Raw genomic sequence first — 112,015 nt, 5'->3', positions numbered from 1 at the left:
GAGTTCGCGTGCGATCCATGCGCGAACCCGCTCGTTCTTGACGCCGAAGGGCGCGCGTTCGCGGTAGCGCCAGAAGCGGCCGATCGGGGTGTAGAGCGCCAGCGGCAGCAATGCTTGCAGCTTCGGTATGGCCCAGCCATCGAAGCGCAGCGCGGTCGACATCAGCACCAGCCCATCGACGCGGGCGCCGCAGCGGATGGCCGTGCCCAGCGCCAGCGCCGCCCCGGCGGAGATGCCGACGAGCATCACGCGATCGTGCGTGGCGCGGAGTGCGTCGACGCGGCGTTCGATGTCGTCGAGCCAACGCGACCAGGGTGCGGCCGTCTGCACCGAGGCGGCGGGGTCGAAGGCATAGCCTTCGATGCGCAGCGCCTCCACGGTATAGCCGAGATGGCACAGCCGCGTGTCCACGGCGCGTAGTTCTTCGGGCGTGCTGCACAGGCCGTGCAGCAGCACGACCGCGGTGCGCGAGGCGGCCGAGTGGTCGGTATCCAGCGCATCGTGCCAGGCATCGCGTGCGCTCATGCCAAGGGTTCCAAAGTCATCGACGGTTTATCGTCCCGAGGCCCTGACCCGGTCCTGACAGGCCAGTTGTGGTGTTAATCCTTCACCTGATAGCCTTGGTACATGCGAATTCTCGTGGTCGAAGACGATGCTGTTCTCAGCGATGTGATGGTGCGCAGCCTCACCGATGCGGGTCATCGCATTGACGTGGCCCGATCGCTGGCCGAAGCCAATGGCCTGTGGCAGGTACAGATCTTCGATGCGGTGCTGCTCGACCTGAACCTGCCGCAGACCGCCGGCGCGCATGCGATGGGCAACGACAGCAGCGGCCTGACCGCCTTGCGCAAGGCACGGGCGCGCGGCGATCGCACACCGGTGCTGGTGCTGACCGCACGCAACCGGACCGAGGAGCGCATCGCCGGCCTCGAGGCGGGGGCCGACGACTACCTGGGCAAGCCCTTCGACCTGGCGGAAGTGGAGGCGCGCCTGCGCGCACTGGTGCGGCGCGCCAAGGACACCGAAGACTACGTGTCGGTGGCGGACCTGAATCTCGATCGCAAGCTGCGCCGCTTCACCATCGGCAGCGCGCCACTCGATCTGCCAGCGCGCGAGTTCGAGGTGTTGCTCGAACTGATGACGCCGCCGGGCTGGGTGGTGAGCAAGCGGACGCTATCGGACAAGCTGTCGTGCTTCGATGACGCATTGGGCGACAACGCGCTGGAAGCGTTCGTCTCGCGCCTGCGCAAGAAGCTCGTGGGCAGCGGCGCCGGCATCCGCACGCTGCGCGGCATCGGCTACCTGGTCGAGGTCGAGACCTGACCGCCTGGGGCGCCGTCACGGCGCATGGCAATATGGCTGCTTCCAACTCTGCAAGGAAGCTTTCGTGCGATCCATCCTCAAGGCGGCCTTCGTGTCGCTGTGCGCCATTTCCGCGGTCTCCGCGATGTCCGTCGCCTCGGCCCAAAGCGCCCCCGTCACCACGCCCAGCGGCCTGATCTACCAGTCGTTGAAGGAAGGCAGCGGCGCCTCGCCGACGGCCAGCGACACCGTGAAGGTGCACTACCGCGGTACCTTCCCCGACAGCGGCAAGGAATTCGACAGCTCCTACAAGCGCGGCGAGCCGATCGAGTTCCCGCTCTCCGGCGTGATCCCCTGCTGGACCGAGGGCGTGCAGAAGATGAAGCCGGGCGGCAAGGCCAAGCTGGTGTGCCCGCCCGGCATCGCCTACGGTGCGCGCGGCGCGGGCGGCGTGATTCCGCCCAACGCGACGCTCAACTTCGAAGTCGAGCTGATCGCCGTCAAGGGGCGCTGACGGCCCGCCGGCGCGGCGCGTGGCCCAGCGTGCCGGCCACCAGCGCGGCACCCACCACCAGCACGCTGCCCAGCAGCATCGCGCTCGCGATGCCGCTGCCGTCGACCACCAGGCCGCCCAGCAGCGCGCCCGAGGCGATCGCCACCTGGAAGGCGGTGACCAGCATCGCCTGGCCGGCCTCCGGGGCTTGCGGCAGTGCCTTCAGCATCCAGCCGGTGGCGGACACCGGCACCATGCCAAAGGCGACGCCCCAGGCCAGCACCACCGCGGCGCCTGCCAGCAGGCCGTCGCCCACCACCGTCGACATCGCCAGCGAGGCGGCCAGCAGCAGCGCCGTGCCCAACAGGGCGAGGCGCGGGCTGCGCGCCACCAGATGCCCGCCGATGAAGTTGCCGATGAAGCCGGCGGCGCCGTAGGTCAGCAGCAGCGCGGTCACGAGCGTGGGCGAGAGGCCGAACACCGCCTGCAACAGCGGCTTGAGGTAGGTGTAGGCCGCGAAATGGCCGGCCACCAGCAGCAGGATGGCGCCCAGGCCGATGCGCGACAGGCGGTGCGTGAGCGGTGCGAGCAGGTCGCGCGGCCGAATGGCGCGTGCGGCGGGCAGCGCCGGCAGCAGCCACAGCTGCATCGCCAGCACCACCACCGTCAGCGCTGCCGACACGGCGAAGGCCGAGCGCCAGCCGGCGAAGCTGCCCAGCAGCGCACCGGCCGGCACACCGAGCACGGTGCCCACCGAGATGCCGGCGAGGATGACCGACATCGCCCGGGCCTGCGCCATCGGCGGCACCAGCTGCGTGCCCACGCCCGGCGCGAAGGCCCAGAAGCCGCCGACGCACAGGCCGAGCAGCAACCGCGCCGCCAGCATCGTTCCGAAGTTCGGCGCGAAGGTGGCGAGCAGGTTCGACACCAGCAGCAAGCTGCTGAGCGCGATCATCACCGTGCGCCGATCGAGCCGGCCGGCCGCCACCGTGAGGGCCGGTGCCGCGATGGCGGCGAGCACGCCGGGCATGGTCATCATCAGGCCGGCCGTGCCGTCGGACACGTTCAGCCCGCGCGCGATGTCGGTGAGCAGGCCGACCGGCAGGAATTCGGTGGTCACCATCACGAAGGTGCCGACGGCGATCGAGCCGACCGCGAGCCAGGCGGCGCGCGAGGCAGTGGCGGGTGTGGCGGCGGTCGGCGCCAGGGGCGCATCGAGCAGGTCGTCGCAGGTAGTGCAGGAGGAAGAGGAGGAGGAAGACGTCATCGGCAGAGGCGAGCCACGGGGCGGCGAAAGGGCTTTTGAGTGTGGTCGCCCCGGGTGCCGAGACCAAGAGGCTGCGGGCCAGCAGTGTGTTTCTCTGCGGCCAACAATGCGGGCTGCGTCAGCCGTTCTCGGTCGGGTGACCCGCGGCGAGCCAGGCGTCCAGGCCGCCGGCCAGAGGCCGTGCCTGCTTCACCCCCTGCGCCGCGAGCAGCCGCGCGCCGAGGGCGGCGGTGACTTCATTGGGGCAGTTGCAATAGAGGATGACGTGGCGGTCGTGGGGCAGCTCGGGAATGCCGCGGTTCTTCTTCATGTCCTGCAGGTGCAGCACCAGGGCGCCGGGAATGCGCCGTGGCTCCAGTTCGGCGCCGGCCGGCGAGCGAACGTCGATCACCACCGGCGGCTTGTCGGAGGCCATCAGTTCGTGCAGTTCGTCGACCGTGACGCGCGGGACATCGATGGCCAGCAGCATCGTGCGGCGGCGCCAGTAGCGCAGGCCGACGCCTGCGGTCACCGCCACCAGCAGCACCAGCAGGGCCGCGGCACCGGCATCGGCCATGGCGTCGAGCACCGCCTGGATCTGTGTGCTGAAGATCCAGCCGGGGATCAGGAAGGCCGCCGACCAGACGGTCGCGGCGATGGTGTCGAAGCCGACGAAGCGGGCCGTCGACATGTGCAGCGCGCCGGCCATCGGCGGCGCGACCACCGACACGCCCGGCACGAACTTGGCTGCGATCAGCGAGGCGCCACCCCAGCGGGTGATGAGCGATTCGCTCTGCCGCACGCAGGTGTCCGGTGACAGCGACACCTTGCACAAGAGCCGCATCATGCGATGCCCGAAGCGGCGTCCGGCGTAGAACCAGGCTGCGTCGCCCAGCAGGTTGCCGAGGATTGCACCGGCCACCGTCGCCCAGAGGGAGATCTGCCCCATGGCGGCCAAGCCGCCCGCCACCACCAGCACGGCCGACGCCGGAATCGGCGCACCCAGTCGCGCCGCGAGCGTGGCGAAGAAGACCACCGCGACGCCGCGTTCGGTGGCCAGGGACAACAGATCTTGCATGCGGGCAATCTAACCGTTTCGCCCTCATGCCGTCGGCCCCGGGGCAGGCCGGCTTTGTGCTGCGGCTCAGGCGGCTTGCGCCACCGGGTGGTGCAGCGTGGGGCGCGCCCGTGGCACGGCGTTGTCCATGGCGGGGCGCAGCGGGATCTCCCGCTCGATCGCGACCAGGCCGCGTCGCGCGGCGACTGCGGCCGCCTCGGTGCGGCTGCGCGCATCGAGCTTGCCCAGGATGGACTTCACATGGGTCTTGACCGTGCCCACCGCGATGTCGAGCCCGCTGGCGATCGCCTTGTTGCCGCGGCCTTCGGCGATGAGCTGCAGCACGTCGAGTTCGCGTGGCGTGAGCGCCTCGTGGATCAGGCTGTCGGCCAGGCGGTGGCTCACCGCGGCGCACAACGCGCGTGCGCCGCGCGCCACGGAGCGGATGCCGTCGGCCAGTTCCTGCAGTTGGCAACCCAGCAGCAGGTAGCCGTGCACGCCGGCTTCGAGCGCGGCGCGCACCTCGCGTTCGCGGTCGATGGTGGTCACGACCAGCACCCGGCACAGCGGATGCGCGTGCTTGCGCGCCTGCAGTGCCCAGGCGACACCGCCCCGGTAATCGGCGATGACGACATCGGCCGTGGCGGGATCGGCATCCACCCCATGGACCGAGACCTGGAAGTCCGGCTGCTGGCGCAGCGCGGTGGAAAGTCCGATGGCCACCAGCGGCTCGTCGTGCATCACAAGCACCTGGATGGGGTCGGCGAGATGTGGCATGGGCGTTCTCCGGAGCGTTAGGGGGAACCCCAGTGTCCCGGCGGCATGCTGGTGCGCCGTGTCGGCGAGGCCCCACCCATGTGTCATAAGACACATGCCTGTGTGGGATGACGCGTGTGCCAGAGGCGCGGTGTCGCGCCGCGGCGGCGGCGTTCGGTGGTGGCTTCAGTGGTAGGGTCCGTCTCCATGCCTGCCAGCGACGCGCCCGACCTGCCGTTCCCGTGCTGGGTCGTCCATTGCGACGGCAGCGCCCAGCCCAATCCGGGGCGCATGGGCCTTGGCGCGGTCCTGATCGCCCCCGACGGCGGCCGGCACACGCTGTCGGAACGGGCCCCGCACCACGGCTGCAACAACGAGGCCGAACTGCGGGCGCTGATGGCGGCGTTGCAGCGTCTGCGGGCGCAGGGCGCGAGGGCTGCGCGCATCTACAGCGACAACAGCATCCTGGTCGAGCAGCTCGATGCCACCGCCGACCGCCCGCCGGTCGCGCGCCTGGCACCCTTGTTCGACGAGGCGCGGCAGCTGCTGGCAAGCTTGGTGGTCGGCAGCGTTCACTGGTTGCCGCGCCACCGCAATGCCGAGGCCGACGCACTGGCCCGCGCGGCCCTCGGGCTGGCGCCCAAGCCGGCGCGCCCGCGGGGCGGGCGCCGACGCTAGCGTGGCAGGTGGTCGGGCGGGGCGCTCCAGGCGCAGCCGGGAAGGGCGCGGGCCGGGCCGCGCGACTCAGGCGAATTCGGCCGGTGCCTTGCGGACGGTGCGCACCGACATGCGGCGCAGCAGGTCGAGCTGCCGGACTTCCTCGGCGTCGCGCAGGCTCTTGGCGGCACGGGCCGCCACATAGTCGACGAAGAGGGCATCGACCCGCCGGGACCAATCACGCGTCACCTCCGGACAGGCGGGAATCTCGACACCGCTCTTGCGGAGGATGTCGGCTTTCTGAACGGTGGTGAGCATGGAGGGCGGCCTTGCGAGTCGGAACAATTGAAATCTATCGGCAAGCGCGGTCCACTTCCATTGGTTGTTTGGCGTATGCCCCTGTCGGACGATGCCAACTAGTGCCGCATTCGGCCAATTGTTTGGTCGATGCGCCGTGCCGGCGGCGGCATCCCGTCATCACGTCACCCCGCCATCAGCTTCTGGACGAGTTCGGCCGTGGTCGCCGCCGCGTACTTGCGCATCAGCCGGGCGCGGTGCAATTCGACGGTGCGGTGGCTGATGCCCAGCACCCGCCCGATCTCCTTGGAGGTCAGGCCCTGCATGACCTGTGCCGCCACCTCGCGTTCGCGCGGGGTGAGCGCGGCCTTGGCCGCACGGCGCGAGCCAAGGTCCTCGAAGGTCCAGATGCCGGCCTCGTGTGGCGCTGCGCGGTTCAGCGCATGGCCGGTCACGTGGCACCAGAAGGTTTCGCCGGCGAAGGCGCCATGCAGGTCGCCCAGGCGTCGCATCATCCGGTTGTCGGCATAGCGGCCGCTGGCGTTGAGGATCGGCACCATGCGCTTGCCGATGCGCTCGAATTCGGCGACGCTCGGGTACAGCACCCGGAAGGACTGGCCCACCAGCATCTCGCGGCGGGCGCCGAACATCTCGCACAGCCGCTCGTTGCAGTCGACCATCGTGCGGTTGCGCGACAGCACCATGCCGACCGGCGCATGCTCGAAGGCCAGGCGGTAGTCGATGTCCGTGGTGACGCTCTCGGGTGCTTCCATTACGAAATACTACGTATGCGGGTACGTAGTATCGTCTCAGGCAGTTCCCGCTTCATTCACACCCAACCACCGAGGATCACGCCCCATGGTGAACAAGATCTATGCCTCCGCCAAGGACGCACTGGCCGGCGTCGTCGCCGACAACCAGATGCTCGCCGTCGGCGGCTTCGGCCTCTGCGGCATTCCCGAAGCGCTGATCGAGGCGCTCAAGGAAAGCAACGTACAGAACCTGACCGTCGTCTCGAACAACGCCGGCGTCGATGGCTTCGGCCTCGGCAAGCTGCTCGAGACGCGGCAGATCAAGAAGATGATTGCCAGCTACGTCGGCGAGAACAAGGAGTTCGAGCGCCAGTACCTGGCGGGCGAACTCGAACTCGAATTCACGCCGCAGGGCACGCTGGCCGAAAAGCTGCGCGCCGGCGGTGCCGGCATCCCGGCCTTCTTCACCAAGACCGGTGTGGGCACGCAGGTCGCAGAGGGCAAGGAACTGCGCGAGTTCGATGGCGAAACCTATGTGATGGAACGCTCGCTGGTGCCCGACGTGGCGCTGGTGAAGGCCGACGTGGCCGACACGTCGGGCAACCTGCGCTTTCGCCTGACGGCGCGCAACTTCAACCCGGCCGCCGCGATGGCCGGCAAGGTCTGCATCGTCGAGGTCGAGAGGATCGTCGAGGTGGGTGAGATCGCGCCGGACGACGTGCACCTGCCGGGCATCTACGTGCACCGCATCGTGCTCAACGCCAAGCCCGAGAAGCGCATCGAGAAGCGCACCGTGAGCGCCGCGGCGCCGGTGGATGTCGCCGCTGCCAAGGTCGAGGCGCAGGCCGTGATCGCACAGGCTGCGGTGATCGACGAGATCCCTGTCCCCCAAGTCCCCGCCAACAAGAAAGAGGGAGCCTGACATGCCCTGGACCCAAGACCAGATGGCCGCGCGTGCGGCCCGCGAACTCGAAGACGGCTTCTATGTGAACCTGGGCATCGGCATCCCGACGCTGGTGGCCAACCACACCGGCGATAAGGAAGTCTGGCTGCAGAGCGAGAACGGCATGCTGGGCATCGGCCCGTTTCCGACTGAAGACGCGGTCGACGCCGATTTGATCAACGCCGGCAAGCAGACGGTGACGACCCTTCCTGGATCGGCGATCTTCGGCAGCCACGACAGCTTCGCGATGATCCGCGGCGGCAAGATCAACCTGTCGATCCTCGGCGCCATGCAGGTGAGCGCCAAGGGCGACCTCGCCAACTGGATGATCCCCGGCAAGATGGTCAAGGGCATGGGCGGCGCCATGGACCTGGTGGCCGGCGTGAAGCGCGTGATCGTGCTGATGGAGCACGTCGCCAAGAAGAAGGACGGCACCGAGGACCTGAAGATCCTCGAGCAGTGCACCCTGCCGCTGACGGGCGTGGGCGTGGTCGACCGCATCATCACCGACCTGGCGGTGATGGACGTGACGCCCGAGGGCCTGAAGGTGGTGGAACTGGCCGAAGGCGTCAGCTTCGACGCGCTGCAGGCCAAGACCGGCGTGACGCTGCGTCGCTGACGCTGAGCCGGCGCCCCGGCATCACGCGAATACCGGCCACAAAAAGCTGCGCTCTTCTCACCCTGCGCGGGTGCTGGCCACGACCTGGCGCGTGGCGCGCAGGCCTTCAGGCGTCCAGTGGCGGCCGGGGGCGAGGGCGCTGACCAGGTCGGGCGAGGGCATGTCGATCGCCGACCCGTCGTCCAGCGCCGGCAGCGTCGGTCGATGCGCGCCTGCCCCTTCTGCCGCGGTGCGTCCTTGCAGGCGTTGCTGTGCGCGAAAGCTGGGCACGCGCGTCGACCCGCCGTCGGCATCGGTCGGCGCATCGAAGCGCATGCCATCGACACTCGCCGGGCCACGCATCCAGTCGTGGATCACCTGCAGTTCGTAGTCGCTGAAGACGCCGAACATTTCGGCACGGTCGCCCGCCAGCAACTGCCAGAAGCGCGAGCTCTTCGGGTCGCCGGGCCGACTCAGCCAGCCCTTGCGTTCCAGCGCTGCCAGAAAGCCGCGCGTCTGGCCGGGCGTGCCCAGCCATTCGTTGACCGTCCTGCCTTCGATCCGGCAATAGTCGGAGTGCGCGCCGGCGCCGGCGTGGGCCTTGGCGGCGAGGATGCGCACCACTTCCGCTTCGATGTCGAAGCCCTGAATGACCGCCGTGGTACCGAGGCCGAGGTCGTTCAGCCGGTAGCCCCGGCGCACACGGCGCCAGTAGGCGTCGGCATCGGGGTAGCGCGATGCGTTGAGGGCCACCGCGTCGACCGCCTTCCTGGCATGGCCGCTGTCGGCGTTGTCGACCGTCAGATGCAGCGTGAAGTAGTAGGGGTCGATGCCCAGCTCGTTCAACTCGTAGGCGGTGATCGGCAGGTGCAGCGGCAGTTGCTCATAGCCGAGGTTGAAGCCGATCACCTCCGGCAGCAGCTGCTCGGTGGTCTGGCCGAGGCCGAGCTGGATGGCGCCTTGTTCGAAAGACGTGTCCGGCAGATGGGCGCCATCGCCGAGCCCGTGCGACTGCAGCAGCTGGCGGTAGAGCAGCACATGGTTCTTCGTCAGGTCCCCGTTGCCCAGTTCTTCCAGATAGGTCTGGGCCAAACCAGCCATGCGCGGATCTGCGGCATGGCGCAGCGTGCCGTACAGCCATGAGCCGTCGACCAGCTTGGTGGGCGCCACCGCCTGCAGGAAGTACAGGGCGTGCGAGCGGTTCGAGAAGAACTTGCGCGGCTCGCCGCTGCGCCGCGCTGCCAGGTAGGCCTGGTAGGCGTCGGTGGTCTTGCGGGCCGAAGCGCTCATCCATTCGGTCAGTGCCTCGGGCGATTCCGGCAGATCGTCCGCGGCCCCGTCCACCTTCTGCAACGCCTCGTTGAGCAGGGTGAGGGCGCTCTGGCGGCGCTGGTAGACCGTACCCGCCGGTGCGAGGAGAGCGGCGTAGCTGTCCTTGAACGGCGTCGTCCGCGTGGCCGCGAGGGCGGGCGCGATGCTGGCAACGAAGCGGTCGTCAGCGCAGGGATAGGGCTGCCGCGGCATCGACCGCCGGGCCGGGAGGGGGTCGGTGGGAACGAGGGAGATCGACGAACGTTGAATGAGGGCGGCGTGCATGGACAGACCATCCGGCTGGCATCGGCCCTTGCATCGAGGTCGCCGCCTCAACCGCGTGTGGGACACGGCGCAACGAGCCGCGTGGGCCCGTCCGACCCGGTGGCCCGTCAGGGGCACAGGGGCGTCCGGGCCCGTCAGCGTTGCGTGTGCACGCGGTTGCGCCCGTCGCGCTTGGCCAGGTACAGTAGGGCATCGGCGGCTCTCACCAGCCCGTAGGGTTCGGTGTCGACCCCCGGGACACCGGCGGCGACCCCGAGGCTGATGGATACCCGCCCGAGGTCCGTACCTTCGTGCGGAATCTGCAACCCAAGCACGGCGGCGCGGGCCGCCTCGGCCAGCTGCGCGGCGCCATCGGCATCGGTGCCGGGCAGCAGCATGGCGAATTCCTCGCCGCCGTATCGGGCGATGAAGTCTCCCGGGCGCCGGGCGACGGAGCGAAGCGCCTGGGCGACACGGCGCAGGCACTCGTCGCCTTCGACATGCCCGTAGCAGTCGTTGTAGCTCTTGAACTGGTCGACGTCGACCAGCACGACGGCGAGCGGGCGCGCCGCGCGCTGGGCCCGTCCGAACAAGCGCAGCAGGCGCGCATCGAAGTAGCGGCGATTCGGCAGGCCGGTCAGCCCGTCGTACTGGGCCAGGTGCGACAGGCGCTCGTTCGCCTGCGCGAGGGCGTCGCGCGCGTCGCGCAGACCGGTCTCCGCATCGATGCGCCGCCGCATGGCCAGAATCACGGAAGAGCCGCTCCAGGCCACGATGACGTACAGCAGCAGGGCCCAGGCGCTCTGCAGGTACGACGCGGTGCGCCAGTCCTGAAGCACGTCGTCCTTGGACACGGCCACCGTGATGCGCAGCGGATAGTTCTGCATGTGCTCGAAGCTGATGATGCGTTCGACGCCGTCGATGCTCGAGGTGCCCACCACGGTGCCCGAGCGCTGGCTCGCGAAAACCGTCACCAGGGCCGACGCCCGGGTGGCGCGGCCGATGTCCCCTTCGCTGAAGGGCTTGCGAACCACCAGCCGATCAGGCAGCGCGACCGCAATGGCGCCGCGGCGGCCGACGTCGTATTTGTCCAGCAGGCTGCGCAGGTGCCGCACGCTCACCGTGGCGAGGGCCACCCCGTCGAACTTGCCGTCCGGATCGTTGAGACGGCGCGACACGGGCAGCACCCATTCGCCCGACGAACGGCTCACGATGGGCGCGCCGACGCGTGTGCGTGCGCTGGCGTTGTCCTTGTGGAAGCGGAAGTAGTCGCGGTCGGCGTTGTTGCGCGTCGGGTCCACGGTGGGCTCCGAATGGACGATCCATCGACCGCTGGCGTCGTAGACGAACAGCCCCTTCAGCGCGCCGACTGCGGCCACCTGGTTGACCAGCACCGGTTGGAGCTGTTCCAGCGCTGCCTGCGCCAGGCCGTGGCGTTCGAGCTCGAAGACGATGCCCTCGAGGATGTGATCCACCTCGGCGATCGTGCCTTCGACCTGGTCCGTCACGGCGCGGGCCAGGTTGGTGTTCGCCCGCTCGGTCTGGGCGATCTCCTGCGCACGGGCGCGCAGGATGATCCAGGTGTTGGTGGCCAGCAGCGCCAGGCAGACGAAGACCACCAGCAGCGACGCCCATCGCAGCAGATTGCCGCTGCCCCGGTAGGGGTCGGGCTGCTCGAGGGGCGCGAGATCGCTGGGCGCCTCGAGCGACGCAGGGTCGCTCGAGGGGCCAGGGAGGGGCGCGGGGTGCCCTGTGTCTGCGTTGCCGTTCATTGCGCGCCCATTCTGACGGCCACGGCGGTGCCGGGGTCTTTCGCCCGGGAGGCGCCGGTCAGGGCGCGGGCTTGGCCGGTGTCGAAGCGGATGGCGGCGGGGCGGCCGGTGCCGGCGGCGGGTTCGGCGGCAACTGGTAGCTCCAGGTCTCGCTGAGCGCCTTGTCGCCCTGCACGAGGGTCGCGCGCATCTCCACCGGCAGGGCAGGGTTCTTGACTTTCACGCGCAACTGCACGCGCACGCCCTTGATGGCGGGGTTGCGTTGTGCCGAGTTCTCCAGCAGCTCGGCGTTGTCGCCCACGCTGACCAGCGCGCTCACCGGTGCACCGGGCGGCAGCTTGGCCAGCACCGGGCCTTCGAAGTCGATCAGGAAGGCGCTGCTGCCGTCGAGTGCGCGGATCAGGTTGGCCTGCAGCTGCTCGCCGTCGGTGTGGAAGGTCTGGCGCACCCAGGCGTTGTCCTGGCCGTGCAGCGCCGGTTCGTCGGTGGTCCAGTGCATGCGGTAGGCGAACTGCAGCAACTGGCCGCGCTGCGTCGGCGCATCGGGCGTCCAGTAGGCGACGATGTTGTCGTTGGTCTCGTCGGGCGTCGGGATTTCCATCAGGGTGACCTTGCCCTTGCCCCAGTTGCCCTGCGGCTCGATCCAGGCGCTCGGCCGCAGGTCGTAGCGGTCGCGCAGGTCTTCGAAGCGCGAGAACTCGCGGCCGCGCTGCAGCAGGCCGAAGCCCTTCGGGTTGTCGACGCTGAAGCTGCTGATCGCCAGGCTCTTGGGGTTGTTCAGCGGGCGCCACAGCCATTCGTTGGCGCCGGTGTGGATGGCCAGGCCGTTCGAGTCGTGGATGGCGGGGCGGAAGCTGCGCTTGAGGTCCGACTGCTGGTTCGGCCCGTAGAGGAACATGCTGGTCAGGGGCGCGACGCCGAGCGTCTTGATGTCGCCGCGCACGAACACGTTGGCCTGCACATCGACCACCGCATCCTTGCCGCCGGGCGTCAGGATGAACTGGTAGGCGCCGGTGGCACGCGGCGAATCGAGCAGGGCGTAGATGACCAACTGCTTCTCGCCGGCGGCCGGGCGTTGCACCCAGAACTCGCGGAAGTTGGGGAACTCCTCGCCACCGGGCGGCGCGGTGTCGATCGCCAGCCCGCGGCTCGACAGGCCGTACACCTGGCCCTTGCCGATCACGCGGAAATAGCTCGCGCCCAGGAAGCTCATGATCTCGTCGTCCTTGCCCGCCTGGTTGATCGGGTACATCACCCGAAAGCCGGCGTAGCCGAGCGTCCTCGTCGCGCTCTTGTCGAAGCTGAGGTTGCCGAAGTCGAAGCGCTCGGGGTCGTACTTGATCTCCTGGACCGAATCGCCATTGATCTCGTTCATGCGCACCGGGGCGTTGAACTGCATGCCCTGGTGATAGAAGTTCAGCCGGAAGGGCGTGGGCTGGTCGCGCCACTCGAAGCGGTCGGTGCGCGGCTGCATCTTCTGGTAGTCGGCGAACTGCATGCCGCTGAAGACGGGCGGCAGGTTGCTCACCGGCGCGACGTAGGGCTTTTCCATCAGGGCCCGCGCCCGGGCCGTCACGTCGTCGAGCGAGAAGGCATGCGCCTGCGCGGCACACAGCAGCGACGCGAGCGCGCCGGTGCACAGCAGGGCGATCGATGGTTTCTTCTTGTGGCGTGCGGTGAAGGTCATGGGGTGGATTCCAGAAGCAGAAGGCACATGGGAGAAAGGGAAAGGATCACGCGCTGGATCGCGGTGGCCTCGTGCATGTCTGAACGACTGCGCGGCCATGCGACGAATCCCGACAGGGCCGGGCGCTCGGGGCCGCGACACTCGCAGCAAGCGCATGCGCACGTCAGAAGCAATATTCCTGCCGCGCTCTGTCTGGCAGGGCGCATGGAACGCCGGCTTGCCAACATCGTCTTAGCTTAGCATCGCCGAATGTGGGGGCCTGTCGGCCAAGACCGGCTTCGCACCATCCTCCGAGAAAGAGACTGAATGAAGATGTCGTATCTGCTGGCCCTCGCGGCCGGCCTGGCCAGCCCGCTGGCCTTCGCCCAGCACGATCCTGCAGCGCTGGCCAACAAGGGGGCTTTCATCGCCGACATCGTGGGCAAGATGACCCTCGACGAGAAGATCGGCCAGCTCCGCCTGATCAGCATCGGCCCCGAAATGCCGATCGCGCAACTGGCCGACGAGATCACCGCCGGCCGCGTCGGCGGTACCTTCAATTCGGTGAACCGACCGCACAACCGCCTGCTGCAGGACGCGGCCATGAAGGGCCGGCTGAAGATCCCGATGTTCTTCGCCTACGACGTCATCCACGGGCACCGCACCACCTTTCCGATCGGTCTCGGCCTGGCATCGAGCTGGGACATGGACGCGATCAAGCTGATGGCCAGCACCGTCGCGAAAGAGGCCGCGGGCGACTCGGTCGACATGACCTTCGCGCCGATGGTCGACATCGCGCGCGACCCGCGCTGGGGCCGCACCTCGGAAGGCTTCGGCGAAGACCCGCACCTGGTGTCCGAGATCGCCAAGGCCACGGTCACGGGCTTTCAGGGCACGCTGCCGGTGCCGGCCGACCGCATCATGGCCAGCGTCAAGCACTTCGCGCTGTACGGTGCGGTGGAAGGCGGGCGCGACTACAACACCGTCGACATGAGCCCGATGCGCATGTACAACGAGTACCTGCCGCCGTACCGTGCCGCCATCGACGCCGGTGCCGGCGGCGTGATGGTCGCGCTGAACTCCATCAACGGCGTGCCGGCCACGTCGAACACCTGGCTCATGCAGGACCTGCTGCGCAAGGACTGGGGTTTCAAGGGCGTGAGCGTGAGCGACCATGGCGCCATCGTCGAGCTGATGCGCCACGGCGTGGCCAAGGACGAGCGCGAAGCCGCCAAGCTCGCGATCAACAACGGCATCGACCTCAGCATGGCCGACTCCGTCTACCTGCAGGAACTGCCCGGACTGGTGAAGTCGGGCGAGGTGCAGATGCGGGCCATCGACAGCGCGGTGCGCGAAGTGCTCGGCGCCAAGTACGACATGGGCCTGTTCCACAACCCCTACCTGCGGATCGGCGTGGCGAAGGACGACCCGACCGACCTCGATGCCGAGAGCCGGCTGCATCGCCCGGCTGCACGCGAGGTCGCGCGCAAGTCGATGGTGCTGCTGGAGAACCGCAACCGCACGCTGCCGCTCGCGAAGTCCAAGACCATCGCGCTGGTCGGCCCCTTGGCCGACGCGCCGATCGACATGCTGGGCAGCTGGTCGGCGGCCGGCAACTCGAAGAATGCGGTCACGCTGCGCGCCGGGCTGAATGCCGCCGTCGGCACGCAGGGCAAGGTGCTGTATGCGCGCGGGGCCAACATCACGAACGACGAGGCGATCGTCAAATACCTCAACTTCCTGAACTGGGACACGCCTGAGGTGACGCAGGACAAGCGCACGCCGGCCGCGATGATCGACGAAGCGGTGGCCGCGGCGCGGCAGTCGGACGTGATCGTCGCGGCGGTCGGCGAGGCGCGCGGCATGTCGCACGAGTCGTCCAGCCGCACCAGCCTGGAGCTGCCGCAGAGCCAGCGCGACCTGATCACCGCGCTCAAGGCGACCGGCAAGCCGCTGGTGCTGGTGCTGATGAACGGCCGGCCGCTGGCGCTGCAGCGTGAACAGCAGGAGGCCGACGCCATCCTCGAGACCTGGTACACCGGCATGGAAGGCGGCCACGCCATCGCCGAGCTGCTGTTCGGCGACGCCAACCCCTCGGGCAAGCTGCCGATCTCGTTCCCGCGTTCGGTCGGCCAGATTCCGACCTACTACAACCATGCGCGCCTGGGCCGGCCCTTCACCGAAGGCAAGCCGGGCAACTACACCTCGCAGTACTTCGAAGAGGTGACCGGCCCGCTGTACCCCTTCGGCTACGGCCTGAGCTATACCGACTTCGCGCTGTCCGACGTCGTGCTCTCGGGCACCACGATGGCACGCAATGGCAAGATCGAAGCCGCGGTCACGGTCAAGAATATGGGCCAGCGCGCTGGCGCGACCGTGGTGCAGCTCTACATCCAGGATGTCGCTGCGTCGGTGGTGCGGCCGGTGAAGGAACTCAAGGATTTCCGACGGGTCGAGCTCCAGCCGGGCGAAGAGAAGGTGGTGCGCTTCACCATCGACGAATCGAAGTTGCGCTTCTTCAATGCGCAGTTGCAGAACGTCGCCGAACCGGGCAGCTTCAACGTGCAGGTCGGGCTCGACTCGCAGGCGGTGACGCAGAAGCGCTTCGACCTGCAATAGCCAGCGCACGCCACGTTTCACAGCCATCGGCCAGGAGTTCGCGCCATGCAGGAAACCGACGCACTGTCCGTTCTCGGGCCGCTGTGGCAGCAGGCCGGCCTGCCCGAGGAGGCACTGGGCTTCGTCCACCTCTCCGGTGCCGACCCGGTGATGCCCTCGTCGTTCGCCGTCGGCACGGCCGCGCAGGTGAGCATCGCCGCCGCCGCGCTGGCCGCCTGCGAACTGGGCCATGTGCGCGGCGTGCCGCGGCAGGTGGTCGCGGTCGACATGCGCCACGCGGCCTTCGAATGCACCGGCTGGTTCAGCATCGACGGCCGCGTGCCCGAGCTGTGGGATGCGTTCTCCGGCCTCTACCGGTGCGCCGACGGCCATGTGCGCATCCATGCCAACTTTCGCCACCACCGCGATGGCGCGGTCCGGCTGCTGGGGCTGGACCCGGAACTCGCCCAGCGCAGCGATGCCGAGCAGGCGTTGCTGGGCTGGCGTGCGCTGGACTTCGAAGATGCGGCGGCGGCGCAGGGCCTGGTGGTGACCGCACTGCGCCGCTTCGACGAATGGGACGCGACGCCGCAGGGCCGTGCCCTGGCGGCGCAGCCGCTCTTCACCATCGAGCGCATCGGTGATGCCGCACCGCGCGCGCTGGCCCCGCTGGCCGACGACCAGCGCCCCCTCGCAGGCATTCGGGTGCTCGACCTCACGCGCATCCTGGCCGGGCCGGTGGGCGGTGGCGCACTGGCAGCCTACGGGGCCGACGTGCTGCTGATCAACTCGCCGGTGCTGCCCAACATCGAGGCGATCGCCGTCACCAGTCGCGGCAAGCTGTCGGCCCATGTCGATCTGCGCAGCGACGAGGGGCAGCAGACGCTGCGGCAGCTCGTGGCCGATGCCCATGTGTTCGTGCAGGGCTACCGACCCGGCGGGCTCGCGGATCTGGGCTTCGGGCCCGAGGCACTGGCGCGCCTGTGCCCCGGCATCGTCTGCGTGTCGCTGAGTGCCTACGGCACCCAGGGCCCGTGGTCGTCGCGGCGCGGTTTCGATTCGCTGGTGCAGACGGCCATGGGCTTCAACCATGCCGAGGGCGAAGCCGCCGGCGACGGTCGGCCGCGCCCGCTGCCGATGCAGATCCTCGACGAAGCCACCGGCTACCTGATCGCCTTCGGCGCCGCCGCCGCGCTGCGGCGCCAGCAGCGCGAAGGCGGCAGCTGGCATGTGCAGCTGTCGCTGGCGCAGACCGGCCACTGGCTGCGTGGCCTGGGCCGTGTGGCCGGCGGGCTCGACGTTCCGAAGCCCGGCATTCCCGAGTTGGCGCCATACATCGAGAGTTCGCCCTCGGGCTTCGGCGAACTGCAGGCGCTGCGCCACAGCGCACGCCTGTCTCGCACGCCGGCAGGCTGGCACCGTCCGTCGATGCCGCCCGGCAGCCATCCGGCGCAGTGGCCCTGAGCCGGGTCGTGGTTCGCTCACTAGAATGCGCGCGCATTTCGCAAGCAAAGGAACAGGCGTGAAAAGGTGGATGGGAGTCGCGGCCCTGGTCGGCGTGACCTGGGCCCAGGCGCAGAGCAACTGGTTCACGGTGGCCGGCAACCCGAGCGATCCGACGGTCGACACGGTGCAGGTCGACCCGGTGTCGGTCCGCGGCGGCCGCGAGCACCCGACCATGAACGTGCGCGTGAGCCGCGCCGTCGATCGCCGCAACTGGGAAGGCGTCGCCTACCGCTCCTACGAGTCGGAGGTGATGTTCGACTGCCGCGCCCGGCAGGCGCACTACCGCCAGGCCAGCTTCTATGCCGCGCCGCTGTGGCAGGGCACGGTGCACACCCGGACCGACTACACGCGCGACCCGAAGCCGATGCTGTTCAAGGACATGGCGCCCAACCCGACCCAGCGCATCGTGCGCGCCGCCTGCCGCGCCTGAGCCGCCGCTAGCGACCGGGCGCGGCCCGCATCAGCGCGTCCTGCAGGGCCGCGCCGGCGTTCATGCCCTTGGCCATGCTCATGCCGTTGGTGGTGGTGTCGATCACGGTCCGGGTCTGGATCGACTGGTTGTTCAAGGTGTTCTGCACGATGGCCGCGGCCGGCAGGCTGCCGCTGGCCGGTGCGCTGTTGCCGGCGCCGACCTGCACCAGGCTGGCTTCGCCGAGATGCCGCTCGAACGCGGCCGCCTGCGCCGGTGTGATGCGGCCCAGGTCCGGCACCTGGAAGGCGGTGCTGGCCATCAGCACGCCGTTGACCGCGATCACGCGGCTGATGCCGAAGGACACCATCAGCCCGCCGCCCAGATCGAAGCCGCCGCGCATGAGGTCCAGCGTGGCGTCGCCGACGGTGGTCCAGACCTTCGACTCGCCCGGCTGCCGGTCGACGCTGTCGGCCGCCGCGGCCGCAGCGAGCCCGAGCGACAGACCGAGCGCGGTGACGAGGTGGCGGACCATCAGAACTGCCCCGGGCCGTTGCGCGGCAAGGTGTGGGAGAGCGTGTGGCGCAGGATGCCGGTAGCCAGCGGTGCTGCCGGTGCTGCGCGCCAGTCGGACGCCAGGTTGAAGCGGGCCAGGTCGATCCGGTTGTGAACGACGAACAGCAGCTTCTGCTTCCATTGCGCCTCGAAGGCTTCGCGCGGCAGGGCGCGGGTGCCGTTGGCCGGGTCGCCGATCAGCACCCGGTCGCGGTCCAGCCCCTTCACTACGACAAAGTGGTGGTAGCCGTTTTCGGTGATGAGGGCGATGGCCGGCAGGCCTTCCTGGCGCAGCGTGTCGAGCGGCTGGCGGAAGCCGTCGGCCTCCAGGCCGCGCGACTGCAGGTAGCGCTTCATGTCCAGCAGCGAGAAGCCCTCGCGCCGGATCTTGGCCTGATCGCCCTCGGCGTACATCTGCTCGAAGACCTCCCGCTCGGTGGTCGGCAGGCCATAGTGATGGGTCAGCAGCGTGGCCACCGCGGCCGAGCCGCAGCTGAAGTCGTACTGCTGAATCAACGTGCCGGCCTGCTTGATCTGCTGCAGGCTGCGGATCGGCACCGTGTAGCTGCCGCCGCCGATCTCCGTCAGCTGCGGCGCACGCGCCTGCGCTTGCGCCTGCATCTGGCCCAGGCCCACGCCCACGCAGAGCAGGGCGGCGGGCCAACAGGAAAGCATGTGCATGGCGCGCTCCGGCTATTGCATCTTCACGTTCACGATGACGGCGTTCTGGATCAGCACGTTCGCACCGGAGTTCTGCACCACCAGCGGCAGGCCGCTCATGCCGGAGAACGCGCCGCCGGTGATCGTGTTGTTGCCGGTGGCGACATGGTTCGCCACGTTGCCGGCGGTGATGCCGTCCAGCCGCATGTCGTTGTGCGTGATGTCGGTACCGCCGCGCAGGGCCGAGAGCGTGTCCGCGTCCACCGGCGCCGCGGCGAACGCCGGGGCTGCCGGCCGCGCAGTCAGCGGCGGCAGGTCCTGGGCCCACAGGTGCCAGGGCAGAGGCAGCAGCACCAGCGCCGTCAGCGCCAGTCGGCGTCGCAGAGGCAGGTTTCGCATGAGAGGCTCCTCGAAAGGGAAAGACGCTGCCACACCGCGGCGCAGTCTCGTGCGAGACCACGCCGCAGGCGGCAGGACAGTCAGCGCCTCAGCGGACGCTGAGGTTGGCCTGCACGTTCACGCTCTGCTGCACCAGGCTGCTGATGCCGCTCTGCTGGTTGGCCAGCATGATGCCGGCGGCCGACTGGCCGACCGAGGTCATCGCGTTCGACATGTTGAAGGTGCCGGCGCTCACGGTGTTGGTTCCGCCCGCGCCGCCGCTGCCGCCTTCACCCACGCCGCCGGTGCCACCGGCCGCGGTGTTGGTGCCACCGCTGCCCGCACCCCCGGCACCGCCGGTGCCGCTGCCGCCCGCGCCGCCGGTGCCGGCCGCGTTGTTGCCGTTGCTGGCGCTGCCGTTGGTCGCACTGCCGTTGGTGGCCGGGGCGCCGGCGCCACCGTCTCCGCTGCCGGCCGTGCGTGCGCCGGTGTTGGAGCTGGTCGCCGTCCCGCCGGCACCGCCCGCGCCGCCTGCGGCACCGCTGCCGGTGCCGGTGGCCGCGCCGCCGGCGCCCGCCGTGCCGGTGCTGCCGCTGGTGCCGCCGTCGGATGCGCCCAGGCCGCCGCCGCCATTGGCGCTGCCGCTGCCGCCGCTCACGCCGCCGTTGCCGCCGCTACCGCTGCCGCTGCCGTAGCCGCCAGCACCACCGTTGTCGCCGTTGGCACGGGCCTGTCCGCTGGAGTTGGCGCCAGAGGCCGAGCCGCCGGAGCCATAGGCGCCGTTGCCTGCAGTGGCGCTGCCGTTGGTGGCGCTGCCATGGCTGATCGCACCGTTCGATGCGCTGCCGCCGGTGGCGCCCACGGCCCCCGTGCCCACCGCGCCGTTGCCGCCTTGACCACTGCCGGACGAAGAGCCGCCCGCGCCGCGGCCACCCGTGCCACCGTTGCCCGTGCCGCCGGCCGAGGAGCCGGTGTTGTAGGCGTAGTTGCCGATGCCGCTCACGTTGTTGCCGGTGACCACGCCGCTCAGGTGGCTGCTGGCCGTGGCCGTGGTTTGATTGAAGGCGTTGGAGAAGGTGCCGGTCGAGCCGTTGTTGAGCGCCACCGAACGGGCGGCGTCGGCGCGGGCCGCACCCGAGTTGCGGTACATGCTCTGGTCGCGGCTGTCGCTGGTGGTCGTGCTCGAGTCGGTGTTGGTCGTCGTTGTCGTCCGGGTTCGGCTGCTGCTGTCGCTGTAGTTCAACTGGACGGCGAGCGCGTCGTCGGCGGCATTGGCTCCGCCGCCCGACTGGGTGGCGGTCTGCGCGGCGGCCGAACCGGCTGCCAGGCCCAACGCAAGCGTGATCGAAGAGGCGAGAAGTGTCTTGTTCATAAGGTCTCCAATGGTTGAATCGAATTTCGCTGTCGAAGGTTGTGCAGAACGCGCAACGAGCGGCGAACCGCAAATTCAATGCCAGCTCGCAATTCGGATGTTTTTCTCAGGGTAGACGCAGTCAAGCGCATTTTTTGCAGCGCTCCGAACGCTGGCCGCAGCGTCGAAAACGTCACAGGGTTGTGACATCACAAGTGCTCATTCGATAAAAAACATCTTCCGAATCAACGGTTTGAAAAATGTCATTTCCCGAATGGATGTGTCTCGGCCGCGATACGGCCATTGGAAATAGACTGCATGGGTAAGGAAAAGAGCGGCTTTGGCAATCGACGAATTCGAGCTTCTCAGGAAATAGAAAGTACAACTGTTTACGAATATTTCCAGTTGCAAACGAATATGGCAATTTTGAAAAGCTACGATCCCGGCCGGAGACAGAAGTCACGAAGAAGAAGGCCCGGACATGACCCATTCGAAGGCTCTATTCAAGGTTGCGTTGTGTGTCAGTGCGGCCGCCGGCGGCGCCGGGGCCGACGCGCAGACGGCAGAGACCCCGCGCAAGCCAGTGCGACGTGCCCCCTCACCGGTGACCGAGCTGCAGCGCCAGGTGGCGGAGCAGGGGCGGGAGATCGAGGTGCTGCGTCGCTCCCTGGCGGAGCAGGCGGCGCGTCAGGACGAACTGCAGCGGTCGCTGACCGAAAGCCGCGTGGCGGCCGAGCAGGCCGCGCCCGCGGCCCGGCCGCCCGAGGCGCGCGCCGTGGTCGCGGCCGCGCCGCGTGAAGTGCAGGTCGGCCAGCCGCCCAGCCAGGACACCCGCACCTTCAACGTGGCGCCGCTCTTCGAGCAGCCGGGCATCCTCACGCCCAAGGGCACGGTGGTGCTGGAGCCATCGCTCCAGTACGCGTACTCGTCGAGCAACCAGGTCGCGCTGGTCGGCTACACCATCATTCCCTCGCTGCTCATCGGACTGGTCGACGTGCGGCAGGTCAAGCAGCACACCTTCACCTCGGCCCTGACCGGCCGATTCGGCATCACGAATCGGTTCGAGATCGAAGCCAAGCTGCCTTATGTCTACCGCTCGAACTCGACCGTCAGCCGCGAGATCTTCACCGGCTCGGCGAGCGACAACGTGTTCGAGACCAGCGGCCGGCACATCGGCGACGCCGAGGTCACCGCTCGCTACCAGTTCAACGAGGGCAGCGCCACCACGCCCTACATGATCGGCACGCTGCGCTTCAAGTCGCGCACCGGCAAGGACCCGTTCGAGGTGGTGACCGACTGCGTGACGCGCTGCATCGGCAACACCACCGGCACCGGCCTGCCGCTGGACCTGCCCACCGGCTCGGGCTTCTACACGCTCCAACCGGGGCTGACCTGGCTGTTCCCGTCCGACCCGGTGGTCTTCTTCGGCAGCTTCAGCTATGCCTACAACTTCAAGCGCACCGACGTGAGCCGCACGGTGCGCAACGGGGGCACCGAGTTCCTCGGGGACTTCCGTGCCGGCGACGTGATCGGCATGAACTTCGGCATGGGCCTGGCGCTCAACGACAAGTCGGCCTTCAGCATCGGGGTCGACCTGAACTCGGTCGGCCGGGTCAAGCAGAACGGCGTCACCGTGCCCGGCTCGGTGCGCACCCAGCTCGCCACGCTCATGCTCGGCTACTCGTACCGCTACGACCCGAAGAAGAGCGTGAACATCTCGGTCGGCGCGGGCCTGACGCGCGACACGCCCGACCTGACGCTGACGGCGCGCATTCCCTTCACCTTTTGACCGCGAGCATGCTGGCGCGACGAATCCTCTGCGTGGCGCCGGGCGCCCGGCCCGCCGGGCTCGAGCACCACCTGCGCGCCGAAGGCTGGGACATCGTCTGGGCGACGGAACTGTCGGCGGTGCGCCGGCTGCGGCAGCGGCTGGACATCGGCTTCGGCCTGATGCTGCTCGACCGGGTCGATGCGGTGTTGACCGCTGCGCTCGAGACCGCCGTGCAGCCGGCCGACGGCGGCGACTGGGTGGTGGTCTGCCCGGCACGCGCGCTGGAGGCGCCGGCCTTTCGCGAGCTGGTGGCCGACGCCTTCTTCGACTACCACACCGAGCCGGTCGACCCGAGCTGCCTGTTGCAGATCCTGGCGCATGCCCATCGCCGCGCCAGCCTGCGGGCCACCTGCCACGAGCCGGCGCCCGCCGGCGGGCCGGACAGCCTGGGCATGGTCGGCCAGAGCCCGGCGATGGCACAGCTGCGCCGTCAGATCCGCAAAGTGGCCGTCACCGAGGCGCCGGTGCTCATCGGCGGCGAAAGCGGCAGCGGCAAGGAGCTCGCGGCGCAGGCGATCCACCGCGGCTCGGCGCGGGCCGACGGCCCCTTCGTGGCGGTGAACTGCGGCGCCATCGTGCCGGCCCTGGCGCAGTCGGAACTCTTCGGCCACGAGCGCGGCTCCTTCACCGGCGCGCTGAGCGAGCGCCGCGGCTTGATCGCCTCGGCCCAGGGCGGCACGCTGTTCCTGGATGAGATCGGTGACCTGCCGCTCGACTTGCAGACCAACCTGCTGCGCTTCCTGCAGGAGAAGACGATCCAGCGCGTGGGCGGTGCGCGCAGCCTGCCGGTGGACGTGCGCGTCGTGGCGGCCTCGCACATCGACCTGGCGGAAGCGGTGGCCTGCGGCAAGTTCCGCGAAGACCTCTACTACCGGCTGCATGTGCTGTCGATCACCGTGCCGCCGCTGCGCGAGCGCAAGGAAGACGTGCCGATGCTCGCGCAGCACTTCTACCAGCGCTGCGCGCAGGAGCTCAAGAGAACGCGGGCCGCGGGCTTCAGCCGGCAGGCTCTCGCGGCGATGGTGGCGCATGGCTGGCCCGGCAACGTGCGCGAGCTGTTCAACCGGGTGCAGCGCGCGGTCGTCATGACCGACAGCCGCTTCATTCAGCCCAGCGACCTCGACCTGGCGGGCGACGCGCCCGACGCCGGCATCTGCCTCAATGCGGCGCGCACCCTGGCCGAACGGGATGCCATCCGCTTCACGCTCGACCGGGTCGGCCGCAACGTCACGCATGCGGCACGCGAGCTCGGTGTCTCACGCATGACGCTGTACCGGCTGATGGAGAAGCACCGCATCCCGTCGCCGGGTTGACGGCCCGGCCGTTCAGCCGGCGATCAGCAAGCGCTCGCGCTGTGTCTCGACCGTCTCGCGCACGAAGCTCCACACCGCCTGCATGCGGCCCAGGTGCTTGGTTTCGGCCGGCATCGACATCCAGAAGGTGCGGGTGAAGCGGGCCTGGGCCGGCAGCACTGCGGTGAGCGACGCGTCGCGCTCGGCGATGAAGGCCGGCAGCACCGCGATGCCGGCACCGGCTGCCACCGCGGCGTGCTGGGCCAGGATGCTGGTGCTGCGCAGCGCGAAGGTGTCGGGCTTGTGCAGCTCGTCCAGGTACTGCAGCTCCTTGCTGAAGAGCAGGTCGTCGACATAGCTGATGAAGGTGTGGCCGCGCAGGTCGTCGCGCGTCTGGATGGCGCCGTGCTTCGCGAGGTAGGCCGTCGAAGCGTACAGCCGCAGCGTGTAGTCGGTGAGCTTGGTCACCACCACCGGGCCGCGCGCGGGCCGCTCCAGCGAGATCACGATGTCGGCCTCGCGGCGCGACAGGTGCACCAGCCGCGGCATGGCGAGCAGGTCGATCACCAGCCTCGGGTGCCGGCCGGCGAACAGCGCGAGCTGCGGCGCCAGCACCACGGTGCCGAAGCCCTCGGTCGCGCCGATGCGCACCACGCCCGACAAGCCTTCGTGCGAGGCGGGTGCCGCGCTCTCGACGCTGCGAAAGGCGTTCTCCATCGCCTCGACCTGCGGCTGCAGGCGCCGGCCGGCCTCGGTGAGCCGGTGGCCGCCGGCCTCGCGCGAGAACAGGGGCGCGCCGACCTGCTTCTCGAGTGCCTGGATGCGCCGCGCCACCGTGGTGTGGTCGACCGCCAGTCGGCGGGCCGCACTCTGCAGCGTGCCGGCGCGTGCGAGCTCGAGGAAGAAGCGCAGGTTGTCCCAGTCCATGCGTTGCGATTATGCAGATCGTGGGTGCGTATTTGTCTATTGCTATGGCAAAACTGCAAAGCTAGCATCGTCCGTTCGCCGCCATCCGGCCAGAGATCTACAAGGAGACAAATCCATGGATGCCAAAGTCAAGCCGACCACCCAGGTCGCCACCGTCAAGCTGCTCATCGGCGGCCAATTCGTCGAGTCGAAGACCACCGACTGGCGCGATGTCGTCAACCCGGCCACGCAGGAGGTGCTGGCCCGCGTGCCGTTCGCGACGCCGGCCGAGGTCGATGCCGCAGTCGCGTCGGCCAAGAACGCCTTCAAGACCTGGAAGAAGACGCCCATCGGCGCGCGCGCCCGCATCTTCCTGAAGTACCAGCAGCTCATCCGCGAGAACATGGGCGAGCTCGCGGCCATCCTCACGGCCGAGCAGGGCAAGACGCTGCCCGATGCCGAGGGGGACGTGTTCCGCGGCCTCGAAGTGGTCGAGCACGCGTCGGCCATCGGCAACCTGCAACTGGGCGAGATGGCCAACAACGTGGCCAACGGCGTCGACACGTACACGCTGCTGCAGCCGCTGGGCGTGTGCGCCGGCATCACGCCCTTCAACTTCCCCGCGATGATCCCGCTGTGGATGTTCCCGATGGCGATCGTCACCGGCAACACCTTCGTGCTGAAGCCGTCGGAGCAGGACCCGATGGTCACGATGCGGCTGTGCGAACTGGCATTGGAAGCGGGCATTCCGGCCGGCGTGTTGAACGTCATCCATGGTGGGGAATCGGTGGTCAACGCCATCTGCGACCACCAGGACATCAAGGCGATTTCCTTCGTCGGTTCGACCAAGGTCGGCACGCACGTCTACAACCGCGCGATCCCGACCGGCAAGCGGGTGCAATGCATGATGGGCGCGAAGAACCATGCCATCGTCATGCCCGACGCGAACAAGGAACAGACGCTCAACGCGCTGGCCGGCGCGGGCTTCGGCGCGGCGGGCCAGCGCTGCATGGCGGTGTCGGTCGCAGTGCTGGTGGGCGATGCGCAGAAGTGGGTGCCCGACCTGGTCGCCAAGGCGCAGACGCTGAAGATCGGCGCGGGCACGGAGAAGGGCGTCGACGTGGGGCCGCTGGTGTCGTGCGCCGCTTACGAGCGGGTCAACGGGCTGATCGAACGCGGCGTCGCCGATGGCGCGACGCTGGCGCTCGATGGCCGGAAGCCGACCGTGCCAGGCTACGAGAAGGGCAACTTCGTCGGACCGACGGTCTTCGCCGATGTGAAGCCCGGCATGGTGATCTACGAGCAGGAAATCTTCGGCCCGGTGCTGTGCCTGGCCAATGCCGCCACCATCGACGAAGCCATCGAGCTGATCAACGCCAACCCGAACGGCAACGGCACCGCCATCTTCACGCAGTCGGGGGCGGCGGCGCGCAAGTTCCAGGAAGAGATCGACGTGGGCCAGGTTGGCATCAACGTGCCGATCCCGGTGCCGGTGCCGATGTTCTCCTTCACCGGCTCGCGCGCGTCGAAGCTCGGCGACCTCGGGCCCTACGGCAAGCAGGTCATCATGTTCTACACGCAGACCAAGACGGTGACGTCGCGCTGGTTCGACGACAGCACGGTGAGCCAGGGCGTCAACACCACCATCAGCCTGAAGTAACCTCGTTCGAATGGACTTCGAACTCACTGAAGAGCAACGCGCCTTCGCCGAGACCGCCCGCGAATTCGCCGCCAGCGAATTCGCGCCGCACGCCGCGCGCTGGGACGCCGAGGCGTTCTTCCCCAAGGACGCCATCGCCAAGGCCGGCGAGCTCGGCTTCTGCGGCCTCTATGCGCCCGAGCGCATCGGCGGCCTCGCGCTGCCGCGGCTCGACGCCACGTTGGTGTTCGAGGAGATGGCCGCGGTCGACCCGTCGACCACGGCCTTCATCACCATCCACAACATGGCGACCTGGATGCTCGGCACCTGGGGCACCGAGGCGGTGTGCAAGACCTGGGGCGAGGACCTGACGAGCGGTCGCAAGCTGGCGTCGTACTGCCTGACCGAACCCGGCGCCGGCTCCGATGCCGGCTCGCTCAAGACGCGGGCGGAGCTGCAAGGCGGCGAATACGTCATCAACGGTGGCAAGGCCTTCATCTCAGGCGCCGGCGCTACGGATGTACTGGTGCTGATGGCCCGCACCGGTGGTGGCGGCGCGGGCGGCATCTCGGCCTTCGCGCTGCCCTCTGATGCGCCCGGCATCAGCTACGGCAAGAAGGAGCACAAGATGGGCTGGAACAGCCAGCCCACGCGCACCATCGCCTTCGACAACGTGCGTGTTCCGGCCGACCACCTGCTCGGTAGCGAAGGCGAGGGTTTCCGCATCGCGATGAAGGGGCTCGACGGCGGGCGCATCAACATCGCGACCTGCTCGGTCGGTGCGGCGCAGGGTGCGCTGAACGCGGCGCGCAGCTACCTGCACGACCGCCACCAGTTCGGCAAGCCGCTCGCCAGCTTCCAGGCGCTGCAGTTCAAGCTGGCCGACATGGCGACCGAACTGGTCGCGGCGCGCCAGATGGTGCGCATGGCCGCGAGCAAGCTCGACGCGGCGCACCCCGATGCTTCGACGTATTGCGCGATGGCCAAGCGCTTCGCGACCGATGCCGGCTTCACCATCTGCAACGACGCGCTGCAGCTGCACGGCGGCTACGGCTACCTGGCCGAGTTCCCGCTGGAGCGGCTGGTGCGCGACACGCGGGTGCACCAGATCCTCGAAGGCACCAACGAAATCATGCGGGTCATCGTCGCGCGAAAATTGCTCGAAGGCGACAGCGACATCCGCTGACCTCAACCATTCCCATCCCCCGTTGCCCCATGACCGAACCCGTCGTCCTCTTCCAGGAAATCCCCACCGCCAACGGCCAGCGCTTCGGCGTGGCCACGCTCAACGCGCCGGCTTCGCTCAATGCGCTGTCGGTCGACATGGTGCGCCTGCTCACGCCGAAGCTGCGCGAATGGGCCGCCGATGCCGGCATCGTCGGCGTGCTGATGGATGCGGCTGGCGAGAAGGCCTTCTGCGCCGGCGGCGACCTGCGCCAGCTCTACCAGACGTTGCTGGATTGCAAGGCCGAGCGCAACGAGTACGCCGAGCGCTTCTTTGGCGAAGAATACGAACTCGACCACCTGATCCACACCTTCCCCAAGCCCTTCGTCTGCTGGGGTCACGGCATCGTGATGGGCGGCGGCGTCGGCCTGATGGCCGGCTGCTCGCACCGCGTGGTGACCGAAGGCAGCCGCGTCGCGATGCCCGAGGTCAACATCGGCCTGTACCCCGACGTCGGCGGCAGCTGGTTCCTGCGCCGCACGCCGGGTCGCACCGGTCTGTTCCTGGCCTTCACTGCCGCGCAGATCAATGCGGCCGACGCGATCTTCGCGGGCCTGGCCGACGTGCTGGTGCCGCATGCTGCCAAGGCGCAGGTGCTGGAGGCAATCACGACGGCCGGATGGAAGGGCACGCCGGACGCCGACCGCGCGCTGATGTCCAGGCTGCTGGCGCAGGCGGGTGAGGGCGCTCATGGTTTGGCTTTGCCGGCATCGAAGCTGCGCGAGCACTTCGACCGCATCAACGCCACGCTGGCCGGCGACGACCTGCTGGCCATCGACCAGCGCCTGCGCGCGCTGCAGAGCGACGACCCCTGGCTGCAGACGGCGGTGAAGACCTACGCCAAGGGCGCGCCGAGCTCGGTCGCGCTGTCGTGGGCACTGTGGCAGCGCGTACCGCGCATGTCGCTGGCCGAGGTGTTCCGGCTGGAGTACTGGGCGTCGCTCGGCTTCTGCGCGCATGCCGACTTCACCGAGGGCATCCGCGCGGTGCTGGTCGACAAGGACCGCAACCCGAAGTGGAACCCGGCGACGCTGGCCGAGATCACGCCGGCCTTCGTCGACGACCACCTGCGTGCCCGCGGCGAGATGGCGCCGGAGCTCGTGACACTGGTTTGAGCCGCTTCCCCCTCAAAATCAACGGAGACAAAAAATGAAGATCGCATTCATCGGCCTCGGCAACATGGGCGGCCCGATGGCCATGAACCTGCAGAAGGCCGGCCACACTGTCAGTGCCTTCGATCTGTCGAAGGAGGCATGCGCCAAGTTCGGGGCCGACGGCCTGCCGATCGCCGCGTCGGCGGCGGCCACGCTGGAGGGCGCCGAGATCGTCGTCAGCATGCTGCCGGCCAGCGCGCACGTCGAAGGGCTCTACCTCGGCAGCGACGGTCAACCCGGCATCCTCGAACAGATCGCGCCCGGCGCGCTGGTGATCGACAGCAGCACCATCGCCGCCGCCACCTCGCGCAAGGTCGCCGAAGCGGCCGCCAAGCGCGGCGTGGCCGTCATCGACGCGCCGGTCTCGGGCGGCACCGGCGGCGCCATTGCCGGCACGCTGACTTTCATGGTCGGCGGCAGTGAGGCCGACCTCGAACGCGCGCGGCCGGTGCTGGAGAAGATGGGCGCCAACATCTTCCACGCCGGTGCGGCCGGTGCCGGCCAGACCGCCAAGATCTGCAACAACATGCTGCTCGGCATCCTGATGATCGGGACGTCCGAGGCCATCGCGCTGGGCGTGGCCAACGGGCTGGACCCGAAGGTGCTGTCGGAGATCATGCGGCGCAGCTCGGGCGGCAACTGGGCGCTGGAAAAATACAACCCGCTGCCGGGCGTGATGGAGACATCGCCCGCGTCGAAGAACTACGCCGGTGGCTTCGGCACCGACCTGATGCTGAAGGACCTGGGCCTGGCGCAGGAGAACGCGGCCGCGGTGCGCGCCGCCACGCCGCTGGGCGGCATGGCACGCAACCTGTATGCCGCACACAGCCTGGCGGGCTACGGCGCGCTGGACTTCTCCAGCGTCATCAAGCTCGTCCAGAAGAGGAGCTGAGCGCCCCGGTCACTCGGTGTCTTTCGACTCGTACCCCGGCAGGCGCAAGCCTGGCACCGAGGGCATCGGCTCGGCCTCGATGCACACGTCGTTGGGGTTCTCCCACGCGAAGTGCACGGTGGAGTCGCCGAGGGTGAGCACGTCGCCGTCGGTCAGGGGTTCTTGCGTCAGCTTGCGGCCGTTGAGCCACACACCATTGGTGCTGCTCAGGTCTTCGATGGTCACGAAGGCGTGGTCGACGGTGAGGGCCGCATGCACGCGACTCACGCGGCGGTCGTGCACGATCACCTGGTTCGCTGGCGCACGGCCGATCGTGGTGCGCCCGGCAGGCAGCACATGGACTTCGAACAGGCCCGACGGCAGGAGGATCGCGAGGGTGGGTAGCTTGGCGCCGCTCATGGCCCGATGATCGCAGCAAACCATGTCGGTCGATGTCAGTCGGAGCCGAGGCCTGCGTCATTTCGACGCGTCGAAAAAAAAACTTGCCGCGCCTGCATCCAGAAGTCGTTCTCGCGGGTAGTTCATTCAGCAGCAACACGCTGCGCACCCGCCACTGCAACCACTTCGAAGGAGCCTCACATGCAAGGACTGATCTCACCCCGTACCCTGGCCGTGTCCGCCATCGCCGCTTCGGCCGCCGTCCTGGCCGCCTGCGGCTCGACCGGCGCGCGCCCGCCGATGTCCACGTTCTCGCAAGCCAGCCTGCCGCCGAGCATCCAGGTGCCGATGGGCAACAAGGTCGCTTGGGAAACCGTGGGCGTGGGCGACATCACCTACGAATGCCGCGACAAGGCCAACATGCCCGGCGAGACCGAATGGGTCTTCGTCGGCCCGAACGCGGTGCTGAACGACCGCATGGGGCGGCAGGTCGGCAAGTACTACGGCCCGCCCGCCACCTGGGAGGCGATGGACGGCTCGAAGCTCACCGCCACCCAGCTCGCGGTGGCACCGTCGAGCCCGACCGCGCTGCCGTACCAACTGGTGAAGGCCAACCCCGCGACGGGCAGCGGCGCCATGACCGGCGTGACCTACATCCAGCGCGTGGCACTCACCGGCGGCATCGCACCGGCGTCGATGCCCTGCACGCCGATGACCAAGGGCCAGAAGACGACGGTGAAGTACCAGGCCGACTACATCTTCTGGAAGGCCGCGTAAAGCGCACCAGCGCGGGGCAGGGGGCTTGGCGGAAACCGGAGGGCGCTGGACTACCATCCAGTCACTTCCACCGTTCCACCCGGGCCACCTGTTGTCAGCTGCCGACGAATTCGACTACGACGCCGCACTCGCCGCCTGTGCACAGGGGCAGCGGCAGGCGTTGGCGCAGATCTACCGCCGCGAAAGCCGCTACCTGCTGGGCGTGGCGCTGCGCATCGTGCGGCAGCGCGAGCACGCCGAAGACGTGCTGCACGATGCCTTCGTCGCCATCTGGCAGCGTGCGACGACCTTCGATTCCGCACGCGGCGCCGGTCGGGGCTGGATCTACAGCGTGGTGCGCAACACGGCGCTGAATTGGGTTCGTAACCATGCGCGCGACGTGCCGGTCGACGAAGAGGCCGGCGCGGCGCTCGAAGACGAGATGGCGCTGCAACACCATGCGAGCACACGCGATGAGGCCGAAACCCGCGTCGACCTCGGTCGGCTCGACGACTGTCTTGCGCAACTCGAACCGGGCCGGCGGGAATGCATCGTGCTGGCCTACGTCGACGGCTGTTCGCACGGCGAGATCGCCGAGCGCACGAAGACCCCACTGGGCACGGTCAAGGCCTGGATCAACCGCGGCATGCGCGCCCTGCGCGAGTGCATGACATGAACCCGAACACACCCACCTCAGCGCCGAACGACGACGACCTGCAGTCGCTGGCGGGTGAGTACGTGCTCGGCACCCTGTCGGCCGCAAAACGGCGCGAGGTCGAGGCCCGCATGGCCGTCGAGCCGGTGCTGCGCGACGCGGTGACCGCCTGGGAGCAGCGCCTGCACCCGCTGACCGCGCTGGCCGACCCGGTCGAGCCATCGCCCGCACTCTGGGTCCGCATCGAGCGCAGCGTGGCGTCGCAGGCGACCGCCGCCGCCGATGGCGCGAAGCGCGCCGCCACCGGCGTGCAGACTTGGTGGGACAACCTGAAGCTCTGGCGCGGCCTGGCCGGGACCGGCTTCGCGGCTGCGGCCGTTCTCGCCGCCGTGCTGGTGCTGCGCATCCAGGCGCCCGCCACGCCGCAGTACCTGGTCGTGCTGGTCGCCCCGCAGGACAAGGCGCCCGGCTGGGTGGTGCAGACCAGTGGCGGCCCGCGGGAACAGCTGAGCCTCATCCCGCTGGGCACCGTCGCCGTGCCGGCCGACAAGTCGCTGCAGTTCTGGACCAAGGCCGACAGCTGGCGCGGGCCGGTGTCGCTGGGCCTGGTACAGCCGGGCCGCGCGCTGCGCGTGCCCATCGAGAAACTGCCGCCGCTGGAGTCCAACCAGCTTTTCGAGCTGACGCTGGAGCCGGCGAACGGCTCGCCGCTGGACCGGCCGACCGGTCCGATCCAGTTCATCGGGCGCGCCGTCAAGGTGATGTAGCCCGTTCCCTCTGCACTCCATGACACGCTCCCACCCCTCCACACGCGTCGGCCTCATCGGCTTCGGCGCCATCGGCCGCTCGGTGGTCGACGCCTGGTCGGCGACCCCCGTGCGCGGCCACACGCTCGCCGCGTTGCTCGTGCGCGAACATCAGCAGGGCGAGGCGCTGCGCGTGGCGCCGCCCGGCGTGGCCGTGTGCACCGACATCGCGTCGTTCCTGGCGGCCGACCTGCAGCTCGCGGTTGAAGTGGCAGGGCACGGTGCCGTCATTTCGCATGGCGAACGCATTCTCGAAGCCGGCGTCGACCTGGCGATGATCTCGGTCGGCAGCCTGGCCGACGACGGTTTTCGCGAACGGCTCGAACGCGCGGCGGCGCAGGGCGCCAGCCGCCTGCTGCTGCCCATCGGCGCCATCGCGGGGCTCGACGGCCTGCTGGCGCTGCGGCGCGCGGGGCTGTCTTCCGTGAAGTACACCTCGACCAAGCCGCCCGCCTCGTGGAAGGACACGCCGGCCGATGGCCCCTTCGACCTCGACGCGCTGACCGAGCGCACCGTGATCTTCTCCGGCACGGCCGCCGACGCGGCGCGGCTTTATCCCAAGAACGCCAACCTGGCGGCCGTCGTTGCGCTGGCCGGGCTGGGCCTGCAAGCGACGAAGGTGGAGCTCGTCGCCGATCCGTCGGCGGCCGGGAACAGCGGCCTCATCGAGGCCGTCGGGCCGTCGTCGACGCTCACGGTGAAGGTCGCCGGCGCCAGCGCGGCGTCCAACCCCAAAACTTCGCAGATCACGGGCATGAGCGTGCTGGCGGCGCTGGACAACCGCGGCAGCTCGATCGCTTTCATCTAGCGGCTCCGCACTGGACCGCAGCCGAACGCGCGCGCGGCCTACAGACCCCGGAGACCCGCCTGAACGGATACTCGGACGCATCACCACCCACTTTCACGGAAGCCCGATGCGCTTGCCATTCCCCTGCATTGCGACGCTGGCGAAGATCGGCTGTGCGCTGGTGCTGGGCGCTTCGCTGATCGGGTGCAGCGCCGTCAAGCTGGCCTACAACAACCTCCCGGAGTTCGGCTACTGGTGGCTCGACAGCTATGTCGACTTCAACGGCGCCCAGACGCCGCAGGTGAAGGAGCAGCTCGCCCAGTGGCTCGAGAGGCACCGCAGGAACGAACTGCCCAAGTTGCTGACGCTGGTCGAGAAAGCGGAGCGGCTTGCGCCGGCCAATGTCACGCCGGCCGAGGTCTGCGCCGCCAGCGACGAACTGCGCGACAGCCTGCTTGCGACGGCCATCGACGCGGCGGGCCCCGGCGCGGAGCTCGCGCTCGGCCTGGGCGATGCACAGCTCCAGCACCTCGAGGGCAAGTACGCGAAGAACAACGCCGAGTACGCCGGCGACTGGCTGGAGCGCAGCGTCGAACGCCAGCACCGCAAGCGCTACGAGACCTTCCTCGAACGCAGCGAAGACTTCTACGGCACGTTGGACGACGGCCAGCGCAAGCTGCTGCGCCAGATGGCCGACCGTTCCATCTTCGACCCACGGCGGGTCGACGCCGAGCGGCGCCAGCGGCAGCGCGAGTCGCTGGCGCTGCTGCGCGGCTTCAGCAACAGCGGCGCGCGTCCGGCCGAGGTGCAGGCCGCCCTGGTGGCCTACGCCCGCCGCATCGCCGACCCGCCGACGGGCCCATGGCGCGACTACCAGCAGGCCCTGCTGCAGGAAAGCTGCAACAACATCGCGCAGCTGCACAACGCGACGCGTCCCGCGCAGCGCGCGCAGGCGGCGCGCCGCCTGCAGGCTTATGCGCAGGACATCCGCGACCTGATCGGCGTGCACTAGCGGCCGGATCGGCGGCGGGTGGCCGGTGGCTCGCCGTGCGGATGTGCTCAAAGGCCGGTGAAGACTCGCCCGACCAGCAGGGCAGCCAGCACCACCATGGTCAGGCCGACCAGCCCGTCCAGCATCTGCCAGGCTCGCGGACGCGCAAACCAGGGGGCCAGCCACCGCGCGCCATAGCCGAGAAGCCCGAACCACAGCAGGCTGGCCGCGCTGGCGCCGGCGACGAACCAGCCTCGCAGCGCGCCGGGCTGCTGGGCGCCCAAGCTTCCCACCAGCAGCACGGTGTCCAGATAGACATGCGGATTGAGCAACGTGAAGGCGGCAGCCTGCGCCACCACCGCGCCCCGGCTGAGGGCCGCATCGCCTGGCGCGGCCTGCAATGAATGCGGACGCCGCGCACGTCGCAAGGCCTGGACCCCGTAGACCAGCAAGAAGACGGCGCCGGCCAGTGCCAGCGCCCGTGCCAGCCCGGGACGACCGCCCAGCGCCTGCGCCATCCCCATGACGCCCGCCGCCATCAATGCGCCGTCGGCCAGCGCGCAGAACAGCACGACGGTGCCCACATGCGCGCGGCGCAGCCCTTGGCGCAGCACGAAGGCATTCTGGGCGCCGATGGCGACGATGAGCCCGAGGCTCAAGGCCAGGCCCTGGGTGAAGGCGGGAAACGCGAGCGAAGCGGCGTCTTGAAAATTCAGCATCGGTCAAGCTTGCCTGTGCGAGCCGATGAAGACAAACTATCTCTGTTAATGCCACTTTAGAGATACTTACGAATGCTGGACTACTCGTCGCTGTCGGCACTGGCCTCGGTCGTGCGAGAAGGAAGTTTCGAGCGCGCAGCGCGCGCCCTGCACGTGACGCCCTCGGCCATCTCGCAGCGCATTCGGCTGTTGGAAGAGCGCATCGGTTGTGCGCTGGTGGTGCGGGCGCAGCCGTGCCGTCCCACCGAAACGGGCCGGCGCCTGTGTCAGCACGTGGACCGCGTGCGCCTGCTGGAGCACGAACTCGAAGGCGCCGTCCCGACACTGGCGCCGGAAGGGCTTGCACGGGTGCCGTTGCCCGTCGCGGTCAATGCCGACAGCTTGGCCACCTGGTTCGCGCCGGCCGTGGCCGCGTTCGCGGCAGAGGCGCCGGTGCTGATGGAAATCGCAGTGGATGACCAGGACCACACGGCGGAATGGCTGCGCAGCGGCGCGGTGCTGGCGGCGGTGACCGGCAGCGGCCGTGCAGCCGCTGGATGCGACAGCCGGGCACTGGGCGCGATGCGCTACGTGGCTGCCGCCAGTCCGGACTTCATGGCGCGTCATTTTTCGGCGGGCGTCGGAGCCGGCAGCCTGGCCCGCGCACCGAGCCTCGTCTTCAATGCAAAGGACGAACTGCAGGCCCAGTGGGCACGCCGCCTGTGCCATCGGCAGGTGGAATTGCCCCGCCACATCCTCCCGTCATCGCAAGCCTTCGTGACCGCGACCTTGGCCGGAATGGGGTGGGGCCTGCATCCGCAGGCGTTGATCGCTCACCACCTGAAGGACGGCTCGCTGGTCGAGCTGGTGCCGAGAACCCCGCTGGACGTTCCGCTGCATTGGCAGCAGGCGCGTGCCGCCTCGGCGCTTCTGGGCGGGTTGACCCGGCAACTCGTGGCAGCGGCCCGGCGCGCGCTGTTACCACTCTGACGCGCCTGGGCGCTCGGCGCTCGGCGCCTGTCGTGCGACAACCGAAGGGACGACGCTCAGCAATCCAGCGGGCTCAGACCGCGGCATTGCGCTGAAGCCTTGACGCTCAGCGGCATCAGCGTGGAGACGGCCATCGCAACGCTGGCTTCGCGATAGGGGATGAACTTGGCGCCGACGAACGCTTGCGCTGCCGCGCCATCCAGGACGGCGTTTCCACTGCTGCGAGCCAGCACCGTCTGGCGTACGTTGCCGTGCTCGTCCACGTGCAGACGCAATACGGCGGTTCCGTTGGGCATCGGGTCGTTCAAGTTCCGTCTTGGCATCTTGAGCCGCAGGGGTTCGGCCAGCCGAAGCTGGTCCGATGCCACGACCTTGGCCGGCCACGCATCGGCCTCGCTGCCGGTGGCGCAACCCTGCATCGCCGACACGCTGCCAAGAAGCGCGACGCCCAGAAAAATCAGGGAGGCCCGACGGGGATTTGTCGGTGGCTTGGCGCGAAGCCGGGCGGCTGCCCGAAGCGCCCGGGCGGGGCAAAGCGGCTCGAGATCGTGGGTCACGGTGGGGGTCCTGTGGCGAGGAAGGCTCGTTTGTAGCCGAACCGGCGCCCGGCCCTCAGCGCTTCTTCGTGGCACGCTGCGCGCCCTGGGCACGCTGTACCGCACCGCCGACCTCGCGCTGCACCGCCGCGCAGTGGGTCGAGGTCCCGGGGCCGGTCTCCACCAGCGGCAACAGCGCTGCGAAGGGGGCCATGGCGGCCAGCGCGATCGCGCCACCGGCGCGCGCGAGCAGCGGGCCCTTGTCGATGCCGAATTCGGGGTTGCGGAAGCTGCCCTGGGCGTGCACCGGCGTGCGCAGCGACAGGATGCCCATCTGCTTGGGCTTGGGCTCGAGCGTGATCGCGAAGCGCTCCCGACCCAGGTCGAAGGTGCCGGTGCCCAGAATCTGCGTCTGCTCGGTGTCGATCACCATCAAGGTGGACCTCCCCTGGCCGTTGGCGATGTCGAAGGCGATGCCGCCGCAGTTCACCGCGATGGTCTTGTCGCCGGCCATCAGCAGCTGGATCACCTTGCCGCCGTTGAGCCCGCTCAACGCATCGGCGAGGTTCGAGATGCGGCCGTTGGCCACGGCCAGCTGGATGCTGCCGTTGGCCTTCGCGGCCGCATCGGCAATCGAGTTGCCGGTGCCACGCAGCTTCACGAGGCCGCCCACCCGCCCGGCGCCCTGGGCCAGCATGTCCTGCTTGGGCAGTAGCCGGTCGATGCGGATGCGGCTGAAGTTGACCTGTACGTCGGAAGCGATCGTCGGCTGCCGCGCGTCCAGCACGATCTTCGCGCCGATGGTGCCGCCGGCAAAGCCGAAGTCCAGCGGCTGCAGCTTCAGCACCGCGTCGTGCAGCCGCAGCGATGCCTTGAGGCTTTCGAGCGGCAGGGCGTCGGGCACCTCGAGGCGCTGGGCCACGAGGTCGACTTCGGCGTCGATCTTCTGCAACCGGCTGCCTTCGAAGGTGCCCGCGGGAAGCACATGCTCGGGGTCGGCGGCGCGGCCCGCGGCCTTGGCGGCCGCGCGGTTGGCCGTGCCGGCCTGCGAGGCCGCCGGCTTGCCGCCCGATGCCTTGGTCTGCACGCCGATCAGCGGGCCGAGATCGGCCAGCTTGAGCCGCTTGCTGTGCAGGTCGGCCGTCAGCAGGGGCCGCGGCTCGCGGTCGACGTAAGCGCCCTTGCCCTGGATGTCGGTCGAGCCGATCTTGCCGGCCAGATCATCAATGCTGTAGCGATTGCCCTTGAGCACCAGTCGGCCCTCGAACTGGTAGGGCGGCGACGCGGGCAGCGGCAGCAGCAGGAAGGGGTAGAGGTTGGCCAGCGTCTGGCCCTCGATGCGCAGCCGCGTGTCGATGCCCGAGATGTCGGCGGCGTCGGCGATGGTGCCTTCGACGCGGACCCGGGTGGTGCCCGCCCGCAGGTCGCCCTGGATCGGAAAGGGCACGCCGGATTCCTGGAAGCTGAGCACCTCGCCGGTCATCGCCGTGCCGGAGAAAGCCGAGCCGTGGTACTTGCCGCCGAAGGTGTAGCGCGTGGCGTAGCGGTCGTTGCTCGGCGCGGCGTCGGCATCCTTCACCTTCTCGGCCTTGCTGGGGTCGAAGGTGCTGGCCTGCACGTCCAGGTCGAAGGGTTCGCCGTGGTCGATGTAGCGCAGCCGGCCGTTGTCCACCGACAGCGTGCTGATGCGCAGCTTGCTGGGCGACCTGGCGTCGGTCGGCTCGGCCAGCACCCAGTTGCGGCGCTCGTCGGCCAGCTTCTCGAAGACCAGGTCGGGCTTGGTCAACGCCACCCGGGGAATGAGGATCTTGTCGGGCAGGTCGCGCAGCGACACCGAGAATTCGACCATCTCGGCCTTCGCCATCGCCGGTTCCTTCGACCAGTCGGCATTGCCGAAGTAGAGGTTGCGCATCCGGATGGTCGGCGTGAAGCCCAGGCGAACGTGCAGGTCGTCGATGCGGAAGGTCCGCTGCGTCTTCTGCGAGATGTAGCGCTCCAGCGGGGGGCGCACCCAATTCCAGTCGAACAGCGCGATCAGCAGCAGGAGGAGAAGCACCACGACCGCGACCCCGGCCAGGACGGGATGGCGGCGCGTGGTGCTGGCGAACGAAGTCATGGGCAAGGGGGCGACGCGCACGAACGGAGCGCACGCGCCACGTTGTTTTCGCCATGGTCGCCGGGCGGCGCCGGCCGCGCGTCGGCGCTTGCGGGCTTCGCATGTCAGACAGCGCTTTCGGGCGTGGCCGCCCTGCCACGCCGCGGTGCGCTGCGGGGCCGACTACAGCGCGGTGATGCGCGTCGTCGCCGGCGGTGCGAGCGGGTCGTTGGCCTTGATGTAGGCCTCCAGCGCATCGATGTCCTGGTCGCCGCCCAGGGTGTTCGTGCCCTGGTTGAACACGGTGAAGTTGTCGCCGCCGGTCGCGAGGAAGCTGTTCATCGTCACGCGATAGGACGTGGCGTCGACCAGCGGCACGCCGTTGAGCGCCAGGGCCGTGATGCGCGAACCCGCGGCCGCCGCGAGGTTGTAGCTGTAGCTGAAGCCGGCCGAGGGCAGCAGCACGCGCGGCGCGGCCACGGTGTTGCTGCCGCTGTTGAACTGCTGCTCCAGCAGCGCGCGGATCTGCGCGCCGGTCATGGTCTTCACCACCAGGCTGTTGCCGAAGGGCTGCACGCTGAAGAGCTGGCCGTAGGTCACGCTGCCGTCGGCGGCGGGCACCAGGTCGGCGCGCACGCCGCCGGGGTTCATGAAGGCGATCTGCGCGCCGCCCTTGGCCGCGGGCGCGGTAGCGGCCAGTTGTGCATCGGCGATCAGGTTGCCCATGGTGTTCTCGCGCGAGGGCACGTTGGTGCGCGTGGCCGGGCCGCTCAGCTTGCCCACCACGCGCTGCACCAGCGGTGCGGCCACCGTCAGGTATTGCGTGATGAGCCCGGCGATCTCGGTGTTCTTCTCGAACCGCGGGTACTGGTCGGTCAGCGCCACCGTGGTCGCACCGCTGGTGTAGGCCTCGCCCTGCACGATGACGTTGTCGGCCGCCTTGGCCGTGACCTTGCGCGTGGCCGTGTCGACGCTGAGGTTGATGTCCGTCACCAGCGTGCCGTACTGGCCGGCGCTCGTCAGCAGGAAGGGCTTGGCCGCGTTGGTCTTGGCGTAGTCGCAGACGTAGGCACGGTGGGTGTGGCCGGAGATGACCACGTCGACGCTCGCATCGAGCCGGTTCAGGATGGGCAGCAGGTCGCCGCTGAGCCCGGCGCAGCTCTTGTCGTTGTAGCCCGTGGTGACGGTGGCGCCTTCGTGCACCACGACCACGATCACATCGGCACCCTGCGCGCGCAGGCCCGGGATCAACGCATTGGCCGTGTCGGCTTCGTCCTTGAACGTCAGCCCCGCCACACCGGCGGGCGTGACGATGCTCGGCGTGCCCTTGAGCGTCATGCCGATGAAGCCGACCCTCACCGTCGCGCCGCCCTGTGTGAAGCTCTTGACGCCGGTGGCGGGGAACAGGGTCGAGCCGTCCGCCTTCACCGTGTTGGCCGCGAGGAATCCGAAGTTGGCGCCGGGGAAGGCCTTGTTCACCTGGCACGGTTCCAGTGCCGTGTTCTTGGCGCAGCCGCCGTTCTTCATCCGCAGCAACTCGGTCTGTCCCTTGTCGAACTCGTGGTTGCCGACCGCGTTGAAGTCGATCTTCATCACGTTGACCGCCTCGATGGTCGGCTCGTCGAGGAACAGCGCGGACACCATCGGCGACGCGCCGATCATGTCGCCGGCCGACACCACCGCATGGTGCGGGTTCTTCGCCCGGAGCGACGCGATGGCCGACGCCATGTAGGCCGCGCCACCGGCCGGCACCGCCACCGTGCCCCCAGCGGAAGAGGGCGCGGTGATCGAGGTCTTCGGTGGCTCGAGGTTGCCGTGCAGGTCGTTGAAGGCGATCAGCTTGATGGCCATCGTGGCCGGCACCGTCGGGGCTGGCGTGGTGGGTGGGGGTGTGGTGGGCGGCGGCGTGGCGGCGACATCGTCGTCGCCCCCGCCGCAGGCTGTCACTGACAGGGCCAGAAGAATGCTGGCCAGCCGCAGTCGATTTCGGTGCATGTTCATCGCAGCCTCCTCAAGTGTTGAATGGGGCGGATGCTAGGGACGGGGCATGACGCAACCGTGACGCATTTCACGGCCGCGTCATGCGCGCTGGCTTCAATCGGAGTTCCCCACCGGAGCATTCGAATGACAACCCGCCACATCCCGCCCGCACCGCAGCCCGACACCGACCCTCGCGAGCTTGCCAACCGCCGGCGGCGCGACTTCCTCGACTTCCTGGTCAAGTCTTCGTCCAGCGCGGTCGCGCTCGCGGCGGTCGGTTCGCTCGCTGCCTGCGGCGGCGGCGGGAACGACACGGCCCCGGCACCCGCGCCGGCCCCGCCGGCCCCCACGCCCGCGGCCTTCGCCTTCGGCGTGGCCAGCGGCGATCCGTTGACCGACCGCGTGATCCTCTGGACCCACGCCAAGGTGCCCGCCAGCACCGCCGACGTGGTGCTGACCTGGGACGTGGCGAACGACGCCGCCTTCGCCAGCATCGTGCGAAGCGGCACGGTCGCCGCGACCGAGGCGGCCTCCTTCACGGCCAAGGTCGACGTGACCGGGCTCGCGGCCGGCGCCAGCTACTTCTATCGCTTCCGCGATGCCACCGGCGCCACGTCGACGGTCGGCACCACACGCACGCTGCCCGCGGCCGACGTTGCATCGGTGAAGTTCGCCGTGTTCTCCTGTGCGCTGTATTCGGAGGGCTACTTCCACGCCTACGACGCCGCAGCGAAGTCCGACGCGCAGTACGCGCTGCACCTGGGCGACTACATCTACGAGTACGGCTCCGACCCGAAGAAGTACGGCAACGCCAGCATTCCGGGCAACCGCATCGCCAGCCCCGCCAACGACATCGTGACCATGAACGACTACCGCACGCGCCATGCGCTGTACAAGTCGGACCTGGCCCTGCAGGCGGCGCACGCCCGCATGCCGTGGATCACCGTGTGGGACGACCACGAGATCGCCAACAACGGCTACGTGAACGGTGCCGAGAACCACAACCCGGCCACGCAGGGCGACTGGGTGACGCGCAAGAACATTGCGGCCCGGGTCTATCACGAGTGGATGCCGATCCGCACGCCCGATCCGGCCAACCTGCTGAAGATCTACCGCCGCTTCGACTTCGGCCGCATCTTCACCCTGCACATGCTCGACACCCGCCTCGAAGGCCGGGACCGCCAGTACGACAACTACGGCGACGCCGACGGCGGCATCGCGCGCTACCTGGCCGGCATCACGCCCAACGCCGGTGGCATCCGCGCCGACGCATCGCGCCAGATGATGAGCGCCGAGCAGCAGAACTGGCTCACCAGCGGCATGCAGGCGTCGAGTGCGACCTGGCAACTGCTGGGCAACCAGACCATCATGGCGCGCATGTGGCTGCCGGGCTCGGTGCTCTCGACCGTGCTGGCCAGCCCGGCCGCCGCGCCTGCGGCCATCTCTGCCTACCTCACGGCGAAGGCCACCCGCGCCGCCGCCGGACCGGGCGCGCTCACGCCCACGCAGACTGCGTTGCTCGACCCCGTGACCAACCCGCGCCTGCCCTACAGCCTGGATTCGTGGGACGGCTATCCGGCCCAGCGCGAGGCCATCCTGCAGACCGTCAAGACGCAGGGCAAGCGGCTGGTGACGCTCTCGGGCGATTCGCACAACGGCTGGTTCAACCAGCTCAGCACGCTGGCCGGCGACAAGGTCGGCGTCGAATTCGCAGGCACCTCGGTGAGTTCGTCCGGCTTCGAAGGCGCCGGCCTCGGTGCGCTGGCCAGCTCCATCGACGGCAGCGCGCTGGTGCCGCAACTGGGCAACGCCGCCATCGGTGCCGGGCTGGGGCTGATCGACGACGTGAGCTACTGCGACACCACGCGCCGCGGCTACCTGGTGATGACCGTCACGCCGGCCCAGGTGAAGGGCGAGTACGTGTACGTGAGCAGCGTGAAGGAGCCGACGTACACCGCCACGCTGGGCCGCACGATCACGGTCGCGGCGACCGCCGGCGGCACGGCGGTGCCGGTGATCGGCTGAGCCGGAGCCTGAACGCCGTCAGCGCTGCGGCATGTCCTTCGCCGAATAGCCCAGGCTGATCGTCGCGTCGGCCGGGATCGGCGGCATGCCGGCGCTCCAGGCCTCCCACGCGGCGCGCATCCGGGCCAGGCGCTCGGGCTCCTTCTTGCCGAGGTTGGCGCGCTCGCGCTCGTCGGCGGAAAGGTCGAAGAGGTAGTCGTTGCCGTCCACGCGCAGGTACTTCCACTCGCCGTCGCGCATCGCCTGCTGGCCACGGTGGTTCATGCGCCAGTGCAGCGGTCGCTCGAAACTGTGGCCCGCATCGCGCAGCACCGGCATGAGCGACACGCCGTCGAGCGGGTAGGCCGCATCGGCCGACACACCGGCCGCATCGAGCATGGTGGCCGACCAATCCATCGTCATGCACAGCTGCCGGCTCTCGCTGCCCGGTGCGATCACGGCGGGCCAGTGCGCGATCCACGGCACGCGGATGCCGCCTTCGGTCAGGTCCATCTTGCCGCCCACCAGCGGCCAGTTGTCCGAGAAGCGCTCGCCGCCGTTGTCGCTGGTGAAGACGACCAGCGTGTTGTCGGCCATGCCATGCGCCTCGAGCGCCGCCATCAGCCGGCCGATGCCTTCGTCCATGTGATGGATCATGCGGCGGTACACATGGATGTTGCCGCCGGCCAGGTCGAACAGGTTGTCCTTCACCGCGGGCGCCTTGGCCGCGTCGTCGCGCGTCTCCCACGGCCAGTGCGGCGCGGTGTAGTGCAGGCTCAGGAAGAAGGGCCGGGCGTCGCCCTCGGGCTGCTGCGCCATGCGGCCGACGTAGTCGACGGCGCGCTGCGAGAGCAGGTCGGTGAGGTAGCCCTCGGCCTGCGCCTCCTCTTCGCCGATCCACAGGTCGTGCGTGCCGCGCGAATCGCAATGGGTGAAGTAGTCGACGCCGCCCGACAGCGGCCCGAAGAACTCGTCGTAGCCCGAGCGCAGCGGCCCGAAGTGCGGCGGGTAGCCCAGGTGCCACTTGCCGATCAGCGCCGTGCGGTAGCCGCTGTCGCGCAGCAGCGAAGGCAGCGTGGGGTGCGATGGCGGCAGGCCCAGCGCGGTGCTGCCGCGACTGTCGCTGCGGATCGGTTCCTCGGCCGCGCCGCGCAGGCGGTACTGGTAGCGGCCGGTGATCATCGCGAAGCGGGTGGGCGAGCACACCGGCGAGTTCGCGTAGCCCTGCGTCAGCTTCAGCCCCTTGGCTGCGAGGCCATCGAGCACCGGCGACACCGGCCCGAAGACCGCGTCGCGCCCGCCATAGCAGCCGAGGTCGGCATGGCCGAGGTCGTCGGCCACGATGAAGACGATGTTCGGCCGTTTCAATTGCGTTGCCATCCTGCCTCCGCCCTCAAGGCTGGTAGCCGGACTTCTGCACCACCGGCGCCCACTGCGCGCGGTAGGCCTTCAGCATCGCGGCGGTCTGCGCCTGTGTGCTCACCACCGGCGTCATCAGCGAATCCTTGAAGCGGCGCGTCGTGTCCGGGTCCTGCATCACCGCGTGGATGGCACTGGCCAGTCGCTCGACCTTGTCCTTGGGCATGCTGGCCGGTGCGAAGAAGGTGTTCCAACCGGTGGCCGACAGGTCGAGGCCGGCTTCCTTGAAGGTCGGGATCTTGGGCGCGAAGGCCGAGCGCTGCGCGCCCGACAGCGCGAGGATGCGCAGCTTGCCGGCCTCGTGCTGCGGCAGCACCACGTCGGCCGTGTCGACCGCCACCGGCACCTGGCCGCCGAGCAGGTCGTTCAGCAGCGGCGCCGAGCCGCGGTAGCCGATCACCTGCGTCTGCACTGCGGCCTTTTCGCCGACCATCAGCGCGAAGAAATGCGGCAGGCTGCCGGTGGCCGGCACGCCGACGTTGGCCTGCGTCGGGTTGGCGCGCATCCAGGCCAGCAGGTGGCTCAGTTCGCGCACCGGCAGCGAGGGCGACACGGCGAGTGCGAAGTCGTAGTTGTTGACATGCGAGACGGGCACGAAGTCGCGCTCCGGGTCGTAGCTGTTGTCCTTGAAGACCAGCGGCGCGACGATCATCACCGCCGGGTTGGCCAGCATCAGCACGTTCTGGTTGGCCGGGGTGGCCTTCACTTGCTGGGCCGCGAGCCGGCCACCGGCGCCGGCCTTGTTGTCGACCACCACCGGCACGCCCAGGCGCGTGGCGAGCTTGTCGCCGACGATGCGCGCCACCCGGTCGGTGGCGCCACCGGGCGCGTAGCCGACCACGATGTGCAGCGGGCCGTCGAGCTGCGGCTTTGCTTGTGCATGTGCGCCCGGCAGGGCGGTGGCGACGATGCCGGCCACGGCGGCAAGGGTGGCGATGCGGCGGGTGAGCAGCCGGCGCGGGCGCGAAGAGAAAGGCGTCATGGGGTGTTCCGGTGGTGGACGGGCATGGGAAGCCATGCACCCCTTGATTTTGCCGCCTCGCCGCGAGCCCCTGGGGGCGGACGCGCCCCGAGGCCGCGCCATCACTCCGCCGCGATGCCCGCGTCCTTGACGACCTTGCCCCACTTGGCGATGTCCGACTTGATCAGCGCGGCATAGGCCTGTGGCGTGCCGCCCTGGATCTCGATGCCGGCCGCCTCCAGCTTGGTGCGCACATCGGGCAGCTTCAGCGCCGCGTTGATCTCGGCGTTGAGCTTGTCGATGATGGCCTTGGGCGTGCCGGCCGGCGCCAGGAAACCGCCGTTGGTGTTGGCGTCGTAGCCCTTCAGGCCCTGTTCGTCGGCGGTCGGCACGTCGGGCAAAGACGAGGCCCGCTTGCGCGTCGACACCGCGATGGCGCGCACGTTGCCGGCCTTGGCCTGCGACTGGATGGCGCTGATGGTGTCGATGTAGAGCGCGGTGCGCCCGGCCAGCAGGTCCGGGTGCGCGGCGGAAGATCCCTTGTAGGGCACCAGCAGCATCGGTGCGCCGCTGGCCATTCGGAACATCTCGGCGGCCATCTCCTGCGCGCTGCCGCGGCCGGACGTGGCGACCTTGGACTGGTCGGGGTTGGCCTTCATCCAGGCGATGAACTCGGGCAGCGTCTTGGCCGGAATCTGCGGGTAGATCGCGAACACCAGCGGCACCTCGTGGGTGTAGACGATCGGCTCGAAGCTCTTTTCCGGGTCCCAGCCCAGGTTCTTGAACAGGAACTTGTTGGTGTTGTGGCTGCCGCCGACGATGCCGATGGTGTAGCCGTCGGGCACCGACTTGGCGAGCACGTCGGTGCCGAGGTTGTTGGACGCGCCGGGCCGGTTGTCGACCACCACCGGCTGCCCCATCGAGATGGCGAGCTTGTCGCCGACCACGCGGGCGATGGTGTCGATGGCACCGCCCGGCGGGGCCGGCACGATGATCTTGATGGCACGGGTCGGGTAGGCCTGTGCCGATGCGGCGTGCGGCAGCACGGCCAGGGTGGCCGAGATGGCGAAGGCCTTGAGCAGTGGGTTGAGTTTCATCTTTGTCTCCTTTGGTTGTTGATCGATCGTCATGAAGCGCCTGCAGGCGCGGGTCGGGTGCTCAGCCGCGCCCGACGTAGGGCATGGCGCTGGCCATCACCGTCATGTTCAGCACGTTGGCGCCGAGCGGCATCGCGGCGATGTGGCGCACCGCGTCGGCCACGTGGCGCGCGTCCATCATGGGTTCGGGTTCGGTCGTGCCGTTGGCCTGCAGCACGCCGCGCGTCATGCGCTCCGACAGTTCGGTCAGCGCATTGCCGATGTCGATCTGGCTGGCCACGATGTTGAAGGCGCGGCCGTCCAGCGCCAGGGCCTTGGTCAGGCCCAGCACCGCATGCTTGCTGGCGGTGTAGGGCGCGGTGAAGGGGCGCGGCGTGTGCGCCGAGACCGAGCCGTTGTTGATGATGCGCCCGCCCTGCGGCGACTGGCGGCGCATCAGCCCGAAGGCCGCGCGGGCGCAGAGGAACACGCCGGTCACGTTGGTGTTGATCACGCTGAACCATTTGTCCAGCGGCAGTTCGTCCATCGGCACCGCGGGCGCGTTCACGCCGGCGTTGTTGAACAGCAGGTCGAGCCGGCCGAAGCGGCCTTCGATGGCGGTGAACAGCGCCTGCACGCTGTCGGGGTCGGTCACGTCGGTGGGCACCGCCATGGCCGTCTGGCCGCGTGTTTCGGCCTCGGCCGCCAGGGTCTGCAGGGGCTCGACACGGCGGCCCGCCAGCACGACGGCCCAGCCATCGTCCAGCAGGCCGAGCGCCACGGTGCGGCCGATGCCGCTGCCGGCGCCGGTGACCAGCGCGATCTTCTTGGGGGTGCTTGCGTTCAAAGGGTGTCTCCTTGTCGTGATGCATGCACGGGGGCACTGCTGACGGTCATTTCGAACGCGCCGATGCCCGCGACCCCGCCACGGACGACATCACCCGGCTGCAGCGCGCCCACGCCAGCGGGCGTGCCGGTGTAGATCAGGTCGCCGGGCGCGAGCGCCACCGATCGCGACAGCATCGCCACCAGTGCGGGCACCGGCCACAGCAGGTCGGCCAGGTCGGCACGCTGCCGATCGATGCCGTTGACCGCCAGCCACAGCGCGCCTTCCCCGGGGTGGCCACATGCCGTGGCCGGTACCAGCGGTGTGCACGGCGCCGAGTGGTCGAAGGCCTTGGCTGGCTCCCAGGGGCCGCCGGCGCGCTTGGCCTGCTGCTGCAGGTCGCGCCGCGTGAGGTCCAGGCCGGCGGCATAGCCCCAGATGTGATCCGGTTCCGCTTGCGCCGGGTCGATGTCGCGGCCGCCGCGGCCGATTGCCACCACGAGTTCGATCTCGTGGCAGAAGTCGTCGGTGCCGGGCGGGTAGGGCAGGCTTCCTTGCGCCGGCACCACTGCGTTGGCCGGCTTCATGAACCAGGCCGGCATCTCCAGCGGCGGCGCCTCGTCGGGGCTCCATCGGTAGTTGCGGCCGATGCAGAACACGCGGCCGATGGGAAAGCGTGCGTCGCTGCCGACCACCGGCAGGGTGCTCGGCGCGCGGGGTGGGAAGACGAAGTCCGTCATGGCGTGGGGGTGGGTGTGGGGCAGCCGTGGGCTCAGGTCGTCAGGCTCATCGCCGGGCGTTCGCCGGCCAGCGCCTGGGCGATGCTGTCGAGCACCATCTGACCCATCGCGGTGCGGGTCTCCCAGGTGGCGCTGGCGCGGTGGGCCTGGAGCGTGACGTGGTCCGATTCGCGCAGCGCAGCGGGGACATGGGGCTCGTCGACGAACACGTCCAGCCCGGCACCGGCGATGCGTCCGGCGACCAGCGCCTCGGTCAGGTCGGCCTCGTTGACCAGCCGACCGCGCGCAACGTTGACCAGGAAGCCGCGCGGGCCGAGCGCATCGAGCACGCGGGCGTCGACGATGCCTTCGGCCTTGTCTGCCGCGGCGCACAGCACGAGCGCATCGACGTCACGCGCCAGCTCGGCGAGGTCCGGCACGAAGGTGTGCGGCAGGTCGTCCATGCGGCGCAGGTCGGTGTAGCGGATCGTGCAGCCGAAGGCCGCTGCCCGCACCGCGACCGCGCGCCCGACGCGCCCCATGCCGACGATGCCGACCCGCATGCCGCTGAAGCGGCGCGCCAGCGGCAGGGCGCTGGGTTGCGGGTGGATCGGCCATTGCCCGTCGCGCACGAAGCGGTCGCCGGCGCACAGGTTGCGGCAGGCCGCGATCAGCAGGCCGATCGCGAGGTCGGCCACGTCTTCGGTCAGTGCACCCAGCGTGGCGGTCACCGGCAGGCGGCGTTCGCGGCAGTACGCCAGGTCGACCGCGTCGGTGCCGACGCCGTTGACGGCCACGACCTTGAGCGCCGGCAACTGCGCCAGCATCGCCTGCGAGATGCCGGTGTGGCCACCGGTGATCACCGCATCGATGGCGCCGCCGTGCTCGCGCAGCCAGGCCTCGCGGTCGGGCGTCTCGAAGTACCTGTGCACCGTGTAGAGCGCGGCGAGCTGGTCGTTGATCGCGGGGATCAGGATCGGATTGAGTTGCAGGACGCGGGGCTTCATGTCGGTGGGCTTCGAGGGTCTGTCGTCAGGGTGGACGCATGTTAGAAATGGATTGATGTAATGGTCAATATTGACGTGTAAAATCAACATATAACTCTTTGCATCCGACCATGGCTTCCTGGATTTCGATGGACGAGGCATGCCGCCTTCTCGGGGTGCAGCCCCAGACCGTCTACGCCTACGTGAGCCGCCGCAAGCTCGAAGTCATGCCCGACCCGGCCGACACGCGCCGCAGCCTGTACCGCGCCGAAGACGTCGCTGCCCTGGCCCGGCGCAAGCAGGCCGGCCGCAAACACGAAACGCTGGCAGCCAACACGCTGTTCGGCGCGGAGCCGAGCATTCCCACCGCCCTGTGCGCCTTCTTTCGCGGGCGGCCGTACTACCGCGGGCAGGATGCGGTGGCACTGGCCCGCACCGCCACGCTGGAAGATGCGGCACGGCTGCTGTGGGGGGCCGAGCAGGCGATCGACTTTTCATCCGCCGCCTCGTCCGCGCCGGGGCGGGCGGGCAAATCCGGCACCGGCCCCGGGCCGGGGCCGGGGCGGCTGGCGGCCTTCACGGTGCTGGCCGGCATGGCGGCCGAAGGGCATTCCACCCGGGGCCGCCTGACCCGCGTGCTGCATGCCGAGGCTCAGGGCCTGGTGGGGCCACTGGCCAGTGCCTTCGGCGCGCGGCCGGGCAAGCAGCCGCTGCATCTGCGCTTTGCGCAAGGGTGGAAGCAAGCGCCCGAGGTGGCCGAGCTGCTGCGCATGGCGATGGTGCTGCTGGCCGACCATGAACTCACCAGTTCGGCCTTCGTCGCCCGCATCAGCGCATCGACCGGCGCATCGCTGCCGGCCTGTCTGCTGGCCGGGCTGACCACGCTGTCGGGGCCCCTGCACGGCGATGCCTCGGGCCGCGTGCAGGCGCTGTTCAGCGAGGTCGAGCGGCTGGGCGACGACAAGGTGGTGGCGCACTACCTGTCGACCGGCTCGCCCTTCGCGGGCTTCGGCCATCACCTCTATCCCGATGGCGATCCGCGCGCGGCGGCGCTGCTGGCCTTGTTCGAGCCGCCCAAGGCCATTGCGCGCTTCATCCAGAAAGTGACGGCGCTGACCGGCCTGCAGCCCAACATCGACGTGGCCCTGGCCGCGCTGGTGGCGCACTACCGCTTGCCCGCCGATGCGGCCTTCGGCCTGTTCGCCACCGCACGCAGCGTCGGGCTGCTGGCGCACAGCCTGGAGCAGCTTGGCGTGGCGCAGGTCATTCGTCCGCGCGGGCGCTACGTCGGCCCGATGCCGGACGCTGCCGCCCACCTCCCAGGCGCCCGAGCCTCGACGACCTCTACCCTTTGAGCCTTGCGGGCGCGAGGCCCCTCGCCCTATCGTCGGCATGCAAAGTGCCTATTCGCCTCGGCGGCGCCTCTGCAACAGAATTGGCCTTCCAACTCATCCGCAAAGAACAGGATCTCCCCCATGGACAGTCAACAGACCGCAGCGAAGTGCCCGTTCAGCCAGGCCACCGGCGCCGGCACCAAGAACACCGACTGGTGGCCCCAGCAACTGCGTGTGGATCTGCTGCATCAGCACTCGTCCAAGTCCGACCCCATGGGCGACGCCTTCGACTACGCCGCCGAGTTCAAGCGCCTCGACCTCGCCGCCGTGAAGGCGGACCTCGCCGCGTTGATGACCGACTCGCAAGACTGGTGGCCGGCCGACTTCGGCCACTACGGCCCGCTCTTCGTCCGCATGGCCTGGCACAGCGCCGGCACCTACCGCATCGGTGACGGCCGGGGCGGGGCAGGGCGCGGGCAGCAACGCTTCGCGCCGCTCAACAGCTGGCCCGACAACGTGAGCCTCGACAAGGCGCGCCGCCTGCTGTGGCCGATCAAGCAGAAGTACGGCCGCAAGATCTCGTGGGCCGACCTGATGATCCTCACCGGCAACGTCGCCCTCGAAACCATGGGCTTCAAGACCTTCGGCTTCGCTGGTGGCCGCGCCGACGTGTGGGAACCCGACCAGGACGTGTACTGGGGCCGCGAGACCAAGTGGCTCGGCGGCGACGTGCGCTATTCGCAAGGCTCGCCCGGCGTCGACAAGGACCACGGCGTGCTCGTGAAGGACGACGACAGCAAGGTGCCTCACTCGCGCGACCTGGAGAACCCGCTGGCCGCCGTGCAGATGGGCCTGATCTACGTCAACCCCGAAGGCCCGGACGGCAAGCCCGACCCCATCGCCTCGGCCCGCGACATCCGCGACACCTTCGCCCGCATGGCGATGGACGACGAAGAAACCGTGGCCCTCATCGCCGGCGGCCACACCTTCGGCAAGACGCACGGCGCCGGCCCGGCCGACAATGTGAAGCACGAGCCCGAAGGCGCCGGCATCGAGGACCAGGGCCTGGGCTGGAAGAACAGCTTCGGCAGCGGCAAGGGCGCCGACACCATCACCAGCGGCCTCGAAGTCACCTGGACGAGCACGCCCACCCAATGGAGCACCAACTTCTTCTGGAACCTGTTCGGCTACGAGTGGGAACTGACCAAGAGCCCGGCCGGCGCACACCAGTGGGTGGCCAAGGGCGCCGGCGCCACCATTCCACATGCCTTCGACGCATCGAAGAAGCTGCTGCCCACCATGCTCACCACCGACCTGGCGCTGCGCTTCGACCCGGCCTACGAGAAGATCTCGCGCCGCTTCATGGAACACCCCGACCAGTTCGCCGACGCCTTCGCCCGCGCCTGGTTCAAGCTGACCCACCGCGACATGGGCCCGCGCGTGCGCTACCTCGGCCCCGAAGTGCCGGCCGAAGAACTGATCTGGCAAGACCCGATCCCCGCGGTCGACCATGCGCTGGTCGACGCGCAGGACGTCGCCGCGCTGACGAAGAAGGTGATGGCCTCGGGCCTGACGCCGGCGCAGCTGGTGTCGACCGCCTGGGCGTCGGCATCGACCTTCCGCGGCTCCGACAAGCGCGGCGGCGCCAACGGCGCGCGCATCCGCCTCGCGCCGCAGAAGGACTGGGCCGTCAACGAGCCCGAACAACTGGCGAAGGTGCTGTCGGTGCTCGAAGGCATCGCCGGTGAATTCAACGCGGCGCAGACCGGCGGCAAGAAGATCTCGCTCGCCGACCTCATCGTGCTGGCCGGTGGCGCCGGTGTGGAGCAGGCGGCGCGCGACGCCGGCCGCGACATTCAGGTGCCCTTTACCCCGGGCCGCGCCGACGCGTCGCAGGAACAGACCGACGTGCATTCCTTCGTGCCGCTGGAGCCGGCCGCGGACGGCTTCCGCAACTACACCAAGGCGCGCTTCGCCGTGCCGGCCGAGGCATTGCTCATCGACAGGGCGCAACTGCTCACGCTGACTGCCCCGGAGATGACCGTGCTGGTCGGCGGCCTGCGCGTGCTGGGCGCGAACACCGCGCAAAGCCAACACGGCGTGTTCACGCAACAGCCGGGCGCGCTGAGCAACGACTTCTTCGTCAACCTGCTCGACATGGGCACGGAATGGAAGTCGGTCGACGGCGCCGGCGAGCAGTTTGAAGGGCGTGATCGCGAGACCGGCGAACTGAAGTGGACCGGCACGCGCGCCGACTTGGTGTTCGGATCGAACGCGCAACTGCGGGCGATCGCCGAGGTCTACGGCAGCGTGGACAGCCAAGCGAAGTTCGTGGATGACTTCGTGGCGGCTTGGGTCAAGGTGATGGAGTTGGATCGGTTCGACGTCGCCTGATTCTCTGGCACTTTCAAACGAGCCCGGTGCGCAATGCACCGAGCTTTTCTGCGCGTTGGTTCTGCATGGGAGCCGGTGGCGATGTTGCACCTGAGTCCGCTCGTCTCCGAGGGTCATCCCGGATTCCGGGCCATCGACCCACCAGACGGGTGATGATCGGCCTGGCTAGAGTCCCCGTTCAGCTTGCGACGCTGCGCGGTCGACCAACAGTCGTCGAAGGCAGGATTCGAGTTGTTCGGGGCTAGGTGTTTCTAGCGGCACGAAGGGAATGCGAAGCGTCGTCGCCACTTTCGAGCCGTGATCGAACTCCGCCTTGCTGAATCGAATCAGTTCATCCTGGTTCCAGCTGGAGTCTCCTCGCTCAAGCAAGCGCGCAGAAAGAATGCCAATAGGGCAATGGACCAAGATGATGGCGAAGAAACGCAGTGCGCCGAAGACCTCAATCGGAATTGGCTCGTGCCGATCGGGCGCGATGCGAAGAACGAAGTGACCATCCAGTAACAGCGACTTGCCGCTTACATGAAGCCGCTGCGTCGCCGCAATCAGGGCCTTTTGGTTCGACTCGACTTCGGAAACGACTTTCTCGATTCCCCACGATGCTCGCCCGCGTTCCTCGCGAATCAGCTGGCTGGCGCTTGCGTAGTGCAATCCCAAGCGCTCGCCTGCCGGCTTACCAACGTAAGTCTTGCCGGCTCCATGAACGCCGCCGATAAAGACCGTCATGCGGAGGCCCCCATAAGTCCAAACCTCTTACCCAGGCTGCGCAGCTCAGCGTGGCTGAGATATCGGAATGACTGCGGCGGTCGAAAGTCTCTGAAAACCGACTTCGGAGTGATCGCCTGCGCCGGGGCGTTGATCTGACCAAGCAGCACACCATAGGCTCTTTGCTTTCCCACAAAGTACTCCATTAGAGCCTTCCGAGTAAGGCCGGGCCCTTGAGGCTTGCACACTGTCCAAATCTTGGCCGGGGAGTCGACGACAACTTTTTTGACCTCGATCATGCCGACAACTTTCTGGACTGGCGAAGATGAGTAGATGACCAGCAACCCGACGGGCTCTTTAGCCCATGACCTGCGGAACTCAACGCGTTTTGTACCTGCCATGATTTGATCGGCGAATCGAGGCCTTACCGACAGCAGAACTGCCTTAGCGCCCTGCAGCTCTAAGCACTCTTGAAAACGAAGCATCTGAAATTTTAGTTATGGACTGGATGGGACCTGTGACGACGCGCTCAGCTTGCAGGCGTTGATAGGACACCGGCTGGGGTAGATGCTCGATGAGCCGGAATAGGATCACCTTGGTGGGTTGTGCGGCCATCGATTCGATATCTTCGATGCTGTAGACCGTACGCCGACGAACAAGACTCGCGATTTTCGCCGCGTCGTCCATCACCTCGAACTGCTCGACGACGCCGAGCGAGGTCACACTCCGTTCGTCTCCGGTCCGGTAGAAGACCAAGACGTCTCCGGCGCGGATTTCCTTAGTCGCCGCGTGGCACAGGTAGGCCAGCTTGATGGCGTTGCCGATATTGCCACCTGGGAGAAACAGCAATGTCTGGGCGCCCTGGTAATCAGGGAAAAGAATCTGATGGAAGCCACTCTGGATCGGGACCAGGAACTTCCGAACCTGAGCACCGGTAATGTAGTGGGGATAGAAGCGCTGTACATAGTCGAACGGAGCGATGTCAGTCGCGGGCGGCGCATCCTGAGGGTGGGTCTTTACAAAGACCCGGTCCTTGCCATACTTACCGCGATCATCGAACCCGAAGTCGACCAAGAGGTTGACGAGGTACCCGTGCTTGTCGACATCCGCATGGATGAAAACATGCTCGCAGGCGTTCTCGGTTGCGTAGCGGAAAGCGGCTTTGAGAAATAACTCACCAATTTTTCGACCTCGCACGCTCTCACCAACCTTGAAGGTGCACAGCTTCAACGCTCTGCCTGCTAACTGCTGACCGTCGTCGGTGATCCGTTCGTCGGACTGCATGGCATATACGCAGATGGCGCTGAGCACGCCTTGCTCGTCTCGGTAAGTCCATGCCTTCCTACCCTCTCGCGCCTTTGTGCGGAACCATTCATCGAACGGGCTGTAGGCCTCGCGCAAGCTTCCGAAGAAGGTATCGGCCAACTCTGGCGTCAAACTGTGCAACGGAGCGTCGAGGATATTTGGTAGCGAAACATCATGCGGTTGGTGCAGACGACGCAGCCAATCCTCAGCCGTTTGAATCGTGTACGTACGGGCCGCAAGACCCCTTGCCCGCGCCTTGGCCAGAAGTCCTCGGTCTTCCGTAACCAAGCCGTGCGCGGCATCGCAGTGAAGCGCGTACAGGATCTCGTTGTCGCATACGTCGTTTTGTCCCGTCAAAGCCGTGTTCCACGGGCTTTTGGCGGGGTTCTCAAGCGCCGGATAGCGCCTTACATGCTGCAAGTTTCGGGCGCGACGTTTAAGGTCCAAGTCCCGCTCAAAGTCGGCCAAGCTGGCGGGGTGGTAAACCAACTGATGGCCGCCCATTAGCGCAAGCCGGTGAAAACTCGCCAGACTGTCGCTCAGGGCCAAATACGAGTCCTGAAGCGGGATCAAGACATTGGTATCCAATAGCAGTGTCAGTTGCTTCGCCACAGCTTTATTCCACAAGAAGGTTGAGAGTTGGCCTCTGTCTACGGGCCTTCGCGGCCTAACATGCTAGGGTTGTTGGCGAGCCGCTGGATGGGGTGATGGTTTTGAAGGGCATCCATGAGCACAGAATCGATAAAAATGTACGACTGTGACGTATATCGTGCGTACCTGCAGTTTCACTTTTTCATGATCCGTTCTTTCCTGAGTAGAGCGGACTTTTCCCCTCATTTTCTTCAAGCCAAGCCATATACCCATCTATCTCCGGGCCGCCAAGGTTGATAGTTAGTTCAAGGCCGAATAAGGCGAAAACGAAGTACCACTCCTGGTTCTTCGTCACTAGAAAGTCGAATTCGTGCACGGTCTGCTCGACGCGCCCGTCGGAATCTAATATGGGCCTGTCGGGATCGTAGATGCGGCGAGCATGGTACGGCCATTCCTGTGGCACGCCTCGACGCACAAAGTTTCGAAGCGGATCAAGCTGGGGCTCATCCACAAGATACGACATTCCTTCCCGGTGCTCACGCAGTTTATAGGCCATGGCCTCCACTGCCATCTTTGCTAGGAAACGTGCGACGACTCGATCGTTGGGAGGTAAGGCATCGACTGGAAGCAGCAGTGCGTTCGTTCGGTTGCTAAGGATGTGATTGAAGGCTTCCGCGGGAACATCCATAGAGATAAGGTGAGGGGCGGGGGCGTGGCGATGCAGGACAACGGGGACTCCGGGTAGCAAAATGGCGTTGCTCGACGGCACGCGTCCGCGCTTGTTCGGTATCGCTTGGAGAAATCTTAGTCGGGAGATTGCTGGTGAATCGAGGAATGGCTTTTCAATCTCGCGAGCGAAATAGTTGTTGCAGGCGTCGCAGACCACACCCCTCGGAAGGATGTGCCGGGTGTTCCACAGGCTTTCCGGAATGATGTGTTCAACGCTCCGCGAAGCGGTCGAATCCATTCGACAAAAAAGACAGCGCATTGGTCGTGTCATATGGCCAGAAGGGTACACCGTGATCGTTGCCATCGGTAAACTGAGTTGGGTCGAAGCAATGGGAATGCATATGCAGAAGGGGTTTCACTCGACTCGGCAAGCTGCCGCTAGACATCAGGGCGCGGCCTGCTTCATAGCTATTGCGCTAAAGTCTCAAGATGGCGAATAGAACATTGAGTCAGAAGACGGGCTCCCGTGGGCACAAGTGGCTGCTAGCGCATGTGGAAGAGCACCCCCCCTGGCTGTCCCGGGAGTTAAGCGAAGACTTTGGTATCGACGCCGAATTTGAGGTCACTGAACTTGGCTTGTCTGGAGACATCTTAAAAGTCCAGATCAAATCGTCGGACCGGGTCGAACGACGTAATGATGCGATCAAATTCACCATTGAGCGGAAGTACCTTGAATACGCTGAAGCTTGCCGTTACCCGCTCATCTTGATTCTGGTCGATATCACCTCGAAGGAGGCGTGGTACCTTTGGCTGCAGGACTGGCTGCTTGCGCAAAGAGCTAACAGCAACCCCTTGTTGACCGATCAGACGACGTGGACCGAATGGGTGTCCGAGGCGCAAACCGTCAGGGCTGGACTCGATGGAGAGTTGAAGAAGATCGCCCGCTGGGAGGGCAGCTCGCAGCTTGCGCTTAGTTTGCGCGATGCGCTGCACGCAGCTACGTCCATCGGAGATAGGGAGATGATGCTTGTCTTGGCGGGTGCTCTTGCATCATGTGCGGACGGCCTAGGTCAGGCCGGCTTGAACGAGGTCATCGACGAAGCAGTAAAGCTTGGCAACCGTCTTCGTGGCTCGCATGAGGGGAACGTTATTGCTGACCAGTTGTTCGCCATGGTTCGCCGTCGCGGTTCTCGCCTCGATGCTGAAACGATCGATCGACTGGTTTTGCGAAGTGGCTCGTACTCGCGGACGGGGCTGTCTTCGTTAGCCATCCTTTACGATGATCACTTTGGGCACATGTCTGCATTAGGTTTACCTGTCCGGTATGTGAATGTGGAGCCGCGTGTCGCCTACTACTGCGCGTTTCGCGAGGCTCACCCTCAACACAATTCCATGGATGTAGCAGTAGATCCGTCTGCGTTTATCTTTGCGGGGCTTAGATACCGGCAGCCGGACATGTTCTGGGATAAGTACGTAAATCGCGGACCGTCGGCTTTGCTAGATTACCTTGAGCCTGTTGAGGCCGAGCTGCACCAGCCTCCGTCGTAAGTATTGCGAACTTGACATTCCAACACCCTGCCCTGATGTGATGAGCTCGTGCTCCCCGACTCCTTTCACCCCGCTGTAACTGCTTGGTTCTCCCGAGCCTTCCCCGCCCCCACACCCGCCCAATCCGCCGCGTGGCCGACCATCCGCGCCCGCCGCGACACCCTCGTCGCCGCGCCCACCGGCTCGGGCAAGACGCTCACCGCCTTCCTCGCCGCGCTTGACGATCTGGTCGTGCGGGGCCTCGCGCCGGGTGGCCTGCCGGATGAAACGGCGGTCGTCTACGTCTCGCCGCTCAAGGCGCTCTCCAACGACATCCGCCTGAACCTCGACGCGCCGCTGGCCGGCATTCGGGCGGAGTTGGCAGCGCTGGGGTTGCCCGATGTCGACATCCGCACGGCGGTGCGCACGGGCGACACGCCGCAGCGGGAGCGGCAGCAGAGCCTGCGCCGGCCGCCGCACATCCTGGTGACGACGCCGGAATCGCTCTACGTGCTGCTGGGCTCGGCGTCGGGCCGCAAGATGCTCGCGACGGTGCGCAGCGTGATCGTCGACGAGATCCACGCCATCGCCGCGAGCAAGCGCGGCAGCCACCTGGCGCTTTCGCTGGAGCGGCTGCAGGCGCTGTGCATGGAAGAGGGCGGCGCGCGGCCGGTGCGCATCGGCCTTTCGGCCACGCAGAAGCCGATCGACGAGGTGGCGCGCTTCCTGGTCGGCGCGGGCGCGGTGAAGGACGACGGCACGGCCGACTGCGCCATCGTCGACATCGGCTACGCCAAGCAGCGCGACCTGGCGCTGGAACTGCCGCCGACGCCGCTGGCGGCGGTGATGTCGAACGAGCAATGGACGCAGGTGTATGCGCGGGTGGCCGAACTCGTGTGGCTGCACAAGACGACGCTGGTGTTCGTCAACACGCGCCGCATGGCCGAGCGCGCGGCGCGGCATCTGGGCGACATCCTCGGCAAGGACGCGGTGGCGGCGCACCACGGCAGCCTCTCCAAAGAGACGCGGCTCGACGCCGAGCAGCGGCTCAAGCGGGGCGAGCTCAAGGTGCTGGTCGCGACCGCCTCGCTGGAGCTGGGGCTGGACATCGGCGACGTCGACCTGGTCTGCCAGCTCGGCTCGCCGCGCTCCATCGCGACCTTCCTGCAGCGGGCCGGGCGCTCGGGTCACGCGGTGGGCGGCGTGCCGAAGGCGCGGCTCTTTCCGCAGTCGCGCGACGAGCTGGTCGAATGCGCCGCGCTGCTCGACTGCATCCGCCGCGGCGAGCTCGACGCGCTGCGCGTGCTGCCGGCGCCGCTCGACGTGCTGGCCCAGCAGATCGTGGCCGAGACGGCGTGTCGCGAATGGCACGAAGACGATCTCTTCGCGCTGGTGCGCCGCGCCTGGCCCTATGCGCAACTGACGCACGCGCGCTTCATGGAAGTGGTGCGGATGGTGTCGGAAGGCTTCACCACGCGGCAGGGCCAGCGCGCCGGCTATGTGCATCGCGACGCGGTGAACCACCTGCTGCGCGAGCGCAAGGGCGCGCGTCTGACCGCGCTGACCTCCGGCGGCACGATCCCCGAGACGGGCGACTACACGGTCATGCTGGAGCCGCAGGCCGACAAGATCGGCACGGTCAACGAAGATTTCGCGGTCGAGAGCCTGGCGGGCGACGTGTTCCAGCTGGGCAACACGAGCTACCGCATCCTGAAGATCGAGTCCGGCCGCGTGCGGGTCGAAGACGCGCAGGGCGCCGCGCCCAACATTCCCTTCTGGCTCGGCGAGGCGCCGGGGCGGACGGACGAGCTGTCCTTCGGCGTGTCGCGGCTGCGCGAAGAAGTGGGGCTGGTGCTGGCGCTGAGCGGCCGCGACGGCGCGATGGCGTTGCTGACAAAGACGATGGGCCTGACGGACGAAGCTGCGCGCCAGATCGTCGAGCACCTCGCGCATGCCGCTTCCGTGCTCGGCACGCTGCCGACGCAGCACACGCTGGTCCTGGAGCGCTTCTTCGACGCCTCCGGCGGCATGCAGCTGGTGATCCATTCGCCGTACGGCAGCCGGCTCAACCGCGCCTGGGGCCTCGCCCTGCGCAAGCGCTTCTGCCGCACCTTCAACTTCGAGCTGCAGGCCGCGGCGACCGAAGACGCGATCGTGCTGTCGCTGTCGACCAGCCACAGCTTTCCGCTCGACGAGGTGGCGCGCTACCTGCATTCCAACTCGGCCCTCGACGTGTTGGTGCAGGCGCTGCTCGACGCGCCGCTTTTCGGCGTGCGATGGCGCTGGAACGCGACCACGGCGCTCGCGCTGCCGCGCTTCACCGGTGGGCGCAAGGTGGCGCCCCAGCTGCAGCGCATGCGCGCCGAAGACCTGCTGGCCGCGGTGTTCCCCGACCAGGTCGCGTGCCTCGAGAACATCGTCGGCGAGCGCGAGGTGCCCGAGCATCCGTTGGTCGCGCAGACGATGGACGACTGCCTGCACGACGCGATGGACGCCGACGGCTGGCTCGCGCTGCTGCGGCGCATGGAGTCCGGCGAGGTGCGCGTGCTGGCGCGCGACCTGCCCGGGCCGTCGCCGCTGGCGATGGAAGCGCTCAACGCGCGGCCCTACGCGTTTCTCGACGACGCGCCGCTGGAAGAGCGCCGCACGCTGGCCGTGCAGAACCGCCGCTACACCGAACCCGAGAGTGCCGACGACGTCGGCCAGCTCGACGCCGACGCGATCGCGAGCGTGCGTGATGAAGCGTGGCCGCAGCCACGCAGCGCCGACGAGATGCACGAGGCGCTGGGCATGCTCGGCGCGGTGAGCGACGACGAGGTGGCTGCGCAGGCAGATTGGAAGAAGTGGCTGACGGCGCTGGCGAAGGCGGGGCGCGCGACGCGCCTGCTGATCGACGGCAAGGGCCGCACCGCGCGCGGCCTGTGGGTCTCTGCCGAGCGCCTGCCGCTGCTGCAGGCGATCGCGCCCGATGCGCCGATGCAGCCCGCCATCACCGCCCCCGACGATGCCGAGCGGCCCGACGACCGCGATGCCGCGCTGCGCGAGCTGCTGCGCTCACGCCTGGGCGGGCTCGGGCCGGTCACCGTCGCGCAACTGGCATCGCCTTTGTTCCTGCCGGTCGCCGATGTCGACGCCGCCTTGCTCGCGCTGCAGGCCGAAGGCAGCGTGCTGCAGGGCCGCTTCACGCCGGGCACCGAACACGTCGAATGGTGCGAGCGCCATTTGCTCGCGCGCATCCACCGCTACACGCTCAAGCGCCTGCGCCGCGAGATCGAGCCGGTGGAGCCGCGGGACTTCGCGCGCTTTCTGTTCGAGTGGCAACACGTCGGCGCCGCGTCGCGCGTGAGCGGGCCGGAGGCGTTGTCGGGCGTGCTGTCGCAGCTCGAAGGCTACGAGGCGCCCGCGCCGATGTGGGAAGCCGAGGTGCTGCCCGCGCGCGTGACCGACTACGCGGGCGCGTGGCTCGACGACCTGTGCACGGCCGGGCGGGTGCTGTGGACGCGGCTGCGGCCGAACGCCGCATCGGTGGAAGGGCGCAAGGGCGCCGGCAGCGGCTCGCTGCACGCCACGCCGGTCGTGCTGCTGCCGCGCCGCAGCGCCGCGCTGTGGACGGCGCTGGCACCTGCGCCGTCATCCGAGTCAGGAAGTGACGACAACCTGGGCTCGCGTGCATCCCGCGTGGCCGAACACCTGAAGCAGCACGGCGCCTGCTTCTTCGACGAGATCGCCGGTGGCACGCGGCTGCTGCCGGTCGAGATCGAGGAGGCGCTGACCGAACTGGTCGCGAAGGGGCGCGTGCGCTGCGACAGCTACGCCGGCCTGCGCGCCTTGCTGGTGCCGGCGTCGAAGCGCGCGTCGGCCGACACACGGCGGCGCCGTCGCGTGCCGCTGTTCGGCATCGAAGACGCGGGGCGCTGGACATTGGTGCGTCCGCCTTCGGCGAGTGAATCGGCCAACCCGGGCTCTGCCGAAGCCATTGAACAGGTCGTGCATGTGCTGCTGCGCCGCTACGGCGTGATCTGCTGGCGCCTGCTGGAGCGCGAGTCCGCGTGGCTGCCGCCGTGGCGCGACCTGGTGCGCGTGTGCCGAAAGCTGGAGGCGCGTGGCGAGATACGCGGTGGGCGCTTCATCGCGGGCGTGTCGGGCGAGCAGTTCGCGCTGCCCGAGGCGGTGGCGTCGATGCGCCGTGTCCGGCGCGAAGCGCACGACGGTGCCTTCATCGCGTTGGCCGCCAGCGACCCGGCGAACCTGCTGGGCACGATCGTCACCGGCCCCAAGGTGCCGCGCGTGGCCGGCTCGCGCGTGCTGTGGCGCGACGGCGTGCCGGTCGCGACCAGCATCGCGGGCGAGATCACGCTGCTGGTGCCGCTCGATGCGGCCGAGACGCAGGCGGCGCGTCGTGCGCTGGCGCTCGACCCGTCGCTGCGCTTCCTTGACAGCGCCGTGGCGCAGGCGCTCAGCGCTTCGGAATGATCCGTTCGGCCTCGAGCCGCTCGAACAGGTCGACGAACGCGTCCGGCGTGCTCTGGAAGTCGAGGAAGCCGGCTTGGCGGCTCTTCGTCATGTCGGCCAGCACTTCCATCGGCCGGCCGAGGTCGGCATCGGTGTGCCACCAGGAGGCGAGCTTGTCGATGTTCGGCTCGCTCAGTTGGTGCTTCGCGGCGAGGTCGGCCCACTGCGCGGGCGCATCCGCCATGCGGTCGGCCAGCGGCCGTGTCGTGCCGTCGAAGGGCGCGACCTCGATGCCGAAGTACGCGGCCAGGCGCGGCCACAGCCACTTCCAGCGGAAGACGTCGCCATTGACGACATTGAAGTCCTCGTTCCTGCCGCCTTGGTTCGTCGACGCCCATTCGAGGTGGCGCGCCAGCAGCCGCGCGTCGGTCATGTCGGTGAGGCTGTTCCATTGCGCGGCCGAGCCGGGGAACACGAAGGGCTGGCCGGTTTCCTTGCAAAGCGTCGCGTACACGGCGAGCGTCACACCCATGTTCATCGCGTTGCCCACGGCGAAGCCGATGATGGTGTGCGGCCGGTGCACGCTCCAGCTGAAACCATGGCGCTCGGCGGCTTCGAACAGGCGGTCTTCCTGCTCGTAATAGAAGTTGTCGACCGCCTGGCGGCCCTGTTCCTCGCGGAAGGGCGTCATGGGCACGGCGCCGGTCGCATACGCTTCGAAGGGGCCGAGATAGTGCTTCAAGCCGGTGACAAGCGCTGCATGGCCACCACGCAGCGACGGCCCGACGGCATCGAGTACGTTGCGCACGATGGCGCCGTTCACGCGGATGTTCTCCTTCTCGTTGGCCTGGCGCGACCAGGCGGCGAAGAACACATGGCTGACGTCGAGGCCGTGCAGCACGTCGCGCAGTTGCGCCGGGTTCGTGAGGTCGGCGACGAGGGGGACGCAGCCCGACGCGACGGCGGTGCGCCCGCGAGACAGGCCGCGGACGGACCAGCCCTTGCCGAGCAGATGCTCCGACAGTGCATTGCCGATGACACCGCTGACGCCGACGATGAGGGCCTTGTTCTGCATCAGACCATGACGGCGGCAATCGCACGGGCCTTCGGTGGTTTCGGCGTGGGCTCGCAGGCGACGAGCGCCAATGCGGTGAGGCCGACGGCGGCGGCGAGGAGAAGGTGTTTCATGGGGTCTCCGTGCTCAGTGAGGAGAACGCCATGGTCGGGAGCGTGGCAGGGCGCCCGCGCACGCCCATGTCGCGTACCGGCGTAGGAAAGCAAGCGAGTCGGCGGCTCAGTGCGGCGCCGGCCGCGGGCTGAACCAGTACACCGCCGTGCCGAGCACCACCAGCGCCGATGCGCACAGGAAGATGCCGGTGTACGCGGCCGGGGCGCCCGCGCCGCTGCGCTGGCCGGCGTCGGCGATCAGCCCGAAGGCCGAGGACGTGAGCCCCGAACCGAGGAAGACGAAGGTGTTGAGCACGCCCAGGCCGCGCCCGCGCAGCGCCTGCGGCACCAGGCCGCGGCCGTGCGCCATGACCAGTGGGTGGCACATGCCGAAGGTGGCGAGCAGCGTCAGCAGCAGCACGCCCGGCAGCAGGCCGACGTCGGGCGCGGCCGACAGCACCAGGCCGCCGACCAGCGACATCAGGCCCCACCCGATCACCGTGGTCTTGAGCGTGTGGCGCCGCACCAGCACCGGCAGCAGCAGGGCGGTGGCGAAGCCGCCCAGGCTGACGAAGGCCAGCGCCAGGCCGCGCGCGTCGGCGCCCAGCCCATACACCTGCGCCAGGTAGGGGCCGCCCCAGGCGTTGCGGAAGGTGGTGCCGGCCGCCAGCGCGACGCACAGGGGGATGAGCGTCCACATCGCGGGCACCGTCAGCAGCCGCGCGCTGCCGGTGAACAGGTCGCCCAGCCGTTCCTGCTGCGCGTCGGCATGGCCTTCGTCGTGCACGTGGCGCCACACGCCGATGCAGGCCAGCAGCATGAAGACCGCGGCCACACCCATCGCCGTGCGCCAGCCGAAGCGGTGCGCCGCCCAGCCCAGCGGCGCGGTGGCGCACAGCGCGCCGACCATCGAGATTGCATTGGCCCGGCCCACCACCGTGGCGTAGCGGTGCACCGGCAGGTGCTCCGACGCGTAGTGCATCAAGCCCATGAAGACCGGCGCGCAGGCCAGGCCGAGCCCGGCCTGCGCCACCATGGCCGTCGCACCGTTGGGCGCCACCACGAAGAGCAGGGCGGCCAGCACGCCCACGCTGGTCAGCAGGCGGGTCGGGCGGCCGACGCCGTAGCGGTCGAAGGCGATGCCGATCGGGATCTGCGCGACGGCGAAGGCCAGGAAGAAGCACGACGACAGCGTGCCGAAACCGGCGGGCGACAAGGCCAGGTCGTGCTGCAGCTCCGGTGCGATGACCGCGAGGCAGGTGCGGAAGAACTGGCTGAGCGTGAAGGCGAAGATCAGCGCGCGAAGGCCGCGCGCGGTGTCGTTGGAGGGCATGGAGAAAGCGTGCGCGGCCAGTGGCCAGAGAGGGGTTCGAGCATAAGCGGTGCGCGTCAGTGGTCGCGGGTGCATGCCGCCTGGCATCGAACTCGAATGTATCGAATGCGATAAGTAAATGTAAATCGTATTGAATACGCAACTTATAGTCGTTGCAAATACGATAAGATATTCATTAAATATTCGAATACGCAACACCATGAGCACCTTGCTGGAACTGGCCGAACGTGTGGAAGCCGCCCGACGGTCGAGCGGGCTGACGCGTCAGGCGCTGACCGAGAAAGCCGGCGTCAGTCGCCAAGCCGTCTATCGGCTGCTCAAGGGCAACGACGTGCAGGTGTCGACCCTGCTGGCCGTGATGGAGGTGCTGCAGCTGGACCTGGTCACCGTGCCCCGTGCGCTCGAGCGGGCTCTGCCCGAGCTGCGTACTGCCACGGACGGCGAACCGACGCACGCGCTGTCGGCCGTCCAGCAGCGCTTGGCCCGCATCAAGGAAGGCCGGCGATGAACGTCCCGGTGCTGGTGATCAAGCTGCATGGCCGGCGCATCGGTTGCCTGTTCAAGTACGAGCAGCCCGGTTTGCCGCCGATCCTGCGCTTCGTCGCCGACGAGGCCTATGCCCGCATCCCCTGGGCCGAGGCCGACGTGCTGTCGGAGTCGATGCGCGCAGAAGACCCGGCGCAGCAGCAGTCGTTCTGGCTCGACGTGACCCGGCCCGAATTCAACAGCACGACCGGCAGCAAGGGCGACGCCCAATTGCCGCCGTTCTTCCAGAACCTCCTGCCCGAAGGCATCTTTCGGCGCTTCGTGGCCGAAGAGGCGGCCATCGATCCGATGGACCACATGGGCATGATCGCGGCCTGCGGCAAGAACATGCCGGGGGCGGTCACGGCGGAATGGGAAGACATCTCCCGCGACACGCTGCAGCGCCTGGTGACCCAGAACCAGGACGCGCTCGAAGCCTCGGTCTGGTCGGAGCCGTTCCAGGACGCGCTGTCGATCTCCGGCGTGCAGCCCAAGATCGGCGTCAATCGCACTGCAGAAGGCCGCTTCGTCGGCCGCACGTCGCAGGGCGACGCCGCCATCATCGCCAAGCTGCCCTCGGCTGAATACCCGCGCATGCCGCAGCTCGAAAACCTGGGCATGACGCTCGCCGGCCTCGCCGGGGTCGACGTGTGCCGCTTCGAATTGGTGTCGATGTCGGCGCTGACCGCGCCGCACCGCTACGACCTGGGCGAAGAGGTCGACGGCCAGTTCCTGGCGATCACGCGCTTCGACCGCGACCACGGCGACAAGATCCACTTCGAGGACTTCGCGCAGGTCTTCGGCAAGCCGCCCGAGCACAAGTACACCGAGTCGTACCTCGCCGTCGCGGCCGTGCTGCTGGGCCTGCCGCAATGCGGGGTGCCCGCCGTGCACGAGCTGCTGCGCCGCATCGAGGTCAACGAACTGCTCGGCAATGCCGACATGCACCTGAAGAACCTGGGCCTGCTCTACCGCGACCGGCGCCAGGCCGCGCTGGCGCCGGCCTACGACATCACGGCGACCTTCCTCTACGCCGGCGCGCGCGGCCATGCGCTGCGGCTGATGCCCGATGCACAGAAGCAGCACGTGGAACCGGTCTTCAATCCGGCGCGGCTGCAGGCTTTCTGCAATGCGCTGGGCCTGCAGGTGGCCGGTGCGTCGAAGGTGGTTCGCGACGTGGCGGCCGAGGCCGGCCGGCAGTGGCTGGCACCGATCCTGGCGAGTGGCCTCACGCCCCGGCAGAAGCAGCAGTTGCTCGCCCGCGTGGCGAACCATCCGCATCTGCGGCAAGGGCTGCAGCGGCTGCGTCGGCCGGATCTGCTCGCCGCCTGGGACGAGGCGGCGCGCGCTTAAGGCTTGGCGCTCAGAGCAGCGCGATGCCCGGCAGGCTCACGAAGCAGCTCTCGCGGGTGATCTGCACGAAGTCCGCCAGCCACGGCCGGGCCGAGGTGGCCGCGGTGCAGGCCATGTGCAGCTCGCCGGTCAGCCCCTTGGCGCCGACCCGCCTGGCCGTGACGTAGCCGCGGTCGAGGTAGCCCTGCACGGCCCACAGCGGCAGCGTGGCGATGCCGCGGCCGCTGGCCACAAGTTGCAGCATCGCGACCGTGAGCTCGGTGGTGCGCCGCTGCGCCGGCTGCACGCCGGCCGGCGCCAGCACCTGCCGCACGATGTCGAGCATCTCGTCGGGCACCGGGTAGGTGATGAGTGTCTGGTCGGTGAAGTGGCGTGCCGTGAGGTGCGTTTTCGACACCAGCGCATGGTCGTTGGCGAGCAGCGCGACGATTTCGAACTGGAAGAGCGGGTGGTAGTCGACCGCCTCGGCCGGGTCCTGCTCGGAGACGATCGCCACTTCGGCGCGGTTCTGCAGCAGCAGGGCGATCGGGTCGGGGTGGAAGCCCGAGACGATGTCCAGCTCGATCTCGGGCCAGCGGCTGCGGAAGGCGTCCATCGCAGGCATCAGCCAGTCGAAGCAGGTGTGGCACTCGACCACGATGCGCAGTTGCCCTGCGCCGCCCGCGGCCAGACGCGACACGTCGCGCTCGGCTTCTTCCACCATCGGCAGCGCCGCGTCGGCCAGTTGCAGCAGGCGCAGGCCGGTGCCGCTGAACTGCGGCGGCACCGACTTGCGCTCGAACAGCGGCGTGCCATAGCGGTCTTCCAGCAGCTTGATCTGGTGCGACAGCGCCGACTGCGTGAGGTTGAGCAACTGCGCGGCGCGCACCAGGCTGCCGGTGTCGCGCAGCGCGACGAGGGTGCGCAGGTGGCGGATTTCGAGGATCGACTGCGACATGAATGAAATTCAAGTTGATGGGCAAAAGGTTTCGTTTGAATCATAGTGCCGGAAGCCCGACCATCGCGGCATGACACGTATCCACACCCTCGTCCACACCCTAGGTTTTCCGCGCATGGGCGCGCAACGCGAACTCAAGTTCGCCCTCGAACAACACTGGCGCGGCGAGATCGACCGCGACGCGCTCGAAGCCGTCGGCGCCGACCTGCGCGCCCGCCACTGGCAGGCGCAGCGCGACGCAGGCCTCGACTTCGTGACCGTCGGCGACTTCGCCTTCTACGACCATGTCGCCAACCACATCCAGTTGCTGGGCTGCGAGCCCGCGCGCTTCGGCTTCGGCGGCGACGAACCCGCGCTGTCGCGCTACTTCACCATGGCGCGCGGCGTCGCGGCCGAAGAAGCGGCACCCGTCGGGCACGAAGGCTGCGCGCACGCGTACACCGGAACCTTCGCGCTGGAGATGACCAAGTGGTTCGACACCAACTACCACTACTTGGTGCCGGAGTTCACGCCGGCCACGCGCTTCGGGCTCGGCTCAGAGCGTCTGTTCGACGAGGTCACGCAGGCGCAGTCGCTCGGCCACCCGGTCAAGGCGGTGCTGCTGGGCCCGCTGTCCTTCCTCTGGCTGGGCAAGGAGAAGTCGGAAGGCTTCGAGCGCTTCTCGCTGCTCGATGCGCTGCTGCCGGTGTACGAACAGGTGCTGGCGCGCCTGAAGGCGCAGGGCGTGGAATGGGTGCAGATCGACGAGCCGATCCTCGGGCTGGACCTGCCCGATGCCTGGCGCCACGCCTTCGAGCGCAGCTATTGGCAGCTGGCCCGCAGCGCGCCCAAGCTGATGCTCGCGACCTACTTCTCGCCGCTGGCCGAGAACCTGCGCCTGGCCTGCCAGTTGCCGGTGGCCGGCCTGCACGTCGACGCGGTGCGCGCGGCGGACGAACTCACCGGCGTGGCCGACTGGCTGCCAGGGCACAAGGTGCTGTCGGTCGGCATCGTCGACGGGCGCAACATCTGGCGCACCGACCTCGACGCGGCGCTCGCCCGCCTGCGGCCGGTGGTGGACAAGCACCGGGGCGAGTTGTGGCTCGCGCCGTCGTGCTCGCTGCTGCACGTGCCCTTCGGCCTCGCGGCGGAACAGAAGCTCGACCCCGACGTGAAGTCGTGGCTGGCCTTCGCCGTGGAGAAGCTCGACGAGCTGCGAGTGCTGCGCGCCGCGCTCGACGGGGAGGAGGGCACCGTCGTGGACGAGCTGCAGGCCGCGCGCACGGCCGTCGCGGCGCGGCGCACCAGCCCGCGCGTGCACCGTGCCGACGTCGCGCTGCGCCTGGCACGCAGCGTCGACGGCGACGATCGCCGCGCCGCGCCCTTCGCCGAGCGCCAGGCGGTGCAGCGCGCGCGCTTCGCATTGCCGCCCTTGCCGACCACCACCATCGGCTCGTTCCCGCAGACCGCGGCCATCCGCGCCGCCCGTGCCGCCTTCAAGCGCGGCGCGCTCGACGCCGCCGCCTACGCCGAGCAGATGCGCGCAGAGATCACGCTGGCCGTGCGCAAGCAAGAGGCGCTGGACATCGATGTGCTGGTGCACGGCGAGGCCGAGCGCAACGACATGGTCGAGTACTTCGGCGAGCAACTCGACGGCTTCGCCTTCACGGCCAACGGTTGGGTGCAGTCGTACGGCTCGCGCTGCGTGAAGCCGCCGATCATCTACGGCGACGTGGCCCGGCCGTCGCCGATGACGGTCGAATGGACCGCCTTCGCGCAGCGCCTGACGACGCGGCCGATGAAGGGCATGCTGACGGGGCCGGTCACCATCCTGCAATGGTCTTTCGTGCGCGACGACCAGCCGCGCAGCGTGACCACCGAGCAGATCGCCTGGGCCATCCGCGACGAAGTGGTCGACCTCGAGAAGGCCGGCATCGGCATCGTGCAGATCGACGAGCCGGCCATCCGCGAAGGCCTGCCGCTGCGCCGCGCCGGCTGGAAGCCTTACCTGCAGGGCGCGACGCGCGCCTTCCGCATCAGCGCCTCGGGGGTGGCGGACCGCACGCAGATCCACACCCACATGTGCTACTCGGAATTCAACGACATCCTGCCGGAGATCGCGGCGATGGACGCCGACGTGATCACCATCGAGACCAGCCGCTCCGACATGGAACTGCTGCGCGGTTTCGGCGCGTTCGCGTACCCGAACGAGATCGGCCCCGGCGTGTACGACATCCATTCGCCGCGCGTGCCCACCACCGAGGAGATGGTGCGTCTCATGCGCAAGGCCGCGGCCGTCGTGCCGCCCGCCCATCTGTGGATCAACCCCGACTGCGGCCTCAAGACGCGCGGCTGGGCCGAGACCGAAGCGGCGCTCGCCAACATGGTGGCCGCGGCGAAGCAGTTGCGGGCCGAGCTGGCGGACTGATGCGCCGGCCGGTGCTGAGGTCAGCGGTTCACAGCGGCGCTTCCGGCCGGCGCCACAGCCACGTCAGCACCACGGCCATGCAGCCGATGCCGGCGATGGCGATCCAGGGGCGGTAGGCGGTCCACGCCAGCACGACGGCGCCGAAGGCCATGGCGGCGCTGGCGCTCCACTTGGCGCGGCGGCTCACGCAATGGCCGTTCTCCCAGTCGTGCAGCATCGGGCCGAAGAGGCGGTGGGCCAGCAGCCAGGCATGCAGCCGCGGCGAGCTGCGGGCCGCGGCCCATGCGGCCAGCAGGATGAAGACCGTGGCCGGCATGCCGGGCAGCACGACGCCGATGACCGCCAGCACCAGGCACAGGACGGCGAAGGCCAGCAGCAGCCAGCGCGCCAGGCGCGGCAGCGGGCGGGCGGCAGGGCGCGGCGGCGCGGGGTCTCGGGAGGCAGGCATGCACCGCCATTGTCACGCCCGTCCTTTAAAGTACGGCCCGACTCAATAGCCAAGGGAGCAAGGCACTCCTCCGACCTCATGCAGAGACAGCGCAGCAAGGCGCCGAGCGCTTTGCGCCGAGCCCGCAGCACCTGGTGCTTCCTTCTTTCCGGCATGGCCGCCGGTGCCGGCGCCCAGCCGGCCGAGATCGGCACGCTCGCGCCGGTGACGGTGAACGCACGCGGCCGCGACGAGGCGGCGCAGGCGGTGCCGGTTCCGATCGCCGTGCTCGAGGGGCGCGAACTCGAAGCGCAGCGCGTCGAGCGCCTCCAGGACCTGGAGCAGCAGCTGCCGAGCACCAGCATCGCGGCGCCGGACGCGCGCAGGCTCAGCATCGCGGTGCGTGGCATCGGCCGCAACCCGAGCAACGACGGGCTGGAAGGCAGCACCGGCGTGTACGTCGACAACGTGTACCTCGGCCGCGCCGGCATGGCGGCCTTCGACCTGCTGGACATCGAGCGCATCGACCTGCTGCGCGGCCCGCAGGGCACGCTGTTCGGCAAGAACACCACCGCCGGCGTGCTGAGCATCCACACCCGCGCGCCCACCTTCGAGACCGAGCGCAGCCTGCAGCTGTCGGTCGGCCAGCGCGGTCTGGCGCAGGGCCAGGCACTGTTCTCGGGGGCGCTGTCCGACGACGTGGCCGGGCGCCTGCTCGTCTACGGCTCGCACGAGGGCGGATCGATCACCAACCTGTACAACGGCGACCGGCTCGGTGGCGGCGACCGCTCCGGCGTGCGCGGGCAGTTGCTGGTGCGCGACCGCGACGACTTCAGCCTGCGCCTGATCGCCGAGCACCACCGCGAGCGCTCGAGCAGCGGCACGGCCGTGACCTATGGGCTCGGGCCGGGGCTGGCGATGGCGCGCGCGCTGGCCGGCGGCGCGACCGGCATCGTCACCGACCCGCGGCGGCGCGAGGTCAACATCGACGGCGAGGAATCGGTGCGCAGCGACCAGAACGCGCTGTCGGCCGAGGCGCGGTGGAAGCTCGCCTCGGGGGCGCAGATCACCTCGATCACCGCGGCGCGCGACTGGCGCTTCACACGGATCACGAACGACAGCCTCAACATCCCCGTGCTGCTGGAAGGCGGAAGCGCCCTGCGGCAGCAGCAGTTCTCGCAGGAGCTGCGGCTGGCCGGCCCGACCGGTGGCGCGGTCGACTACGTGGTGGGCGCCTACCTGCTGCGCCAACGCCTGCGCAACCAGGCCTGGACCGACTTCGGCGCACGCGCCGACATCGTGCTGCAGGGCACCGCCGTGCCGGTGTTCGCCAATGCCTCCAGCATCCATTTCGGGGCGCTCGACACGCAGAGCTACGCGCTGTTCTCGCAGGCGACCTGGCATGCCACGCCCGACCTCGACCTCACGGCCGGGCTGCGGGTGACGGAAGAGGAAAAGAAGGCGCGCACGCAGCGCGACAATTCGACGGGCGGGGCGCGGGCCACCGCCTTCCTGCGCAACAACCCGCTGGTGCTGGGCGCCTACGATACCGGGCCGCTGCGCACCCGGCAGACCAGTCCGTCGGCCCTGCTGAGCGCAAGCTACCGCTTCGCGCCGGCGCTGATGGGCTATGCCAGCCTGTCGCATGGCGAGAAGTCGGGCGGCATCAACCTCGGCGGCCCCGGCGCGGCACCCGGGCCGCTCGGGGTGCAGTCGCTCATCCTCGGGCCGGAGCGTGTCGACAGCCTCGACCTCGGCGTCAAGAGCCGATTTCTCGACGACCGCCTGCAGCTGAATCTGAACGCCTTCGTGGCCGGGGTGCGGGGCTACCAGACGGCCTACCTGGTGCCCTCGGGCGCGGGCGTGGGCAACTATGTGCAGATCCTCACCAACGCCGGCGACCTGCGCTCGCGCGGCGTGGAACTCGAACTGAAGGCGCTCCCGACGCGCGGCCTCACGCTGTGGTCGAACGCGTCGTTCAACGACGCCCGATACCGGCACTACGACAACGCGCCGTGCCCGTCGGAAATCGCCGTGCCGCAGCCGGCGGCGCGCTGCGACCTGTCGGGCCGGCAGGTCGCCGGGGCGCCGCGCTGGATCCTCAATGTCGGCGCCGAGTACCGCTATCGCTGGTCGCCCTCGTTGATGCACGCGGTGTCGGCCGCCTATGCCTGGCGCTCCGGCCAGGACGGCACGCTGGACGCGTCGGTGTACGCGCGCGTTCCGGCCTACGGCCTGCTGAACCTCGCCACCCGCTGGGAACTGGCGCACGGCAGCCAGCTGTGGAGCCTGTCGCTCTGGCTGCGCAATGCCTTCGACAAGCGCTATTTCCAGGCGGTGACCGCGACCGCCAACGGCGCCTACCTGGCCTCGGTCGGAACCCCGCGGACGCTCGGCGCCACGCTGCGGGTCGATTTCTAGGCCGGAGCAGCCGGAATGCAGGCGCCGCTTGCAGAATCGTTTCGGATGTTTGCACGATCGTCCGGCGCCGAGGTCCCGCGCGAGACAAGCGGCCGCGACTTGCCTAAGCTCCAGTCCATGCTGACTTCCACCCCTTCGCCACTGCGCACCGAGCCGCCCGTCGACCAGGTGCAGGTCACGGTTCTGCGGGCCGAACTGGCCGCGCTCATCGACCGTCTCACGGTGGTCGACGGTGCCCACCAGACCGCGATCCCGCGGCTGATGCTGGCACGGGCCTCGCAGATGGCGCACCCCGTGCATTCGGTCTGCGAACCGGCCTTCTGCGTGTTGGCGCAGGGCAGCAAGCGCGTGCTGCTGGGCGACGAGGTGTACATCTACGACAGCGACCAGTACCTCGTGGCCTCGCAGAACCTGCCGATCTCGGGGCAGGTGATCGACGCCTCGCCGGAGTCGCCCTACCTCGGCCTGCGCCTGCTCTTCGACGTGAAGGACATCGCGGCGCTGGCGCTCGAGTTCGGCCTGGGCGACACCTCGCCGCAGAGTGCGCCGCAACGCGGCATCTTCACCGGCGAGCTCTCCACGACGCTGCTGGATCCGGTGCTGCGCCTGGTCAAACTGCTCGATGCGCCCGACGACGTGGCCGTGCTCGCCCCGCTGATCGTGCGCGAGATCCTGTACCGCCTGCTGCGCTCGCCCGACGGCTGGCGCCTGGCGCAGATGGCGGTGATCGACAGCCACAGCCAGCGCATCACTCACGCCATCAACGTGCTGTCGCAGCGCTTTCGCGAGCCGCTGCGCATCGAGGACGTGGCCGACGAGGTGCACATGAGCGTGTCGTCGCTGCATCAGCACTTCAAGTCCGTGACTTCGATGAGCCCGCTGCAGTTCCAGAAGCAGCTGCGGCTGCAGGAGTCGCGCCGCATCATGATCAGCGAGCGTGTCGATGCCGCCACCGCCGGTCACCGCGTGGGCTACGAGAGCCAATCGCAGTTCAACCGCGAATACAGCCGCTTCTTCGGGCTGCCGCCGGCGCGCGACGTGAGGCGCCTGCGCGAGATGCAGTTGGGGCAGCGGGGTCGATGACGGCCTGTTGAGCGCCCGACCCGGCGCGCAAGCGCGGGCAGCCATTCCGGCCCCGGCCCGCGTCCATTTCCATTCATGCCATGTCCGGGGCGCCATCGAGCGGCGCCGCCGGCGGCGCCTGTCCCGGGCATCGGGACGACTTCGTCGAGGTCCACCATGAAGATTCATCTGAAGTTCGATGACCAGGTCATCCCGGCCACCCTGGCAGACACCGAGGCAGCGCGCGAATTCGCGGCCATGTTGCCGCTCACGGTCACGATGCACGACCTGTTCCGGCGCGAGAAGTTCGGCCCGTTGCCGCGCGCCATCTCGCGTGCCGAGACGCACACGCAGATCTGCGCGGCCGGCACCCTGGTCTGCTGGACGGCCGGGCCCGACCTGGCGGTCTTGCACCGGGAGGATGGCCAGCCGCGCAGCGGCGGCTTTCATGTGCTGGGCCACATCGCACAGGGCCTGGAAGCCCTCGCGCGCCCGGGCCCGATCGAGGTGACGCTGGAGATCGTCGCGCCGGTGGCGCTTCGGCCTGCGAGCGCGGCGCTGCAGGGCGCTTAGATGGCGCCTAGCGTTCGCCCTTGCGGTACGGCTTCATCAGCGCCTGGGGGTAGCTCGCCTTGCGCGCCACCAGCACCAGCGCCAGGATCGACAGCAGGTACGGCAGCATCAGGTAGAGCTGGTAGGGCAGCACCGCGTCGCCCGACTGCTGCAGCCGCAGTTGCAGCGCGTCGAAGAAGGCGAAGAGCAGGGCGCCCAACAGCGCTTTGCCCGGCCGCCACGAGGCGAACACGACCAGCGCCACGCAGATCCAGCCGCGGCCGTTGACCATGTTGAAGAAAAACGCGTTGAACGCCGACAGGGTGAGGAACGACCCCGCCACCCCCATCAGCGCCGAGCCCGCGACGATGGCACCGGTGCGCGTGGCCGCGACCGACACGCCCTGGCCCTCGGCCGCCTGCGGGTTCTCGCCGACCATGCGCACCGCCAGCCCCATCGGCGTGCGGTAGAGCACCCAAGCCACCAGCGGCACCAGCGCGAGCGCCAGCAGGGTGAGCGGCGTTTGTGCGCCCAGCACGGGGATGGGCAGCCATTCCATCGGCGCGAAGGGCGTGACCGTTGGCGGCGTGTTCACCTTGGGGAAGCTCACGCGATAGCCGTAGTAGCTGAGCGCGGTGGCGAGCAGCGTGATGCCCAGCCCCGACACGTGCTGCGACAGCGCGAGCCCGACCGTGAGAAAGGCGTGCAGCAGTCCGAACGCCGCGCCCGTGAGCGCCGCGACACCCACGCCGATCCACAGCGGCGCGCCGGCAAATACCGCGAGCCATCCGGCGAAGGCGCCCGCGACCATGATCCCTTCGATGCCGAGATGGAGCACGCCCGCCCGCTCGCACAGCAGCACGCCCAGCGTGCCGAAGATCAGCGGCGTGGCGATGCGCAGCGTGGCCACCCAGAAGGACGCGTTGCCGAGGATGTCGAGAAGGTCGCTCATGTGCGCCGGACCCTGTACTGCGTCAGCAGCGTGGCCACCAGCACCGCGATCAGCGAGGCTGCGACGATCACGTCCGCGATGTAGGTCGGCACGCCCACCGCGCGGCTCATGGTGTCGGCGCCGACCAGCACGCCGGCCACGAACACGCCGGCCGCGATCACGCCCAGCGGATGGAGCCCGGCCAGCATCGCGATCACGATGCCGGTGTAGCCATAGCCCGGCGACATGTCGAGCGTGACGTAGCTGGTGCGCCCGGCCACCTCGATCGCGCCCGCGAGCCCGGCCAGCGCGCCCGAGAGCAGCGCGACCATCACGACCGTGCGCGTCACCGGCACGCCCGCGAAGGCGGCGGCGCGTGCATTCGCACCGACCGCGCGGATGTCGAAGCCCAGCACCGTGTGCTTGAAGATCGCCCAGACGACGACCGCCAGCGACACGGCCCAGAGCAACCCGGTGTGCACCCGCGTCTGCGCGATCAGCTTGCCGAGTTCGAGCGCCGGTTGCAGCGACACGCTCTGCGGCCAGCCCATGGCCGTCGGGTCTTTCATCGGGCCATCGAGCAGCGCCGACACCGCGAGCAGCACGATGAAGTTGATGAGCAGCGTGGTCACGACCTCGTCGACGCCCAGCTTGTTCTTCATGAGCGCCGGCCCGAGCAGCATCAGCGCCCCGGCCAGCGCGGCAGCGAGCATCATCAGCGGGAACAGCAGCCACGGCGACACCTCGAAGCCGGTGCCGCCATGCATGCCGCCCACGGCCACCGCGGCGAGCGCACCGGCATAGAACTGGCCCTCGGCACCGATGTTGAAGAGCCGCGCCTTGAAGGCGACGGTCGCGGCCAGGCCGGTGAGGATCAGCGGGATGGCGCGCGTCAGCGTCTCGCTCCAGGCGAACACCGAGCCGAAGCCGCCCTGCAGCAGCAGCGCGTAGGTGCGGCCCACCGGCGCGCCGGCCCAGAGCACCAGCAGCGCGCTGATGGCGAGCGTGAACGCGACCGCGCCGATGGGTGCGAGCACGAGCGCGGCGCGCGACGTCTCGTGGCGGCGCTCGAGCCTCATGCGTGCGTCCCAGCCATCGCGAGGCCGATGGCTTCGCGCGTCCACGCAGCGGCCGGGCGTGGTTCGCCGAGTTGTCCGCCATGCATCACGGCGACGCGGTCGCCGAGCGCCAGCACCTCGTCGAGGTCGTCGGAGATCATCAGCACCGCCGCGCCCGCATCGCGTGCGGCGATGAGTTGCTGCTGCACGTACGCGACCGCGCCGATGTCCAGCCCCCAGGTCGGCTGGTGCGCGACGATCAGCCGCGGCGGCTTGCGCTGGCCGTTGGCCGCTTCGGGCGCCATCAGCGCACGGCCGAGGATCAGCTTCTGCATGTTGCCGCCGGACAGCGAACGCGCCGGCGATTGCAGGCCGGCGCCGCGCACGTCGTAGGCCTTCTCCACGCGCAACGCGTGGGCGCGTGCCGCGGCGCGGCGCACCCAGCGGCCGAGCGGGCTCCAGCGCGAGAAGGCCGGGCTGCGCAGGCGCTCGGACACCGCGTTCTCCCACACCGGCAGGTCGCCGATCACGCCCACGGCATGCCGGTCTTCGGGGATGCGCGCGACCCCGCGCGGCACCAGTTGGGCAGGCGAGGGCGGCAGCGCCCGGCCCATCAGCGTGACCGTGCCGTGCGTGGCCTTGCGCGTGCCGCTGAGCAGTTCGGCCAGCGCCACCTGGCCGTTGCCCGAAACGCCGGCGATCGCGACGATCTCGCCCGCCTTCAGCGTCAGGGTGACATCGTCGAGCCGGTCGTGGCCGCTGCCGGTGGTCGACACATGGTCGAGCACGCAGACCGCATCGCCGACCGTCAGGGCGGGGCGTCGCGCTGTCTTCTCGACCGCATGCCCGACCATCCACAGCGCCAGCTCGGCCTGCGTGGTGTCTGCCGCGCGCGCTTCGGCCACCCGCTTGCCGCCCCGCAGTACGGCGATGCGCTGCGACACGCGCAGCACCTCGCCCAGCTTGTGGCTGATGAAGATGATCGACAGGCCCTGCGCCACCATCTGCGCGAGCGTGGCGAACAGCGCCTCGCTCTCCTGCGGCGTGAGCACGGCGGTCGGCTCGTCGAGGATCAGGATGCGCGCGCCGCGGTACAGCGCCTTGACGATCTCCACGCGCTGCCGTTCGCCGACCGACAGGTCGCCGATGCGGGCATCGGGCCGCACCGGCAGGCCGAAGCGCTGCGCCACGTCGAGCAACCTGCCGCGTGCGGCACTACGACGCGAGAAGGGTTGCCACAGCGGCTCGGTGCCCATCAATACGTTGTCGAGCACGCTCAGGTTGTCGGCCAGGGTGAAGTGCTGGTGCACCATGCCGATGCCCGCGGCCAGCGCTGCCTTGGGGTTGCCCGGCGCGAGCGGCTGGCCGAAGACCTCGATGTCGCCTTCGTCGGCCGTGTAGTGGCCGAACAGGATCGACATCAGCGTCGACTTGCCCGCGCCGTTCTCGCCCAGCAGCGCGAGCACCTCGCCCGCGTGCAGGTCGAGCGAGATGGCGTCGTTGGCGGTCAGGGTGCCGAAGCGCTTGGTGATGTTCCGAAGTCGGAGGACCGGGGAAGCCACGAACGCTTATCTGGCCGTCGACTTCGGCTGGCCGTCGTCCACCTTCACGGTGAACTTGCCCGCCAGGATGTCGGCCTGCCTGGCCTTCACCTTGCTCACGATGTCGGCCGGGACCTTCTTCTCGAAGGTGCCCAGCGGTGCGAGTTCGGAGCCTTTGAACTTCATCATCGAGTATTGGCCGTAGTCTTCGGCGGCGAACTTGCCTTCCTTCACCAGCTTGATGGCGCGGTCGGCCGAGGGCTCGAAATTCCACAGGGCCGAGGCGACCACGGTGTCGGGGTACTGGGCCTGGGTGTCGATCACGTTGCCGATGGCGAGCTTGCCCTTTTCCTTGGCCGCGTCGCTCACGCCGAAGCGCTCGGCGTACATCACGTCGGCGCCCTTGTCGATCATGGCGAAGGCGGCTTCCTTGGCCTTCGGTGGGTCGAACCAGCTGTTGATGAAGCTCACGCTGAACTCGACCTTCGGGTTGGTTTCCTTGGCGCCGGCCATGAAGGCGTTCATCAGGCGGTTCACCTCCGGGATGGGGAAGCCGCCGACCATGCCGATCTTGTTGGTCTTGGTCATGCCGCCGGCGACCATGCCGGAGAGGTAGGCCGGCTCCTGGATGTAGTTGTCGAACACGCTGAAGTTCGGTGCCTGCGGCTTGAGCGACGAGCCCATCAGGAAGGCGACCTTCGGGAAATCCTTGGCGACCTTGCGGGCCGCGGCCTCGACGCCGAAGACCTCGCCCAGGATCAGCTGGTTGCCGGCCGTGGCGTATTCGCGCATCACGCGTTCGTAGTCGGCATTGGCGACGTTCTCGGTCGCCTTGTATTCGATCTCGCCGCGGGCCTCGGCGGCCTTCAGCGCCTTGTGGATGCGGCCCACCCACTGCTGCTCGAAGGGCACGGTGTACACCGCAGCGACCTTGAGCTTGGCCTGGGCCAGCGCGAGGCCGGGGGCGCCGGCGGCGAGTGCCGCCGCGATGGCGACGGAACGGACGATCAACTGGCGGCGTGCGTGCACGGTGCTTCTCCTCGGGTTTTGAAATGGGTGCGCTGCGCGCGCTACTTGGTGCCGAAAATGCGGTCGCCAGCGTCGCCCAGCCCCGGCAGGATGTAGCCGTGGCTGTTGAGTTCGCGGTCGATGGCGGCGGTGTAGATCGGCACGTCGGGGTGCGCGGTCTGCAGCGCCTTCACGCCCTCGGGGCAGGCCAGCAGACAGACGAACTTGATCGACTTGGGGCTGAGTTCCTTCATGCGCTCGACGGCGGCGATGGCCGAGTTGCCCGTCGCCAGCATTGGGTCGACCACGATGATGTCGCGGTCCTGCATCTCGCCGGGCATCTTGAAGTAGTACTCGACGGCGGTGAGCGTCTTGGGGTCGCGGTACAGCCCGATGTGGCCGACGCGCGCCCCGGGCACCACGCTCAACATGCCTTCGAGGATGCCGTTGCCGGCACGCAGGATCGACACCAGCACCAGCTTCTTGCCGTCGATCACCTTCGAGGTCATGGTTTCGAGCGGCGTCTCGACCTCGATATCCTGCATCGGCATGTCGCGCGTGACCTCGTAGGCCATCAGCATGCTGAGCTCGTTGAGCAGGCGGCGGAAGCTGTTGGTGGACGCGTCCTTGCGGCGCATCAGGGTGAGCTTGTGCTGGACGAGGGGGTGGTCGATGACGTGAACGTTGCTCATGGTGTCTGAAGCGCGGCGGTGAAGCCTTGTTGTGGTTCTGAAAAGGGTGTGAGTCTAGAAGACCGTGCCGTCGCTTTCGATCTGCAGAGGAGGTGAGCCGTCTCGCAAGCGCTGTGCCAGCACGCGGCCCGCGGCCCAGGTGCCGCCTTCGAGCACGCAGGCCAGCGGCAGTTCTTCGGCGCTTCGGCCCAGCAGCGTGCGCATGCGCGGTGCCAGTTCGTCGAGCAGGGCCACCGTCAGCGCGCGCCATTCGACGATGAACTCGTCGCCGGCCTTCCAGGTGCGCGCCGCCAGCGCCGGGTCGCGCAACAGGATCACGCCGCTGTCGATCAGCAGGCCGCCGTTGCGGTACTCGGGCAGGCCGGTGAGCGTGTCGAGCCCGCGCACCTTCACGCCGGCCCACTCGAAGGGCTCGAGCAGCGAATAGGTCAGCCACTGCGACAGCTTGTGGAAGGGCACCCAGCCGTTCGAAAGCCCCGGCCCCTGCACCGCGCCGTGGCGCCAGCAGTCGCCCAGCAGATAGTCCGGATTGCTGGAACCGATCACGGTGCCGCCGGGCGCGTCGCTGCCGTCCGCGGCCAGGCTGTCGACCGAATTGGCAGTGGGCCAGATGCGCGAGAGCGATCCCAGGACCAGGGCGAGCAGCACGTGCACCTGGACCTCGGCGGTGGGCGGCACTTCGGGCCCGTAGGCGCCGACCGCCGCATCGAACAGGCCGCCCGGGCGGCTCTGCTCACCGAAGATCTCCGGCTGTTCGCTGATCGCTTCGCCCAGCCGCCGCAGCAGCGTGGCACGGCCGGCCAGCCCGACCATCGGGTTCACGCCGCTCACCTGGAAAGCCTGGGCCAACCGGTCGGTGACGAGGGCGCGCAGCCCCGCCGCGTCGACCTGCAGCGGCTTGTCCGGGTTGGACGAGAACAGGCCGCTGGTGAAGGCGTGGAAGCTCGCGACGCCCAGGCCTTCGGAACGGGTGAAGCGTTGCCCGCTGGCGGATTCGACATAGTGCCAGTCGGGCCCGGCGCCGGCATCGAGCAGCACGCTGACCACCACCAGATCGACCTGTGCACGGGCCCGCTCGCGCCGGGTGACCTTGTCGCCCAGGAGGCGGTCGAGCTGGGCCAGCCGATCGATGCCGCCGGCCTCGAAATGCCGCCAGCGGCTGTGGAAGGGAATGCGGCCGGACGGGTAGCGTTCGCGCGTGACCTCGGCCACGGTGGCGGCCGCGTCCTCGAGCACGCGGTCGCCACCGATGGTGAACCAGCGCGATTCGCCGCGGCGCGCGCGTGCCAGCAACTGCGCCGCGCGTTCGCGCACGGCGGCAGTGGTGCGCAGATAGCCGGCAGCGCCGGACGGATGGCTGAAATCGATCTCCAGTTCGATGTCGGGGTCGATGTGCCCGTGGGCCGTCACCAGCGAGGTGCGGGGCTGTTCGGGCTTCAGCCCGTCGTTGTCTTCGTTCATTCGCTCAGTCCGCGGCCCTTGGCCTTCTTGAGTTCTTCCGAATCCGGCACCGGGCCGGGGGTGAAATAGCCGGCCGCCATCTTGGCGTCCATCTCGACGCGGGCGTCGGCCGGGATCAGTTCGTCGGGAATGTTGACCCGCTCGCCGATCTCGATGCCCGAGCCGCTGATGGCGTCGTACTTGAGATTGCTCATCGACACCAGGCGGTGGATTTTCCGGATGCCGAGCCAGTGGAAGACGTCGGGCATCAGTTCCTGAAAGCGCATGTCCTGCACGCCGGCCACGCACTCGGTGCGGGCGAAGTACTGGTCGGCCGTGTCGCCGCCGACCTGGCGCTTGCGCGCGTTGTAGACCAGGAACTTGGTGACCTCGCCCAACGCGCGGCCTTCCTTGCGCGAATAGGCGATGAGCCCGACGCCGCCGCGCTGCGCACCGCGGATGCATTCCTCGATGGCATGGGTGAGGTAGGGCCGGCAGGTGCAGATGTCGGAGCCGAACACGTCGGAGCCGTTGCACTCGTCGTGGATGCGGGCGGTGAGCTCGACCTCGGGGTTCGCCAGGTCGCGCGGGTTGCCGAAGATGTAGAGGGTCTGGCCGCCGATGGGTGGCAGGAAGACTTCGAGGTCGGAGCGCGTCACCAGCTCGGGGTACATGCCGCCGGTCTCTTCGAACAGCACGCGGCGCAGGTCGGTCTCGGAGCAGCCGAAGCGCCGGGCGACCTCGGGCAGGAACCATACGGGTTCGATGGCGGCCTTGGTCACCATCGCGGCGCCACCGGCGGTGAGGAACTTGCCGTCGGCTTTCAGGCGGCCGGTCTGCAGCGCCTCGATCACCTCCGGCAGGATGACGTGCGCCTGGGTCACGGCAATGGTCGGGCGGATGTCGTAGCCGGCCGCCAGTTCGGTCGAGAAGACGTCGGCCACCGCCGCGCCCCAGGGGTCGAGCGACACGATGCGGCCCGGGTCGGACCACTGCGGGTATGGGCCGATGAGGTCGGTCGGCGACGTGTTGGTGAGGTCGGCCTTGTGCTGCGGGTTGAGCGCCCCGGCCGCCACGGCCAGCGCCCGGTACACGCTGTACGAGCCGCTGTGTGTGCCGATCACGTTGCGGTGCGCGCGCTTGGTGGTCGTGCCCACGATCGGCCCGCGCTCGGTGGCGGTCGCCGCACCCCAGCGGATCGGCAGCGCGCCGAAGCCGCCGGCGTGCGAGGTCAGCCGGATGTGGCGCGGTGCGGTGGCGCTGGGCGAATAGACCGGGGACAGCGAGACGGAGACGGTGGCCGCATCGGGCGGTGCGGCTGGCGAGGTGGGTGGCGAGACGGAGGGCGGTTGAGCGGGAAGGGGGGAATTCGAAACGGTGTCGACAGACATTGCAGGCCCTCAAAAAATGCAATGTAGCGACCGACTTCGCGGCTGGCAAGCGGGGTGGTCGATCGCCTGCCTGTAACCTTCGGCACGCATGAAACGAACAACACCGGGAGCGCCGACGCCTCTGCATGAAGCCGAAGCCGTGCTGCATGCGCTGTTCGTCCGCGGACTGGACGGCGATGCGGCGGCGTACCGACTGTTCCTGCAGAAGCTGGGCGCCCATTTGCGGGCCTTCCTCGGCCGGCGCCTGTTCGGGTGGCCGGATGACGTGGAGGACCTGGTCCAGGAGTGTCTTCTCGCCGTGCACAACCAGCGCCACACCTACCAGAGCGACCAGCCCTTGACGGCCTGGGTGCACGCGATCGCGCGCTATAAGCTGGTCGATCTGCTGCGCGCCAAGGGCAGCCGCGAGGCGCTGCACCAGCCGCTCGACGACGATCTCGCGGTGTTCGCCGAATCGGCCACCGACGCCAGCGACGCGCGGCGCGACCTGGGCGGCCTGCTCGAGAGCCTGCCCGACCGGCACCGGCTGCCGATCGTCCATGTGAAGCTGCACGGCCTGTCGATCGCCGAGGCAGCGCGCGCCACCGGCATGTCCGAGTCGGCGGTGAAGGTCGGCATCCATCGCGGGCTGAAGGCGCTGGCGCTCAAGATCAAGGACAGCCGATGAAGACCGACGAACTGATCGCGCTGCTGGGCGCCGACGCTGCGCCGGTGCCGCGGCGGGCGACGAGCCACCGGCTCGGTCTGGCGCTGGCCGTGTCGCTGCCGCTGTCGGTGGCGCTGCTGCTGATCGCATTCGGCCCACGGCGCGACCTGGTCGAGGCCCTGTTCTGGCCGATGTTCTGGGTCAAGCTGCTGTTTCCGCTGGCGATCGCCGCGGCCGGCTTCGTGCTGTTGCAGCGGCTGGCGCGGCCGGGCGTGCGGGGCGGCCTGGCCTGGACGGCCGCCGTGGCGCCGGTGCTGCTGATCTGGGCCCTGGCCGCCTTCGACTGGAGCACCGCCGCACCGGCCGCGCGCGCCGCGATGCTGTGGGGGCCGACGTGGCGCAATTGCGCCTTCGACATCCTGGCGCTGGCCACGCCCACCTTCGTTGCGGCGCTGTGGGTGCTGCGCAGCCTGGCGCCGACGCGGCCCGCGCTGGCGGGGGCGGCCGCCGGTGCTCTGGCGGGCGGCGTGGGCGGGGCCGTGTACGCGGTGCACTGCATCGAGCTGGCGTCGCCGTTCCTGGCCGTCTGGTACATGGCAGGGATCGCCTTGCCGGTGGCGCTCGGCGCCGTGCTGGGGGCGCGCCTGCTGCGCTGGTGAGGGCGGCGCGGCGGTCGCCAGCAGAGATCGCCGGTGCGCACGACAATCGCGCGCACATTCATCCGGAGCATTCCCATGGCGCTATCCCTCTACGACCTGTCCGTCCCCGTTTTCACCCGCGGGCTCGGCCAGCTGGCCCATCTGCTCGACAAGGCGCTGGCGCACGCGCAGGCCCACGACATCGACACGGCGACGCTGGTCGGCGCGCGCCTGGCGCCCGACATGTTCACCTTGGCCGGCCAGGTGCAGAGCGCCAGCGACGCGGCCAAGCTGGGTGCGGCACGGCTCGCCGGCATCACGCCGCCGAGCTTTCCCGACACCGAGACGACCTACGAGGAACTGCAGGCGCGCATTGCGAAGACGCTGGACTTTCTGAAGACCGTCGAGCGCTCGCAGATCGACGGTTTCGAAGCGCGCGAAGTCGTCGTGAAAAGCCGTCGCGGTGAGATGCACTTCACCGCCGATCGCTACCTGCTGCAGTTCGCGCTGCCGAACTTCTTCTTCCACGTCACGACCGCGTATGGCGTGCTGCGCCACAGCGGCGTGCCGATCGGGAAGATGGATTACCTCGGCGCGTACTGATTCGCCACGTCCCCGGGCAGCGGCTTCGTCGGCCAGCCGGCGAGGTGGCGTTCGGCGATGCCGGCCAGCGCGGTGATCCAGGCCGGGCTGTCGTTGAGGCAGGGGATGTAGTGGAAGTCCTTGCCGCCCGCATGCAGAAAAGCTTCGCGGCCTTCCATGGCGATCTCTTCCAATGTCTCCAGGCAATCGGCCGGGAAGCCCGGGCACATCACGTCGACCCGTGCCGTGCCGGCAGCGCCCAGTTCGCGCAGCGTTGGCTCGGTGTAGGGCTCCAGCCACTTGGCGCGGCCGAAGCGTGACTGGAAGGTCACGCGGTAGGCGCTCGCCGGCAGCCCCAGGCGTTCGGTCAGCAGGCGGGCCGTTTCCAGGCATTGGCCCTGGTAGGGGTCGCCCAGCCGGATGTTGCGTTCGGGAATGCCGTGGAAGCTCATCACCAACTGGTCCGGCCGGCCATTCTGCTTCCAATAGGCCTCGGCGCTTTGCGCCAACGCCTCGATGTAGCGCGGGTCGTCGTGGTACTGGTTGACGAAGCGCAGCTCGGGCAGCTTGCGCTTCGTGCGCGTCCATGCGTTGACGGCATCGATCACGCTCGCGGTGGTCGTGGCGGAATACTGCGGATAGGCCTGCATGACGAGCACGCGGGTCGCGCCCTCGGCCTGCGCGGCGTCGAGCTGCGAGGCGATCGACGGGCTCGCATAGCGCATCGCATGCCGCACCGACAGCCGGTGGCCGCGCTCGCCCAGCCAGCCGGCCAGCAGCTTGGCCTGCTTCTCGGTCCAGACCTTGAGCGGCGAGCCTTCGGGCAGCCAGATGCTCCGGTATTTGGCGGCCGACTTGGCCGGCCGCACGCGCAGGATGATGCCGTGCAGGATCAGGCACCAGATGGCGCGGGGGATCTCGACCACGCGGTGGTCGTGGAGGAATTGCGAGAGGTAGCGGCGCACCGCGGGGGCCGTGGGCTCGTCGGGCGAGCCGAGGTTGCACCACAGGACGGCGGTGCGTTCTTCGGCGGCGGCGCGGGGGGGCACTCCGACGCCGGATGGGTCTATTGAAGGCATGCGATATTCTGGGCCATGACCTTGGAGACACCGGCCCTGGCGGGCCACGGCGGGCTGGACGTCAAGCGGATTTCGGCGATCTCGCTCGACCTGGACGACACCCTGTGGCCGATCTGGCCGACCATCGAACGCGCCGAACGCGTGCTGCATGCCTGGCTGCTGCGCGAGGCGCCGAAGACCGCCGAGCTGCTGGTGACGCCCGGCGTGCTGCGCGAGCTGCGGCAGGCCACCGAGCGCGAGCGTTCCGATTTGGCGCACGACCTCAGCGCGCTGCGCCGCGAGTCGATCCGTGCGGCGCTGCGGCGCGCCGGCGAAGACCCGGCGTTGGCCGATCCGGCCTTCGACGCCTTCTTCGAGGAGCGGCAACGCGTCGAGCTGTACGAAGACGCGCTGCCGGCGCTCAAGTGGCTCAGCGAGCGCTATCCGTTGGTCGCCATCTCGAACGGCAATGCGGACATCCACCGCACCGGCGTCGGCCGCTGGTTCCGCACCGCCTTCAGCGCGCGCGCCTTCGGCAGCGGCAAGCCGCACGCGCCCATCTTCCGTGCCGCCGCGGCCTCGGTCGGCCTGCTGCCGCGCGACGTGCTGCACGTCGGCGACGACGCGGCGCTCGATGTGGCGGGCGCGCTCGGCGCCGGCATGCAGGCCGCCTGGTTGGTGCGCAGCGCCGACGAAGAAGGCAAGCCCTGGACGCATGGCGCCCGGCCGCAGCTGGTCGTGCCCAACCTGCATGCGTTGTGCATGGCGCTGGACGCGCACTGAGGCGCGGGTCGGCTCTAGTCGATCTCGAACGCTGCGCGGAAGGCGGCGCAAAAGTCCGCCGAACCGACGATCGACAGGCTCAGCGTGTGGCGCGGGGCCCCGGCAGTCCCGGGTCGAACCGTGAGCCGGCCGCTGCCCTCGTCGTAGCTCAGTGTTTCCGACAGGCTCCACTCCTGCAGCGACTGCAGATCGAAGTCCCAGGCGCCGCCGTCGTCCAGCGGCGCCCGCTGGTCGGCGAAGGCCGCGTGTGCCCAGTCCAGCACCGCGACGATCTCCGCGTGCACGGCCGCCAGTTGCTGCGGGCCGACCGACGCCACGGCATCGAAGCCGCCCCTGCCGTCGGCCTCTTCGCTGAAGTCGAAATCCAGGTAGTCGAGCGTCATCAGGGTCCGATCCAGCGTGCGGCCGCCAGGCCGCTGCGCACCGCGCCTTCGAGCGTGGCGGGGTAGGGGCCGTCGAGGTAGTCCCCGCAGGCGGCGAGTCCCGGGGCGATCTGCATCCACGGCCGGCGCAGCCCCGGCGTGCAGGCGAAGGTGGCACGGCGTTCGACCACCATCTGCACGATGCGCAGGCGGGTCGCGCCGAGCTGGCGGGTGGCCTGTGCCAGCGCCTGGGATTGCAGCGCGTCGCGCGGCAGCGAGCTCGCGCTGACGACCAGCGCGAGCAGCCCTTGCGGGCCGCCCAGTTGTCCACGGTCGAAGGCGAACTGCGCCGGTGCGCCGGGGCCGGTGCGCAGCGCGACCATCGGTGCCGCCAGCGACGGGGCGCCGTCGACATACAGCGTGGCGATGGCTTCGTAGCGCAGCGCGTCGGTAACGGACAGCCAATTGTCCGCGTCGATGGTCGCCGAGCGCACCAGGCGCGCTGCGTCCCACGGGGCGCCAGCGATCACGACGCGATCGAAGTCCTCACCGTCGACCTGCCAGTGGGTGTCGGTTCGCACCAGCGTTTGCACGCGACAGCCCAGGCGCACCGTCGCAGCCCGCAGGCCCAGCCAACGCACCGCGGCATCGGGCAACAGCGCGCCGAGGTCGACTCGCGGCAGCAGCAGGTCGGCGCCGCCACGTTCGCCGAACAGGGCGTCGTTCAGCACCCGCAGGAACACCGTGCCGCTCGACTCGCCCACCGGCGTGTTCAGCGCCGACACGCACAGCGGCTCGATCAACTCCTGCATGACGCGCGGCGTGAGGCCTGCGCACAGCGTCGCGACGGTCGCTTCGGGCGTGCAATGGAAACGCGCCCGGCGCCAGCGGAAGGCGGTGCGCAGCAGCGAGGCCTTGTCTGCCCATGTCCAGCCGCGGGCGGTCGCGATGCCGATCAGCAGGTCGAGCGGAGCGCCCAGGCGCGGCAGGGCCAGCCCGCCGCCGTCGGCGAAGCGCAGCGACAGCGGGCTGCGATGCAGCGCCTCGTCGGGCTCGATGCCGACGGTGCGCATCAGCGCCAGCGTGTCGCGGTAGGCACCGATCAGGATGTGCTGGCCGTTGTCCAGCGGCGCGCCGTTGTGGCCGGCGTCGATGCGCCGTGCCCGGCCGCCCGGCGTGCGGGCGGCGTCGAACAGGGTCACGAGGTGGCCGGCGCGCGTGGCGTCGACGGCGCAGGCCAGGCCGGCCCAGCCGGCGCCGATGACGGCGATCTTCAAACCCGACCCAGCGCCTGCACGCGCCACGCCAGCCAGAACTTGCGCAGCGGCGTGAGGCTGACGCGCTGGTTCAGCACCTGGAAGTCGTCGCGCTCGATCTCGCGCAGCAGCGCGCGGTAGATGCTGGCCATCATCAGGCCCGGCTTCTGGTTGCGGCGCTCGGCGGCCGGCAGCAGCGCCAGCGCTTCGTCGTAGGTGCGATGCGCCCGCTCGGCCTGAAACTTCATCAGGGCGACGAATCGGTCGGAATGGATGCGGTTGAGCAGCTCGTGCGCCTTGACGTCGAACTGCTGCAGCTCGTTCACCGGCAGGTAGATGCGCCCGCGCAGGGCGTCCTCGCCGACGTCGCGAAGGATGTTGGTGAGCTGCAGGGCCAGGCCCAGCGTGTGGGCGTAGGCGGTGGTCTGCGGGTCGGTCTGGCCGAAGATGCGGGCCGAGACTTCGCCGACCACGCCGGCCACCAGGTGGCAGTAGCGCTTCAGGCCGGGGAAGTCGAGGTAGCGGGTCTGTTCGAGGTCCATCTGGCAGCCGTCGATGATCTGCTGCAGCTGCGAGGCCTCGATGCCGTGCTCGGCGGCCAGCGGCATCAGCGCCTGCATCACCGGGTGGTGCGGCTGGCCGGCGAAGGCCTGGGCGACCTCGGTGCGCCACCAGGCCAACTTGGTGGCGGCGACGCCCGGGTCGCGCACCTCGTCGACCACGTCGTCGACCTCGCGGCAGAAGGCATAGAAGGCGGTGATCGCGGCGCGGCGCCGCGTGGGAAGAAACAAGAAGGCGTAATAGAAGCTGCTGCCCGAGGCAGCCGCTTTTTCCTGGACGTACTGCGCGGGGGTCATCGATGGGCTGCGCTGGGCTTCTGGGGAGTCATTGCGTCGATTGTCTCCGCATCCGCAGGGCGCGCCAGGCCAGCAGCGGGGCATCGGCCTTGCCGACCGTGGGGCGGCGCGAGAAGGTGTCGAAGCCCAGTGCCTCGATCTTGTCGAGGATGCGCAGGCCGCCCTGGACTACCAGCCGCAGCTCCCAGCCCATGCGCCCGGGCAGGCGGTGGACCAGCGGCGCGCCCTCGTGCATGAGCGCGCGTGCCCAGGCGACTTCGGCGGCGACCAGCGCCAGGGCCTCGCGCGGCGCGGGTGCGTTGCCACGTGGACGGATCGCGTCAAAGGCGTCGGGCGACAGCCCGTGGTCGGCGCTGTCGTCGACCGGCAGATAGAAGCGCCCGCGCGGCAGGTCGACGCTCAGGTCCTGCCAGAAATTGACGAGTTGCAGGGCGCTGCAGATGGCGTCGCTTTGCGCCAGCGCAACGGGGTCGCCGACACCGTACAGGTGCAGCAGCAGGCGCCCCACCGGATCGGCCGAACGGCGGCAGTAGTCCAGCAGCTCCGCGCGATCGGCGTAGCGGCCGCCGTCGCGAGTCTTGCCGATGTCCTGCATGAAGGCCGAGAGCAGGTCGGCCAGCAGGGTTTCGGGCAAAGCAAATTCGCGCATCGCCTGGGCGAGCGGGCCGAAGACCGCCGGCCAGCGCCCAGTGGGCGGGCCGCCGCGGGCCGCGATCGCCAGATCGCTGCGAAAGGCCTGCAGATCGGCCAGCCGCTCCTCGGGCGAGGCTTCGCCTTCGTCGGCGATGTCGTCGGCGGTGCGCGCAAAGGCATAGATGGCCGCGATGGGTGGACGCAGACGCGGCGGACAGAGCCAGGAGGCAACCGGGAAATTTTCGTAGTGGTCCGGCGGCGGCGCGACCGAGGGCACGGCGGCGGGACGGGAGGGGGAGGAGGGCGGCACGCGGCCGATTGTCGGCCACCGCTTGCCGGCCGCGCCGGCCGGTCCGATTCGTTGACAGGCCCGGGGTGCATCCCACAAAATTACTAACCCTTCGGTCATTAATGGCCAGTCGGTCCTCAAGGTGGTTCATGGCCGTATCGATTGCTTCTCCCGTCTTTTCCCTTCCAGTGGCGACCTGCCTGCTGGCGGCGCTGCTCGCCGGCTGCTCCAAGCCCCCGGCCGCCGAGGCCCCGGTACGGGCAGTGAAGGTGCAGACGGTAGGTGCCTCCGCCTACGGCACGGCGCCGGAGTTTTCCGCCGAGGTGCGTGCCCGGGTCGAATCGCAGCTGGGCTTTCGTGTGGCCGGCAAGATCCTCCGTCGCCAGGCCGAGCTTGGCCAGCATGTGAAGGCCGGCGAGGTGTTGGCCCAACTCGACCCCCAGGATTACCGGCTCGCCACCGAGGCCGCGCGCGCGCAGCAAGCGGCGGCGCAGACCAACCGCGACCTCGCGGCGGCGGACCTGAAGCGCTACCGCGAATTGCGGGCGCAGAACTTCATCAGCGGCGCGGAACTGGAGCGCCGCGAGGCGACCTACAAGTCGGCGCAAGCCCAGTTCGAGCAGGCGCAGGCGCAACTCGCCTCGCAAGGCAACCAGGCGAGCTATGCCACGCTGGCGGCCGACGTGGCGGGCGTGGTGACGGCGATCGACGCCCAGCCCGGCCAGGTGGTGACGGCCGGCACGCCGGTGGTGCGCATCGCGCAGGACGGCGCCCGCGACGTGGTCTTCGCAGTGCCGGAAGACCGGGCCGGGCAGATCAAGCCGGGTTCGGCCGTGGCCGTGCGAGGCTGGTCGGGCGGTGACGAACTTCAGGGCAAGGTGCGAGAGGTGGCCGCCAGCGCCGACCCGGTGACCCGCACCTACACCGTGAAGGTGGCGATCGACGCCGCTACGGCGCCGCCGCTCGGCGCCACCGTCTATGCCCGGCCGCAGGCCCTGTCGCACGTCGGGGCGCCGGTGCTCAAGCTGCCCACCAGCGCGCTGCGCCAGGAGGGCGGCGGCTCGGCGGTGTGGGTGCTCGACAAGGCCAGCATGACGGTCCGCTCGCAGCCGGTGCAGGTGGCCACGGCGGACGGCAACGAGGCGGTGATTGCCCAGGGCCTCGAGCCGGGCATGCAGGTGGTGGTCGCGGGCGTGCATGTGCTCGCGCCCGGGCAGAAGGTGTCGATCTACCAGGGCAAATCCACGCCGGTGGCCACTGGCGCCGTTCCCGCGGCAGCACCGGCTTCGGCCGCCTCGCGCTGAGGACGGTGCGATGACCACTCCCAGCGAAACGACCGGCAAGGCCGGCTTCAATCTGTCGAAATGGGCGCTCGAACACGCAGCGCTGACGCGCTACCTGATGCTGGCCTTCATGGTGCTGGGCTTCGCCTCGTACTTCCAGCTGGGCCAGGACGAAGACCCGCCCTTCACCTTCCGCATCATGGTGATGCGCACCTACTGGCCTGGTGCGACCGCGCAGCAGATGGCCGAGCAGGTGACCGACAAGCTCGAGCGCACGCTGCAGGAGGCACCGTACGCCAACAAGATCCGCAGCTATTCCAAGCCCGGCGAATCGATGATCATCTTCGAGATCAAGGACTCGTCGAAGCCCGGCGAGGTGGCGAACGTCTGGTACACGGTGCGCAAGAAGATCGGCGACATGCGCAACACGCTGCCCGGCGGCGTGCAGGGGCCGTTCTTCAACGACGAGTTCGGCGATGTGTACGGCGTGATCTACGCGCTGCAGACCGACGGCTACTCGCCCGCGGAGATCAAGACCTTCGCCGACGAGGTGCGCCAGGGGTTGCTGCGGGTGAAGGACGTGGCGAAGGTCGAGCAGGTCGGGGTGCAGGACGAGAAGATCTACGTCGAGGTGTCGCAGAAGCGCGTGGCGCAGCTGGGCCTGGACATGAACGCGGTGCTGCAGCAGATCGGCGCGCAGAACGCGATCGAGAGCGCCGGCACCATCCAGTCGCCGCTCGACATGGTGCAGGTGCGCGTCGGTGGTCAGTTCACCAGCGTGGAGCAGCTGCGCGCAATGCCTATCCGCGGCAGCTCGGGCAACCAGCTGCGGCTGGGCGACATTTCCGAGATCCGCCGCGGCACGATCGATCCGCCGGCCGTCAAGGTACATCACCAGGGCAAGGAGGTGGTTGCGCTGGGCGTCTCGATGTCGAAAGGCGGCGACATCATCGCGCTGGGCCAGGCACTGCGCGTGGCGGTGGCCGACATCAGCTCGCGGCTACCGGCCGGCGCGACGCTGGCGCAGGTGCAGGACCAGCCGGTCGCAGTGGCGACCTCGGTCAACGAGTTCGTGCACGTGCTGATCGAGGCTGTCGCGATCGTGCTGGCGGTGAGCTTCGTCGCGCTCGGCCTGCACAAGGGCGGGCGCTTCGGCTGGCACATCGATGTGCGGCCGGGGCTGGTGGTGGCGATCACGATTCCGCTGGTGCTGGCTGTGACCTTCCTGGCCATGAACTACTTCAGCATCGGGCTGCACAAGGTGTCGCTCGGCTCGCTGATCATCGCGCTCGGCCTTCTGGTGGACGACGCGATCATCGCGGTGGAGATGATGGTGCGGAAGATGGAAGAGGGCTACGACAAGGTCCGTGCCGCCACCTTCGCCTACGACGTGACGGCCAAGCCGATGCTGACCGGCACGCTCATCACGGCCGCCGGCTTCCTGCCCATCGGCCTGGCCAAGTCGACCACCGGCGAATACACCTTCGCGATTTTCGCGGTCACGGTCATTGCGCTGGTGCTGTCGTGGATCGTCTCGGTCTACTTCGTGCCGTACCTGGGCACACTGCTGCTGAAGGTGAAGCCCCACGACCCGGATGCGCCGCCGCACGAGCTCTTCGATTCACGCTTCTACAACGCCTTCCGCCGTACGGTGAACTGGTGCGTGGCGCACCGCTGGCTCACCATCGGCGCCACCGTGGCGATCTTCGCGCTCGGCATCGTGGGCATGGGGCGGGTGCAGCAGCAGTTCTTCCCCGATTCGAGCCGGCCGGAGATCCTGGTCGACCTGTGGTCGCCCGAAGGCACCGCCTTCGCCGCCAACGAGGACATCGCCAAGCGCGTGGAGCAGCGGCTGATGCAGGAGCCGGAGGTCGCGTCGGTCACGACCTGGATCGGCAGCGGCGTGCCGCGCTTCTACCTGCCGCTGGACTACATCTTCCCGCAGACCAACGCGTCGCAGGTGCTGGTGCTGGCCAAGGACCTGCATCAGCGCGACGCCTTGCGCCAGCGCCTGCCCGCCTTGCTGGCCCAGGAGTTTCCCGAGGTGCGCGCCCGTGCCAAGCTGTTGCCGAACGGGCCGCCCGTGGCCTACCCGGTGCAGTTCCGCGTGATCGGGACCGATCCGGCGCAACTGCGTCTGCATGCCGACGAGGTCAAGGCGGCGATGCGCCAGAACGCGAACACGCGTGGCGTCAACGACAACTGGAACGAGTCGGTGAAGGTGATCCGCCTGGACGTCGACCAGGACAAGGCGCGCGCGCTCGGCGTGACGAGCCAGGCCATTGCCCAAGCGTCGCGCACCATGTTCAGCGGCACCACCATCGGCCAGTACCGCGAGAACGACCGTCTGATCGACATCGTGCTGCGCCAGTCGCCCGACGAACGCGAAGCCATCTCCGACATCGGCAACGCCTACCTGCCAACGGCGTCGGGTCGCTCGATTCCGCTCGCGCAGATCGCCAAGCCGGTCTTCACCTGGGAGCCGGGCGTGATGTGGCGCGAGAACCGCGACTACGCCATCACGGTGAATGCCGACATCGCCGAAGGGCTGCAGGGCGCGACCGTGACGCAGCAACTGGTGCCCGAATTGCGCGCGCTGGAAGCGAAATGGCGCGCGGCCGGCCAGGGTGCCTACCGCATCGAGGTGGCCGGTGCGGTGGAGGAGAGCAGCAAGGGTTCGGACTCGATCGTGGCGGGCGTGCCGATCATGCTGTTCCTGGTCTTCACGCTGTTGATGCTGCAACTGCACAGCTTCAGCCGGGCGCTGCTGGTGTTCATCACCGGGCCGCTGGGCATCGCGGGTGTGGCGGCGGCGTTGCTGCTGCTCAACCGTCCCTTCGGCTTCGTCGCGCTGCTCGGCGTAATCGCCCTGATGGGCATGATCCAGCGCAACTCGGTGATCCTGATCGACCAGATCGAGAGCGACCGCGCCGCCGGCGTGCCGGCCTGGGACGCGATCGTGGAGTCGGCCGTGCGGCGGCTGCGCCCGATCGTGCTGACGGCTGCCGCCGCGGTGCTGGCGATGATCCCGCTGTCGCGCAGCGTGTTCTGGGGGCCGATGGCCGTCGCCATCATGGGCGGCCTGATCGTGGCCACCGTGCTCACCCTGCTGGCGCTCCCGGCGATGTACGCCGCCGCATTCCGCGTGAAGCGGGAAGAAAAGGCGGCCCCGGTTAGCGTCTAAAATGCGCGGTTGACCGATTTCGAAGCGGGTGGTCTGCATTTGGAGGCCGCCCGCTTTTGCTTGATTCACCTGACCGCGCGGGTGGCGAAATTGGTAGACGCACCAGGTTTAGGTCCTGACGTTCGCAAGAACGTGCCGGTTCGAGTCCGGCCCCGCGCACCAGCACACCTCACAAGGAAGAACGAAATGACCGTGAATGTTGAAACCCTCGAGAAACTCGAGCGCAAGATCACGCTGACGCTGCCCGTCGGCACCATCCAGTCGGAAGTCGATTCCCGCCTGAAGAAGCTGGCGCGCACCGTGAAGATGGACGGTTTCCGCCCGGGCAAGGTGCCGATGAACGTCGTGGCCCAGCGCTATGGCTACTCGGTGCACTACGAAGTCATGAACGACAAGGTCGGCGAGGCTTTCTCGCAAGCCGCCAACGAAGCCAAGCTGCGTGTGGCCGGCCAGCCGCGCATCACCGAGAAGGAAGAAGCGCCCGAAGGCGTGATGGCCTTCGACGCGGTGTTCGAGGTGTTCCCGGACGTCAAGATCAACGACCTGGCTGGCGCCGAGGTCGAGCGCGTCACCGCCGACGTGACCGACGAAGCCATCGACAAGACGCTCGACATCCTGCGCAAGCAGCGCCGCACCTTCGCGCAGCGCTCGCAGGACACGGCTGCCGCCGACGACGACCGCGTGACGGTCGACTTCGAAGGCAAGATCGACGGCGAGACCTTCCAGGGTGGCAAGGCGGAAGACTTCCAGTTCATCATCGGCGAAGGCCAGATGCTCAAGGAATTCGAAGACGCCGTGCGCGGCCTGAAGTCCGGCGACAGCCGCACCTTCCCGCTGTCGTTCCCGGCCGATTACCACGGCAAGGATGTGGCCGGCAAGCAAGCCGACTTCATGGTCACCGTGAAGAAGATCGAAGCGGCGAACCTGCCCGAGGTCAACGAGCAGCTGGCCAAGTCGCTCGGCATCGAGGAAGGCACCGTCGAAGGCCTGCGCGCCGACATCAAGCGCAACCTGGAGCGCGAGGTGAAGTTCCGCCTGCTGGCCCGCAACAAGAACGCGGTGATGGATGCGCTGATCGCCAACGCCGAACTCGACCTGCCCAAGTCGAGCGTGCAGTCCGAAGTCGACCGCATGGTCGAAGGCGCCCGCGCCGAACTCAAGCAGCGCGGCATCAAGGACGCCGACAAGGCGCCGATCCCCGACGAAGTGTTCCGCCCGCAGGCCGAGCGCCGCGTGCGCCTGGGCCTGGTGGTTGCCGAACTGGTGCGTGCCAACAACCTGCAAGCCAAGCCCGAGCAGATCAAGGCCCACATCGACGAGCTGGCCGCCAGCTACGAAAAGCCGGCCGACGTGGTGCGCTGGTACTTCAGCGACAACCGCCGCCTGGCCGAAGTCGAAGCCGTCGTGATCGAGAACAACGTGACCGACTTCGTGCTGGGCAAGGCCAAGGTCGCCGACAAGTCGGTGTCCTTCGACGAACTGATGGCCCAGCAAGGCTGAGCTCGCGCCACTGGCACATTGCGGCGGGGCTTGCACCCGCCGGCACCATCCCCATCTGACCTCTGACCGGGGGAGTCTCCCCGGCAAGGTCAAGCACTGAACGGAGCTATTCATGAGCGCACAGGACATCCAAGGTCTCGGCATGGTGCCGATGGTGATCGAGCAATCGGGCCGCGGCGAGCGGTCTTATGACATCTATTCGCGTCTGCTCAAGGAGCGCGTGATCTTCCTGGTGGGCGAGGTCAACGACCAAACCGCCAACCTGGTGGTCGCCCAGTTGCTGTTCCTCGAGAGCGAGAACCCGGACAAGGACATTTCGTTCTACATCAACTCGCCCGGCGGCAGCGTGAGCGCCGGCATGGCGATCTACGACACGATGCAGTTCATCAAGCCGGCGGTGTCGACGCTGTGCATCGGCTTCGCGGCCAGCATGGGCGCCTTTCTGCTGGCGGCCGGCGAGAAGGGCAAGCGTTTCTCGCTGCCCAACTCGAAGATCATGATCCACCAGGTGCTCGGCGGCGCCCGCGGCCAGGCGACGGACATCGAGATCCACGCGCGCGACATCCTGCGCACCAAGGACCAGATGAACCGCATCCTGGCCGAGCGCACCGGCCAGCCGCTGGAGAAAATCGCCCGCGACACCGAGCGCGACTACTTCCTGACCGCCGACGAGTCGAAAGACTACGGTTTGATCGACCAGGTGATCTCCAAGCGCGGCTGATCCGGCCCGGCGCTGCGGCGCCTGCGCAACGACGGCGTTTTCCATGCGGAGAACGCCGTTTTTGTTTCGTTATCATTGATCCACCCCCCGTTACGAGGCATTTGCCCATGGCCGAGAAAAAAGGCTCTTCCAGCGAGAAAACGCTTTACTGCTCCTTTTGCGGTAAGAGCCAGCACGAGGTCAAGAAGCTGATCGCCGGCCCGTCGGTGTTCATCTGCGACGAGTGCATCGATCTTTGCAACGAAATCATCCGCGACGAATTGCCTGCGGGGGACGAGCCGCGCGATGCGCGCAGCGACCTGCCGACACCGCTGGAGATCAAGACCAACCTCGACAACTATGTGATCGGCCAGGAGCCGGCCAAGCGCATGCTGTCGGTGGCGGTCTACAACCACTACAAGCGGCTTCGCCACAAGGAGAAAGCCAAGGGCGAGGACGTCGAACTTAGCAAGAGCAACATCCTGCTGATCGGCCCCACCGGCTCGGGCAAGACGCTGCTGGCGCAAACGCTCGCGCGCATGCTCGACGTGCCCTTCGTGATGGCCGACGCCACCACCTTGACCGAAGCCGGCTATGTCGGCGAAGACGTCGAGAACATCATCCAGAAGCTGCTGCAGAGCTGCAACTACGAAGTGGAGCGGGCCCAGCGCGGCATCGTCTACATCGACGAGATCGACAAGATCTCGCGCAAGTCGGACAACCCGTCGATCACGCGCGACGTGTCGGGCGAGGGCGTGCAGCAGGCACTGCTCAAGCTCATCGAAGGCACCATGGCCAGCGTGCCGCCGCAGGGCGGGCGCAAGCATCCGAACCAGGATTTCCTGCAGATCGACACGACCAACATCCTGTTCATCTGCGGCGGCGCCTTTGCCGGCCTCGAGAAGGTGATCGAGAACCGGACCGAGGCCTCGGGCATCGGCTTCGGCGCTTCGGTCAAGAGCAAGGCGCAGCGCAGCATCACCGAGGTGTTCCGCGAAGTCGAGCCGGAAGACTTGATCAAGTTCGGTCTGATTCCGGAGCTGGTCGGACGCATGCCGGTGGTGGCTTCGTTGGCCGAGCTCAGCGAAGACGCGCTGGTGCAGATCCTGACCGAGCCGAAGAACGCGGTGGTCAAGCAGTTCACCAAGCTGCTGCAGATGGAGGGCGTCGACCTGGAAATCCGTCCGACCGCGTTGAAGGCGATCGCCCGCAAGGCGCTGGCGCGCAAGACCGGGGCGCGCGGCTTGCGTTCCATCCTGGAACAGTCGCTGATCGACACGATGTTCGAGCTGCCGAATGCGTCGAACGTCGCCAAGGTGGTGGTCGAGGAATCGACCATCGAAGAAAACAAGCCACCGTTGCTCGTGTACCGAGAAGCGGCAAAAAAGGCCTAAGTGCCAGGGCTATTGCGCCTGAATCACCACGCGCATGGCGCGTGCCCTACGATGAACGCGCCGCCGGGTCTTGAAATCCGCGCGGCGCGTGCCATTTTTGCCTGATCACTCCGAGGATTCGCATGTCCGGCCACACCCCCCTGCCTCCCGACGCCATCGACCTGCCGCTGCTGCCGCTGCGCGACGTCGTCGTGTTCCCCCACATGGTGATCCCGCTCTTCGTGGGTCGCCCCAAGAGCATCAAGGCGCTCGAACTGGCCATGGAAGCCGAGCGCCGCATCATGCTGGTGGCCCAGAAAGCCGCTGCCAAGGACGAGCCCTCGGTCGAGGACATGTTCGAGGTCGGCTGCGTTTCGACCATCCTGCAGATGCTCAAGCTGCCCGACGGCACCGTGAAGGTGCTGGTCGAAGGCCAGCAGCGCGCGCGCGTCAACAGCATCCATGACGGCGAGACGCACTTCACCGCCAATGTCACGCCGGTCGAGGTGCTCGAAGGCGCTGCCGCTCAAAAGGGCACCGAGATCGAGGCGCTGCGCCGTGCGGTGATGCAGCAGTTCGACCAGTACGTCAAACTCAACAAAAAGATTCCGCCGGAGATCCTCACCTCGATCTCCAGCATCGACGACCCGGGCCGCCTGGCCGACACCATTGCCGCGCACCTGCCGCTCAAGCTCGACAACAAGCAGGCGGTGCTCGACCTCGACGGCATCAAGGAACGCCTGGAGAACCTGTACGGCCAACTCGAGCGCGAGGTCGACATCTTGAATGTCGACAAGAAGATCCGCGGCCGCGTGAAGCGGCAGATGGAAAAGAACCAGCGCGACTTCTACCTGAACGAGCAGGTCAAGGCGATCCAGAAGGAACTGGGCGAGGGCGAGGACGGCGCGGACATCGAGGAGATCGAGAAGAAGATCAAGCTCGCCAAGATGCCCAAGGAAGCGCTCAAGAAGGCCGAGGGCGAACTCAAGAAGCTCAAGCTGATGTCGCCCATGTCGGCCGAAGCCACCGTGGTGCGCAACTACATCGACGTGCTCATCGGCCTGCCCTGGAGCAAGAAGACCAAGATCAAGCACGACCTGGCGCACGCCGAGGCGGTGCTCAACGAAGACCACTACGGTCTCGACAAGGTCAAGGATCGCATCCTGGAATACCTCGCGGTGCAGCAGCGCGTCGACAAGGTCAAGGCGCCGATCCTGTGCCTGGTCGGCCCACCGGGCGTCGGCAAGACCTCGCTCGGGCAGTCGATCGCCAAGGCGACCGGCCGCAAGTACACCCGCATGGCGCTCGGTGGCATGCGCGACGAGGCGGAGATCCGCGGGCACCGCCGCACCTACATCGGCGCACTGCCGGGCAAGGTGCTGCAGAGCCTCAACAAGATCGGCACGCGCAATCCGCTGTTCCTGCTCGACGAGATCGACAAGCTGGGCACCGACTTTCGCGGCGACCCGTCGAGTGCGCTGCTCGAGGTGCTCGACCCTGAGCAGAACCACACCTTCGGCGACCACTACGTCGAGGTCGACTTCGACCTGTCGGACGTGATGTTCGTGGCGACCTCGAACTCGATGAACATCCCGCCGGCGCTGCTGGATCGGATGGAAGTGATCCGCCTGTCGGGTTACACCGAAGACGAGAAGACCCACATCGCGCTGAAGTACCTGCTGCCCAAGCAGATGAAGAACAACGGCGTGAAGGACGAGGAGCTGCTCATCACCGAAGAAGCGGTGCGCGACATCGTGCGCTACTACACCCGGGAAGCCGGCGTGCGCTCGCTGGAGCGCGAGCTCTCGAAGATTTGCCGCAAGGTGGTGAAGGGCCTGCTGCTCAAGAAGATGACCCCCAAGGTCATGGTCGACGGCGCCAACCTCAACGACTTCCTCGGGGTGCGCAAGTACACCTTCGGATTGGCCGAGAAGCAGAACCAGGTCGGGCAGGTGGTCGGCCTGGCGTGGACCGAGGTCGGCGGTGACCTGCTGACCATCGAAGCCGTGGCCATGCCGGGCAAGGGTGTGATCAGCCGCACCGGGTCGCTCGGCGACGTGATGAAGGAATCGGTCGAGGCGGCCCGCACGGTGGTGCGCAGCCGCGCCCACCGCCTGGGCATCAAGGACGAGGTCTTCGAAAAGCGCGACATCCACATCCACGTGCCCGACGGCGCGACGCCCAAGGACGGCCCGAGCGCCGGCGCGGCGATGACCACCGCTTTCGTCTCGGCGCTGACGGGCATTCCGGTGCGCGGCGACGTCGCGATGACGGGAGAGATCACGCTGCGCGGTGAGGTCACTGCCATCGGTGGCCTGAAGGAAAAGCTGCTGGCGGCCCTGCGCGGCGGCATCAAGACGGTGCTGATCCCCGAAGAGAACGCCAAGGACCTGCAGGACATTCCCGAGAATGTGAAGAACGGCCTCGAGATCGTGCCGGTCAAGTGGATCGACAAGGTGCTGGAGATCGCGCTCGAGAAGATGCCCACGCCGTTGTCCGACGAGGAGGTGGCAGCCTCTGCGGCCGCCGTGGCCGAACTGTCGAAGCAGCGCGCGGCCGCGCCTTCCGAGGGTTCGATCAAGCATTGACGGCGAGAGGCTTGTAGACGCTCGAAAAAGTGTTCTATAATCTAAGGCTCGAAACGCGGGATTAGCTCAGTTGGTAGAGCGATACCTTGCCAAGGTATAGGTCGAGAGTTCGAGTCTCTTATCCCGCTCCAGTTTTGAAAAAGGGAAGCTTAGGCTTCCCTTTTTTTCGCGACGTCGAAGAGATCCAGAACAGCTGACAACAAGCGTGGCGCGATAGCAAAGCGGTTATGCAACGGATTGCAAATCCGTCTAGCCCGGTTCGACTCCGGGTCGCGCCTCCATCTTCTTCAGGCCCCGCCAACCGTTGTTGTCGGGGCTGTTTTGTTTTGGGTTATCTTCGTTAAGCCAAGACCGGCCCGGATGGTGAAATTGGTAGACACATCGGACTTAAAAACTCCGTTGTCAAGTTATTTGGGTCGCATGGACGTTGGATCTAATGCCAGTAACGACGCGGGTTTACAGGCGTTTGGGCATGGAAGCAGGGTTAGTCTCTTGGCAGGCTAGGAGCCAGCTAGGGGCCAAGCGAAGCGGTACAGTTGGAGCAAGCCTGGTCGCAGCCGGGCGAAAATGGATAGGTAACAAGTCAGGCCAGCCCGAGTGGTGAAACTGGTAGACACAAGGGACTTGAAGCAAATTTGAGCCCTCCGGAGGAAACTCCGAAGGTGAAGCCCGTCAAAGTCGGTGAACGCCCTGGACGTGTAAGTGTCCGAGCCAACGCCGAGCCAAGCCCTGGATCGGAAACGTTCAAGGGAAGGTGTAGAGAGCAGACGGCGGGCACCTAAGGCCGCAGGCTAGGGTGAAGGCGTGCTCCAGACCACGAACAGCGATCGACGCTGGCGGCGAAAGTCGAAGTGGTAAGAAAATCCCTCGACCTCACGGTCATGCCGGTTCGATTCCGGCCTCGGGCACCAACGCGCAAGCCGCGTGCGCATGTCTATGTGACAGCTACCCAGTTTGGTAGGGGATACGCGCACGACCTTTTTGCGTAGATCGGTGCGTATATTCGCTTCGTCGAACGGTTGGCGGATCGGGCATCGAGCCATCCGTAGGCAGCAAGGTCACAGTTATGACAACGCCTTGGTGGAAACCACCTCGAGGCAGTCAAGCTGGTAAAGGGACGAGGGCTAGTGCTCAGAGCGCTACAGTTTTGCCCTGCTCATTAGCTCGGCAACAGTCATTTCCAAGCATGCGCTGATGCGGACCAAAGTCATTACGCCAACGTTTTGCATCCCGCGCTCAATGCTACTCATGTAGGAGCGCTCGACTTGACTTAGCAAGGCGAGCTGCTCCTGCGACATCTGGAGTGCCTTCCTAGCGTCTCGCACCGCAACTCCCAACGAAAGCAGCGCCGGATCAAGCGCGTATTTCGGTGAAGGAGTCGGCATGGACTCATGGTCCACAACAGAGTACGATTGGACCACGTACGATAAGACCCAAACACAGGTTCCGTTGCGGCCGCTTCCGAATACCAACGCCCGATGACTTTGCCGATCATCGCTTCTCCCTTTCCTACCGCCCGCCCCATTCGGCTGCCGGCGTCCATCCTGCGCTCTCGGATTCCAGCATCGTCAGGGCCAACGCGCAGCGATCCCGCCCACCGCATCGGCCATCAAGTCCGCGCTCTGCGGATTGCCGCCGGTGCCTCCGGCGGTGAGCTAGCCACCAGTTCCGGTGTTTCCCGTTCGATGCTCTCCCGCATAGAACGCGGGCTTGTTTCACCCTCTGTCGAAACCCTGGACCGCATTGCCAATGGCCTGGGCGTGCCGGTCTCCCGCTTCTTCAGCGACCAGACCAGCCGCACGGACTTCTCCTTCGTCCCTGCCGGCAAGGGCATTCGGGTCGATCGGGTCGGTGCCGTCGCCGGCTACCGCTACGAGCTCCTGGGCCACCAGCTGTCGGGCAACCTGTTCGTCGAGCCGTACCTGGTCACCTTGCAGCCGGAGGCGGAGCCCTACGTCACCTTCCAGCATCCAGGCATCAAGTTCCTGCACCTGTTGACGGGACGGGTGTCCTACCGCTACGGGGGCAGGGTGGTGAAGCTGGCCCCGGGAGACTCCCTGCAGTTCGACGCGACGGCGCTGCATGGGATCGAGGCCATCGAAGAGGGGCCTGTGAGCTACCTGTCGGTGGTGTTCACGATGCGGGACTGACCGCCGGCTCGATCGCTACCAGCAGGAAAACGCATGAACGCCGGTAGGCAGCGGGCCCCTGCGTCCGGAAGAATGGCCGATGGATTCGCAAGGGACCGCAGCACCTGGCGTCAACTTTTCGTTCGGCTCGTCGGCTCAGTCAACGAGCGGTAAGGCTCCACGATTACGAACTGCTGAGCCGAGCTGCAATTGCACGTATTGGATTCACCCTTGTGCTACAGGTCACGAGAGTGTGGACAAAGTGATGCAGGCGCGTCTCAATCGAGATGCTGCGGTGGGGATTGGAGCCGGCGACGTGGTGATCCTCAAGCAGGGGCGTGCTCCCGAAGATGATTCAAGCACTTTGCCAGTGGTTTTGGACAAGGCGACGTTCCTTGGCGAAAGCGTGCACCTGACGCTGCGCAGTGAAGATCGATCGATAGCGCTGCGGGCTGTGGTCAAAACACTTCTTCGAGCGGTCAGGCATGCGGTCTGGACAAGCCCTGCGGATACATATGGCGTCGGACCGCCTCCTAACTTTTTAGGCTTGGCCGTAAGCCACTCGTGCTCGCCGTTATTTGGTCGAGAACGAGGGTGGACGCCTGCACGAGCCATCTGACTGTCGATGTCACAAAACCTTCATGATGAATCCAATCATTCGACTATCATTGAATAATGGAATCAAACGAAGTTGTTCGCTCTCTCGCTGCCTTGGCCCAGCCAATGCGCTTGCAGGTCTTTCGCTGCCTGGTGGTGGCCGGCCCTGAGGGGATGACGCCGGGTGCCCTCGTCGAAGCGATAGGCGTTCCCGCCACGAGCCTGTCGTTCCATCTCAAGGAACTGACACACGCTGGCCTGGTATCTCAAGAGCGCCAGGGCCGCAATCTCATCTACCGAGCCGCCTTCGACCAGATGAATGCGCTGCTCGGTTACCTCACAGAAAACTGCTGCCAAGGCGAGGCTTGCATGGCCTCCGATGGCTCGCTGGCTTGTTCGCCCTGAGCAAATCGTCCTTTGATCCCCAGGCGCTAGAAATTCTCCAACCCACTGATCATCATGACTGCCTCTCTCCACAACGTGCTGTTCATCTGTACTGGCAACTCGGCTCGCTCCATCATTGCCGAGGGCCTGCTTAACCAGCTTGGAAGCGACCGATTCAAGGCCTTCTCCGCCGGGAGCCATCCCAAGGGTGCGGTGAATCCATTTGCCCTGGAAACACTGCGCACGCTCCACATCGAGGACCGGGGCTACAGCAGCAAGAGCTGGGGCGAGTTCGCCAAGGACGGCGCTGCGCCGATGGATTTCGTCATCACCGTCTGCGACCAGGCCGCGGGCGAGATGTGCCCGGTGTGGCCGGGCCAGCCGATCACTGCGCACTGGGGTCTGCCGGACCCTGCCGCCGTGGAAGGTACCGACGAAGAAAAGAAGCGAGCCTTCATGGATACAGCTGTGACGCTCAAGCGCCGCATCGAGTTCATGCTGTCCCTCCCCATGGACAAGCTGGAGCGCATGGCGATCCAGCGTGAAGTGCGCGACATCGGGACCCGCCAGTGACGACGAACATCCTGATCCTCTGCACCCACAACTCGGCGCGCAGCGTGCTCTCCGAGGGCATGTTGAACCACTGGGCCAAGCAGCTCGGCGTGGATGTGCGAGCGCACAGCGCCGGCAGCGCTCCCAGTGGCCGCATCAACCCGGCGGCCATCGAGGTGCTACACGCTGCAGGCATCGACACCGCCAGCTATCGCAGCAAGAGCTGGGACGAGTTCACCGCGCCGGACGCGCCGCAGATGCGCGTGGTCATCACGGTCTGCGACAGTGCCGCACAGGAGACCTGCCCCTACTGGCCGGGCTCGCCGGTCAAGATCCACTGGGGCTACCCGGATCCATCCAACGTCGGTTCGAACGCCGACGAGAAGCGCGCGGCGTTCGAGACCACGCGGCAAGCCATCGGCGAGCGCATGCGCCAGCTCGCGCAAGTGCCTTTTGAGTCGCTGGACGACACCCAACTTCGCGCCGCTCTCGAAGCACTTTAAGTTCAGACCGGGCGTCCAGCTCGGCTTTTCCGATACCAATAAGAAGCTCACATGCTGGCTGCAATCCTCATTTTCATTTTCACGCTCGTCCTGGTCATATGGCAGCCGCGGGGCCTGGGCATTGGCTGGAGCGCGTCGCTGGGCGCCGTGATCGCCTTGGTACTGGGCGTCGTCCAACTCAGCGACGTCGCCGTCGTCTGGGGCATCGTCTGGAACGCCACCGCCACCTTTGTGGCCGTGATCATCATCAGCTTGCTGCTGGATGAAGCCGGATTCTTCGAATGGGCTGCCCTGCACGTCGCCCGCTGGGGCGGCGGTCGCGGGCGGCTGCTGTTCGCCTTCATCGTCTTGCTTGGTGCCGCGGTGTCGGCGCTATTCGCCAACGACGGCGCCGCGCTGATCCTCACGCCGATCGTCATGGCTATGCTCATCGCGTTGGGCTTCACGCCGGCCGCGACACTGGCCTTCGTGATGGCGGCCGGCTTCATCGCCGACACCGCCAGCCTGCCGCTGATCGTCTCGAACCTGGTGAACATCGTCTCGGCGGATTTCTTTAAGATCGGCTTCGACGACTACGCGGCAGTGATGGTCCCGGTCAACGTCGCTTCGGTGCTGGCCAGCCTTGTCGTGCTGATGCTGTACTTCCGACGGGGCATTCCGGCGACCTACAACGTGGCACAGCTGAAGGCACCGGTCGCTGCGATCAAGGATCTTGGAACCTTCCGCGCCGGCTGGGTGGTTCTCGTCCTTTTGCTGGTCGGTTTCTTCGGCCTGGAGCCGCTGGGTGTGCCGGTGAGCGCTGTCGCTGCTGTCGGTGCGGTCCTCCTACTGGCTGTCGCGGCGCGCGGACACGTGATCAGCACGCGCAAGGTGCTGCGCGGCGCGCCCTGGCAGATCGTGGTGTTCTCGCTGGGCATGTACCTGGTTGTGTATGGCCTTCGCAACGCCGGTCTCACCGACCGCATCGCGGGGCTGCTGAACGTCTTCGCGCAGAGCGGCGTATGGGGCGCCGCTATGGGCACGGGCTTCCTCACCGCGCTGCTGTCGTCCGTGATGAACAACATGCCGACGGTGCTGATCGGCGCGCTGTCCATTGAGGCGTCTTCGGCCACGGGTGTGGTGAAGGACGCCATGATCTATGCGAACGTCATTGGCTGCGATCTTGGCCCGAAGATCACACCGATTGGCAGCTTGGCGACGCTGCTCTGGCTGCACGTACTGGCAAAGAAGGGCACGACCATCGCCTGGGGCTACTACTTCAAGGTTGGCATCGTCCTGACCGTACCGGTCCTCTTCGTGACCTTGGCCGCGCTCGCCCTGCGCCTGAGCTGAGCGTCGGTGTCAAACGCTCAGATCCCTCGTCATAGCCTTTGCACCGTGCTGAGCGCCGAGATCGTGTGCCAGCGTTGCATGCTGCTCATCCCCACGGCACTCGGACCCGTAGTGCTTCGAGCGGTCAGCAGCATACGGGCTTGACCACTTCGGGCTGCTTCACGGACGTACTGCACGAACTCGTTCCGCAGCCTCCTGCGGCTTTGCGCGCCGCAGATGCTGGGACCAGCGCGGTTTGAACGGCTACGGACGCCGGTGTGTCACAGCAGGTGCTCTCGTTGTTAACCTGTTCAGCGGCGTCCAAGCTGCACACACCTGTTTCGGGCAGGTCCAGCTCCACTCGATCGGCAGCCTGAAAGTCACCTGCAATGGCAGCGACCACCGAGCGGGCTTGTTCGAAGCCGGTGGCCATGAGGAAGGTCGGTGCGCGGCCATAGCTCTTGACGCCCAGTGAATAGAAGCCGGGTTCCGGATGGGACAGCTCGCGATGCCCGTGCGGACGGACGGTGCCGCAGCTGTGCAGATTCGGGTCGATCAGCGGTCCAAGGGCTTCGGCGGATTCGAGCCAGGGATCGAGCTTCAGGCGTAGCTCGCTTGTCAGAGCCAGGTTCGGACGCTGGCCCGTGGCGCAGATGATTTCCTCGATACCGGTGAGCGAAGCGGGCTTGCCTTCAGCGTCTAGGCCGACGACGGTAATCACGCCGTTTTCCCGACGCAGCTCCGTGATGCGCACGCCGGCGACGAACTCCAGCGTGCCATCGTCGCGCAGGGCTTTGAGGGACGTACCGAGCTGGCCCCGAGCAGGGAGGGCATCGGCGGTTCCGCCGCCGAAAACCCGCGTCAGCACCGGGGAGCGCACAGTCCAGGTCAGGCGTGTACTCTGCACTTGCTTGGCCAACTCGGCAAGGTACAGCAGCGCGTTGGCTGCGGAGTGACCGGCGCCCACAACCAGAGTGCGTTTTCCCGCATAACGGCCGCGGTGTTGGCCAAGCACATCGGGGATGCCGTAGAAGATGGCGTCTTGGATCTCCGGTTCGCCCAAGGCTGGCAGGCCATTGGCACCAATGGGGTTTGGTGAATTCCAGGTGCCGGTGGCGTCGATCACTGCGCGAGCGCGCAGCTCGATCAGCTCGCCGTTCCTCGTAGCGCGAATCACGAACGCAGCCTTGTCCCGGCCGGTAGTCTTTACCTTGTCGAAGCCTTCACGACTGACGGACACCACCTTGGTGTTGAGATGCAGCGCATGTGCAACCTGGGGCAAAGCTGCAAATGGTTGCAGCACCTTGCGAACGATGTCGCCCGCCAGAGGCAATTCGCCGGCCGGCGGTGCTGTCCAGCCTGTCGGCTCCAACAGCTTGGCCATGGCGTGGTCGACGTTGTACCTCCAGGGGGAAAACAGCCTCACATGGCCATAGTCCAGCAGATTTGCTCCGACCTGCACACCGGCCTCCAGCACGACGGGCTCGATGCCGCGCTCGATCAGGCGTGCTGCCGCAGCCAGACCGGTCGGGCCCGCGCCCAGAACTGCTACAGGCAGCGCTGCGCCCAGCGCGGGTGTTTCGATTAGGGTCAGTGACATGAGTGCGGCGCACGAAGGGCACGCGCCTTGGAACTCAGTAGACGCATGAAGCGCTGCAGGTGCGTTTTCGCGCGGGCCGCGCTTGAAGCCGAACTGCGCGAAGTATTCGGGAGCGGTAACCGACAGGAGGTAGATCGTAGCGATCTGTCGGCGCTTAGCTTCTTCCAGCAGGCGGGAGACTAGTTGTCTGCCGACGCCCAGGCGCTGCCGGTCCGGCGTGACCGCCACGGATCGCAACAACGCGAGATCACCATAGAGTTCGAGCCCGGCGCATCCGATGATTTCATCGGCTTGTGTAGCCAACAAGTACGAGGCCAGATGATCCTTTGCACCGTCCAAAGGAAGCTTGTTGCCCTCGAGTAGCGCGGCAATCGCCGGCCAGTCGGATGGGGTGGCGGGACGCAGTGAGGTGTTCGCATTCGACATTGGGATTCCTTTCATTCGCACATAGCGGGCAACAGCTCACCCCGGCGTCTTCGTGGAACGCTCGATGAGCAACAACAACGGGGGAGACAGGCTTTAGATCACGCTTCAGCAACGAGCAATCGCGCGCATCAAGCGTTTGATCTATGTCACGACTAGGATCGACATCGACGGCGGGGCAAGCGCGCAACTTGCTGTCGACCTGAGGTCACGTGCTGGTTTGATTTGAAGTAGGTCATCGCGCGCATCAGCATTCGCAGCTGGACGCAGCTCGAGCAGGCTCGGGCTGTCCCAGGCAGCAGTTCATCGTCATGAATGAAAGCAATGCATTCATCTGGTCGTACGCGGCCCGATAGATCAAGCTGCGGCCATCGCGCTCTTGCGTCACTAGCCCGGCGTTGAGAAGCTCCTTCAGATGAAACGACAAGGTCGGCGCCGGTGCGTCCAGCAACTCAACGAGGGCACTAGGCGTCATTCCCTCTGTTCCCGCGACCACGAGGGCGCGAAAGGTTTTGAGGCGCACCGATTGCGCTAGGGCGGCCAAGGCTTTGATGACGGCTTTTTCTTCCATGTTTCCATAATAGTCAAAATGTTGGATAATGCAAGAACCCCTGAGTTTTTATCTTCACCTAAGACCAAGATGCGCGACTCGAAATGGACGACTGCGCAGCTGATCGACTTCATGCTGCAGCAACCGATCCTCATCAACCCACCGATCGTGGTGACGCCGTCTGGCGCCCAGCTATGCCGACCGTCAGAGGTAGTGCTCGGCGTCCTTCTGCCTCCGCAACAGGCGGCGTTTGCCAAGGAGGACGGCGCGGCCGTGATCGATGCAAGGGGCCAACATGTCGTCGAGTCCTGAGCTTCCCAATATTGATGCCGAGCTTTTTCACAAAGCAGATCTGCAGCGGCTGCATCCGGCCGAAAGAGCCACCCACCCGCCGCGCATCCTGCTGCTGTATGGATCGGTGAGAGAGCGCTCGTACAGCCGGCTGCTGACCGAAGAAGCCGCACGCCTGCTGCAAGCTTTGGGCGCGGAACCACGGATCTTTGACCCGAGAGGCCTCCCCCTGCCCGACGACGCCCCCGAGGACCACCCAAAGGTGCAGGAGTTGCGCTCGCTGGCGCAGTGGGCTGAGGGCATGGTCTGGACCTCGCCAGAGCGCCACGGCGCCATGACCGGCCTCATGAAGGCGCAGATCGACTGGATTCCCTTATCCATCGGGGCCGTGCGGCCCACGCAAGGCAAGACGCTGGCGGTGATGGAAGTGTCGGGCGGCTCGCAGTCCTTCAACGCCGTCAACCAGCTGCGGGTGCTGGGGCGCTGGATGCGCATGATCACCATCCCCAACCAGTCCTCGGTCGCCAAGGCCTTCCTGGAGTTCAACGACGCCGGCCGCATGAAGCCGTCGGCGTACTACGAGCGCGTGGTCGACGTGATGGAGGAGCTGGTGAAATTCACCCTGCTCACCCGCGACGCAGCCGGCTACCTGGTGGACCGCTACAGCGAGCGAAGGGAAAGCGCGGAGCAACTTTCCAAGCGGGTCAATCAACGTTCGATCTGATGCCCCTGACCAGCCGCTCTGCCGTCGTTGTTGCCTTGGGCAGCACGCAGACGCTGGCCTGGGCATCGTCGTACTACCTGCCGGCCATGCTGGCGGCGCCGATGGCCAAGGATCTCGGCATCGAGACACCGACGGTGTTCGCTGCGTTCTCGTTCGCCCTTGTGATCTCCGCGTTCCTCGGCCCATACGCTGGCCGGGCCATCGATCGCTGGGGCGGCCGCCCGGTGCTAATGGCGACCAACCTGGTGTTCGCCGCCGGCCTGATGCTGCTGGGTACGGCGCACAGCCTGGTCGGGCTGCTGGTCGCGTGGGCCGTCCTGGGCGTCGGGATGGGCAGTGGCCTCTACGAGGCTGCCTTTGCAGGCCTTGTCCGGCTCTACGGGCGCGACGCCCGGGGCGCGATCACCGGCATCACGCTGCTTGCAGGGTTCGCCAGCACCGTGGGCTGGCCGCTGTCGGCCTTCCTGGAGGCTCGATACGGGTGGCGCGGCGCCTGCTTCGGATGGGCCGCGCTGCACGTCTTTCTCGGCGTGCCGCTCAACTGGCTGTTACCGAAAGCTGCAACGATGGCGGCCGCACTGAGCGAGTCGCCTGAGCCGGCAGCGCCAGTCTCGAATGCGAGCAGCCCCCTCAAGGCTTCCATCCTGCTATCGGTGGTCTTCGCCATCACCTGGTTCATCAGCACAGCAATGGCAGCGCATCTGCCCAGGCTGCTGATGGCCGGCGGCGCCACACTGGCGGCTGCCGTCGCATTCGGGGCCCTGGTCGGGCCGGCGCAGGTCGGCGCGCGGATATTGGAGTTTGGCCTTCTGCGCAAGGTGCATCCCCTGCTTTCAGCAAGGCTGGCTACGCTGATGCATCCTGCCGGCGCTGCGCTGCTGGGCATCGCTGGGGCTCCTGTGGCAGCTGTCTTTGTGATCTTCCATGGCGCGGGCAACGGCATCCTGACGATCGCCAAGGGCACGCTCCCCCTGGTTCTGTTCGGGCCGCAGGGCTACGGCGCTCGACAGGGTTTGCTCATGGTCCCTGCGCGTATCGCCCAAGCGCTCGCGCCCTGGCTTTTCGGGGTGTGCCTGGACCGATGGGGCGCCGGCGCGCTGTGGCTCTCAGCGGGGCTGGGGTTGGTGGCGTTCACTGCGCTGATGCTGCTTCGGGCCGAAGGCGGCGCAGAGCGGGCTGCGGCAGCGTAGACGTCAGTCGGTACCCCAACCTCAGCACGGTCTCTACGAGCGGCGGAAGCCCTGCTCGCTCCAGTGCCCTTCGAAGCCCTCGCACATGAGCGTCAATCGTCCGCTCCAAGGTGTCATGCTGAGCCGGCCATAGCCGCCTCAGAAGTGACTCGCGCGTGTGCACTGTCTCTGGATGCACCGCAAGGAAGTGCAGCAGACGAAATTCCGTGGGGCCAAGCTCGACCTTTTTGCGCGTTTCACCAACCGCGGCCAGAACTTCTCGATCGGTTGGCCGAATGATCAGCGGACCGAAAACGATCTCGTCGCTGCCCAACTCGGGCTTTCGGCAGCGGACAACTGCCTTGATCCGTGCGAGCAGCTCTTCATGCGACCCGGGCCGCGGCACATAGTCATCAGCACCCCCGTCCAAGGCCTCGACCGCTGCGTCTGCTGACTTCGAAGGCGATGTGATCACGATGGGAATCCCAGCCGTTCGAGGGGACTCGCGAAGGTAGCTGATCCAATCTAGGACGTCGACGCCCAAGACGACTGTGTCCAGGACCACAACGCTGGGCAGCTGGGTGGCAAGCTGCCTGTTCGCGTCTCGCAGATCGCTCACCCGGCGTACGTCGAAGCCGCCAAGCCTGCAGGCCCGGGCGATCGGGTCGAATGCCGCAGGACCTTCGGCGATCACGAGAGCCTGCTTGGGTGCTTGAAAGGACATCATGGCTTGCAGTGGCTGCGCCGAATATTTCCACATATCTAGAAATTTGGTATCGATCATCTTTGCCGTAGTCCGTGACAGGCGCGTGACCTTCTGAAATCCCTGCGTCATATCGGGAGAAGAAACTTCCGCTTTTTCACTGCTCTTTTGGGCAGTCCGCGTGCGTTCTCATGAATACTGAAAAGGCCGTTACCGCCCTGGCGGCGTTGGCACAGCTTTCCCGCTTGGCCATCTTCCGATTGCTGGTCATAGCCGGCGTCGACGGGATGTCCGTCGGGAAGATCGCCGAAGAGCTTGCGCTGCCCGCGGCCACGCTCTCGTTCCACATGAAGGAGCTTTCCCATGCAGGCCTGATACAGGGCACGCAGGAGGGAAAGTTTGTCTACTACCGCGCCCAGTTTGGCGAGATGAACGAACTGCTGGCCTTCCTGGTCGAGCAGTGCTGCGACGGGTCGGGCGCTTGCGGGCTCGAAGTGCCAGCATGTATCGACGAAACGCTCGTGCTGCGGGGCTCCGCGCCCAGCAAGCGGTCGCAGGACGCCTGAAACAAAAACACCCGGCAAAGCCGGGTGTTTCCTTTTCAAGCAAGCGCCTGCGGCGCCCCCTCAGGTCAGGTGCCGATGCGCCCGCCGTCGTTCTTCGTGATCACGATCGTCGCCGAACGCGGCCGCGACCCAGCGCCGTAGCCCGCATTGGCTGGCCAGCGGCTGGTGTACTTCGTCGGATCCGCCACGTCGGCGGCTTTGGTGCTTTCGCCCGGATGCTGGATATTGATGAAGATGGCCTTGCCGTCCGGCGTTTCTGCCAGGCCGGTGATCTCGCAGCCAGCCGGCCCCACCAGGAAACGCTTCAACGTGTCCACCGTGGGTGCCTTTCCGACCTGGGTCAACACGTCCAGCTTGGTGGTGTCTGCCTTGGTGTAGCTCAGCGTCTTGGCGCCACCATCGCCCACATTGCCGGGGAGCGCGGCGAGCATCATGCAGTTCGTCACGTCCGTGTACGCGCCATCGTCGGTCTGGATCCAGCAGATGCCGGTGGCAGGGCTGAAGACCAGGCCGTCAGGGCTCGAGAAGTCCTGATCCGCGGTGAGGTTTGAGATGTTGACCATGCCCTTGTCCGCGCCAGCTTCTGCGCCGAACAGGTAGATGTCCCAGGTGAAATTCGTCGCTGCCCCGCCGGCAGCGCCTTCCTTCATGCGCAGCAGATGGCCGTTCGGGTTGCCAGCTTGAGGCGTTGCACCTTTCATGTCTGTGTAGACACGAGGGTTCGAGGCGTCAGGTGCGAGTTGCGAGCTGCCCGAGGGTTCGACGCGGCGATTGCTGTTGTTGGTGAGCGTCTGATAGATCTCGCCGTTGGCAGGGTTCACACCGCCCCACTCTGGACGGTCCATCTTGGTCGCGCCCACTGCGTCAGCCGCGAGACGTGCATTGATCACCACGTCGGCCTGGTCGGCAAACGCATAGCCTGGGAAGCCCGAGACGACAGGGTTCGAGAAGCTAAGTTCGAGCCAGGTCCCGGAGCCGTCGGCGTTGAACTTGGCCGCATACAGCTTGCCGGCATTGAGGTACTTGTCGCCGATCGCCATGCGGTCCGCTGCGGTCGCGTCAGCGGCCGACCACAGGGCGGTCGACACGAACTTGTAGGTGTACTCATTGCGGGCGTCGTCGCCCATGTAGACCACCAGGGGCTGGCCGACGACCGGGATGCCGAAGGCCGCGCTTTCGTGCGCAAAGCGGCCCAGCGCCGAGCGCTTGCGAGCGGGCTTTGTCTTGTCGAGTGGGTCGAGCTCGACGATGTAGCCCATGCCGTTGAGCTCGTTGCGGTAGTCATCAGCGCCGGTGGCCGACGCGCCCAACTTGCTGTTGTTCCAGCGAGCGTACTTGTCGTCAGGGCCAGCGCTTTCCCAGCCATGACGCGAGGCACCACCCTGAGTG

The 112,015-nt window shown here is 67.8% G+C and carries 99 protein-coding genes, 3 tRNA genes and 1 pseudogene (2 of these 103 cut by a window edge); 53 read left to right on the top strand and 50 right to left on the bottom strand.

Annotated elements, in window-relative coordinates:
- Positions 1 to 525, bottom strand: the 5' portion of a protein-coding gene (locus ACSFBE_RS04640) for an alpha/beta hydrolase (RefSeq protein ID WP_435489203.1). Its footprint begins 318 nt before the window's first position; only the first 525 of its 843 coding nucleotides appear in the window; the start codon lies at positions 523 to 525; its stop codon lies off the left edge, out of view.
- Between the two features lie 102 nt (positions 526 to 627).
- On the opposite strand from ACSFBE_RS04640, the gene ACSFBE_RS04635 reads away from it, so the two are divergent.
- Positions 628 to 1,323, top strand: a complete 696-nt coding sequence (locus tag ACSFBE_RS04635; RefSeq protein WP_435489202.1) for a response regulator transcription factor — start codon at positions 628 to 630, stop codon at positions 1,321 to 1,323.
- 124 nt (positions 1,324 to 1,447) lie between these two features.
- Positions 1,448 to 1,816 carry an FKBP-type peptidyl-prolyl cis-trans isomerase gene (locus ACSFBE_RS04630; protein WP_435489461.1) on the top strand — a complete coding sequence of 123 codons (369 nt, stop codon included), beginning with the start codon at positions 1,448 to 1,450 and terminating at the stop codon, positions 1,814 to 1,816.
- Here ACSFBE_RS04630 and ACSFBE_RS04625 read toward each other — a convergent pair.
- From ACSFBE_RS04625 to ACSFBE_RS04615, 3 genes are all read right to left on the bottom strand, one after another.
- Positions 1,803 to 3,062, bottom strand: a complete 1,260-nt coding sequence (locus tag ACSFBE_RS04625) for an MFS transporter (RefSeq protein WP_435489201.1) — start codon at positions 3,060 to 3,062, stop codon at positions 1,803 to 1,805. The genes ACSFBE_RS04630 and ACSFBE_RS04625 overlap by 14 nt on opposite strands.
- A gap of 118 nt (positions 3,063 to 3,180) precedes the next feature.
- Positions 3,181 to 4,119 (bottom strand): rhodanese-like domain-containing protein, encoded by a 939-nt coding sequence (locus tag ACSFBE_RS04620; RefSeq protein ID WP_435489200.1) that lies wholly within the window; start codon positions 4,117 to 4,119, stop codon positions 3,181 to 3,183.
- A 66-nt stretch (positions 4,120 to 4,185) separates the two neighbouring features.
- A complete protein-coding gene (locus ACSFBE_RS04615) occupies positions 4,186 to 4,875 on the bottom strand; it encodes a LuxR C-terminal-related transcriptional regulator (protein ID WP_435489199.1) in 690 nt (229 codons plus the stop codon).
- A gap of 186 nt (positions 4,876 to 5,061) precedes the next feature.
- On the opposite strand from ACSFBE_RS04615, the gene ACSFBE_RS04610 reads away from it, so the two are divergent.
- Positions 5,062 to 5,532, top strand: coding sequence for a ribonuclease HI family protein (locus ACSFBE_RS04610; protein WP_435489198.1), 471 nt, complete (start codon positions 5,062 to 5,064; stop codon positions 5,530 to 5,532).
- A gap of 66 nt (positions 5,533 to 5,598) precedes the next feature.
- Here the strand turns inward: ACSFBE_RS04610 and ACSFBE_RS04605 are convergent, their stop codons facing one another.
- Together ACSFBE_RS04605 and ACSFBE_RS04600 are read right to left on the bottom strand one after the other, a co-directional pair.
- On the bottom strand, positions 5,599 to 5,829 hold the full coding sequence (locus tag ACSFBE_RS04605; protein ID WP_435489197.1) for a hypothetical protein: 231 nt from the start codon (positions 5,827 to 5,829) through the stop codon (positions 5,599 to 5,601).
- A 164-nt stretch (positions 5,830 to 5,993) separates the two neighbouring features.
- Positions 5,994 to 6,581 (bottom strand): LuxR C-terminal-related transcriptional regulator, encoded by a 588-nt coding sequence (locus tag ACSFBE_RS04600; protein ID WP_435489196.1) that lies wholly within the window; start codon positions 6,579 to 6,581, stop codon positions 5,994 to 5,996.
- An 85-nt stretch (positions 6,582 to 6,666) separates the two neighbouring features.
- Between ACSFBE_RS04600 and ACSFBE_RS04595 the strand changes: the two genes are divergently transcribed.
- On the top strand, positions 6,667 to 7,482 hold the full coding sequence (locus ACSFBE_RS04595) for a CoA transferase subunit A (RefSeq protein WP_435489195.1): 816 nt from the start codon (positions 6,667 to 6,669) through the stop codon (positions 7,480 to 7,482).
- 1 nt (position 7,483) lies between these two features.
- Positions 7,484 to 8,122, top strand: coding sequence for a 3-oxoacid CoA-transferase subunit B (locus ACSFBE_RS04590; protein WP_435489194.1), 639 nt, complete (start codon positions 7,484 to 7,486; stop codon positions 8,120 to 8,122).
- A 57-nt stretch (positions 8,123 to 8,179) separates the two neighbouring features.
- On the opposite strand, the gene ACSFBE_RS04585 is transcribed toward ACSFBE_RS04590, so the two are convergent.
- From ACSFBE_RS04585 to ACSFBE_RS04575, 3 genes are all read right to left on the bottom strand, one after another.
- Positions 8,180 to 9,697: an iron-containing redox enzyme family protein gene (locus tag ACSFBE_RS04585; RefSeq protein WP_435489193.1), complete on the bottom strand. Its 1,518-nt coding sequence runs from the start codon at positions 9,695 to 9,697 to the stop codon at positions 8,180 to 8,182.
- A 134-nt stretch (positions 9,698 to 9,831) separates the two neighbouring features.
- Positions 9,832 to 11,448, bottom strand: coding sequence for a sensor domain-containing diguanylate cyclase (locus tag ACSFBE_RS04580; RefSeq protein ID WP_435489192.1), 1,617 nt, complete (start codon positions 11,446 to 11,448; stop codon positions 9,832 to 9,834).
- Positions 11,449 to 11,506: 58 nt separating this feature from the next.
- The gene (locus ACSFBE_RS04575; protein WP_435489191.1) at positions 11,507 to 13,135 is read right to left on the bottom strand and encodes a glucan biosynthesis protein G; all 1,629 of its coding nucleotides are present in this window, start codon (positions 13,133 to 13,135) and stop codon (positions 11,507 to 11,509) included.
- A gap of 312 nt (positions 13,136 to 13,447) precedes the next feature.
- Here ACSFBE_RS04575 and bglX point away from each other — a divergent pair, with 312 nt between their 5' ends.
- From bglX to ACSFBE_RS04560, 3 genes are all read left to right on the top strand, one after another.
- On the top strand, positions 13,448 to 15,733 hold the full coding sequence (gene bglX / locus ACSFBE_RS04570) for a beta-glucosidase BglX (protein WP_435489460.1): 2,286 nt from the start codon (positions 13,448 to 13,450) through the stop codon (positions 15,731 to 15,733).
- A gap of 45 nt (positions 15,734 to 15,778) precedes the next feature.
- Positions 15,779 to 17,176 carry a CoA transferase gene (locus ACSFBE_RS04565; RefSeq protein WP_435489190.1) on the top strand — a complete coding sequence of 466 codons (1,398 nt, stop codon included), beginning with the start codon at positions 15,779 to 15,781 and terminating at the stop codon, positions 17,174 to 17,176.
- Between the two features lie 70 nt (positions 17,177 to 17,246).
- The gene (locus ACSFBE_RS04560; RefSeq protein WP_435489189.1) at positions 17,247 to 17,648 is read left to right on the top strand and encodes a surface-adhesin E family protein; all 402 of its coding nucleotides are present in this window, start codon (positions 17,247 to 17,249) and stop codon (positions 17,646 to 17,648) included.
- Between the two features lie 7 nt (positions 17,649 to 17,655).
- Here the strand turns inward: ACSFBE_RS04560 and ACSFBE_RS04555 are convergent, their stop codons facing one another.
- The 4 genes from ACSFBE_RS04555 to ACSFBE_RS04540 form a co-directional block, all read right to left on the bottom strand.
- The gene (locus ACSFBE_RS04555; protein ID WP_435489188.1) at positions 17,656 to 18,162 is read right to left on the bottom strand and encodes a hypothetical protein; all 507 of its coding nucleotides are present in this window, start codon (positions 18,160 to 18,162) and stop codon (positions 17,656 to 17,658) included.
- A complete protein-coding gene (locus ACSFBE_RS04550) occupies positions 18,162 to 18,857 on the bottom strand; it encodes a C39 family peptidase (RefSeq protein ID WP_435489459.1) in 696 nt (231 codons plus the stop codon). The genes ACSFBE_RS04555 and ACSFBE_RS04550 overlap by 1 nt, the downstream gene beginning before the upstream one ends.
- A gap of 18 nt (positions 18,858 to 18,875) precedes the next feature.
- Positions 18,876 to 19,241, bottom strand: a complete 366-nt coding sequence (locus ACSFBE_RS04545) for a hypothetical protein (RefSeq protein ID WP_435489187.1) — start codon at positions 19,239 to 19,241, stop codon at positions 18,876 to 18,878.
- 88 nt (positions 19,242 to 19,329) lie between these two features.
- Positions 19,330 to 20,592, bottom strand: a complete 1,263-nt coding sequence (locus ACSFBE_RS04540) for a hypothetical protein (RefSeq protein ID WP_435489186.1) — start codon at positions 20,590 to 20,592, stop codon at positions 19,330 to 19,332.
- Positions 20,593 to 21,052: 460 nt separating this feature from the next.
- Here ACSFBE_RS04540 and ACSFBE_RS04535 point away from each other — a divergent pair, with 460 nt between their 5' ends.
- Positions 21,053 to 22,360 (top strand): acetate kinase, encoded by a 1,308-nt coding sequence (locus ACSFBE_RS04535; protein WP_435489185.1) that lies wholly within the window; start codon positions 21,053 to 21,055, stop codon positions 22,358 to 22,360.
- Between the two features lie 8 nt (positions 22,361 to 22,368).
- Positions 22,369 to 23,715, top strand: coding sequence for a sigma-54 dependent transcriptional regulator (locus ACSFBE_RS04530; protein WP_435489184.1), 1,347 nt, complete (start codon positions 22,369 to 22,371; stop codon positions 23,713 to 23,715).
- Positions 23,716 to 23,727: 12 nt separating this feature from the next.
- On the opposite strand, the gene ACSFBE_RS04525 is transcribed toward ACSFBE_RS04530, so the two are convergent.
- Positions 23,728 to 24,621: a LysR family transcriptional regulator gene (locus ACSFBE_RS04525; RefSeq protein ID WP_435489183.1), complete on the bottom strand. Its 894-nt coding sequence runs from the start codon at positions 24,619 to 24,621 to the stop codon at positions 23,728 to 23,730.
- Between the two features lie 115 nt (positions 24,622 to 24,736).
- Between ACSFBE_RS04525 and ACSFBE_RS04520 the strand changes: the two genes are divergently transcribed.
- From ACSFBE_RS04520 to mmsB, 4 genes are read left to right on the top strand one after another with little or no spacing between them, the layout of a single operon-like run.
- Positions 24,737 to 26,260, top strand: coding sequence for a CoA-acylating methylmalonate-semialdehyde dehydrogenase (locus tag ACSFBE_RS04520; protein WP_435489182.1), 1,524 nt, complete (start codon positions 24,737 to 24,739; stop codon positions 26,258 to 26,260).
- 10 nt (positions 26,261 to 26,270) lie between these two features.
- Positions 26,271 to 27,425: an acyl-CoA dehydrogenase family protein gene (locus ACSFBE_RS04515; protein ID WP_435489181.1), complete on the top strand. Its 1,155-nt coding sequence runs from the start codon at positions 26,271 to 26,273 to the stop codon at positions 27,423 to 27,425.
- A 29-nt stretch (positions 27,426 to 27,454) separates the two neighbouring features.
- Positions 27,455 to 28,579, top strand: coding sequence for an enoyl-CoA hydratase/isomerase family protein (locus tag ACSFBE_RS04510; RefSeq protein WP_435489180.1), 1,125 nt, complete (start codon positions 27,455 to 27,457; stop codon positions 28,577 to 28,579).
- 34 nt (positions 28,580 to 28,613) lie between these two features.
- Positions 28,614 to 29,510 (top strand): 3-hydroxyisobutyrate dehydrogenase, encoded by an 897-nt coding sequence (gene mmsB / locus ACSFBE_RS04505; RefSeq protein WP_435489179.1) that lies wholly within the window; start codon positions 28,614 to 28,616, stop codon positions 29,508 to 29,510.
- 9 nt (positions 29,511 to 29,519) lie between these two features.
- Here mmsB and ACSFBE_RS04500 read toward each other — a convergent pair whose 3' ends face one another.
- Positions 29,520 to 29,909 carry an FHA domain-containing protein gene (locus ACSFBE_RS04500; protein WP_435489178.1) on the bottom strand — a complete coding sequence of 130 codons (390 nt, stop codon included), beginning with the start codon at positions 29,907 to 29,909 and terminating at the stop codon, positions 29,520 to 29,522.
- A 180-nt stretch (positions 29,910 to 30,089) separates the two neighbouring features.
- Between ACSFBE_RS04500 and ACSFBE_RS04495 the strand changes: the two genes are divergently transcribed.
- The 5 genes from ACSFBE_RS04495 (at position 30,090) to ACSFBE_RS04475 (ending at position 33,904) form a co-directional block, all read left to right on the top strand.
- Positions 30,090 to 30,665: a DUF3455 domain-containing protein gene (locus ACSFBE_RS04495; protein ID WP_435489177.1), complete on the top strand. Its 576-nt coding sequence runs from the start codon at positions 30,090 to 30,092 to the stop codon at positions 30,663 to 30,665.
- A gap of 88 nt (positions 30,666 to 30,753) precedes the next feature.
- Positions 30,754 to 31,320, top strand: coding sequence for a sigma-70 family RNA polymerase sigma factor (locus tag ACSFBE_RS04490; protein WP_435489458.1), 567 nt, complete (start codon positions 30,754 to 30,756; stop codon positions 31,318 to 31,320).
- Positions 31,317 to 32,066, top strand: coding sequence for an anti-sigma factor (locus ACSFBE_RS04485; RefSeq protein ID WP_435489176.1), 750 nt, complete (start codon positions 31,317 to 31,319; stop codon positions 32,064 to 32,066). Before ACSFBE_RS04490 ends, ACSFBE_RS04485 begins: the two co-directional genes overlap by 4 nt.
- A gap of 19 nt (positions 32,067 to 32,085) precedes the next feature.
- Positions 32,086 to 32,913 (top strand): aspartate dehydrogenase, encoded by an 828-nt coding sequence (locus ACSFBE_RS04480; RefSeq protein ID WP_435489175.1) that lies wholly within the window; start codon positions 32,086 to 32,088, stop codon positions 32,911 to 32,913.
- Between the two features lie 106 nt (positions 32,914 to 33,019).
- Positions 33,020 to 33,904 carry a DUF6279 family lipoprotein gene (locus ACSFBE_RS04475; RefSeq protein WP_435489174.1) on the top strand — a complete coding sequence of 295 codons (885 nt, stop codon included), beginning with the start codon at positions 33,020 to 33,022 and terminating at the stop codon, positions 33,902 to 33,904.
- Between the two features lie 47 nt (positions 33,905 to 33,951).
- Here ACSFBE_RS04475 and ACSFBE_RS04470 read toward each other — a convergent pair whose 3' ends face one another.
- Positions 33,952 to 34,602, bottom strand: coding sequence for a LysE/ArgO family amino acid transporter (locus ACSFBE_RS04470; protein ID WP_435489173.1), 651 nt, complete (start codon positions 34,600 to 34,602; stop codon positions 33,952 to 33,954).
- 72 nt (positions 34,603 to 34,674) lie between these two features.
- Here ACSFBE_RS04470 and ACSFBE_RS04465 point away from each other — a divergent pair, with 72 nt between their 5' ends.
- Positions 34,675 to 35,571, top strand: a complete 897-nt coding sequence (locus ACSFBE_RS04465) for a LysR family transcriptional regulator ArgP (protein WP_435489172.1) — start codon at positions 34,675 to 34,677, stop codon at positions 35,569 to 35,571.
- Positions 35,572 to 35,627: 56 nt separating this feature from the next.
- Here the strand turns inward: ACSFBE_RS04465 and ACSFBE_RS04460 are convergent, their stop codons facing one another.
- From ACSFBE_RS04460 to ACSFBE_RS04450, 3 genes are all read right to left on the bottom strand, one after another.
- Positions 35,628 to 36,128, bottom strand: coding sequence for an energy transducer TonB (locus tag ACSFBE_RS04460; protein WP_435489171.1), 501 nt, complete (start codon positions 36,126 to 36,128; stop codon positions 35,628 to 35,630).
- A gap of 55 nt (positions 36,129 to 36,183) precedes the next feature.
- Entirely contained in the window at positions 36,184 to 38,223 is a 2,040-nt protein-coding gene (locus ACSFBE_RS04455) for an AsmA family protein (protein ID WP_435489170.1), read from the bottom strand.
- Between the two features lie 162 nt (positions 38,224 to 38,385).
- Complete coding sequence (locus ACSFBE_RS04450; RefSeq protein WP_435489169.1) at positions 38,386 to 40,203, bottom strand: bifunctional metallophosphatase/5'-nucleotidase; 1,818 nt, start codon at positions 40,201 to 40,203, stop codon at positions 38,386 to 38,388.
- 123 nt (positions 40,204 to 40,326) lie between these two features.
- Between ACSFBE_RS04450 and ACSFBE_RS04445 the strand changes: the two genes are divergently transcribed.
- A complete protein-coding gene (locus ACSFBE_RS04445; protein ID WP_435489168.1) occupies positions 40,327 to 42,207 on the top strand; it encodes an alkaline phosphatase D family protein in 1,881 nt (626 codons plus the stop codon).
- Between the two features lie 18 nt (positions 42,208 to 42,225).
- Here ACSFBE_RS04445 and ACSFBE_RS04440 read toward each other — a convergent pair whose 3' ends face one another.
- The 6 genes from ACSFBE_RS04440 to ACSFBE_RS04415 form a co-directional block, all read right to left on the bottom strand.
- Positions 42,226 to 43,566 (bottom strand): sulfatase family protein, encoded by a 1,341-nt coding sequence (locus ACSFBE_RS04440; protein WP_435489167.1) that lies wholly within the window; start codon positions 43,564 to 43,566, stop codon positions 42,226 to 42,228.
- A 13-nt stretch (positions 43,567 to 43,579) separates the two neighbouring features.
- Entirely contained in the window at positions 43,580 to 44,587 is a 1,008-nt protein-coding gene (locus tag ACSFBE_RS04435; protein ID WP_435489166.1) for a Bug family tripartite tricarboxylate transporter substrate binding protein, read from the bottom strand.
- A 101-nt stretch (positions 44,588 to 44,688) separates the two neighbouring features.
- Positions 44,689 to 45,663 carry a Bug family tripartite tricarboxylate transporter substrate binding protein gene (locus ACSFBE_RS04430; protein ID WP_435489165.1) on the bottom strand — a complete coding sequence of 325 codons (975 nt, stop codon included), beginning with the start codon at positions 45,661 to 45,663 and terminating at the stop codon, positions 44,689 to 44,691.
- A 61-nt stretch (positions 45,664 to 45,724) separates the two neighbouring features.
- The gene (locus ACSFBE_RS04425; protein WP_435489164.1) at positions 45,725 to 46,489 is read right to left on the bottom strand and encodes an SDR family oxidoreductase; all 765 of its coding nucleotides are present in this window, start codon (positions 46,487 to 46,489) and stop codon (positions 45,725 to 45,727) included.
- A complete protein-coding gene (locus ACSFBE_RS04420; RefSeq protein WP_435489163.1) occupies positions 46,486 to 47,208 on the bottom strand; it encodes a fumarylacetoacetate hydrolase family protein in 723 nt (240 codons plus the stop codon). The genes ACSFBE_RS04425 and ACSFBE_RS04420 overlap by 4 nt, the downstream gene beginning before the upstream one ends.
- Positions 47,209 to 47,240: 32 nt before the next feature.
- Positions 47,241 to 48,194: a 2-hydroxyacid dehydrogenase gene (locus ACSFBE_RS04415; RefSeq protein ID WP_435489162.1), complete on the bottom strand. Its 954-nt coding sequence runs from the start codon at positions 48,192 to 48,194 to the stop codon at positions 47,241 to 47,243.
- Between the two features lie 110 nt (positions 48,195 to 48,304).
- On the opposite strand from ACSFBE_RS04415, the gene ACSFBE_RS04410 reads away from it, so the two are divergent.
- A complete protein-coding gene (locus tag ACSFBE_RS04410; RefSeq protein WP_435489161.1) occupies positions 48,305 to 49,528 on the top strand; it encodes a citrate synthase family protein in 1,224 nt (407 codons plus the stop codon).
- Between the two features lie 120 nt (positions 49,529 to 49,648).
- Positions 49,649 to 51,901: a catalase/peroxidase HPI gene (gene katG, locus ACSFBE_RS04405; protein WP_435489160.1), complete on the top strand. Its 2,253-nt coding sequence runs from the start codon at positions 49,649 to 49,651 to the stop codon at positions 51,899 to 51,901.
- 165 nt (positions 51,902 to 52,066) lie between these two features.
- Here katG and ACSFBE_RS04400 read toward each other — a convergent pair whose 3' ends face one another.
- The 4 genes from ACSFBE_RS04400 to ACSFBE_RS04385 all read right to left on the bottom strand — a co-directional run bounded on the left by ACSFBE_RS04400 (position 52,067) and on the right by ACSFBE_RS04385 (position 55,487).
- Positions 52,067 to 52,624 carry an ATP-binding protein gene (locus ACSFBE_RS04400; RefSeq protein ID WP_435489159.1) on the bottom strand — a complete coding sequence of 186 codons (558 nt, stop codon included), beginning with the start codon at positions 52,622 to 52,624 and terminating at the stop codon, positions 52,067 to 52,069.
- Positions 52,621 to 53,088: an ASCH domain-containing protein gene (locus ACSFBE_RS04395; protein WP_435489158.1), complete on the bottom strand. Its 468-nt coding sequence runs from the start codon at positions 53,086 to 53,088 to the stop codon at positions 52,621 to 52,623. The genes ACSFBE_RS04400 and ACSFBE_RS04395 overlap by 4 nt, the downstream gene beginning before the upstream one ends.
- Positions 53,048 to 54,520, bottom strand: a complete 1,473-nt coding sequence (locus ACSFBE_RS04390) for a GNAT family N-acetyltransferase (protein WP_435489157.1) — start codon at positions 54,518 to 54,520, stop codon at positions 53,048 to 53,050. Before ACSFBE_RS04390 ends, ACSFBE_RS04395 begins: the two co-directional genes overlap by 41 nt.
- A gap of 181 nt (positions 54,521 to 54,701) precedes the next feature.
- On the bottom strand, positions 54,702 to 55,487 hold the full coding sequence (locus tag ACSFBE_RS04385) for an HNH endonuclease (protein WP_435489457.1): 786 nt from the start codon (positions 55,485 to 55,487) through the stop codon (positions 54,702 to 54,704).
- A gap of 233 nt (positions 55,488 to 55,720) precedes the next feature.
- On the opposite strand from ACSFBE_RS04385, the gene ACSFBE_RS04380 reads away from it, so the two are divergent.
- On the top strand, positions 55,721 to 56,716 hold the full coding sequence (locus ACSFBE_RS04380) for a DUF4365 domain-containing protein (protein WP_435489156.1): 996 nt from the start codon (positions 55,721 to 55,723) through the stop codon (positions 56,714 to 56,716).
- Positions 56,717 to 56,764: 48 nt separating this feature from the next.
- Complete coding sequence (locus ACSFBE_RS04375) at positions 56,765 to 61,168, top strand: DEAD/DEAH box helicase (RefSeq protein WP_435489155.1); 4,404 nt, start codon at positions 56,765 to 56,767, stop codon at positions 61,166 to 61,168.
- Here ACSFBE_RS04375 and ACSFBE_RS04370 read toward each other — a convergent pair.
- Together ACSFBE_RS04370 and ACSFBE_RS04365 are read right to left on the bottom strand one after the other, a co-directional pair.
- Positions 61,152 to 62,222: an SDR family oxidoreductase gene (locus ACSFBE_RS04370; RefSeq protein WP_435489154.1), complete on the bottom strand. Its 1,071-nt coding sequence runs from the start codon at positions 62,220 to 62,222 to the stop codon at positions 61,152 to 61,154. The genes ACSFBE_RS04375 and ACSFBE_RS04370 overlap by 17 nt on opposite strands.
- 219 nt (positions 62,223 to 62,441) lie before the next feature.
- Entirely contained in the window at positions 62,442 to 63,647 is a 1,206-nt protein-coding gene (locus ACSFBE_RS04365) for an MFS transporter (RefSeq protein ID WP_435489153.1), read from the bottom strand.
- Positions 63,648 to 63,846: 199 nt separating this feature from the next.
- Here ACSFBE_RS04365 and ACSFBE_RS04360 point away from each other — a divergent pair, with 199 nt between their 5' ends.
- Both ACSFBE_RS04360 and ACSFBE_RS04355 read left to right on the top strand, forming a co-directional pair.
- Positions 63,847 to 64,155: a helix-turn-helix domain-containing protein gene (locus ACSFBE_RS04360; protein ID WP_435489152.1), complete on the top strand. Its 309-nt coding sequence runs from the start codon at positions 63,847 to 63,849 to the stop codon at positions 64,153 to 64,155.
- Positions 64,152 to 65,525, top strand: a complete 1,374-nt coding sequence (locus ACSFBE_RS04355) for a type II toxin-antitoxin system HipA family toxin (RefSeq protein ID WP_435489151.1) — start codon at positions 64,152 to 64,154, stop codon at positions 65,523 to 65,525. The genes ACSFBE_RS04360 and ACSFBE_RS04355 overlap by 4 nt, the downstream gene beginning before the upstream one ends.
- A 10-nt stretch (positions 65,526 to 65,535) precedes the next feature.
- Here the strand turns inward: ACSFBE_RS04355 and ACSFBE_RS04350 are convergent, their stop codons facing one another.
- The gene (locus ACSFBE_RS04350; RefSeq protein WP_435489150.1) at positions 65,536 to 66,462 is read right to left on the bottom strand and encodes a LysR family transcriptional regulator; all 927 of its coding nucleotides are present in this window, start codon (positions 66,460 to 66,462) and stop codon (positions 65,536 to 65,538) included.
- 70 nt (positions 66,463 to 66,532) lie between these two features.
- Here ACSFBE_RS04350 and metE point away from each other — a divergent pair, with 70 nt between their 5' ends.
- Complete coding sequence (gene metE / locus ACSFBE_RS04345) at positions 66,533 to 68,869, top strand: 5-methyltetrahydropteroyltriglutamate--homocysteine S-methyltransferase (RefSeq protein ID WP_435489149.1); 2,337 nt, start codon at positions 66,533 to 66,535, stop codon at positions 68,867 to 68,869.
- Positions 68,870 to 68,897: 28 nt separating this feature from the next.
- On the opposite strand, the gene ACSFBE_RS04340 is transcribed toward metE, so the two are convergent.
- On the bottom strand, positions 68,898 to 69,317 hold the full coding sequence (locus ACSFBE_RS04340) for a YbaN family protein (RefSeq protein ID WP_435489148.1): 420 nt from the start codon (positions 69,315 to 69,317) through the stop codon (positions 68,898 to 68,900).
- Positions 69,318 to 69,395: 78 nt separating this feature from the next.
- Between ACSFBE_RS04340 and ACSFBE_RS04335 the strand changes: the two genes are divergently transcribed.
- The 3 genes from ACSFBE_RS04335 to ACSFBE_RS04325 all read left to right on the top strand — a co-directional run bounded on the left by ACSFBE_RS04335 (position 69,396) and on the right by ACSFBE_RS04325 (position 73,352).
- Positions 69,396 to 71,717 carry a TonB-dependent receptor gene (locus ACSFBE_RS04335; RefSeq protein ID WP_435489147.1) on the top strand — a complete coding sequence of 774 codons (2,322 nt, stop codon included), beginning with the start codon at positions 69,396 to 69,398 and terminating at the stop codon, positions 71,715 to 71,717.
- A gap of 117 nt (positions 71,718 to 71,834) precedes the next feature.
- Complete coding sequence (locus ACSFBE_RS04330) at positions 71,835 to 72,800, top strand: AraC family transcriptional regulator (RefSeq protein ID WP_435489146.1); 966 nt, start codon at positions 71,835 to 71,837, stop codon at positions 72,798 to 72,800.
- A 156-nt stretch (positions 72,801 to 72,956) separates the two neighbouring features.
- The gene (locus ACSFBE_RS04325; RefSeq protein WP_435489145.1) at positions 72,957 to 73,352 is read left to right on the top strand and encodes a cyclophilin-like fold protein; all 396 of its coding nucleotides are present in this window, start codon (positions 72,957 to 72,959) and stop codon (positions 73,350 to 73,352) included.
- 7 nt (positions 73,353 to 73,359) lie between these two features.
- Here ACSFBE_RS04325 and ACSFBE_RS04320 read toward each other — a convergent pair whose 3' ends face one another.
- From ACSFBE_RS04320 to ACSFBE_RS04290, 7 genes are read right to left on the bottom strand one after another with little or no spacing between them, the layout of a single operon-like run.
- The gene (locus tag ACSFBE_RS04320) at positions 73,360 to 74,283 is read right to left on the bottom strand and encodes an ABC transporter permease (protein ID WP_435489144.1); all 924 of its coding nucleotides are present in this window, start codon (positions 74,281 to 74,283) and stop codon (positions 73,360 to 73,362) included.
- On the bottom strand, positions 74,280 to 75,341 hold the full coding sequence (locus tag ACSFBE_RS04315; protein WP_435489143.1) for an ABC transporter permease: 1,062 nt from the start codon (positions 75,339 to 75,341) through the stop codon (positions 74,280 to 74,282). The genes ACSFBE_RS04320 and ACSFBE_RS04315 overlap by 4 nt, the downstream gene beginning before the upstream one ends.
- Positions 75,338 to 76,882, bottom strand: a complete 1,545-nt coding sequence (locus ACSFBE_RS04310) for an ABC transporter ATP-binding protein (protein WP_435489142.1) — start codon at positions 76,880 to 76,882, stop codon at positions 75,338 to 75,340. The genes ACSFBE_RS04315 and ACSFBE_RS04310 overlap by 4 nt, the downstream gene beginning before the upstream one ends.
- 6 nt (positions 76,883 to 76,888) lie before the next feature.
- Entirely contained in the window at positions 76,889 to 77,890 is a 1,002-nt protein-coding gene (locus tag ACSFBE_RS04305) for a BMP family protein (RefSeq protein ID WP_435489141.1), read from the bottom strand.
- A gap of 41 nt (positions 77,891 to 77,931) precedes the next feature.
- Complete coding sequence (gene upp, locus ACSFBE_RS04300) at positions 77,932 to 78,561, bottom strand: uracil phosphoribosyltransferase (protein WP_435489140.1); 630 nt, start codon at positions 78,559 to 78,561, stop codon at positions 77,932 to 77,934.
- Positions 78,562 to 78,615: 54 nt separating this feature from the next.
- The gene (locus ACSFBE_RS04295) at positions 78,616 to 80,022 is read right to left on the bottom strand and encodes a URC4/urg3 family protein (RefSeq protein WP_435489139.1); all 1,407 of its coding nucleotides are present in this window, start codon (positions 80,020 to 80,022) and stop codon (positions 78,616 to 78,618) included.
- Positions 80,019 to 81,392, bottom strand: a complete 1,374-nt coding sequence (locus tag ACSFBE_RS04290; RefSeq protein ID WP_435489138.1) for a GTP cyclohydrolase II — start codon at positions 81,390 to 81,392, stop codon at positions 80,019 to 80,021. Before ACSFBE_RS04290 ends, ACSFBE_RS04295 begins: the two co-directional genes overlap by 4 nt.
- 88 nt (positions 81,393 to 81,480) lie before the next feature.
- On the opposite strand from ACSFBE_RS04290, the gene ACSFBE_RS04285 reads away from it, so the two are divergent.
- The 3 genes from ACSFBE_RS04285 to ACSFBE_RS04275 all read left to right on the top strand — a co-directional run bounded on the left by ACSFBE_RS04285 (position 81,481) and on the right by ACSFBE_RS04275 (position 83,279).
- On the top strand, positions 81,481 to 82,059 hold the full coding sequence (locus ACSFBE_RS04285; RefSeq protein WP_435489137.1) for a sigma-70 family RNA polymerase sigma factor: 579 nt from the start codon (positions 81,481 to 81,483) through the stop codon (positions 82,057 to 82,059).
- Positions 82,056 to 82,697 (top strand): DUF1109 domain-containing protein, encoded by a 642-nt coding sequence (locus tag ACSFBE_RS04280; RefSeq protein WP_435489136.1) that lies wholly within the window; start codon positions 82,056 to 82,058, stop codon positions 82,695 to 82,697. The genes ACSFBE_RS04285 and ACSFBE_RS04280 overlap by 4 nt, the downstream gene beginning before the upstream one ends.
- A gap of 75 nt (positions 82,698 to 82,772) precedes the next feature.
- Positions 82,773 to 83,279, top strand: coding sequence for a DUF1993 domain-containing protein (locus ACSFBE_RS04275; protein WP_435489135.1), 507 nt, complete (start codon positions 82,773 to 82,775; stop codon positions 83,277 to 83,279).
- Here ACSFBE_RS04275 and hemH read toward each other — a convergent pair.
- The gene (gene hemH / locus ACSFBE_RS04270; protein ID WP_435489134.1) at positions 83,261 to 84,337 is read right to left on the bottom strand and encodes a ferrochelatase; all 1,077 of its coding nucleotides are present in this window, start codon (positions 84,335 to 84,337) and stop codon (positions 83,261 to 83,263) included. The two genes, ACSFBE_RS04275 and hemH, sit on opposite strands and share 19 nt — an antisense overlap.
- A gap of 15 nt (positions 84,338 to 84,352) precedes the next feature.
- On the opposite strand from hemH, the gene ACSFBE_RS04265 reads away from it, so the two are divergent.
- Positions 84,353 to 85,099, top strand: coding sequence for an HAD family hydrolase (locus tag ACSFBE_RS04265; RefSeq protein WP_435489133.1), 747 nt, complete (start codon positions 84,353 to 84,355; stop codon positions 85,097 to 85,099).
- A gap of 14 nt (positions 85,100 to 85,113) precedes the next feature.
- On the opposite strand, the gene ACSFBE_RS04260 is transcribed toward ACSFBE_RS04265, so the two are convergent.
- From ACSFBE_RS04260 to hpnC, 4 genes are read right to left on the bottom strand one after another with little or no spacing between them, the layout of a single operon-like run.
- Entirely contained in the window at positions 85,114 to 85,482 is a 369-nt protein-coding gene (locus tag ACSFBE_RS04260; RefSeq protein ID WP_435489132.1) for a hypothetical protein, read from the bottom strand.
- Entirely contained in the window at positions 85,482 to 86,738 is a 1,257-nt protein-coding gene (gene hpnE, locus ACSFBE_RS04255) for a hydroxysqualene dehydroxylase HpnE (protein WP_435489131.1), read from the bottom strand. The genes ACSFBE_RS04260 and hpnE overlap by 1 nt, the downstream gene beginning before the upstream one ends.
- Complete coding sequence (gene hpnD / locus ACSFBE_RS04250; RefSeq protein ID WP_435489130.1) at positions 86,735 to 87,574, bottom strand: presqualene diphosphate synthase HpnD; 840 nt, start codon at positions 87,572 to 87,574, stop codon at positions 86,735 to 86,737. Before hpnD ends, hpnE begins: the two co-directional genes overlap by 4 nt.
- Positions 87,575 to 87,602: 28 nt before the next feature.
- On the bottom strand, positions 87,603 to 88,517 hold the full coding sequence (gene hpnC, locus ACSFBE_RS04245) for a squalene synthase HpnC (protein WP_435489129.1): 915 nt from the start codon (positions 88,515 to 88,517) through the stop codon (positions 87,603 to 87,605).
- Between the two features lie 128 nt (positions 88,518 to 88,645).
- Here hpnC and ACSFBE_RS04240 point away from each other — a divergent pair, with 128 nt between their 5' ends.
- The 9 genes from ACSFBE_RS04240 to ACSFBE_RS04200 all read left to right on the top strand — a co-directional run bounded on the left by ACSFBE_RS04240 (position 88,646) and on the right by ACSFBE_RS04200 (position 99,405).
- Positions 88,646 to 89,800, top strand: a complete 1,155-nt coding sequence (locus tag ACSFBE_RS04240) for an efflux RND transporter periplasmic adaptor subunit (RefSeq protein WP_435489128.1) — start codon at positions 88,646 to 88,648, stop codon at positions 89,798 to 89,800.
- A gap of 10 nt (positions 89,801 to 89,810) precedes the next feature.
- Complete coding sequence (locus tag ACSFBE_RS04235; RefSeq protein WP_435489127.1) at positions 89,811 to 92,963, top strand: efflux RND transporter permease subunit; 3,153 nt, start codon at positions 89,811 to 89,813, stop codon at positions 92,961 to 92,963.
- A gap of 75 nt (positions 92,964 to 93,038) precedes the next feature.
- Positions 93,039 to 93,125, top strand: a tRNA-Leu gene (locus tag ACSFBE_RS04230).
- 24 nt (positions 93,126 to 93,149) lie between these two features.
- The gene (gene tig, locus ACSFBE_RS04225) at positions 93,150 to 94,463 is read left to right on the top strand and encodes a trigger factor (protein ID WP_435489126.1); all 1,314 of its coding nucleotides are present in this window, start codon (positions 93,150 to 93,152) and stop codon (positions 94,461 to 94,463) included.
- A 112-nt stretch (positions 94,464 to 94,575) separates the two neighbouring features.
- A complete protein-coding gene (gene clpP / locus ACSFBE_RS04220) occupies positions 94,576 to 95,184 on the top strand; it encodes an ATP-dependent Clp endopeptidase proteolytic subunit ClpP (RefSeq protein ID WP_435489125.1) in 609 nt (202 codons plus the stop codon).
- A gap of 107 nt (positions 95,185 to 95,291) precedes the next feature.
- The gene (gene clpX, locus ACSFBE_RS04215) at positions 95,292 to 96,557 is read left to right on the top strand and encodes an ATP-dependent Clp protease ATP-binding subunit ClpX (protein ID WP_435489124.1); all 1,266 of its coding nucleotides are present in this window, start codon (positions 95,292 to 95,294) and stop codon (positions 96,555 to 96,557) included.
- Positions 96,558 to 96,679: 122 nt separating this feature from the next.
- Positions 96,680 to 99,124: an endopeptidase La gene (gene lon / locus ACSFBE_RS04210; RefSeq protein WP_435489123.1), complete on the top strand. Its 2,445-nt coding sequence runs from the start codon at positions 96,680 to 96,682 to the stop codon at positions 99,122 to 99,124.
- Positions 99,125 to 99,179: 55 nt separating this feature from the next.
- Positions 99,180 to 99,255 (top strand) — tRNA-Gly (locus ACSFBE_RS04205).
- A 76-nt stretch (positions 99,256 to 99,331) separates the two neighbouring features.
- Positions 99,332 to 99,405 (top strand) — tRNA-Cys (locus tag ACSFBE_RS04200).
- Between the two features lie 858 nt (positions 99,406 to 100,263).
- Here ACSFBE_RS04200 and ACSFBE_RS04195 read toward each other — a convergent pair.
- Positions 100,264 to 100,509 carry a helix-turn-helix domain-containing protein gene (locus ACSFBE_RS04195; protein ID WP_435489122.1) on the bottom strand — a complete coding sequence of 82 codons (246 nt, stop codon included), beginning with the start codon at positions 100,507 to 100,509 and terminating at the stop codon, positions 100,264 to 100,266.
- A gap of 216 nt (positions 100,510 to 100,725) precedes the next feature.
- Here ACSFBE_RS04195 and ACSFBE_RS04190 point away from each other — a divergent pair, with 216 nt between their 5' ends.
- From ACSFBE_RS04190 to ACSFBE_RS04170, 5 genes are all read left to right on the top strand, one after another.
- Complete coding sequence (locus ACSFBE_RS04190) at positions 100,726 to 101,274, top strand: helix-turn-helix domain-containing protein (RefSeq protein ID WP_435489456.1); 549 nt, start codon at positions 100,726 to 100,728, stop codon at positions 101,272 to 101,274.
- A 654-nt stretch (positions 101,275 to 101,928) separates the two neighbouring features.
- Complete coding sequence (locus tag ACSFBE_RS04185) at positions 101,929 to 102,255, top strand: ArsR/SmtB family transcription factor (protein WP_435489121.1); 327 nt, start codon at positions 101,929 to 101,931, stop codon at positions 102,253 to 102,255.
- Between the two features lie 54 nt (positions 102,256 to 102,309).
- Complete coding sequence (locus ACSFBE_RS04180) at positions 102,310 to 102,807, top strand: arsenate reductase ArsC (RefSeq protein WP_435489120.1); 498 nt, start codon at positions 102,310 to 102,312, stop codon at positions 102,805 to 102,807.
- Positions 102,804 to 103,289, top strand: coding sequence for an arsenate reductase ArsC (locus ACSFBE_RS04175; protein ID WP_435489119.1), 486 nt, complete (start codon positions 102,804 to 102,806; stop codon positions 103,287 to 103,289). Before ACSFBE_RS04180 ends, ACSFBE_RS04175 begins: the two co-directional genes overlap by 4 nt.
- Before the next feature lie 51 nt (positions 103,290 to 103,340).
- The gene (locus ACSFBE_RS04170) at positions 103,341 to 104,621 is read left to right on the top strand and encodes an arsenic transporter (RefSeq protein WP_435489118.1); all 1,281 of its coding nucleotides are present in this window, start codon (positions 103,341 to 103,343) and stop codon (positions 104,619 to 104,621) included.
- 124 nt (positions 104,622 to 104,745) lie between these two features.
- On the opposite strand, the gene arsN2 is transcribed toward ACSFBE_RS04170, so the two are convergent.
- Both arsN2 and ACSFBE_RS04160 read right to left on the bottom strand, forming a co-directional pair.
- Positions 104,746 to 106,626, bottom strand: a complete 1,881-nt coding sequence (gene arsN2, locus ACSFBE_RS04165) for an arsenic resistance N-acetyltransferase ArsN2 (RefSeq protein WP_435489117.1) — start codon at positions 106,624 to 106,626, stop codon at positions 104,746 to 104,748.
- Between the two features lie 244 nt (positions 106,627 to 106,870).
- Positions 106,871 to 107,194 carry an ArsR/SmtB family transcription factor gene (locus ACSFBE_RS04160; RefSeq protein WP_435489116.1) on the bottom strand — a complete coding sequence of 108 codons (324 nt, stop codon included), beginning with the start codon at positions 107,192 to 107,194 and terminating at the stop codon, positions 106,871 to 106,873.
- Positions 107,195 to 107,269: 75 nt separating this feature from the next.
- Here ACSFBE_RS04160 and ACSFBE_RS04155 point away from each other — a divergent pair.
- The 3 genes and pseudogenes from ACSFBE_RS04155 to ACSFBE_RS04145 all read left to right on the top strand — a co-directional run.
- Positions 107,270 to 107,485 (top strand): annotated as a pseudogene (locus tag ACSFBE_RS04155) (ArsC/Spx/MgsR family protein); the annotation flags it as partial.
- On the top strand, positions 107,469 to 108,188 hold the full coding sequence (arsH, locus tag ACSFBE_RS04150) for an arsenical resistance protein ArsH (protein ID WP_435489115.1): 720 nt from the start codon (positions 107,469 to 107,471) through the stop codon (positions 108,186 to 108,188). The pseudogene ACSFBE_RS04155 and the gene arsH, both read left to right, overlap by 17 nt.
- Complete coding sequence (locus ACSFBE_RS04145; protein ID WP_435489114.1) at positions 108,188 to 109,378, top strand: MFS transporter; 1,191 nt, start codon at positions 108,188 to 108,190, stop codon at positions 109,376 to 109,378. Before arsH ends, ACSFBE_RS04145 begins: the two co-directional genes overlap by 1 nt.
- Here ACSFBE_RS04145 and ACSFBE_RS04140 read toward each other — a convergent pair.
- Complete coding sequence (locus ACSFBE_RS04140; RefSeq protein ID WP_435489113.1) at positions 109,320 to 110,141, bottom strand: winged helix-turn-helix domain-containing protein; 822 nt, start codon at positions 110,139 to 110,141, stop codon at positions 109,320 to 109,322. The two genes, ACSFBE_RS04145 and ACSFBE_RS04140, sit on opposite strands and share 59 nt — an antisense overlap.
- A gap of 110 nt (positions 110,142 to 110,251) precedes the next feature.
- Here ACSFBE_RS04140 and ACSFBE_RS04135 point away from each other — a divergent pair, with 110 nt between their 5' ends.
- On the top strand, positions 110,252 to 110,626 hold the full coding sequence (locus ACSFBE_RS04135; RefSeq protein WP_435489112.1) for an ArsR/SmtB family transcription factor: 375 nt from the start codon (positions 110,252 to 110,254) through the stop codon (positions 110,624 to 110,626).
- A 65-nt stretch (positions 110,627 to 110,691) separates the two neighbouring features.
- On the opposite strand, the gene ACSFBE_RS04130 is transcribed toward ACSFBE_RS04135, so the two are convergent.
- A protein-coding gene (locus tag ACSFBE_RS04130) for a PhoX family protein (protein WP_435489111.1) crosses the window boundary here: on the bottom strand, positions 110,692 to 112,015 show its 3' portion. Its footprint extends 935 nt past the window's final position; the window shows 1,324 of its 2,259 coding nt (coding positions 936–2,259); its start codon lies off the right edge, out of view; it ends in the stop codon at positions 110,692 to 110,694.

Source organism: Variovorax sucrosi, assembly GCF_051216635.1.
Lineage (GTDB): Bacteria > Pseudomonadota > Gammaproteobacteria > Burkholderiales > Burkholderiaceae_C > Variovorax.
The sequence above is the reverse complement of the archived record's forward strand: the minus strand, read 5'-3'. Positions and strand labels throughout refer to the sequence as shown.

Bases quoted from the DNA above. Each gene is read 5' to 3' on its own strand.
- ACSFBE_RS04145 (WP_435489114.1), top strand. From the start codon at position 108,188: ATGCCCCTGACCAGCCGCTCTGCCGTCGTTGTTGCCTTGGGCAGCACG.
- clpP (WP_435489125.1), top strand. From the start codon at position 94,576: ATGAGCGCACAGGACATCCAAGGTCTCGGCATGGTGCCGATGGTGATC.
- ACSFBE_RS04295 (WP_435489139.1), bottom strand. From the start codon at position 80,022: ATGAACGAAGACAACGACGGGCTGAAGCCCGAACAGCCCCGCACCTCG.
- ACSFBE_RS04385 (WP_435489457.1), bottom strand. From the start codon at position 55,487: ATGCGCTGTCTTTTTTGTCGAATGGATTCGACCGCTTCGCGGAGCGTT.
- ACSFBE_RS04540 (WP_435489186.1), bottom strand. From the start codon at position 20,592: ATGAACAAGACACTTCTCGCCTCTTCGATCACGCTTGCGTTGGGCCTG.
- ACSFBE_RS04325 (WP_435489145.1), top strand. From the start codon at position 72,957: ATGAAGATTCATCTGAAGTTCGATGACCAGGTCATCCCGGCCACCCTG.
- ACSFBE_RS04430 (WP_435489165.1), bottom strand. From the start codon at position 45,663: ATGAAACTCAACCCACTGCTCAAGGCCTTCGCCATCTCGGCCACCCTG.
- ACSFBE_RS04590 (WP_435489194.1), top strand. From the start codon at position 7,484: ATGCCCTGGACCCAAGACCAGATGGCCGCGCGTGCGGCCCGCGAACTC.
- ACSFBE_RS04630 (WP_435489461.1), top strand. From the start codon at position 1,448: ATGTCCGTCGCCTCGGCCCAAAGCGCCCCCGTCACCACGCCCAGCGGC.
- ACSFBE_RS04435 (WP_435489166.1), bottom strand. From the start codon at position 44,587: ATGACGCCTTTCTCTTCGCGCCCGCGCCGGCTGCTCACCCGCCGCATC.
- ACSFBE_RS04445 (WP_435489168.1), top strand. From the start codon at position 40,327: ATGACAACCCGCCACATCCCGCCCGCACCGCAGCCCGACACCGACCCT.
- ACSFBE_RS04615 (WP_435489199.1), bottom strand. From the start codon at position 4,875: ATGCCACATCTCGCCGACCCCATCCAGGTGCTTGTGATGCACGACGAG.
- ACSFBE_RS04170 (WP_435489118.1), top strand. From the start codon at position 103,341: ATGCTGGCTGCAATCCTCATTTTCATTTTCACGCTCGTCCTGGTCATA.
- mmsB (WP_435489179.1), top strand. From the start codon at position 28,614: ATGAAGATCGCATTCATCGGCCTCGGCAACATGGGCGGCCCGATGGCC.
- ACSFBE_RS04500 (WP_435489178.1), bottom strand. From the start codon at position 29,909: ATGAGCGGCGCCAAGCTACCCACCCTCGCGATCCTCCTGCCGTCGGGC.
- ACSFBE_RS04355 (WP_435489151.1), top strand. From the start codon at position 64,152: ATGAACGTCCCGGTGCTGGTGATCAAGCTGCATGGCCGGCGCATCGGT.
- ACSFBE_RS04470 (WP_435489173.1), bottom strand. From the start codon at position 34,602: ATGCTGAATTTTCAAGACGCCGCTTCGCTCGCGTTTCCCGCCTTCACC.
- ACSFBE_RS04260 (WP_435489132.1), bottom strand. From the start codon at position 85,482: ATGACGCTCGACTACCTGGATTTCGACTTCAGCGAAGAGGCCGACGGC.
- ACSFBE_RS04280 (WP_435489136.1), top strand. From the start codon at position 82,056: ATGAAGACCGACGAACTGATCGCGCTGCTGGGCGCCGACGCTGCGCCG.
- katG (WP_435489160.1), top strand. From the start codon at position 49,649: ATGGACAGTCAACAGACCGCAGCGAAGTGCCCGTTCAGCCAGGCCACC.
- ACSFBE_RS04360 (WP_435489152.1), top strand. From the start codon at position 63,847: ATGAGCACCTTGCTGGAACTGGCCGAACGTGTGGAAGCCGCCCGACGG.
- ACSFBE_RS04365 (WP_435489153.1), bottom strand. From the start codon at position 63,647: ATGCCCTCCAACGACACCGCGCGCGGCCTTCGCGCGCTGATCTTCGCC.
- ACSFBE_RS04480 (WP_435489175.1), top strand. From the start codon at position 32,086: ATGACACGCTCCCACCCCTCCACACGCGTCGGCCTCATCGGCTTCGGC.
- ACSFBE_RS04585 (WP_435489193.1), bottom strand. From the start codon at position 9,697: ATGCACGCCGCCCTCATTCAACGTTCGTCGATCTCCCTCGTTCCCACC.
- ACSFBE_RS04510 (WP_435489180.1), top strand. From the start codon at position 27,455: ATGACCGAACCCGTCGTCCTCTTCCAGGAAATCCCCACCGCCAACGGC.
- ACSFBE_RS04290 (WP_435489138.1), bottom strand. From the start codon at position 81,392: ATGTCTGTCGACACCGTTTCGAATTCCCCCCTTCCCGCTCAACCGCCC.
- lon (WP_435489123.1), top strand. From the start codon at position 96,680: ATGTCCGGCCACACCCCCCTGCCTCCCGACGCCATCGACCTGCCGCTG.
- ACSFBE_RS04450 (WP_435489169.1), bottom strand. From the start codon at position 40,203: ATGAACATGCACCGAAATCGACTGCGGCTGGCCAGCATTCTTCTGGCC.
- ACSFBE_RS04535 (WP_435489185.1), top strand. From the start codon at position 21,053: ATGACCCATTCGAAGGCTCTATTCAAGGTTGCGTTGTGTGTCAGTGCG.
- ACSFBE_RS04545 (WP_435489187.1), bottom strand. From the start codon at position 19,241: ATGCGAAACCTGCCTCTGCGACGCCGACTGGCGCTGACGGCGCTGGTG.
- ACSFBE_RS04610 (WP_435489198.1), top strand. From the start codon at position 5,062: ATGCCTGCCAGCGACGCGCCCGACCTGCCGTTCCCGTGCTGGGTCGTC.
- upp (WP_435489140.1), bottom strand. From the start codon at position 78,561: ATGAGCAACGTTCACGTCATCGACCACCCCCTCGTCCAGCACAAGCTC.
- ACSFBE_RS04235 (WP_435489127.1), top strand. From the start codon at position 89,811: ATGACCACTCCCAGCGAAACGACCGGCAAGGCCGGCTTCAATCTGTCG.
- tig (WP_435489126.1), top strand. From the start codon at position 93,150: ATGACCGTGAATGTTGAAACCCTCGAGAAACTCGAGCGCAAGATCACG.
- ACSFBE_RS04550 (WP_435489459.1), bottom strand. From the start codon at position 18,857: ATGCTTTCCTGTTGGCCCGCCGCCCTGCTCTGCGTGGGCGTGGGCCTG.
- ACSFBE_RS04140 (WP_435489113.1), bottom strand. From the start codon at position 110,141: ATGATCGATACCAAATTTCTAGATATGTGGAAATATTCGGCGCAGCCA.
- arsH (WP_435489115.1), top strand. From the start codon at position 107,469: ATGTCGTCGAGTCCTGAGCTTCCCAATATTGATGCCGAGCTTTTTCAC.
- ACSFBE_RS04440 (WP_435489167.1), bottom strand. From the start codon at position 43,566: ATGGCAACGCAATTGAAACGGCCGAACATCGTCTTCATCGTGGCCGAC.
- arsN2 (WP_435489117.1), bottom strand. From the start codon at position 106,626: ATGTCGAATGCGAACACCTCACTGCGTCCCGCCACCCCATCCGACTGG.
- ACSFBE_RS04180 (WP_435489120.1), top strand. From the start codon at position 102,310: ATGACTGCCTCTCTCCACAACGTGCTGTTCATCTGTACTGGCAACTCG.
- ACSFBE_RS04315 (WP_435489143.1), bottom strand. From the start codon at position 75,341: ATGAGGCTCGAGCGCCGCCACGAGACGTCGCGCGCCGCGCTCGTGCTC.
- ACSFBE_RS04320 (WP_435489144.1), bottom strand. From the start codon at position 74,283: ATGAGCGACCTTCTCGACATCCTCGGCAACGCGTCCTTCTGGGTGGCC.
- ACSFBE_RS04525 (WP_435489183.1), bottom strand. From the start codon at position 24,621: ATGGACTGGGACAACCTGCGCTTCTTCCTCGAGCTCGCACGCGCCGGC.
- ACSFBE_RS04195 (WP_435489122.1), bottom strand. From the start codon at position 100,509: ATGCCGACTCCTTCACCGAAATACGCGCTTGATCCGGCGCTGCTTTCG.
- ACSFBE_RS04520 (WP_435489182.1), top strand. From the start codon at position 24,737: ATGGATGCCAAAGTCAAGCCGACCACCCAGGTCGCCACCGTCAAGCTG.
- ACSFBE_RS04485 (WP_435489176.1), top strand. From the start codon at position 31,317: ATGAACCCGAACACACCCACCTCAGCGCCGAACGACGACGACCTGCAG.
- ACSFBE_RS04455 (WP_435489170.1), bottom strand. From the start codon at position 38,223: ATGACTTCGTTCGCCAGCACCACGCGCCGCCATCCCGTCCTGGCCGGG.
- ACSFBE_RS04350 (WP_435489150.1), bottom strand. From the start codon at position 66,462: ATGTCGCAGTCGATCCTCGAAATCCGCCACCTGCGCACCCTCGTCGCG.
- ACSFBE_RS04495 (WP_435489177.1), top strand. From the start codon at position 30,090: ATGCAAGGACTGATCTCACCCCGTACCCTGGCCGTGTCCGCCATCGCC.
- ACSFBE_RS04515 (WP_435489181.1), top strand. From the start codon at position 26,271: ATGGACTTCGAACTCACTGAAGAGCAACGCGCCTTCGCCGAGACCGCC.
- metE (WP_435489149.1), top strand. From the start codon at position 66,533: ATGACACGTATCCACACCCTCGTCCACACCCTAGGTTTTCCGCGCATG.
- ACSFBE_RS04605 (WP_435489197.1), bottom strand. From the start codon at position 5,829: ATGCTCACCACCGTTCAGAAAGCCGACATCCTCCGCAAGAGCGGTGTC.
- bglX (WP_435489460.1), top strand. From the start codon at position 13,448: ATGTCGTATCTGCTGGCCCTCGCGGCCGGCCTGGCCAGCCCGCTGGCC.
- ACSFBE_RS04620 (WP_435489200.1), bottom strand. From the start codon at position 4,119: ATGCAAGATCTGTTGTCCCTGGCCACCGAACGCGGCGTCGCGGTGGTC.
- ACSFBE_RS04580 (WP_435489192.1), bottom strand. From the start codon at position 11,448: ATGAACGGCAACGCAGACACAGGGCACCCCGCGCCCCTCCCTGGCCCC.
- ACSFBE_RS04340 (WP_435489148.1), bottom strand. From the start codon at position 69,317: ATGCCTGCCTCCCGAGACCCCGCGCCGCCGCGCCCTGCCGCCCGCCCG.
- ACSFBE_RS04370 (WP_435489154.1), bottom strand. From the start codon at position 62,222: ATGCAGAACAAGGCCCTCATCGTCGGCGTCAGCGGTGTCATCGGCAAT.
- ACSFBE_RS04265 (WP_435489133.1), top strand. From the start codon at position 84,353: ATGACCTTGGAGACACCGGCCCTGGCGGGCCACGGCGGGCTGGACGTC.
- ACSFBE_RS04465 (WP_435489172.1), top strand. From the start codon at position 34,675: ATGCTGGACTACTCGTCGCTGTCGGCACTGGCCTCGGTCGTGCGAGAA.
- ACSFBE_RS04565 (WP_435489190.1), top strand. From the start codon at position 15,779: ATGCAGGAAACCGACGCACTGTCCGTTCTCGGGCCGCTGTGGCAGCAG.
- ACSFBE_RS04415 (WP_435489162.1), bottom strand. From the start codon at position 48,194: ATGAAGCCCCGCGTCCTGCAACTCAATCCGATCCTGATCCCCGCGATC.
- ACSFBE_RS04400 (WP_435489159.1), bottom strand. From the start codon at position 52,624: ATGACGGTCTTTATCGGCGGCGTTCATGGAGCCGGCAAGACTTACGTT.
- ACSFBE_RS04395 (WP_435489158.1), bottom strand. From the start codon at position 53,088: ATGCTTCGTTTTCAAGAGTGCTTAGAGCTGCAGGGCGCTAAGGCAGTT.
- ACSFBE_RS04330 (WP_435489146.1), top strand. From the start codon at position 71,835: ATGCTGACTTCCACCCCTTCGCCACTGCGCACCGAGCCGCCCGTCGAC.
- hemH (WP_435489134.1), bottom strand. From the start codon at position 84,337: ATGCCTTCAATAGACCCATCCGGCGTCGGAGTGCCCCCCCGCGCCGCC.
- ACSFBE_RS04595 (WP_435489195.1), top strand. From the start codon at position 6,667: ATGGTGAACAAGATCTATGCCTCCGCCAAGGACGCACTGGCCGGCGTC.
- hpnD (WP_435489130.1), bottom strand. From the start codon at position 87,574: ATGACCCCCGCGCAGTACGTCCAGGAAAAAGCGGCTGCCTCGGGCAGC.
- ACSFBE_RS04600 (WP_435489196.1), bottom strand. From the start codon at position 6,581: ATGGAAGCACCCGAGAGCGTCACCACGGACATCGACTACCGCCTGGCC.
- ACSFBE_RS04555 (WP_435489188.1), bottom strand. From the start codon at position 18,162: ATGGTCCGCCACCTCGTCACCGCGCTCGGTCTGTCGCTCGGGCTCGCT.
- ACSFBE_RS04185 (WP_435489121.1), top strand. From the start codon at position 101,929: ATGGAATCAAACGAAGTTGTTCGCTCTCTCGCTGCCTTGGCCCAGCCA.
- ACSFBE_RS04410 (WP_435489161.1), top strand. From the start codon at position 48,305: ATGGCTTCCTGGATTTCGATGGACGAGGCATGCCGCCTTCTCGGGGTG.
- ACSFBE_RS04275 (WP_435489135.1), top strand. From the start codon at position 82,773: ATGGCGCTATCCCTCTACGACCTGTCCGTCCCCGTTTTCACCCGCGGG.
- ACSFBE_RS04560 (WP_435489189.1), top strand. From the start codon at position 17,247: ATGGGAGTCGCGGCCCTGGTCGGCGTGACCTGGGCCCAGGCGCAGAGC.
- ACSFBE_RS04240 (WP_435489128.1), top strand. From the start codon at position 88,646: ATGGCCGTATCGATTGCTTCTCCCGTCTTTTCCCTTCCAGTGGCGACC.
- ACSFBE_RS04575 (WP_435489191.1), bottom strand. From the start codon at position 13,135: ATGACCTTCACCGCACGCCACAAGAAGAAACCATCGATCGCCCTGCTG.
- ACSFBE_RS04475 (WP_435489174.1), top strand. From the start codon at position 33,020: ATGCGCTTGCCATTCCCCTGCATTGCGACGCTGGCGAAGATCGGCTGT.
- ACSFBE_RS04420 (WP_435489163.1), bottom strand. From the start codon at position 47,208: ATGACGGACTTCGTCTTCCCACCCCGCGCGCCGAGCACCCTGCCGGTG.
- ACSFBE_RS04160 (WP_435489116.1), bottom strand. From the start codon at position 107,194: ATGGAAGAAAAAGCCGTCATCAAAGCCTTGGCCGCCCTAGCGCAATCG.
- ACSFBE_RS04285 (WP_435489137.1), top strand. From the start codon at position 81,481: ATGAAACGAACAACACCGGGAGCGCCGACGCCTCTGCATGAAGCCGAA.
- ACSFBE_RS04635 (WP_435489202.1), top strand. From the start codon at position 628: ATGCGAATTCTCGTGGTCGAAGACGATGCTGTTCTCAGCGATGTGATG.
- ACSFBE_RS04335 (WP_435489147.1), top strand. From the start codon at position 69,396: ATGCAGAGACAGCGCAGCAAGGCGCCGAGCGCTTTGCGCCGAGCCCGC.
- ACSFBE_RS04530 (WP_435489184.1), top strand. From the start codon at position 22,369: ATGCTGGCGCGACGAATCCTCTGCGTGGCGCCGGGCGCCCGGCCCGCC.
- clpX (WP_435489124.1), top strand. From the start codon at position 95,292: ATGGCCGAGAAAAAAGGCTCTTCCAGCGAGAAAACGCTTTACTGCTCC.
- ACSFBE_RS04135 (WP_435489112.1), top strand. From the start codon at position 110,252: ATGAATACTGAAAAGGCCGTTACCGCCCTGGCGGCGTTGGCACAGCTT.
- ACSFBE_RS04625 (WP_435489201.1), bottom strand. From the start codon at position 3,062: ATGACGTCTTCCTCCTCCTCTTCCTCCTGCACTACCTGCGACGACCTG.